We start from the raw sequence: 115343 nt of genomic DNA on the forward strand, positions 1-115343 counted from the left end.
CCTTCCGGTCTTCATCGCTCCCCGTCCTGAGGCGTCTCGTCCTCCAGCACATAACCCGTGCCCCAGACTGTTTTGATATACCGGGGGCGATTGGGATCGTCTTCGATTTTTTCGCGCAGATGGCGGATATGGACGTTCAGGGTTCCATCACCGGTGAATGAGTCCTCCCATACCTTTGCAAACAGCTCTTCTTTGGGAATGACACGGTTTTTATGCTGGGCCAGGTAGCAGAGCAGGCGGTATTCCAGCGCTTTAAATTTGACCTCCCGGCCATCTACCCGGACCTTTGCAAGGGAGCGGTCAATCTGCACCCGCCCGAATTCCAGCACGTCCGTATGCGTCTGCGGTTTGCCGTATCGTCTGAGGACGGTTTTAACTTTGGCCAGCAAAATGCTCAGTGTAAACGGCTTTTGAATATAGTCGTCGCCGCCGATATTAAACGCGATCAGCACATCGTCGTCGCTTGAGCGGGCGCTGATGAACAGAATGGGGATGTCCGTCGTCTGCCGCAGTTTTTTGCACAATTCAAACCCCGAGCTGCCGCCGAGATTGATATCCAGAAGAATCAGCGAAGTTTCATTCTCCTGTAAAAAATGCTCGCATGCCTCCGCACTGGTAACATAGGCGGATTTCACATCAAACATCGAAAAATACTCGCAGGCAGTTTCCGCCAACACGGTCTCATCGTCTACGATCAAGCAGTCATAGTAGTTCATCATTGATCTCCATCGTTCGCCAGAATTTGATTAGGCTCTTCCATAACATACCATAGGCGGAAAAGACCAGTCCATGCGTATGCTGGCTGACCGCCTTATCCATCGGCTCTTTCTGCGTTATGCTTAGGCGTTACAGCAACTATGGGAGAAAGCAAAAAAGGCAGAGCGAAAAACCATCGCCCCGCCTTAATTTTCACTTGCGTACCCGCTGCTTGAAGCTGGACGGGAGCTGCGGCTGCTTCGCCGCCTACATGCAAATCCCTCAACGCCTGATTAAAAGTACACCGAAGATTACTCCACGCCTCCGTCGTTGTAAAACTGAATATCCTGGATCCGCACCGGAATCATTCCAGACGGAACCTCCAGTTCGTAGCCGTCATTTTTTTGCGCCATCAGCAGCTGCAGTCCCAAGGGGGAGAGGAACGAAATCCGGTGGCGCTCCGGGTCGGCGTTCGCGGGGAACACGATGATATAGGATTCCGTTGATTGATCATCTAAGTATTGGACCGTGACCTTGCTGCCGATTAAGGCATAAGCATTCAGCTTGTCGGTCGTAAAATCCTGCAGAATGCTCTCCAGGATGGAGCTGTACTGGGCAATCGTCTTCTCGACGAGTGCACGCTGGGAATTCCGCTCCGGGCAGTATTCATCCAGAAAGCTCAGCAATCCGTCATCAAAATACACCAGCTGGTTCACCAGCTGGGTGCGCGATCCTTCCAGCAGCAGACTATGGCTCATAGTAGACTTCGCCCCCTCTGCTCAGAATCATGGGATTGGACAAATAGTTGTTCATGTTATTCCTCCATCTGCTTAGTAGTGTGCGGGAATGGCCTGCCTATATAAACGAAAGACATCCCGCTTAAAAGGTTAAGCGAAATGCCCTACAGCCCTACCATAACAAAATTGGAACCCAGTGTCAACGCAGGTTATATTTGGTATTAAAAGTCAAATCTTAAACTTAATGTCTGCCAAATTTATATCACTTCCCGGCGCTTTTTCAGATAAGCGAACAAAATGAGGCCCGCGACCGAGCACAGCGCCGCACACAGCCCGATAAAACCGTAGCCGGCCTGAAGTCCGCGAAGGAGCCCGGTTTGTGTGCCGGAGCCGTACAGATGTTTCACTCCCTCGATAATGCCGCCGATCAGGTAGTTGCCCACCACGCTGCCAAGTCCCATCAGCGTTACCGTAAAGGTAATCGCCGTATCGCTTCCGTTGGGATAGCGGTTTGCAATAAACGCCATAACGGTTGGATAAATCATCGCAATGCCAATCCCCGCAAGCGCAAACAGGAAGGCATAACGTTCGCCAGCCAGCAGGGCGGCAAAGGTGCAGACGGCGGAAAATGCCGAAAACAGAATCAGCGACAGCGTAAATCCGATTTTGTCCGTTACCGGTCCCAGCACAAGCCGGGCCAGCGTGAAACATAAGAAAAAGACCGACAGCATCCCCGACGCCCTTACCGGGTCCCAGTCGTAGGCTTTTTCCAGAAAGTTAACCAGCCATCCGCCGACAGCCAGCTCGGACACCACGCCAAAAGACAAAATCAGCACCATCAGCCACAGCACCGGATCGCGCAGCAGCGTCTTCAGCGGCAGCCGGTCTTCATGCTTGATGTCATCCCCGGGAAAAGTGCTGAAGAGCGCGGACAAAATCGGCACAATGGACAGCGAAAGCACAACCAGATACATGCCGCGCCAGTCCAGCGTATACCCGCCGATGGTAACTTTCATCAGGCCGGTCGCCACCAGCGGCGCCACCATGGAGCTGAGGCCGTAAAAGCCGTGGGACAGATTCATCATGGTCCCTGCATTTTTTACAAAGATGCGCGCCCCGAGAATAGCGAGTCCGATCTCCAGCATCCCGTTGCCGATATACATCAAAAAGTAGGAGGCGGAAAACAGAGCGTAATGCTGCGACACAAAAATCAAAATGCCCGAGCCGGCCATTGACGCAAAAGCGGCGATAGTGACCCATTTGATCCCCCAGATCCGGGTAAGGTAAGCCGTAAACGAACAGGCGATCAGGTAACCCAGTGCGTTAAGCGACAGCAAAGCGCCAAGCTCCGATTCACCCAAGCCAAAATCGAATTGAATGCGGGGGATGGCGGGGCCTTTAATATTTTCCGAGAAGCCAAATACGATAAAACCCAAAAAGATGGTTGCAAGCTGCATCATATAAATCTTGTTAAAATTGACGCGGAATTTCTTCAATCTCGAAACGCTCCTTCTAGTTATCTTCTGGCAATCAGCTGCAGCCGGTACGTCAGGCTTTCCAGCGTTGCGGTCACCAGGCCTGTCATGTATTCTTCTTCGGTATTGTTTTTGATAAAAAGCGCTGGCATATGCTCCTCGGGAATATAGTTCAGGCAGCCTGCGTACAGTTCGTCCAGCTGCGCCTCCCGCGGCAGTTCACCCGTGATGGCGATGGCTGCCGGATTGATCATGACGATGACCGAGCTGAGAATGTTCACTGCAAGCGGAATAAAGCCGTCTTCAGTGTGCAGCCGCTCCAGCTGCTCCTCGCGGGTCAAGCCGAAGGGCAGGAAGGAGACTTCACCGCCAAAATGAGTGTTGCCGGATACAATTCCGCCGTTGACGATAAAGCCGGCCCCAGGGAATTGATTCGCCGGGAACGTAACCACTGCAAACGTGGTATCCTCCTCAAAACGCTGCAGGTGGTACAGCCCGTAGACGGTCATGTTCATATCGTTTTCGATCGTGATTTCCATGCCGTATTTCTCTTCGAGATACGGTCCAAGCGGTGCACCCGCGAGTTCGGGCACATCACATACGCCGATTTTGCCGCTATGGACAACACCGGGGATGCCGATCCCGATCGCCTGAACATTGCCGAATTCCGTAATCAGTCTGCCGATCAGGCTGTCGATCGTCTCCATCCCGATGGTCTCCAGGTGCAGCGTTTCGGTTTGGACCGGTTCGCCGCTCAAGTTAACGGCAGAACAGCGGATCCAAAACCGGCCGCCTTCCGCCCGAACGAGAAGACACACCGCGTAGCCGAAGTTGGAGTTGTACCTGTACTGCTTGGCTGGACGGCCGCCGTGGGATTCGTCCGGTTCCAGCTCAATCACTTCGCCTGTGGCGGCCAGTTCGTTCAGGATCGTTCCGCAGGTCGCGACGCTCAGTTTGGTCAACCCGGCGATCGAGGCCTTTGTGCCGGTACCCGCCGCTTTCAGGGTGTTTTTGACCAGCTCCACATTGATTTTTTTGACCTGGAGCGTGTTGTGGGAATGCACGGCCTCCCTCCTTGTTCGAGTCTTATTAAAAGTGTTTTAATAAGTGGAGTATAGCACCGCCGGACGATAAAAAATATAGTTTTTGTAAAAAGTTTTAGGGTGTGTACGCAAACAACCCTGGAGCTACACCTGTTTATTGTCAGATCGATCTACGAATCCTCTCCTGTGACACACCTGCAGCGGATTACCACAGCACGCGATACAGAGGTCTTTCCGGACCCAGCGGACGTTATTTCTGAAATTCTTGGGCTTGGGTATGCCTTGGCGGACTCCAGATCCGTTATTCGTACCGAAACCATACAAACTATGGATTCTCCGCGTAAATAGGGGCATCTGAGTCCGTCACTTTGCCAAAACACGGAATAAACAGCAAATAAGGTCCTCTAAGTCCGTCAACTTGTACCCATACTTGCTCTGGCGGCTACAAAAGGCAGGAATCTGGGGTGAAATCCTGAAACATATTACCATTGAACCCGATTTTGAGCAGATGATGATGGATACCACCATAGTCCGAGTGCATCCGCATGGGGCCGGCGCAAAGGGGGCAAAGCAAGCAAACGATCAGACTATGAAAAAGACAGCCAGCATGTTCAAGGCTCTTTTCACATTGATTTCGATGAGGTTATGGCTGAAATAAGTTTGCGTACAGACTCTAGGTTAAACACTTGATGGTGTGTTAAGCTGTGTGAGTAGGAGGAGGAAGAATATTACAATAGGCCTTGTACTAATTATGGGAAGGAAGAAAAACAAGTTCTTTACAATCTGTATCAATATTATAAACATGAGTTTAGTCCATACACCAATATGGATATAGGGTTGGATGGACCGTTCTCCATTAACTTAGAACATTACTGGGAAGATCCCAGATGGAATCCGTTTCTAATCTGTTATGACAAAAAGATCGCCGGTTTTTTGATCATCCTCTTCGATAATTACGATACGGATCCCGATCCAATCCATGTCATCTATGATTTTTTGATATTAAGGAAATATCGGAGAAAAGGAATTGGAAAGTCGGCGGCAGTGCAAGCGTTTAACCTTTACAAAGCGGTTTGGACAGTTGTCCAGATCAGTGAAAACCGCCCGGCGCAGCACTTTTGGCGGGATGTGGTGAATGATTACACTGAAGGGCAATATACCGAAATTTTTCGGGAAGATCTAGGGCGTGTCTGAAAACTCATCATTGGGTCAATTTGAAAATGGAGGCAAGGTATATAAACGCGAGGAATGACTTAGCCAACTTGTCGTAACGAGTCGCCACGCGGCGAAAGTGTTTGATTTTACTGAAAAAGCATTCAACCAAGTGACGTTCTTTGTACCGATACCAATAGACTTTCCATGGATGTTGACTGTTCGCTTTAGGTGGAATGGTGTAAGTGGCCTGTTTAGACGTAATCCAGCTCCGAATGCCTTCGGAGCCATAGGCTTTATCGCCAAGAATATGGCTTCCCGTAATATCCAGCTCTTGGAGCAATTCGATCGCTGGAACGGAATCATAAACTTGGCCACCCGTCAGAAGAAAGGCTAGAGGATTTCCTAATCCATCGACTACCGTATGAAGTTTGGTTGTCTTGCCGCCACGACTGACGCCGATGTGTTGATTCACTTCGTGTCCGTCTGCGTTTTTTTTGCACCCGCACTGTGTTGGTGGGCTTTGACCGATGTAGAATCAATGCTCACGTTCTCAAAATCCGGTTCGATCTGAAGGGCTTGGAAGATCGAGATGAGGAGTCCGGAGTCTCTCCATTTGCAAAAGCGGCTGTAGGCGGTTTTCCATGAACCATAACGTTCTTCCGGCAAATCTCGCCATGCCGCACCGCTTCGGGCGATCCAAAGTAAGGCATTAAACATCGTGCGATTACTTAATTTTGACGGATGTCCTGTTTGATAGGGCGGGAACATGTCCTTTATTTGCTCCCACTGCTCATCGGTTATTTCGTACCGCCTTGGAATCATGTTTGTTTCTCCATTCGTTTTTCTCATATCATACCATATGATTCTTTAGTTTTCAGACACGCTCTAAACAAGTATGTACAAACATTCAATAATAGAGATTTATAAAGAATATGCAAACGACCAGGGAGGTGCCCAAAAGTGGCTAAAGAAATCCGATGCCGGTCAGTTGCTGTTGTAATTTTTTCCGTGGCGCTGCTGCTGGCGGGGATTGACGGGCTGTGGATTCATGGAGGAAAGGCTGACGGTTTGGGCATCGCGGCGCTTTATGTACTGCCGCCGCTTGGGAGTGTGTTTGCGTTTTTGTCCTGGAGACGAACGGGCTCCACGCTGGATTGGCTGCTTCTGTTTGTACCTGTACTTATCTTCTGTCTGGCCATTCTTTATATGACGGTAGGGACGCTGGTGTTTGGAGTGTAAGCGACCGGTGTTGGGGGTGTAACCGACCCGTGTTTGGAGTGTAAGCGACCGGTTCTTGGAGGAGCGCGCATCCCGGGATGGGGTCAGCTCCAGGAGATATTCATTTGGTTAAATTCCAAAATTTTGTAGGATCAGATCGGCGGGTCTGTTACAATAAAAAAAGATGATGAAAGGAGGGTTACGTGTGATTGATCAATCCCGGTTGGAGCTGCTGTGAAATGCTGTTTTAGCTCTTGCTCCTCTGTCTTTGCGCAGGGTAATCGGGATTCGTCTGTCTACATGTGATCTTCTACGGATGGGACAGTTCAGTCATTGGGGTGGTGGAGCCGCCTGAATTGTCTGGGCTCTTCTTCTTTTGCACGGGAGACATTTCGTCCTTGATTACGGCCGCACAGACACCTGGAGTCTGTGTTTTTTTATGGATTTGGCCAAATAGGAGGCGATGTACAATGAGCAGTACCTTATCTGAAGCAAATGAAAATAACCGGCGCGAGCTGCTGGAGCTGGCGGAACGGAACGGTCTCCGTTTGCTGCCCGGGCGCTGGGACGTGAATGAATCGGGAATGGATTTTGTTGTTGCGTTTACGCAGGATACGGAGGGAAGGGACTGGGTCCTCCGCAAACCGAGACGGGAAGACGTATGGGAGCGGGCGGTCAATGAGCGCAAGGTGCTCCAGTTTATCGCGGGACAGCTTCCGGCGGAGGTGCCGGACTGGCTTATCTTCACCCCGGAGCTGATCGCTTATCCGCTGCTTGGCGGGCATCCGGTCGCCACGGTTGATCCGGCGGGAGGCGGCTATGCATGGAGAGTGCCGCAGGAGGAGCTGCCGGAAGCGTTTAAGGATTCGCTTGCCGCCGTGCTGGCGGCGCTTCACCGGATCGATCCCGAAGCGGCGGCCCGGGCGGGCATCCGCTGCAAAAGTCCGGAAGAGGCGAGACGGAAGTTCGCTGCGGATATGGAAGAAATCCAGCAGTCCTTTGCTGTTCCCGCCAAGCTGCAGGACCGTTGGAACCGGTGGCTGTCCACCGACAGCTTTTGGCCCGGCTATTCCGCGCTGTATCACGGGGATCTGCACCCGCCGCATTTGCTGGTTGACGAACAGGTGCGGGTAACGGGTCTGATTGACTGGACGGAGGCGGAGGTGGCGGACCCGGGCAAAGATTTTGTTATCCTGTATGCGCTGTTTGGCGAAGAAGGGACACGGGATTTGCTGTCCCGGTACGAACGGTCGGGAGGCAGAACATGGCCCCGCATGTTGGAGCATATTGCCGAACAGTGGGCGGCTTATCCCGTACAGGTGGCAAAATTTGCGCTGATTACCGGCCGAGACGCAGACCGGAAAATGGCCGAGGGGATGATGGCCCAGTGGGGGACGGAGTAGGTGCGGGCTGGCTTGTTGCTTAAGTGGAGCCGGGATGCTGGCTGGACGCAAGAACTAACTATGGAGGTTGACCGTTAGAACAACCCGTGAGGCTGACTGCCAGAACCAACCATGAAGGTTGACTGATGGAACGATCCGTAGAGGCTGACTGCCAGAACGAGTCATAGTAGCTCACCGCCAGAAGCAGTCATAACGGCTAACGTCCTTGAGAGCGGGTGGGCGGAACCTCGGTGGCCAAGACAAGAGGCTGATCGGCTAACGAAATAATCTGGTTGAGCATCCGTGCGTCAAGAGGCTTGACATTCATGCGCTGAGTGGGCGACCATCTAACAAAAACTAAGTTGGCGGTCTTCGATGGGTAAGACAGCAATCATCGTCAATTAATAGAAACACGGCGGCGGAAGCTCATTAAGCGAGAAGAAACGCCAAAAAGAGAAAGCCGAACCGGAAGTGAGGATTTCTTCCGTCCGGTCCGGCTATTTTTTGTACCAATGGGTCCCATGGTGTAGGAATACGCAAACATACTAAATTACTGGACGCACCTCTGCGAGAGAACTTTGTACGAAAAATCATACAAAATCCTCGCGATGAGAGCTCTCCATTACAATTTTGTACGAAAAATCATACAAAATCACTGTGGTGGCCAATTAGCGCCATGGATTTGGATGGATTTTCACATAAAGTGGATCCGGAGCGCACGAGGCCGGTTTGAATCTTGGCCTCGGATGGTTAGACTGCTTCTATGCATTCACCCAAGCCCGTTTCGTTTCGAAAAAGGAGCAGTCCTGTGTCACGCCATATCTTGACTCAAGGGCCTGTCCCATTTTTGCATGCGGATATGGATACGGATGCGGCGGATACGTCTGCGGATGCGGAAGAACAGCGGTTCAATCACTCGATATTCGGCGTCGACTCCCGGAAAATCGGCTTCGTGTAAATATGCGACACCTGATAAGGCTGGGAAGGATCATGAATCCGCGACAGCAGCATCTCGGCGGCTTTGATGCCCATCTCGTTGCTGTAAATGTGTACGGTTGTCAGATGAGGCTCCACAATAACGGATTCCGGCCCGTTGTCGAAGCCGCAGATTACCACGTCCTGCGGAATCGACAGGTTCCGGTTCCTCAGGTTTTTGACTAACGATACGGCAATGTAGTCATTGGCGCAGACAAAAACGGAGGGAAGCGCCTCCATACTGTTCAATTGTTCGTCGATCCAGCCAGGTGTGGAGAACAGCCGGTCGTCGTCCACGATGCACTGGGAGCGGTCCAGCCGGATATCCGCCTCGTTCAGCGCCCGGTTAAAGCCGGTCCAGCGCTCATGAAAGCTGCGGCAGTGATTATAATCCCCGACAAACCCCAGCGTAGTGTATCCGCCTTCAATCAGTTTCCGCGTAACCTGATAGGTGCTGTGTTCATTTTCCATAAGCAAAACGTCGGCGTGGAACTCCGGATAGCATACATGCGCGGAGCAGTCGATAAAAATAGTCGGAATCCCGAGACCCGTAATCAACTCGCTGTATTCCAGATCAAACAGCTCAATACAAATGATGCCGTCCACGTTGGCTCTGTCGAAATTGTTCGGCAGGGACTGCGTTTTGCGCTCGATGTCGCGGATGATGTGAATGGACAAGTTGTAGCCTTCCGCGCTGATGCGGCGTTCTAGACCGCTGATCAGCCCCGACCCGAAATGCGACGTATTCGGCAGGTTTTGGGTTAAGAGGGCGATATTGCCCGAGCTTTTGGACAGGATGCCGTCATTATCCATAAAAGCGAACTGCTTGTATTTAAGTTCAATTGCTTTCTTGATTACCTTGTTCCGGGTTTCTTCCGGCAGGCTTCCGCTTCCGTTCAGCGCTTTGGAGGCGGTGTTTCGCGAAATGCCGAGTGCGTCGGCGATATCCTGAATCGTTACTTTCTCTTTCGCCATCCTGTCACCTCAAAAAGTCGATATCTTTCTGTCTTGTGCATTCGATAAGTGTTCTTATTTACAAATGTACATTATTTCAACGAGAATAGCAATGATAAGTTTACAAATGTAAAATTAAGATTACATTTGAACAACTAAATTGATTCATATTACCCACCATTTTCCTCTTAATCACTGAATGGTAAGGCTTTCTCCCGATAAAACACGGCTTTTCCTCCACTTTTTTATGATATTTTTACATTTATTTATTCAATATGAGAATAACAAGTTACCAAATGCACAATTATAATTTTACAAAATGTATTGACGGATGAAGGCGCATTTGATAAATTGAAGGGGCATCAGATGCGTTAATGTGTGAACCATTGGAAGCCTTTTCCGTTGGCAAATGCAAACTTCTTAAGAAACGGGGGCATAAACTTTGCAAAATATGATGAAGGCCACAGATAGCGGAGCGGCGCTGGTTCGCACCGGCAGGCGGAGTCCGCTCGAATATTTGAAAAAGCATTATTTTTTATATCTCCTGCTGGCGCCGGCGCTGATTTTGACTCTGGTCTTCAAATACGGGCCGATGTACGGTGCGGTGATTGCATTTAAGGACTTCAGCCCAATCAAAGGCATTTTGGGCAGCGAGTGGGTGGGACTGAAGCATTTCGACAAATTCCTGTCTTCGCCGAACTTTGAAGTGATTTTTATGAATACGCTTAAATTAAGCTTGTTCGGGCTTCTGCTGAGCTTTCCGGTGCCGATTATTCTTGCGCTGATGCTGAACCAGGTGCGGAAGGCCGGGGTCAAAAAAAACATCCAGCTGTTCCTGTACGCCCCGAACTTCATTTCCGTGGTCGTCATCGTCGGCATGCTGTTTATTTTCCTGTCGCCGACAGGGCCCATTAATCAGCTGGTCGTCTGGCTGACCGGTGAACCGGTAATGTTTATGTCGAAGCCTGAATACTTCAGGTGGATTTACATTTTGTCGGATATTTGGACCGGGGCCGGGTGGTCTTCCATCATCTACGTCGCCGCGCTGGCCAATGTGGATCCCGAGCTGCACAACGCCGCCAATCTCGACGGAGCCAGCCTGCTGCAGCGCATCCGGCATATTGATCTGCCGACCATCCGGCCGATTATGGCGATTGTCTTCATTCTCGCCGCAGGCGGCATCATGTCGATCGGCTTCGAAAAAGCGTACCTGATGCAGACGGCGATGAACCTGCCGACCTCGGAGATCATTCCGACCTATGTTTACAAAATGGGTCTGCAGGCAGGCGATTACGCTTATTCCGCCGCCGTTGGTCTGTTCAACAGCGTCATTAACGTCGTGCTGCTGGTTACCGTCAATTTTATCGTCAAAAAGCTGAACGACGGCGACGGTCTTTACTAAGGGGAAGGAGAAACTGCAATGACCATTAAGCCTACCGGCCGGGACCGGATTCTGCTCGGCATCAACGCCGTCGTTCTGACGTTCGCCGTTCTGATCGTCGTGATCCCGCTGCTGTATATCGTAGTTGCTTCTTTTATGGACCCGTCCGTGCTGCTGAGCCGGGGGTTATCGTTCCGGGTGTCGGACTGGACGCTCGACGGTTATCAAAAGATTTTGTCCAATCCCGCCATGGTGCGCGGATTCGGGAATGCGGTGCTGTACTCCGTGGTGTTTTCGTTCATCACTGTGACCGTGTCCGTTTTCGCCGGTTATGCCCTGTCCGATGACCGGCTGAAGGGGAAGGGACTTGTCATGACCCTGTTTTTGATCACCCTGTTCTTTGGGGGCGGGCTGGTGCCTACTTACCTGCTGGTCAAAAATTTGGGCCTGCTCGATACCATCTGGGCGGTTGTAATCCCCGGGGCGGTTAATGTCTGGAATATTATTTTGGCCCGGACCTTCTTTAAAGGCGTGCCCAAGGAGCTGCGGGAGGCGGCGGATGTCGACGGCGCGTCCGACGCGACGGTGTTTTTCCGGATCGTGCTGCCGCTGTCGAAGCCAATTGTGTTTGTGCTGGCGCTGTACGCTTTTGTCGGCCAGTGGAACTCTTATTTCGACGCCATGATCTACCTCGACAACCCGAATCTGCATCCGCTGCAGCTAGTTCTCCGCTCGATCCTGATCCAGAACCAGGTTGATCCGGGCATGATCGGCGACCAGCTGGCGATGGCGGAAATGAAACGGCTGTCAGAGATCATCAAATACGCGGCCATTGTTATCTCCAGTCTGCCGCTGGTGGCGATGTATCCGTTTTTCCAGAAGTATTTTGAAAAAGGTGTCATGGTCGGTTCGCTGAAATAGGGGCCGGATGCACATACAGTTACCCAAACCGGCGCTGCGCCTGCTGTATCCCGTCTTTTTCTATCCATGAGAAGCAGGCGGCGTGCCGAACCATCTAATTGGGAGGTCAACCTGATGACAACAAACACAAAAAAACGTTATGCGCTGAAAACCGTATCCGCTTCCTTTTTGGCAACCGCTATTTTGCTTACCGCCTGCAGCAGCGGGAGTAACGGAGGCGCCGCGGCGAGCGAGCAGCAGGATCCGAATGGCAAGGTAACGCTGAACATGATGACCCAGAGTTCGCCGCTGGCTCCGGCAGATCCAAACGAAAAGCTGATCAATAAGCGGCTGGAGGAAGCCACAAACGTCCATATCAACTGGAAAAACTTCACGAAAGACGTGTTTGTGGAAAAACGCAATCTGGCGATGGCGAGCGGCGACCTGCCGGATGCGATTTTTGATGCGGGCTACAGCGATTATGAGCTGCTGAAGCTGGCGAAGGATGGCGCGATTATCCCGCTGAACGACCTGATCGAACAGCATATGCCGAATTTTAAAAAAGTGCTGGAAGAAGCGCCGGAGTATAAAAGTATGATTACCGCGCCGGACGGCAACATTTACGCGTTCCCGTGGATCGAGGAGCTGGGCAGCGGCAAAGAGCGGATTCAGGCCGTGGACGCGGTGCCGTGGATTAACGTGGAGTGGCTGAAGAAGCTGGGCCTGGATATGCCGAAGACGACCGAAGAGCTGAAGCAGGTGCTGATCGCCTTCAAGACGCAGGACCCGAACGGCAACGGGCAGGCAGACGAAATTCCGCTGTCCTTCATTAATAAGCCGGGAGCCGAAGATCTGGCCTTCCTGTTCGCCGCCTTTGGCCTTGGGGAGAACCCGGACCATGCGGTGGTGACGAACGAAGGGAAAGTGGTTTTTACACCGGCCGAGGAAGGGTACAAGGAAGCCGTCAAATACATCAACGAGCTGTATAAGGAAGGCCTGATCGACGTCGAGGCGTACACGCAGGACTGGAGCACCTACCTTGCCAAAGGGAAGGACCAGAAATACGGGCTGTATTTTTCCTGGGACAAAAGCAATATTTCGGGCGCCAACGACAGCTATGACGTGATGCCGCCTGTGGCCGGGCCGGACGGGGAAACCAATGTCGCCCAAACGAACGCTCTTGGTTTCCACCGCGGCCGGATGGTCGTAACCAGCGCCAATAAAAATCTGGAAGCGACCGCAAAATGGGTGGATAAGCTGTACGAACCAATCCAGTCGGTACAGGACAACTGGGGAACGTATGGGGACGAGACGCAGCAAAATATTTTTGAATACGACGAAGCAACCAAATCCCTGAAGCATCTGCCGCTGAACGGCACCGCGCCGGTTGAGCTGCGGGAGAAAACAAGTGTCGGCGGGCCGCTGGCGATTCTCGACAGCTATTACGGCAAATACACAACCCTTCCGGACGACGCCAAAGAACGGCTGCGTATCGTCAAGGAAGTGATGGCCCCGCACATGAAAGCGGAACAAAGCATGCCAAACGTGTTCCACTCTCTGGAGGAGCTGGACCGTCTGACCACCATTGAAACCGACTTGTTTGCGTATGTGCTGCGGATGCGGACGGAATGGTACCAAAACGGCAAGATTGACGCGGAATGGGACAGCTACCTTAAGGAGTTGGACCGTCTGGGCCTGCAGGAATGGCTGGAAATCAAGCAATCCGGGTATGACCGCGCTTCGAAGTAATGCACCAAGATGACAGGCATCCGCCGCCGGACGGCGGCGGGTGCTTTTACAAAGGAGAATGGCAGCATATGTCGACAATAACGAAACACGAAGACCGGGGCAGGTATCATTTTTCTCCGGCGGCGAAGTGGATGAACGATCCAAACGGAATGGTGTTTTTTGAGGGGGAATATCATCTCTTTTTCCAGCATCATCCGCATGGCATGACCTGGGGGCCTATGCACTGGGGGCATGCGGTCAGCAGAGACCTGGTAACCTGGGAAGAGCTGGAGATTGCGCTGGCGCCGGATGAACATGGGGCGATTTTTTCGGGCAGCGCCGTGGTGGACTGGAAGAATACAACCGGGTTTTTCTATGGGGAGCCGGGACTGGTCGCCATTTTTACGCATCATATCGAAGCTGAAAACGGCCGTCCGCAGGTGCAGACGCAAAGTCTGGCGTACAGCAAGGACAAAGGCAGAACCTGGATCAAATATGAAGGCAACCCCGTGCTGAGCGAAGCGTCGCTGCCCGATTTCCGCGATCCGAAGGTGTTTTGGCATGAGGAAACAGGCCGGTGGGTAATGATTTTGGCGTGCGGGCAGACGGTGCGGCTGTACCATTCGCCCGACCTGAAGGCGTGGACCTTTGCGAGTGAATTTGGCGAGGGCATCGGCTTCCATGACGGCGTCTGGGAATGCCCGGATTTGTTCCCGCTCACGGCCGGAGGGGAAAGCGGAGTAACGAAATGGGTGATGCTGGTCAGTATCGGCGACAGTCCCGAATACCCGGAAGGCTCACGGACGCAGTATTTTACCGGGGATTTCGACGGGCTGGCCTTTACACCGGACGAGGATTCGCATCAGGTACGCTGGCTGGACGGCGGCAGGGACAACTATGCGGGCGTCAGCTGGTCCGATGTGCCGGCGGAGGACGGAAGAAGACTGTATGTCGGCTGGATGAGCAACTGGAAGTATGCCAACCTGACCCCGACGGAGGGCTTCCGCGGTGCGATGACGCTGCCTAGAGAACTGCGGCTGGAAACGCGGGAGGACGGGCTTGTCCTGATCCAGGAGCCTGTGCGGGAGCTGGAGCGGATTCGTGTTCCGGTGCTGTCGCTAACGGACGTAACAGCGGCGGAAGCGGCAGAGGCTCTTGGCGGGCTGCAGCTGGACAGTTATGAACTGAATGTAACGCTCCCTGCCGGCGCTTCGTGTTCGTTTGATTTGAGAAAAGGCCAGGACGGATGCGTGACGCGGGTCGGTGTGGATGCTGATGCCAATGAAGTGTATGTGGACCGTACCGCTTCAGGACGATTTGAGTTCCATGAGCAGTTCGCGGGCGTTCACCGCGCCGCGCTTGGCAGCGGTAGCCCGGTGGAGCTGCGGATTTTTGTGGACCGTTCCTCTGTCGAAGTGTTTGCGGACGGCGGACGGGCCGTGATTACCGATTTGATTTTCCCGCACCCGGATTCCAAAGGACTCTCTTTCGCAGCTTCCGATCCGCGGCTTGAACTGGCGTCGCTTGCGGTTTACAGCCTTCAGCCGGCCGGTTCTCCGCAGGAACAAGCACGGTAAGGAGAGGGAGGGGGAACGAAACAATGCGGATAGGCGCTATTGAAGCGGGCGGAACCAAATTCGTCTGCGGAATCGGGAATGAAGCAGGGGACATTTTGGACCGGGTCAGTTTCCCGACGGAGACGCCGGAGCGGACGATAAAAAATGTGTTGGCTTATTTTGCGGGCCATAAACTGGAGGCGATTGGCGTCGGCTCCTTCGGACCGCTTGACCTTCGTCCTGATAGCCCAACCTACGGATCGATTACGACAACGCCGAAACCCGGCTGGAGCGGCTTCGATTTGCTGGGCGCGCTGCGGCGCGAATTCCCGGTTCCCATGGGCTGGGACACCGACGTGAATGCGGCGGCGATCGGCGAAGCGGCATGGGGCGCGGCCAGGGGTCTGCGCAGCTGTCTGTACTACACGATTGGTACAGGCGTGGGCATCGGAGTGTACCTGGAAGGACGGGCGGTGCACGGGCTTGTTCACCCGGAGGGCGGCCATGTACCGGTCCGCCGGCATCCGGACGACAACTTCGCCGGCAATTGCCCTTACCACGGCGACTGCCTGGAAGGCATGGCGTCGGGACCGGCCATCGAAGCGCGCTGGCAGCTCAAAGGGCAGGAGCTTCCGCACGGACACCCGGCTTGGGAGCTGGAGGCGTATTACATCGCGCAGTCCATTGCCGGGGCGGTCCTGCTGAATTCGCCGGAGAAGGTCATCCTCGGCGGCGGCGTCATGCAGCAGCCGCAGTTGTTCCCGCTGATCCGGGATGAGGTAAAGCGCTATTTGAACGGCTATGTGAGCGCCGCCGCCCTTACCGATGGCATCGAAGGCTACATCGTGCCGCCGGGACTCGGCCAGCAGGCCGGGCTGTGCGGGGCGGTTGCGCTGGGATTGGCCGCGCTTGAAGATGCCGGCGCTTGATTTTTGGGCTTGGTAACGGCGGGCGAGGGTGCTGGGGCTGATGCACTGTCAAGATAGAGTGCGGCTGTACTAGTATTGCGGCTGATGCGCTGTCAAGATAACGGCGGCTGCACGTGCTGAGGGTAATACACCATCAAAGTGATGGCAGCTGTGCGTGCCGCGTCGATGCTCCGTCAAGATAACGGCGACCTCGGGTACTGCGGCTAATGCTCCAATTAAAATCACGCCAGCCGCATGTTGCTTGGCAGCATAATCCGGTTTAAAACATACAAGCCCTCAAAGTGAAGGATGGAATTCCAACTCACTGCGGGGGCTTTTTCATGTCTCACAATATATTGACACCCGATATATTATCACTTATATTTTGAGTAACAATATATCGAGGGTCAATATATAGGGGGACAGCTATGACTCCTTTATCCGAGTCAACCTATCTTGTGCTGCTGGCGCTGCATGACGAGCCTTTGCACGGATACGGCATTATTAAACGAATTGAGCAGGTCAGCGGCGGCCAGTTCATCATTGCGCCCGGGACACTGTATGGGGTATTGAACAACCTGCAGGCCCAGAAGCTGATCGAGACGCTGAAACAGGAGCAGGACAGCAGGAAGAAGCGAACCTACACGATCACTCCCAAAGGGCTTGAAGTGCTGCGCGAGGAACGCAGCCGGCTGCGGCGGATGATGCGGTTTACGCAGCAGGTATTGGGGAATGAGGAGGATGAACATGAATAAAGATAGCGGCATCAAGAAAGTGAGCCGGAAATTTATCAGCCTGGCGGAAGAAGAACGTTGGCTTCACGCCATGCTGGACGAGGGCTGGCGGCTCCAAAGCTATGACTCGGAGGACATGGACACCTGCCAATACCGTTTTGAACCGGCTGCGGAAGCGGACCGGAGCGGTCTCGTCTACCGGATCGATTATCGTACTTTCGAGCGGAAAGCCGATTACGAAGAGTACCGGGAGTTGTTCGCTGAGGCTGGCTGGACGCTGCTGTCCTCAAACAAAAGATACGCCAAACATATTTTTTACACAACTGATCCGGAAGCCGGAACGTCCATCTTTTCCGATACGGAGTCGCTAAAGGCAAGAGATAAACGCAAGCTGAAATCTTACCTGGTGAATCTGGGGGTTTCCGCCGTGCTGTTTGCCCTGTCCGTGGGGCTGTATCTGGTATTTGAACGGACGTCGATTCTGGGCGCGGGGATTTTGACATTGATCTCAAGCCTGAAGTTTGCGGGCGACTATTGGAAGCAGCGGAAAGCTTACAAAGCTACCTATATGAGTTAACACAAGGGGAACAATTAAGGAGGCGGGCAAAATGGAAAACGGAAACGGAGGCGGCGGCGAGCGGCTTGCCGAATATGAACGGCTTCTGCTGAGCCGTGCGCGCTCCCTGTCGCCGTCCAGGCCGCCCCGGCCCTGGGAGCGGGAGTGGGCGGTTCCCGCCTCCGGCGTGCTGGCCTGCGGCTGGGATGCCGAGGAGCATCTTGTGCTCCTGAGCGGATCGGGCTACAGCATCACGGATGTGCGGACAGGCGGGCGGCTGCACCGGGACAGGAATGCGGATACGGTGTATGACGGTCTGGCCAAGTCAATGCTCCGGTTTACCGTCCCGTACCACGGCCAGACGATCGATATATTCGGATTCGAGGCGGGGGACGGGATTCATTTGACAGAAGACGGCTGGCGTCTGGAGACGATTTATCCTTGGTGGCCGAGGGCCTCTGTTATTCTGGAGCAGGTATTTCAGCCGGGCTACCGGTATCTGGAGCAAGCGGCGATGATCGATCCGGGCCGTTTGGATGGAGAGATCCGGTGCGGTTTTTCGCCATCGGGCAGACATTTTGTTATCCTGGGCCCGGGCGGGGCGGTTGGATATTCCCGGGCGTAATGCCAAGTTTACAACTGCAAAAACTATTAAAAAAAGCGGGACAACATCCGAAGATAGGGACAGTGAGCCAAAAGCGGCAATTCAAGCCGGCAGAGCTGTCCGTGTTTTCGGTTTTTTTTGTGCTCTGAATTTTCATTCTATCAATGAAATTATAGTTCTTTAGAATCATATTAGGAATGCCTGAATAACTGTAAAATTGATGTGATTATCAGGCGTTTTTCCTATTTTGATAGGTTTGGTCCATGAACCGGATCGCAGGGCATGCACCGGTCATATTTATCTACTAGGGGGTCCGTATGTCAAAACATTATTTACGCAAGCTGGGCGCAGGCGCAGCAAGCCTGAGTCTGGCCGCCGCCCTGTTGTTTCCGGGGCCGGCTTTTGGCGCTTCCGCGCCTTTTCTGCCCCCGGTACCGGCGGATTTCCTGGAGGCTCCGGGCGTAACGCCCAAGCTGGAAACGGATAGCAGCCGGATTGCTGAAGCCTTTAGCGCCAGGTTTGGCGCTATGGCTGCTCCTAAAAACTTTGTGCCTCAAACCGATTCGTCCTCCAGGATCAAGGTGATTGTGGAGCTTCGGAGTGAGCCGGCAAAAGTGGCGGCGCAGGGAGGAACAGCAGCTTTTTCGCCGTCCTTGCAGCGCAATGTGCTCCGGTCGGAGCATGCTGCCTTCAAACAGGCGGCTGCCCGCTTGGGAGCGGCAACCGGCAGCGAATTTATGGAGGTGTTCAACGGTTATGCCGTAACGCTTCCGGGAAATAAAGTGGATCAGCTGCTGAAGCTTCCCGGCGTCAAAGCGGTTTATCCGGACCATACGATCCATGCCGCGCCAATTACGGCGGAAGAAGCACAGGCTGGGCAGCTCCCTGCCATTGCGGACGGCGATTTGATCGGCGCCGGCGCGCTCACCGGGCAGGGCATTACCGGCGAAGGGGTGAAGGTCGCTGTGCTGGACAGCGGGATTGATTACGAACACCCTTTGCTTAAAGACCGATATGCGGGCGGCTACGATCTAGTAGATAACGACGACGATCCTTACGAGACGGAAAATCTGGACAACCGTCCTCCGGATAAAGACGGCTCTCCCTATGAGACGTCCCACGGCACGCATGTCTCGGGGATTATCGCGGGGGTAGCACCAGGTGCGGAGCTGTATGTCTACCGGGTGCTGGGACCTTATGGTTCCGGAACAACCGAACAGACCCTTGCGGGAATTGAACGGGCTGTGGCGGACGGAGCGGATGTAATCAACATGTCGCTTGGTTCCGGCTTCAATCAGGCTTATGCACCCGATGCTATCGCGGCGGATAATGCGGTTAAAGCCGGGATCACCGTCGTGATTGCCGCAGGCAACAGCGGGGAGGATGGAGCGTTTACGATGACGACTCCGGCAGGCGCTCACCGCGCCATTACGGTTGGCGCTTCAACGAAGCCGGTCGTGACGCCCGTCTTCCAGATCGGCGATGCGGCGCCCGTGTACGGCCTGCTCGCTTCCCTGTCCCCTGAGCTCACCGAAGACGCCTCCGGCGTGAAGGTGGTTTATGCGGGACTGGGAACAGCCAGTGATTTTGCCAAGGTGGAGGCCAGAGGCGCGATTGCGCTTGTCGACCGCGGGGAATTGGAGTTCGCCGCCAAGTCCGCAAACGCGAAGGCGGCCGGGGCCGCTGCACTGCTGATTGCCAATAACGAAGCCGAGCCGATACGCCCGACACTGAGCCGGACGGGGGATTACGTGCCAACCTACGGAATAACGCGGGACGAAGGACAAGCGATCAAACGGGAGTTAACGCGCGGGAACGGAACGCTGAGTTATGAGTTGACGGAAGAGCCTGCCCGTTTGGCGGAATTCAGCTCCCGTGGGCCTGGAATGCCGGACTACACGATCAAACCGGATTTGATTGCACCCGGTGTGGATATTCTGTCGTCCGTGCCGGTCTGGTCCAGTCAGGACGGAACCTACGATACGGCTTATGCCGAAGAGCAGGGAACCAGCATGGCCGCTCCGCATATCGCCGGGGCTGCGGCGCTGCTGCTTCAGGCAAGCGAACAACACATGCCCGCTCCGCTGGAGCCGGAGCAGATCAAGTCGCTGCTGATGAACAGTGCGGAGCCGCTGACGGACCGCGAAGGCTACGAATACGGCTGGTTTGAGCAGGGAGCCGGGCTGCCTCATCTGGAGCATGTGATCCAGAGTCCGGCCGTGGCCAAGGTGTTCGAGCGGTTGAACCTCGGTACGCCGGGACTCGAACCGGATTCTTATTTTACGGGTTCGTTGTCGTACGGGCTGCAGCCGCGGAATACGACGGTAACCAAAACCGTTTATATCGACAACCTGTCGGGAGCGCCGCAGGATTATCAGGCCGATATTGAATGGTACACGCGGCACGCCGGTATTGAAGCTGCCGCAGAATCGGCGGATGTGCATGTTCCGGCGGGAGGCGCCTCTTTTGAAGTCGCACTGAATGTGGCGCAGGCAGCCGGAGACGGATCGTATGAAGGAGCTGTCAAACTGACAGGTCCTGAAGACCGGACGATTATCCTTCCGCTCAGCGTTGTGGTGGGCGAAGACCTGAAGCCGGATGCGGTAAGCGATGTGCTGCTGGGCGATCAGATTTTTTCGCCGAACGGGGATGGAGTTTACGACACAAGCAGGCTTTATTTCTCCGTAAATGAACGGGTGACGGACTTGCATCTGGAGGTCGAACGTCTGGATTTTGGTAGTGGAACCGCAGTGGCGGTTGGTGACCTCTACGCGAACGGCGATGCGTTCGATAAAGGCTTGTATGAAGTGGAATGGGACGGCCGGATCTACGACCGGGAAAGCGGCGAGCTGTTTTCGCTGGATGACGGCTTTTACCGGGTGACGCCGGTGTACGGCGGTGGAGCGGAGCGTCTGGATCAGTGGTCGTACAGTTTTGCTGTCGATACAAGCGCGCCGGTTATTTCCTCCGTCCTGCTGGAAGAGGTAGAATCTGAAAACGGGCACAGACAGGCGGTGCTCTATGGCGATATTGTGGATGATTTGCTGCTGGATCTGATTGCCCAAACCGGTGCTTACAAGGTGCAGGATCTGTTCGGGATCGCCGCGGTGTACACAGACACCGGCGGCTCGGTCCGTCAGGCGGATGGAGTGCTGTCTCCGGATGGTTATTTTGAGATTAACGTGCCGGTTAAGGAAGGCATAAATGATTTTTATATCTATGCTTACGATATTGCCGGCAATGGAACGGCGGATGAAGACTATGCGCAGCTGCTCCGGTACAGCACGGACAGCGATGCGGTTACGGTCACGCCGTCGCTCAGCGCCTCAACTGTCGAAGCCGGCCAGCCGGTGACCGTGGACGTCCGGTTTTCCGCGGCGCAGTCGGTGTATGGCGTGATGCTGAACATGGCGTATGACGGCAGACTTCAGCCGCTGGCCATTTTGCCGAGCGTGGAGCTTGCCACCTATCAGGAGGCCCGCCATCCCGGCGTTCCGCTCGCCGAATATTCCAACACGTTCCGGCTCAAGGACGGGCGGAATGTGCAGCAGTATGGCGTACATCTGACCGATGGGGCGTATTCAGGCTCCGGTTCGGTTGCCCGCTTTACGTTTGTGCCTCAGGAAGCGGGAGACTATACGTTTGAGCTAGGCGATATTTTGATCTGGAATGAGGGCCGGGCCACTACCGCTGCGGCCGGTCTGGTCCGGGCGCGGCTGACGGTAACGGAACCCGGTCAGCCGGGAGAACCCGGGGAGCCCGGGGAACCGGGAGGTCCTGGCGAACCTGGACAGCCGGGTGAACCTGGAGAGCCGGGTGGGCCTGGGCAACCCGGACAACCCGGACAACCCGGACAACCTGGAGAGCCTGGCCAACCCGGAGAGCCGGGACAACCCGGTCAACCGGGTAATCCGGGCCAGCCCGGCCAGCCTGGCCAACCGGCGCAGCCCGGTAACCCGCCGGCCGCTACAGCCGGGACACCGGCAGCCGGAGCAGCCGGGGCGCACCGCGCCGGAACGCTGACAACAACGGCGCAGGCGGGGACGGCCAAGCTGCCGTCCGCCGTGCTGGCTGTGTCGGATGCGGCGCTGAACAGCGCGCTGCTGCAGGCGGCCGGTGCAGCCGGCGATGCGGTGCTGCCGCTGGCCGACGTACCGTTCGGCCAGTATGCGGCCGTTCGCGTATCGCTCAGCCCCGCGCAGGCGGACAAGCTGAAGCAGTCCGGGCACGGACTGCGCCTGGAGGGCGAGGCGTTCTCCTTGACTATTCCAGCCGGAACTTTGGCAGATTGGAGTACTGCTGCGGGACTAAACGCCGAGCTGTCGCTTGAAGCGGGAGCTGGCACGCTGCAGGTGAATGGCGGAACCGGCGTCTCTAACACGGTTCTGAATTCATCCATCATCAAGGTGAAAAACGGCTGGACTTCCGGCAAGCCTGTAGTTCTGCGTCTCAAGCTGAATGCGAGCGCAGGCGATGCCCGAAAAACCGGTGTGTACAAGGAAACCTCCGCTGGAGTCTGGACTTACGTGCAGGCCGGAACCCTGCCGTCGGGCGGTGTACTGGAATTTGAGCTTACCGGAGACGGCGTTTATGCCGCCGCGGCGAGAACAAGCGTATTCCGCGATTTAACCGGCCATTGGGCCCGGGAGGATGTGGAGGTGCTGGCCGCACACGGCATCGTAGCCGGAAAAGGAGCCGGTGGCGCATTCGTCCCTGGCGACGCGGTGAACCGCGCTGAGCTGCTGACGCTGCTCGACCGGCTGCAGGGCAAAGGCGATACGTGGCTGACGCGGATTCGCGAACAGAATGCGCGCCGTCCGCTCACCCGCCAGGAAGCGGCGGCGCTTGCGGCAGCCGCGCTGAATGCGGAGCCCGGGGTGAAGGCAGGCGGGGCTCTGCCGTTTGCCGACAGCCGGGCCATCTCGCCGGAAGCGAAAGAGGCGGTCGCCTACATGGTCGGCAAAGGTTATATGAAGGGCGAAGGCGCGGGCTTTAATCCGAAAGGGACGTTGACCCGGGCGCAGACGGCGGTGCTGCTGAACCGGATTTTTCAGGACCTGCGTACCCCGGAGTGACGCTGAGGGAATGAACTAAACGCGATTTGCGCAATTCAAAAAAGCAGACAAGAGAATAATCAACCACACAAAAAAACGGACAGGCGGGAAGCGATCCCTGTCCCGGTCCGGTATTTGGCAGGAGCTGTCCTAAGGGCAGCTCTTTTTTTGTTAATAAAGTGGAAGTGAACAGGTGGGCGTCCGCCGTGTGCCTTGCCCGAACGCCGCACAAGCTGCCGCCTGCCGTACGTTTTGCCATGACAGCCGCACAAACCGCAGCCTGCCGCTATCCTTCCCACTCCTGTAGGAGCATCAGCGCCGCGCCCGCTGCCACCGCGTCGTCTTTCAGTTTTCCCAGCGAGTAGCAGGGCTGATAACCTGAGGAATTCCGTGTATTTACACCGGCGGCTTGAATTGCTGTTTCGGATACCAGCGGGTGGATATTCACCAGCGGGCCCCCGAGGATAACGTACTGGGGACACAGCGTGTTGATCAGGTTGGCCAAACCCAGCCCCAAATAAGCGGCGGCTTCCGAAAAAACCTCCCGCACTAGCGGGTCGTCCCGCCGCAGCGCCTCCGCCAGATCGCCGTAAGAAATGGTCTCCGGGTCCAGCGGGCCGAGAACGCTTGGCCGGCCAAGCGACAGCTGCGCGCGCACCCGGTCTTCCAGCGCGGGCAGGGAAACGTACGCCTCTAGCGAACCATAGTTGCCCTGCTGCCGGAGCCGGGGTCCCCCGGCCTGAACGACCATCTGCCCGATGGCGTTCTCCGTGTCGATCGCGCCACGAATGATCCGGCCGCCGGAAAGGGCGGCGAAGCGGAGATTCACCCCTGCATGCACGTACAGCATATGCTCGATTTCCCCGCTGCCCAGCGCCCAATGTTCGGCGAGCAGCGCCGTATTGGCTCCATTGTCCAGTGCGGCCGGCAGCTTCAGCCGCTCCTCCAGCATGCTGCGGATAGGCACATCCTTCCATGCGGCTGAAGGGAAAAACTCGGGCTGCAGCATCACGCCGTTGTTCCGGTCCAGCGGTCCCACTGCACCGATGCCTATGCCCAGTACCTGGCTGGCGTGCAGGCCGTGGCGGGCAAGCATGTTCCCGCTTTCTTCCGCTACATGGCGGACCAGACGGTCCGGGGTCATCCGGCTGTCCATGGTCCAATGGCTTTGGGACAAGGGGGTCAGGTGCATATCATATAAACCCAAAGTGGAATGCATACGCGAAATCTCAAGACCCAAAATGTACCGGTAGGTCGGATTGGTCCGGAACAGCAGCGGTTTACGCCCGCCGGTCGAGTTGCCAAGGCCCGACACGATGATCATCCCCTGTTCGACCATATCCTCCAGCAGCCGTGTCATGCTGCTGCCGGTGAGATCAAAGAACTTCAGCAAATCGGCTTTTGAAGCGGTGCCCAAAAGGGCAATCCGGTCGTATACCTGTTTTTTAATTGAAGGCTGGGTGCGTGGGGGCACAATAAACCGTCTCCATTTCCTATTTAAACAGTCGGGATAATGTAATTAATTTAATTCAAAGTATACCGGCCGCTCGTTTTTATTTCCACTTAAAATCATAGGATTAATAAACTTAATTTCAAAATGAATTTTATATAGCTATATTATCTAAAAAACTGGAGCTGCCGATAGGGGGAGATGCGATTTTTTAAAGTGAATTTGTTAAGATCCGCCAAACTTTAATTCAAAATGAACTTTATTTGCTATAATTGGCCTATTGCGATAGTTAAGGAGACCGAAAGAGATGCGTCCACAATCAAACGGCGGCTTAGGGATGCTGCCGCAGCTGTTTGCGGTGTTTTTTAAAATCGGGCCGTCTACCTTTGGGGGCGGTTATGCGATGATCGCCACGATCGAACGGGAAATTGTGCATAAGAAAAAATGGATGGACACAGAGGAAATGAGCGATATGGTATCGATCGCCGGTTCCGCTCCAGGGGGAGTGGCTGTCAATTCCGCCGCTTATATCGGCTATAGGCTGGGCGGGATTTTGGGTGCCGTGACGGCGGTGACCGCGATTACGCTGCCGACGTTTGCCATTGTGTTTGCGCTCAGCTTCTTCAGCGTGCTGTTCAAAGAAAACCCGAAGGTGGAGGCCGCCCTGAAGGGTGTCCATGCTTCGGTTATCGCACTGATGATCGTAGCCGCCTTGCGTATGGCCAAATCCTCCATTCTGGATGCGGCCACACTGGTGATTGCCGCCGCCGCGGTGGGCCTGCTGCTTTTTACGAAAATTCATCCGGTTTATCTGATTTTGGGCGGTCCCGCGGCCGGTATGCTGATCGTGCTGCTGAAGCGTAAACTGGGCATCAAGGTACGGACGGAGAAGCCCGCGGCAGAGGAAGAACAAGAGCTGCAGTTTCCCGAATATTACATCTAGAAAGGGTTCTGGTTATGCTGTGGGAGCTGTTTCTTGTATTTTTAAAAGTCGGCTGTCTCTCCTTTGGGGGCGGCTATGCGGTAATGACCGTCATTCAGCGCGAGACGGCCGGCAGAGGCTGGCTCGGGGGCGGACAGTTTGAGGAAATCGTTGCGCTGGCGGGCATGGCGCCCGGTTCCATTGCAACCAACACGGCGACGCTGATCGGGTATTCCCTGTCCGGCATCGGGGGCGCGATTGTGTCGACTTTGGGCATGATTTTGCCGTCGCTGTCGGTTGTGGTGCTGATTACCGCCTTTTTCTTCCGTTCGCCGGACCGCGGCTGGATGCGAACTTCGTTTTACGGCCTCCGGCCAATTGTAACGGGGCTGATTGTTTATGCGGCTCTCCATTTTGGGCTTGGCGGACGGACGGAAGCGGGCCTCAACTGGACGACGGCGGGGACGCTGCTGATCTGCGCCGGCTGTCTGGTCGGGGTGTTAAAATATAAAATCCATCCTTTTGCGATCATCGCTTTATCCGCGGTGGCCGGTATTGTGCTGTTCTGATCTTATAAAAATGGGCTGTCCCTAAGTCAGCGATGACTTCAGAGACAGCCCATTGGGCCGGGACTGTTGTGTAGACTAGCGGCACTGTATTGCATGATTCGTTTTGTATGGTTTATCGTACGAAATTGTCCCGATAGACGCAGGGAGCTGTGGTTTTGTACGATTTTTCATACAAAACGAGAATGCCGCCACAGACCATGGATATCGTTGATAGCCAACCGCAACCGGCTTAGCTTCAAAGCGGAGTGGGCTGTTCCTAAGTCAGCAATGACCTTAGGACAGCCCATTTTGTTTCCTGCGCGGCGCGCAACGTAAATCTGGAGGCGTAATCTAAGCAGGTAACAGCAGCCTAATCAAAGAAGAACAATAAACAGCGATATCTAAGAAGTCTTAATCTAAGAAGTCTTAATCTAAGAAGCCTAACCAAAGAAGCGCAATCGATGAAGTCTTAATCAAAGCAGCTTCATCTCAAGGAAGCTGAAAGCTTAACCGCCTAAATTTCCAAAATAGCGGGCAAAATGACCGGCGCCCGGCCAAGCTCCTGCTCGAACAGCTCCGTCAGCACCTGGACAGTCGTCTCATGCCACTTGTCGCGGTTGTAGGCGGCCTGCCGTGCTCTGCCGTTCAGCGCGGTTTTCAGCGCCTTTTCGGCCTGCTTCATCAGCGGTTTGGAGTCTTTCATGTAAACAAATCCGCGGCTGACGATATCGGGCCCGAACACCAGCTGCCGCGTTTTTTTGCGGACCGTCAGGGCGGCGATGATCACCCCGTCCTGGGACAGGTGGTGGCGTTCGCTGATCAAATCCAGCTCGTTGCGGCGCATTTCGCCCTGGCTGATGAACACTGAGCCGGACGGCACGTTTGCGCCTTTGCGGGCGGAACGTTTGGAGATGGACAGCGTTTCGCCGATATCCATAATATAAATCCGGTCGGCCGGAACGCCGGTCTGCTCGGCCAGCCGTTTGTGATTCAGCAGCATGCGGTATTCGCCGTGAATCGGAATAAAATATTGCGGCCGGACGGCGCGAAGCATCAGCTTCAGGTCCTCGCGCGAGCCGTGGCCGGAGGTATGAATGTCAAACAGCGTGCCGTACACGACATGCGCGCCGGCCCGCATCAGCATATTAATGCTGCGGCTGACGTTCTGCACATTCCCCGGAATAGGGGAAGAAGAGAAAATAACCGTATCCCCCGGATGAATCTGCAGCGTCCGGTGCGAACCCGAAGCGATGCGGGTCAAAGCCGCGTTGGTCTCTCCCTGGCTGCCGGTGCAGACGATCAGCACCCGGTTGGCGGGCAGGGTGTTCAGCTTCCGGGCATCAATCAGCATCCCGTCCGGCACGCGGATGTAGCCGAGCTCCTGGCCGATGGTGAATACCTTCTCCATGCTGCGTCCGACCACCATGATTTTGCGGTTGGTTTCGATCGCTGCCTGCACCACCTGCTGCAGCCGATGCACGTTCGAAGCGAAGGTGGCGAACAGGATGCGGCCATCGCACTGTTTAAACGTCTCAAGAATCGACCGTCCGACCGTCCGTTCCGACGGCGTCTGCCCTTCGCGTTCGCTGTTTGTGCTGTCCGACAGCAGCGCAAGCGCGCCTTCTTTGCCGATCGCCATAATTTTGTGCAGCTCCGCCGGCGCGCCTTCCGGTGTAAAATCGAATTTGAAGTCCCCGGTATGCACCACCGGGCCGTAAGGGGTGTCCACAATGACGCCAAACGCATCAGGAATACTATGCATCGTCCGGAAAAAACGGACCTTCAGCCGCAGGAACGACAGCGTTTCGTCGCCTGTTATCGTGTGCAGCTCCGCCGTCTGCGGCAGGCGGTGCTCCTCCAGCTTGGCCTTGATCAGGCCAATGGTAAGCGGACCGCCGTAAACCGGCACAGACATCTGCTTCAGCAGGTAGGGAATCGCGCCGATATGATCCTCGTGCCCGTGCGTAACGATCAGGGCTTTGACTTTGCCCGGCTGCTGCAGAAGGTAGCGGATGTCCGGTATGATATAATCGACGCCGCTCATCTCCGCGTCCGGGAACTTGAGCCCCGCGTCAATCAGGATGATTTCGTTGCGGTATTCGATGCCGTACATGTTTTTGCCGATTTCGCCCAGACCGCCCAAAGCGAAAATCCGTACGGGCTGCGGACGGGGACGCGAAGGTTTCTTTTTGACTTCAGGCGGATGGTTTAGGTAAGGTTTATTCATATGCAGTGTGTCCTCTCTCAAAATGTAGTCGATCATCGTCACTTAAATCTATGAATTTGCGAGCCGAGAGGACAGAACAGAACGGGAGATCCGCCGCATGCCCCGGTATAAGGAAACATGGCTAAAGGCGCTCTCCTTGCTTAAGCCGTTCGATCAGTTCGGATAAATCCCGTTTCTGTACTCTCCAATGCCGTCCTATTTTAAAGGCGGGAATTACCCCTTCGTTGACCAGCTTGTAAGTGGTAATCTCGCTTACCTGCAAATATTTGGCCACCTGAGCGATGGTCATAATTTCATGCTGCTCTTCCAAGTGGATTCGCTCCCTTAAACACGCTAATTATACTCAATTATACTCGATAGGGTTAATATATACCAAACAGATCGGGAAAACGGACCACAAGCAGGAAAGGAGGGCGCGGGTTATGGGAAAAAAGCAGCTGGCTGAACAAAACCGACAGTACGAGCAGGAAAAAAGCGGAGGGCAAAATGAGGGCGGGTCAAACGAAAGCCCAAAGCAGCTGGCCACTTTTGCCGGAGGCTGTTTCTGGTGTATGGTTCAGCCATTTGACGGGCTGCCCGGCATTTATTCGGTGACCACCGGTTATACCGGCGGCCATACGGACAATCCCACTTACGAGACAGTCGGCACAGAGATGACCGGCCACGCCGAAGCGGTACAGATCGAATACGACCCGGAACGGTTTCCGTATGAACGCCTGCTGGAGCTGTACTGGCGCCTGATCGATCCGACGGATGCGGGCGGCCAGTTTCTTGACCGCGGCGCATCTTACCGGACGGCGATTTTTTATCATAATGAAGAACAGCGGAGGGCAGCAGAGGCCTCCCGCCGCGAGCTTCAGGCAAGCAGGCGCTTCAAGGGGAAAATCGTAACGGAAATTACCGCTGCAGGGCCGTTTTATCCAGCGGAGGATGTGCATCAGAACTATCCGGTATCCCATCCGTATCATTACAAACAGTATGTCAAGCATTCGGGCCGGCCGGAGTTTGCGGAAAAGCACTGGGGCACTCCCCGGGACCGGAAAGAACTGAAGCGGCGTCTTACCGGGCTGCAGTACGCGGTGACCCAGGAAAAAGCAATGGAGCCGGCCTACCGGAACGCATACTGGGACAATACGCGCGAAGGCGTCTATGTCGATGTGATCAGCGGAGATCCCCTGTTTCACTCCCGGGACAAGTTCGCTTCAGGCACGGGCTGGCCGGGTTTTACCCGGCCGATAGAAGAAGGGGTGGTCCGCAGGGAAGCCGACTACCGGGACGGACGAACACTGACTGCGGTGCGGGCCCGGCTCAGCGGCGCGTTTCTCGGCCACCTGTTCCATGACGGCCCCGGACCGGACGGGCTGCATTACCGGATCAACTCGGCGGCGCTCCATTTTATTTCGGACGGCGGTCCGGAGGAAGCGAATTGACAATCCGTTTACCCGGCATTGATACCGGGATAATAAATCGCCTTTAAAGTGAAGGTAACGTTAGATGATTCCGGACCTTGGCGGCGCGGCGGCAAGCCTCCCGCAGCATCCGGCTCCAGCCAACTGAATCCCGGGTAGAGACAAGGAGAAAACCCTCTTTACGCCCTCAGGCGCAGGGACCTTATGGTTCCGGCAGGCCTTGTGCGGCGCATGGAAGGGTTTTTTTGTGCTGTCCGCCGCCGGATAACGGGCTGCCCTCTGCCGGGCCTCATCTTCCGACCCCACTCAAGGAGGTAACACATACGGATGAAAAAAGCAAAACGATTGCTGAATGTAATCGTCGGCCTTTCGCTGCTGAGCGGACTGGTTGTTCTGCCGGCAGGACCGGCAGCGGCGGCGGAAACGGGCAGAGCGGAAATGCAGGCTGCCCGGACACTGACGGCCCCCGCCATTGACGGGCGGCTGGACGAATCCTTTTGGAGCATCTCGGAGCCGCTGAACGTACGGACCGACCCGGCTTCCGGCGACGACCACCGGTTCGGCCTGCTGTGGGACGACACCTATTTATACATAGGAGTGCAAATGGATGATAATACGCCCATTTCGGACGCCAGCGGGTATTGGTTTGACCAGGACAATATGAATCTGTTTTTTGACCCGACGCTGCACCGTTCGTCCCCGTACGCTCCGGACGATATGCAGATCGGCATCGTATACGGCGAAGACGGGAGCACGCCCGATTTCCGGTTTGGCGCGGCTTTGAACAACCATGCGGGGAAAGACGAAAAAAAGGTGCTGCGTTCGGTACACGCCACGGAAACAGGATGGAGCGCGGAGCTTGCGGTGCCGTGGGAGATGCTGAATCTCGATCCCCGGCTGAACCGCCAGTTCGGTCTGGAGGTTGGAGCGACCAACCGCTATGACGCTGCGGACCCGGCCAAACAGCGGACAAGCTATTGGAGCGCCTACCGGTCCTCCAGCTTCTGGAACGATACCTCCGGCTACGGGGTTGTGACGCTGAACGGCGAACAGCCGGTATCCGGCAGGGTGAATCCGGTGCTGTTCGAGGAAAACTTCGATAGCCTGGAGGAAGGCGCGGCACCGCCGGGATGGATTGTGGATACGAATGCCGGCAGTCCGCCGTTTACGGTGACACGGGACACGTATTCCGTCACGGACGCCACCTATCGCGAAATGGCAACCTACCGCGAAACGGCAACCGAAGCGGTGTACACGAACGGACGGCTCCGCTTCAACGGTGCCGCCGCGGGTCTGCAGTCCCGCATAACGGCTCCCGTGCAGGGCGACCACTACACGGTGGAAGCGGATGTCCGGTTTGATAAGGTGCTGAATGGCGCACGCTGGGCAGCGCTGATGTTCCGGGTGCCGTCCAACGGCAAAGCGCCGTATAACCAGATGGCCGTAAGGCAAAACGGTGCTTACGAATTCGCCTACCGCAAGCCGGACAACAACTGGAATGTGGCGAAAAACGGCACGTGGCAGCCGCTGGAGCTTGGCAAAGACTACACACTGAAGGTCAGAGTGTTCGGAGACCGTGTAAAGGAATATATCAAGCCGAAGGACGCAGCGGAATTCACCGAGCTGATGGATGCCAAATTCAGCGACACGCTGCTTGAACGGGGTAAAGTTGGCTTCCAGGCAGACCAGACGGATGTGTCGTTTGACAATCTGAAGGTTACCCGCCTGACCGCCGACCGGCTGGAGCTGAAGCTTCCGGACACGGCCGAAGCGCTGACCGGACCGATGACGGCCACAGGCGCCGTCTACTATTCCGACGGTCTGGAGGAGCAGCTTACGGGGCAGGAGATCAAGCTGTATTCTTCCGACGAAAACGTCATCCGGATTGTAAATAATCAGCCGGTGCCGCTGAAGGAAGGAGAAGCAACGGTTACCGGCGTGTATTATCAGGCGGAGGCAAGCGTCCGGGTCAAGGTATCGCCGTCCGCCACCGGAGCGAAGGTGCTGAAGCTAACTCACGATACCGGCTATATTTTAGCGGATGCCGGGGAGGCCATTGCGCTTGCGGACCTTGAATTTGGCGCTGAATTCAGCGACTACACGTCAACCCGGATGAGCGGAGCGGAGCTGGAATGGAAGCTGGATAACGAAGAACTGTCAGCTGCGGACGGAAAACTGATGGTCAAGCAGCCTGGCGTATATCAAACCGTTGCGCACAAGGACGGCGCTGAGGTTCCGCTGACGATTGTGGCAAAAGCAGCGGATGCTAAAGAATATGTGCTGTACGAAGAAAACTTCAATCAGCTCGCGGACGGCACACTGCCTGAAGGCTGGACACGTAAACAAGGAGCTTCGGCAGGCACGGCGGGCGTATCCGGCGGGGCGTTTGTGATGAATGCGGGGGCTGCGCCGGACAACCCTTCGCGCGTTATTTTGCCTGATTATCTGAAGCTGTTCGGCAATTATGTGATTGAAGCGGATGTGGCAAATACAGCGGCAAACAATACCAGCCGGTGGAACTCCATCATGTTCCGTATTCAAAATGATGATTACCCCTATTACCAGATGGCGGTCCGCAAAGAGCCGTCGGTATATAACGGTGTGGAGTTTGCCGAACGGACGGCGGGCAACCAGTGGAATGTCATGGAGCGCGGCTCTTACACCGAACCGATGAAGGAAGGCGAATCCCTGCATTATACGATAAAAACGTACGGCAACCGCGTACAGGAATTTATCGGCGATCTGATGATCATCGACTCGATTCAGGGAACCGCCTACAGTAAAGGCGGCATCGGCTTCCAGGCGGACGGCAGCACCATGCGGATCGACAACGTCCGGGTTACGCTGCTGGAGGAGCCGCTGCCTGCACCGGCGATTGCTCCTTTTGTGAAGGTGGCGGAGCCGGATACCCGGATTGCGCTTGCGCCAACGGTTGTGACAGACATCGTCTACAAGGATGACCTGTCCAAACTGGCAGGGGACAAGCTGCCGGCGACGGCGATTTTTCACCTCAACCGGGAGCTGCAGGTGATTGAACGCGGCGGCGCGGACGTGATTTCGAGCCTGGATGAAGCGCTGGCTGCAGTGGACAAAAAAGTGATTCCGGCGTTTTATGTAACCGATGCGCTGGCGGTCGACCGGCTTGTTCACGAGCTGCGTTCGCGGGGAGTGGAAGACGTGTTTATCGTCTCCGATCAGGCGGAGCTGGTTAAACGGGCAAGAGCCGCTTACCCGATGATCCGGGGCGTAATCGATTTCACCTCGCTTAGCGGGGCGACGCCCGACAAGCTGATGGAAATCCGCCGCCAGACGGCGGCAAGCCAGGCCCGGGTTGCGCTGCTGCCGGCCGGGGCAGCTACCCGCGAAAATGTGGCTTACCTGCAAAAACGCGCAATTATGGTTTGGGGGCAGGAAGCGCCGGACGCGGCCGGATCAACGCTGCCGCTGCACCGCCTGATTACGGCGGGCGCCAACGGTATGGTAACCGTTTCGCCTGCTGCAGCGCACGAAGCGCTTAAGGTGTACAACCGGGACACCACGCTGATCCGCAAAGTCTATATGATCGGCCACCGCGGCATGCCGTCGGTATCGCCGGAGAATACAATCGAAAGCAACGTGCTGGCGCTGGATGCGGGCGCGGATTACATTGAAAACGACATGTTCCTGACCAAAGACGGCCATCTGATCATCACTCACTCTTCGGTGCTGGAGACAACGACGGACGGCAGAGGGGCGGTTGAAAATTTTACGCTCGAAGAGCTGAAAACCTACAACGCCAACAAGCCGTATCCGGAAGGATTCCCGCTTGTCCGCATGCCTACGCTGGACGAGCAGCTGGAGCTGGCCCGCAAACGAGGCCGGATGCTGTACGCCGAAATCAAGACGCAGACGCCGGCGGCGGTGGACGCGTTTGTGCGGACAGTTAAAGCGCATAACGCCGAGGATATCGTTAACGTGATGTCGTTTTATCCGGCCCAGCTGGAGCGCCTTGCGGCGCAGATGCCGGAGCTGCCGGCAGGGCTGCTGACCGGTTATATCGCAAGCGAAAACAACGTGGAAGGTTCGCTGCGCGACACGCTGAAGACGTTGTCCAAGCTGAACTGGACCTACAATACCGATTTCAGCGGACTGGGTCCGAAGTTCATGGAAGCGGCCAAACACCGCGGCCTGCTGATCTCGCCTTGGACGTTGAACAAACGGGATGATATCATCAAATATTTTAAAATGGGCGCGTTTGGCATTACGACCGACTATACGTATTACGCTTCCGACTGGGCGGCTTCTCTGTCTGCGCCGGAGACCCGGATTGAGCTTGCCCCGGGAGAGACGCGGAAGCTGTACGCCGAGGCGGAGACCTATAAGGGCGACAAAATCAAAGTCGAGCCGGAGGTGGTGCTCATCAGCGGCCAGGCGGCGCAGGCGGAAGGCAGCGCGGTGAAGGCTGCCCAGGCCGGAACATCCTATGCGCTGCTGCGTTATTCGGCTGCGATTGAAGGCGGCGGCACGTACGATTTGTACACGCAGCCGGTGGCGATTGTGGTCGGCGGCGGGGATACGCCGGGCGGGGAGAACCCTGGCGGCGGAGACACGCCGGGCGGGGAGAATCCCGGCGGTGGAGACACGCCGGGTAACGGCAACCCCGGCGGTGGAGATACGCCGGGTAATGGCAACCCCGGCGGCGGAGATACGCCGGGCAATGGCAATCCCGGCGGCGGAGACACGCCGGGCAACGGCAACCCCGGCGGCGGAGATACGCCGGGTAACGGCAACCCCGGCGGCGGCACAGCGCCGGGCACCAGCACTCCCGGCGGCACAGGAACCGCCGGAAACACAGCCGGCGCTGTAACCGCGCCGGGCGCAGCGGCCCCGGCCGGGGCGACCCTGGAAGCCGCAGGCGGCGCCGTCACAGCCGGCGACCTGCAGCGCGCCTTCCAGTCGCACGACCGGGTGACGGTCCGCTTTGCCGGAGACACGCTGACGCTCCCGGCAGCCGCGCTGCTGGATGCCGCCGGACGCGCCGGCACCGAGCTGACCGTGGCCTCCGCGGATAGTGCAGCCGGCTACAGACTGCCGCTGCTTCAGCTTGCGCAAGCGCTGCGAGGTCAAGCCGGCGAGCTGCCAAACCTTGTCTTTACCGTCCGCGTTTTGAGCGGAGCCGAAGCGGATGCGGTCCGCACAGCGGCAGGTAAGACGGGCGGCGCCTTGGCTGGACCGGCTGTTGAATTCGGCCTGCGCATCGCAGGCGGCAGCGCCGGAACGGGGCAAGAGCTTCGTATCCAAGGCATGTCCCGTTATATTAAACTGGACGGCCTCAGAGGCGGAACAGCGGCCCCGGCCGTATACGATTCCGCAGCAGGCACACTGGCCTTTACGCCAGGCCGCTCGGGGAACACAGGAGAAATCGTATTGACGCATGGCGGAGGTGGAATCTATACCGCCGTTACCCGAAATGTGCCGTTCACCGATATGAACGGACATTGGGCTGAACGCGAAGCGGAGAAGCTGGCAGGCAGACTGCTGCTGAACGGCACCGGAAGCGGGGCGTTCGAGCCTGGACGTGCTGTAACCCGCGCGGAATTTGCGGCCATGCTGACCCGGGCGCTGGGACTGCCTGTGCCGGATGCGGCCGGAACTGTTCCGACGATGTCCGACGTAGAGGCAACCGACTGGTTTGCGCCTTATGTAGCGGCGGCAGCCCAGGCGGAGTTAATTGGCGGCTACGGTGATGGCACCTTCCGTCCCGATGCGTCCGTCACGCGGGCCGAGCAGGCGGCGATGATGGCCCGGGCGCTCCGTTATGCGGGGCTGGATCAGGCTGCAGCCGGGAACGGTTCCGGGGGCGGAGTTGACCGCTTCAAGGACGCCGCGGCGGTCCGCTGGGGCAAGGAGGACTGGAACACAGTGCTCCGTGCAGGATTGTTTGGCGGGGTAACCGCCGATACGCTGCAGCCTGAAGCGAAGTCGACGCGTGCCCAGTCGGCGGTGCTGCTGCACCGTTTCCTGACCACAGCCGGGTATATCGACTAAAGCTTTTTTTCAAAGAAACAGTCCGGGCATGCGGGTTTGGCGCATGCCCGGTTTTGACGTAAGGGTAAGAAAGCTGGACAAGCCGCGGCGAGTTTATCCAGCCCTGATAATCGGCTTATATAATAGAAGATAAACCGCACAGGAGGAGGCATCAGAATGAAAAACGGGCTGTTTGCGGGAACCGCGGGCAAAACCATTATTCCGGCGGTGCGCAAGCCGGAGGATCTGGCGGCTGCCTGCCGCAGCGAGTGGCCGATCTTGTTTCTGCTGACCGGCAATCTGTTCACCGTGGAGGATTACGTCCGCGAGGCGAATGAATCAGGCAAAAAAGTATTTTTACACGTCGACTTTCTCGCCGGATTGGGGACCGATCCCGTTGCCGTGGAGTATATCGCGGACCGGGTGCGTCCGGCCGGTATTATTTCAACAAAAAGCCATATGGTGAAGCAGGCCAAAAAATGCGGACTTCAGGCTATCCAGCGCCTGTTCCTGATCGACACCTCCGCGCTGGAGCACGGCATCCATACGGTGCGGCAGAACCGCCCCGATGCGCTTGAAGTGATGCCCGGCCTCATACCGAGGGTAATCGGAGAGCTCAGCGCAAGCACTTCGCTGCCCATTATTGCCGGAGGACTGATCAAGGACCATGCGGAGATCGAAACGGCGCTTCAAGCGGGGGCGGCCGCGGTGTCCATGGGCAACAAAAGCCTGTGGCATTCTTTTGCAAAAGCTTAACCCAGCGTTAATATTCGCATAACACGGCGGACGTATAGTAAGAGTGCACACAGTTATCTGTAATTTCATATCAAAGGGTCGGAGACGAGGAGAAAGCCCTTATGCAGGATCGTACAAGCCGCAGGCGCAGTTTGCCATGCAAGCTTCTATGGTGCTGGATAACGGGCTTTTTTGTGTTGTCCGTCCGCTGTAAAGGAGGCTGTACCATCGTTGCCGGACACGCTGTCATTTGAGACCTACTTTTTCGATCTGGACGGCACCATTTTTTTGGGTGACGTGCTGCTGCCCGGCGTGCAGGAAACGCTGCGTCATTTAAGAAGCTTGGACAAAAAAGTGCGGTTTCTCACCAACACCACCATCCGTACGCGGAGGGACTGCCGGGACCGGCTCCATGCGCTGGGGCTTGAAGCACTGGAGGAGGAAATCGTCACGGCGGGCTTCGTATCCGCCGCCTATTTCCGGGAGATGGAGGGCGTTCTCCGCGTGATGGTCGCGGGGGAGGAAGCGCTGCTCGCCGAGATGGCGGAGGCGGGCATTCCGATGACCAATGACCCGGCAGAGGCCACCCATGTACTGGTGGGCATGGACCGGGCATTTGATTATGCGAAGCTGCATTTGGCGATGACCGCCGTCCGCCGCGGGGCGCTGCTTGTTGCGGCGAACCCCGACCCGAACTGCCCGGTGGCCGGGGATTTGATTCCGGACACCTGGTCGATGGTCAAAGCGATTGAGGCTGCAAGCTGCGGCACGGTGCACGCGGTGATCGGCAAACCTTCCGCCTACTATGCGGCCAAGGTGCTGGAGTGGAGCGGGATGAGCGGGGACCGCTGCCTGATGGTCGGCGACCGGCTGGATACCGACATCCTGTTTGGCGCAAGCCACGGGATGCGGACGGCGCTGGTACTGACCGGGGCATCGTCCCGGGAGGATGCAGCGGGGTTCCCCGTTGCGCCGGATTATATCTGGACGTCCCTGGACGAGATGCTGCCGCTGCATGCGGGGCCTGAGGCGGCTGGGTGAGCGGGCCGTTTCGGCTGTAGTGCGTGGGCCTCGAATGCAGCATGTGCGAGCGGCCTCGCAGTAACACAGGCTGCCTCGGGTGCAGCCCCGGCAGAGTAACATGCTGCCCGGCTACCCGCGTACACCTGCTGTCTTAGCTACCGCACGGCTTGCCTCGCAAGCAGCCCGGCAGTGCAGCATGCGGCCTCGGCTTCCCGGCGTACACCGGCTGCCCGGCGCATCGTCCGGCGCCGTATCTGGTACCGTCCGACTCACCCCCAAGCACTGCCTGCTTCAAAAAACACGGGAATTTAACAGCGGCTTTACCCTGATCTGACGAAGGGAACAAACGCGTTTGGTAGAGTGGAAGACATGCCGGTCGTCTATAGCGGCGCGTCTTCTGTTAACGGCCTGTTTGCCCCGGTACCGGGCGAGGCTTCCCGGCGGCACCCATACGAGCAAAGATGGCTTCATCCCGGCTCGCGGGTGGTCTGCCAAAAAGCCCGCCCGGGCAGGGCGGCATGCCGGTTATACACAATATGATGTGGAGGAGATTGACGTTATGCAAAAGTGGAGTGCGAAGGTATTGGCCGCGGCGCTGGGATTATCCCTGCTGGCGGGCTGCGGCGGCGGAAACGCCGGCAATTCGGGATCAGGTTCCGGATCGGGCAGCGGCGGAAACGTAAATGCGGGCAAAAGCGAAGTGCAGGCCGCTTCTGCGGACAGCGGCAAGAAAACCGAGTTGACCTTCTATTACCCGATCGCAGTCGGCGGTCCGCTGACGGCAACCATCGAGGCGATGACGGCCGATTTTGAAGCCGAGCATCCGGACATTGACGTGACGCCGGTTTATACCGGCAGCTACGCGGACACGGCGGTGAAAACCCAGGCGGGCGTGCAGGCAAAACAGCCGCCGGATGTGGCTGTGCTGCAGTCGACCGAGCTGTTCAGCCTGCTCGATATGAACGCGATTGTTCCGCTGGATGATTTTATCGCCAAAGAAGGCGGAGACCAGTACCTGTCCGATTTTTATCCGGCCTTTATGGCGAATTCCCAAACGGACGGACACACGTACAGCATCCCGTTCCAGCGCAGTACCATTGTGCTCTACTACAACAAAGACATGTTTAAGGAAGCGGGACTTGATCCCGAGAAGGGACCCGCCAACTGGGAGGAAATGCAGGAATATGCGGTTAAGCTGAAAAAAGAAGGCCGCTTCGGCCTTGAGATTCCCGTAACCGGCTTTGCTTATTGGATGATGCAGACCTTCGCGCTGCAGAACGGGGAAAACCTGATGACGCCGGACGGCAAAAAAGTCATGTTCGACACGCCGGAGAACGTAGAAGGCCTGCAGTACTGGGTTGATCTGGCCGCGAAGCACAAGGCGATGCCGGAAGGCGTAACGGACTGGAGTACGGTGCCGTCCGATTTCCTGGAAGGCAAAACGGCGATGATGTACCACACGACAGGCAACCTGACCAATGTGAAAAAGAATGCCACCTTTGACTTTGGCGTCAGCTTCCTGCCGGCCAAAAAGCAGTACGGCAGCCCGACGGGCGGCGGCAACTTCTATATTTTCAAAGACACGGCTCCGGAGAAGCAGCAGGCAGCATGGGAGTTCGTAAAATTTATGACAGAAACCGAACGTGCAGCGCAGTGGAGTATCGACACCGGTTATGTGGCGGTCCGCAAATCGGCGTATGAAACCGAGCGGATGAAGACCTATGCATCCGAGTTCCCGGCGGCGCTGGTGGCCCGCGATCAGCTACAGTATGCGGCGGCTGAGCTGTCCACGCACAACAACGGCAAAGTTATGAAAATTCTGAGCGACAACGTCCAGGCGGCGCTTACCGGCGGGCTGTCTCCGGCCGACGCGCTGAAGAAGGCGCAGACCGAAGCCGATCAGGCGCTGGCGTCCTTCAACAAGTAGCATGGCCGGAAGCCGATGGAGAAACAACGGGTTCGCCTGGCTGCTGCTGCTGCCCTCCCTGGCGTTCCTGGCACTGTTTACGTTTTACCCGATTTTTCTTACGCTGCGGTTAAGTCTGTACCAGGCCGATCTGGCCGTGCCGGAGCCGGTGTTCGCCGGATGGGATAATTTCCGCCGGCTGGCGGACGACGAGGTCTTCTGGAAGGTCATGGGCAACAACACTTTGTTTGCGGTGGGGACGGTTCCTGCGGGAATCGCCCTGGCCCTTCTGATGGCGGTGTTCGCCAACAAGGCGCTGCGCGGGAAAGGCCTGATGCGGACGGCGTTTTTTTATCCGACTCTGATCCCGATGATCGCAGCGGCCAATATCTGGCTGTTCATCTATACGCCGGAATACGGGCTGATGAGCCGGATGCTGTCGTGGACGGGGCAGGCGGAGCTGAACTGGCTTGGCACGCCGGGTCTTGTGATGTGGGCGATGATCTTTATGATCATTTGGAAGGAAGCGGGCTACTTTATGATTTTTTATCTGGCCGGTCTGCAAAATATTCCGAAAGAGCTCTACGAAGCGGCTCAGATGGACGGCGTGGGTGCTTTTACCGTGTTCCGCAAAATCACGTTCCCGCTCCTCATGCCCACCACACTGTTCGTCAGCATCGTCGCCTTAACGAATGCGTTTAAGCTGGTCGATCACCTGATGATTATGACCCGGGGCGGCCCCAACAACTCCAGCAATCTGCTGCTCTATTACATTTATGAGACGGCGTTCAGCTTCTGGGACCAAGGCATGGCTTCGGCGCTGACTGTCGTGATGATCGGATTGCTGCTGTTGTTCGCGGCGGTTCAGTTCTTCGGGCTGGACCGGAGAATTCATTATCATTGATCCCGGAAGTCTGGATGCTCCGGGAGGAAAGGCTTGGCTTATGCCGATAAAATGGACGCCGAGAATCGGCAATTCCCTGATGCTTGTGCTTGCGGTTGTCTGGCTGGTACCGCTCGTCTGGATGACGGTTACGGCTTTCCGGCCGCGCCAGGCGGCACTGTCGGGCTTCTGGTCGGCGGATTTTACCCTCGGCAATTTCTCGACCGTATGGTCCGCCGCGCCGTTTGGGATGTATTACCTGAATACGCTGCTGATCGTCGTCGGCGTGTTTGCGGTGCAGATGCTGACCGCGACGATGGCCGCTTATGCGTTTGCGCGCGTGCCGTTTGCTGGGAGCGGTATTGTGTTTCTCCTGTTTTTGGCGCAGATTATGATCCCGGCCGATGTGCTGATTTTTCCGAACTACAATATTCTGAAGCAGCTGTCGCTGCTGGATACGAAGCTGGGGATTATGCTGCCGTATCTGGCTTCGGCCTTCGGCATCTTTTTACTCCGCCAGGTGTTCAAGACGATCCCCTACGAGCTGGAGGAAGCGGCTTTGATGGAAGGCTGCAGCCGGTGGCAGGTGCTGTGGAGAGTGTACTTTCCGCTGTCCCGGCCGACTTATGTCGCGTTTGCGCTTGTGTCGATCAGCTATCAATGGAACAACTTCCTGTGGCCGCTCATTGTCACGAATTCGGTGGAGAACCGTCCGCTTACGGTCGGTCTGTCCATCTTCGCCCAGTCGTTTGAGGTTGGGGTGCAGTGGACCGAAGTCAGCGCTGCCACGCTGTTGGTGATTGCGCCGCTGCTGCTAATTTTTCTTGTTTTTCAGCGGCAGTTTATCGACAGCTTTATTCATTCCGGAATTAAATAAAAGAGGTCCAGCCCGCTTTCCGCCCGACGGAAGCGGGCCGTTCCGATACGAAGGAGAAATGCTGATGATAGCCCGGGAGAACTGCTCCGTATCTACTTATGCTTATATCGACCGCCCCTTGTCCGAAGCAGTCCGGCTGCTGGCGGAGGACGGATGGAAGCGGATTGAAATTATGTGCGAGGGCCGGCACGGCGAACTGCTCGCCTGGCCGGAGGAACAGCTTGAGACGCTGAAGCGTACCGGAGAGGAATACGGTATCCGGTGGAGCATCCATGCGCCAATCACGGGCTGCAATCCGGCGTCTGCGGACCCGGAAACCGCCGCGGACTCCGAAGCGGTACTGCTGGAGACGCTTCGCATCGCGGAACGGCTGGGCGGCGGTTGTGTAGTGCTCCATGCGGGCAGCGCGGAGGAAGGGGCGGAGGAACGGTACCAGCAGATCGAGGAACGGCAGGCGAAGGAGCGGATCGCCGCATTCCTTACCCGCGTCCTGGAGCGGACGCCGGAGGGCAAAGCGGTGATCGCGCTGGAGAATGTTCCTCCTTACCCCGGGCTGTACGGGATTGAGGTTTCGTTCCTGCTGGAGATTGCCGATAAGGTGAATTCCCCGCGCGTGGGTCTCGTGTTTGACGCGGGGCATGCGCATATGACCGGGCCGGGCCGCTGTCTCTTCCTGCTGCAGCAGGCGATGCCTCGGCTGGTCTCGCTGCATCTCAGCGACAACCGGGGACAGGAAGACGAACACCTCGGCCTTGGCGGAGGCAGCGTCCCGATCGAAGCGATGGTTGCCTGGCTGTCAGCCTGCCGCTATTCGGGCGACTGGGTGCTGGAGCTGCGGCGGCCGGAGGAGCTGCTGGTATCCGCAGTCCGGCTGCACAGCTTGAGGGGGCAGTTTCCGGACGGCTATCAGGGGCAGGCGAAAACGGAGATAGGCATATAAGTTTTTTTCGCTTCTCCCGGACCGGCGGGGGAAGTTTTTTTATATTTTCATGCGGGTGGGGGCTATTTATAATGAAGGACATAAGCTGGGATTCCGCTGACGCAGCCGGAGAATAGGAGTTATTGAACAGACACGGAGCGGTCCAGGATTGATGGAAAATGAGGCCAGAACCGCAGGACCCGTTTGTTAGGCACCGCAACTCGGAATTTGGGTTTGTTTTTGATAGCGCTAACAAACTTACGGAGCAAAGCGGTATAGGTTTAGGACATCCATTACACCGATTACAGGAGGATTTGGACCAATGATCAGCACGAACAAAACGCTTCAACCGAGCCTGGACTGGCTCAGCGATGTTTCCATTTACCGGGTGAACCGCGAGCAGGCGCATTCGGATCACCGCTACTACGAGACGATGAATGAAGCGCTGAAGGACGGACCCATGCCGCTGCGCCACAGCCTGAACGGAATGTGGAAATTCAGCTACGCGGTTCATCCCGCGTCCCGCGCGGCCGGCTTCCACCAGCCGGAGTTCGACTGCTCGCCTTGGCCGGACATTGAGGTTCCCGGACATATCCAGCTTCAGGGCTGGGGTACGCCGCAGTACGTCAATACGATGTATCCCTGGGACGGCTTAAGCGATGTCCGTCCTCCGGAGCTTCCGCAGGATTATAATCCGGTCGGCAGCTATGTGAAGCATTTTCGTCTTCCGGAACGTCTCGGCGGCGGCAAACGCGTGTTTATTTCGTTTCAGGGAGTCGAGTCCGCGTTTTTCGTTTGGCTGAACGGGCAGTTTGTCGGATATGCGGAAGACAGCTTCACCCCTTCCGAATTTGAGCTGACGCCGCACCTTCAGGATGGGGACAACAAGCTGGCGGTTGAGGTGTATCAGCGCAGCACCGGCAGTTGGCTGGAGGATCAGGATTTTTGGCGGTTCTCCGGCATCTTCCGCGAGGTGTACCTCTATGCGGTGCCCGCAATGCATATCCGCGATTTGTCTGTGCGGGCCGAGCTTGACGGCGAGTATCGCGAAGGAACCGTGCGGGTGGAACTTGAGCTGCTTGAAGCCGCAGCCGGGTCGGTGCGTGCGGTGTTGATCGACGCTTCGGGCGCCGAGGTGGCTCAGGCCGAAGGGCCGGTCGGAAACGGCAGGGCTGTGCTGCAGATTCCCGCCGGAACGGTGCGGCTGTGGAGCGCCGAACAGCCTTATTTATACCGGGTCTGCCTGTCGCTGCTTGATGCCGGCGGACAATGCGTGGAGGCTGTGGTGCAGAAGACGGGGTTCCGGCGGTTCGAGCTGAAGGATTCCCTGATGATGCTGAACGGCAAACGAATTGTTTTTAAAGGCGTTAACCGCCATGAATTCAACTGCCGCCGGGGCCGGGCGATTACCCGGGAGGATATGCTGCAGGATATCCGGACAATGAAGCAAAACAATATCAACGCGGTCCGCACCTCCCATTATCCAAATCAAAGCCTCTGGTATGAGCTGTGCGACGAATACGGTCTGTATGTCATCGACGAGATGAATTTGGAGAGCCACGGTTCGTGGCAAAAGCTCGGCGCGGTGGAGCCGTCCTGGAACGTGCCGGGGGACCTTCCGGAATGGGAAGGCATTGTGATGGACCGGGCGGAGTCCATGCTGCTGCGCGACCGGAATCATCCGTCGGTGCTGATCTGGTCGTGCGGGAACGAATCATACGCTGGGGAAGTCATTCTTAACGTTTCACGTTATTTCCATGATGCCGACCCGGGCCGGCTTGTTCATTACGAAGGCGTGTTCCATAACCGGAAATTCGACGCGGCCAGCGATATGGAGAGCCGGATGTATGCCAAACCCGCGGATATCGCCAACTATCTGGAGAATGCTCCAGGCAAACCTTACATCAGCTGCGAATACATGCATGCGATGGGCAATTCGATCGGCGGGATGCATAAGTATACGGAGCTGGAGGACCGGTATCCGATGTATCAAGGCGGATTCATTTGGGATTACATCGACCAGGCGCTTATCCGGGAAGACCGGTATGGCCGTGAATATCTTGCGTACGGCGGGGATTTTGGCGACAGGCCGACCGACTACAGCTTTTGCGGAAACGGCATTGTGTTTGCAGACCGGACCGTAACCCCCAAGATGCAGGAAGTAAAGGCGCTTTATCAAAATATCCGGCTGCAGCCGGACCGGGACAATGTCCGAATCCGTAATGGCAACTTGTTCATCGGCACCTCGGACTATGAGCTGCGAATTCGCCTGTTGTATGAGGGCCGGGAACAATTCGTGTACCAGCAGTGCGCCGATGTTGCTCCGCTTGAGGAAACGGTGTTTCCGCTTGAGCTTCCATCCCTGGAGGAAGCAGGAGAATACAGCATCCAGGCTTCCATGGTGCTGAAGGACAACACGTTGTGGGCGGAAGCGGGGCATGAAGTGGCTTTTGGCGAGCATGTCTTCCGTGTGGAAGGGATAGAAGGCCAGGAAGCTGCTGGAGCCGTTGTAGTTGCAGGAGCTGCAGGAGCCGCAAGAGCCGCTGAGGTCTCAGGAACTGCTGAAGCCGCAGGAACTGCTGAAGTCCCAGGAGCTGCTGAAACCGCAGGAACTGTTGATACTGCAGGCATAAAAACTGCGGCGGATGCGAATGGCGTCGGGAAGCCGAAGGTACCTGCCGGTTCGCTGCGGATTGTGGAAGGCGATGTGAATATCGGGGTGATGGGCGAAGGGTTCACCGTTCTTTTTTCGAAGGGAGCCGGCTCGCTTGTTTCGCTCCGCTACGGCGGCCGCGAGCTGATTGCCGTCCCGCCGCAGCCGCAGTTCTGGCGGGCGTCGACCGACAATGACAAAGGAACGGCAATGGGATATCATGCCGGCGTCTGGTTCGCCGCCAGTCTGGCGCGGAAATGTACCGCGGTTAACCTGAGCAAGGGAGACGGGCAGGCCACCGTGAGTTTCGATTACGTATTCAGCATCAGCCCGGATGCCGGGATGACTGTGGAATACTGCGTATACGCCGACGGCCGGATCAAGGTCCGGGCATCCTACCGCGGAGCCGAAGGCCTGCCGGATATTCCGACGGTAGCGTTGTCCTTTAAAATCCCCGCCGCTTACAGCGAGTCGGCATGGTATGCAATGGGCCCGGAGGAGAATTACAGCGACCGGGTGCATGGAGCGCGGCTGGGCCGCTTCCGCCGGAGTGTACACGAATTGTCCGCGCCGTATCTGGTGCCGCAGGAGTCAGCCAACCGGACCGGCGTCCGCGAGGTCCGCATTACCGACAGCCTGGGTCATGGTTTGGAGATCCGGTCGCTGCCGGGGCGTCCGGTTGAGTGCTCGCTGTCGCCTTACACCGCTTTTGAATTGGAGAATGCCGCTCATGTATGGGAGCTACCGGAGGTACATTATACGGTGGTGACGATAGCTGGACGTCAAATGGGCGTGGGAGGCGACGACAGCTGGGGCGCGCCGGTCCATGAGGAATACCGCATTCCGGCAGACGAGGACTTAACGTTTGAATTCCTGCTCGCCCCCGCTTTTCCCGGCGATGAACCCATGAAATAAGAGGCTGAGAAATTGAGCGTCCGCCTGTGCGTACAAAATTTGTATGCACAGGCTTTTTTATGGGCACAAGGTTAATTTTTTGTAATAATTATCTGGAAATAGCCGGACTATTTTTGTAAGACCCTAGAACGATAAAGGGAAAAATAGTTACAAAAAATTAAGGATTATAGACCTAAAATGAAGCGGTTACTTCCATTTTCTGTGAACGCAGCCATTCCCAATGGCAGATTTTAACGGGTGCAAACCCTCGGGAATTATTTTAACGTTGTACAGGCGGCCGGGACGCCCCGTCCCTGGTCCGCTTGTCGACAAGCCGGAAAAGAGGCCATTACGCACGTTCACGTCCTATATGGCAGTTAGCTGCGTTCACGAAATGGCGTACATAGGGGACAGGCAGCATGCAGGAGAAAAAAGGGAGCCGGATACGGACTCCCGGGTACTACCACCCAGAGGAGGAAAAAGACCAGTGACAGTAAAACCGAGATTGAAGCTTCGCGGCTTGCTGACGGCAGCGATTTTGAGCATCGCCGTTATGATGCCGCAGCAGGCGGCCTTCGCGGCTGCGGCCGGAACCCATACGGACCGGCCTTGGCTGGACTCATCCCGCTCTCCGGAGGAGCGGACCGGGCTCTTGCTTGAGGAAATGACCCTGAAGGAAAAAGTGGATTTTGTAACAGGCAACGTAAATAACTTCTACGGGTTCTACAACGCGCCGGTGGAGCGGCTGGGAATTCCCGCGCTGACGATGGCGGACGGCCCAACCGGTGTGCGCATCGCCAACCCGGATATTCAGAATAAACAATCCACGGCCTTCCCTGCGCCAATGGCGCTCGCGGCAACCTGGAACACCGAAACGGCCGGCAAATACGGCGATCTGGTGGGGAATGAAGCATTTCACACCACGCACAACGTCCTGCTTGGACCGGGCTTCGACATTGCCCGTCTTCCATGGGGCTCCCGTAACTTTGAATCGCTTGGCGAAGACCCGCTGCTGCAATCGAAGCTTGGCGTTGCTTATGTGAATGCAGTACAGAGCTACCCGGTTATCGCCACAGCCAAACACTATCTGCTGAACAATCAGGAAACGGACCGTTTTACCGTCGACTCCCGGGCCAGCGAACGCGCGATGATGGAGATTTATACCCGTCCTTTTGCGGCTGCGGTCAAGGAAGCAGGACTTGGATCGGTCATGTGTTCGTTTAACAAAATCAACGGGGGAGCCGCGTGCGAGAACCCCGAGGCGCTCACGACGATGCTGCGGGACCGCATCGGCTTTGAAGGCTTTGTGATGAGTGACTACGGCGCAAATCTGAGCACCGTGGAATCTGCCATGGCCGGACTGGATCTGGAAACCCCGGGCGAACCTTACGGCAAGTGGGGCAGCCAGCTTCTCGCCGCTGTGGAAAGCGGCAAAGTGAGCGAGGAGCGGATCGATCTGATGGCCGGCCGGACGCTGGAGCAGATGTTTCAAAAAGGATTGTTTGAGCAGCCTGCGGTCAACGAACAAATTCCGGCAAAAGCCCACGGCGCAGCCGCACGGGAAATTGCCGAAGAAAGTATGGTGCTGCTCCAGAACAACAATAAGCTGCTGCCGCTTGACGGCAGCAAGCTGAAGTCGATTGCTGTTATCGGGCCGGATGCCGATACGTATACCACAGTCGGCGGCAGCTCGCTTGTGAATCCGACCTATACGGTCAGCGCGCTGCAAGGAATTAAAGACCGCGCCGGAAACGGAGTGCGCGTCGAATATGCGCCGGGCACCGATCCGGTCGGAACCGGCGATATCGTCAACGGGCCGGATGCCGTTCCTTCTTCCGTATTGTCTTCGGGAGGGTATGGAGAGAAAAGCGGACTTCGCGCCGAATACTGGACCAACAACAAAATGGAAGGCGAGCCGTCGCTTGTCCGTACGGATGGACAAGTGAATATGAATCTTGGCTTCTACAACTTTGACGGACTTAACGGCCAGTCTTCCAAACTGCCTGCGACGCCGGGCGATTTGAACGGCCTGATGTCCGCGCGCTGGACAGGTTTTGTGACCGCTCCACAGACCGGGGAATACAACTTGTCGGTGACGAGCACAGGCTCGGCCAAGCTGTATCTGGACGGCAAGCTGATCGCCGAAAACACAAAGGAAACGCTGGAAACCCAAAAAGCTGCGGTTCAGCTGAAAGCGGGCGAACGCCACGAAGTAAAAATAGAATACAGCACTCCTTATAGACCCGGCCTTTCGACCGACTTTGGCGGCATGATCCGTTTCGGCTGGGAGCCGCCGGCCAATGCAGTGGAAAATAAGATGCAAAAGGCCGTTGAGCTGGCCAAAAAATCCGACGTGGCCGTTGTGGTTGTGCGGACGTACGAAAGCGAAGGGTATTTTGACCGCTCCGACCTGGAGCTGCCTAACAACCAGAGCCGTCTGATCTCCAAAGTGGCGGCGGCTAATCCGAAAACCATTGTTGTGTCAATGAGCGGCCGCGCGGTGGAAATGGACGGTTGGCAAAAAGATGTAGATTCGATTGTACAAGCATGGTACGCAGGCCAAGAGCAGGGTAACGCCATTGCCAGCGTGCTGTTCGGTGACGTGAATCCTTCCGGCAAGCTGCCGGTTACGTTCCCGGTTAACGAAGAGCGTACGCCGGTTGCTTCGGAGCAGCAATTCCCGGGCGTAAACCGCGTCTCGGAATACAGCGAAGGCGTGATGGTCGGTTACCGCGGCTTTGAGCAGGCGGGCATCAAGCCGGCATTCGCTTTTGGACACGGTTTGTCTTACACGTCGTTTGAATACCGGAACGCGAAGGTGAAAGTCAGCGGGCCTGCTAATAAGCAGACCGTCAAAGTTGCGCTTAACCTGCGCAACACCGGGGACGTTGCAGGCGCCGAAGTGGTGCAGGTGTACACCGGCAAGCTGCCGACGGCTGCCGCCACGGCGCCGAAGCAGCTCGCGGGATGGAGCAAGGTGGAGCTGAAGCCCGGCAAACAGCAGCGGGTCGAGATTGAACTCGACGCCAAGGCGCTGTCTTATTGGGATGAAGCGAAGCATGAATGGGTGATGCCGAATGGAAAAGTGCCGATCTACGTGGGCAGCTCTTCCTCCGACATCCGCCTGACTACAAGTGTTACGGTGGGCAGTCCTTCGGGCAAATAACGAAGGCGCCCTGTTAAGGAAGCCGGAGCGGCAGCGCTCCGGCTTCTCGGCGTAACGGCAAGGAGGGTCTGCCGTGAGCAGATGGATCAAAACGGCAGGAGCACTGGCCGCGGCCGTAGTGCTGCTGCTCGCAATCAGCCGATCCGGTTCCCCGGAGGCGTCCGTCCGCGCCGAGATCTGGCTGACCACCTCCGACCAGAAGCATCTGTTGGAGCTTCAGCCTGAGGCGGTTTTTAGAGCGGAGCCTGAAGGGATAGAGCAAGCCTATTCTCCTGCACCGGGTGAGGGAATGATGCAGGGGAACGGACCGGAGGACGGAGAGATAGAAGGTGAAGGAGTACAGGCCAATAGGGTGCAGGGCGAAAGGCGGCAAGATGAAGGTGCACCAAGTGAAGGACTGCAAGGAATAAGCCGGCCTGTCCGGATTGAAGTGAAGCCGGAGCGCCGGTACCAGACGATCCAGGGCTTTGGCGCGGCGATGACCGGTTCAAGCGCCTATCTGATCGGTCGGAAGCTGAGTGAGCCGCAGCGGGAAAAGCTGCTGCAGGAGCTTTTTACGCAGGAAGGCATCGGCTTGAGTTATGTCCGGCATACAATTGGCGCTTCCGATTTCTCCGTAGACGGGAACGGGCAGCCCGCGAGCTACACTTACGACGATACCTTGGAAGGAACACAGGATTTTGAACTGAAAAATTTTTCGGTCGAACGCGATATGGAGGTCATTGGGCTGCTTGGACGGATTGTCCGTCTGAACCCGGCGGTTAAAGTGATGGGAACGCCGTGGACTGCGCCGCCCTGGATGAAATACGGCGAAGCGGTTCATTCCGGCTGGTACCTGGATTACACAAACGAACGGGTATACGAGGCGTATGCGGAGTATTTTGTCCGTTATATTCAGGCGTATGAAGCGGCGGGCGTTCCGGTTGATGCGGTCACGGTGCAGAACGAACCGGAGTTCACTTCACCGGATTATCCGACAATGAGCATGGGTGCGCAGGAACAGACAAAGTTCATCGGGGACTATCTGGGTCCTGCGTTTGAGCGGAATGGAATTGGCACCAAAATCATCGCATTTGACCACAATTGGGACATCGGCGAACGTTATGCGCAGACCGTGCTGTCCGATCCCGGCGCTGCCCGGTACACGGATGGAACGGCTTATCACTGTTACGCAGGCGAACCGGAAGCAATGGGCCGGGTACATGCGGCGTTTCCGGACAAATCCATTTATTTTACGGAATGCAGCGGCGGCAATTGGAGCGGCGAATTTGGCGGCAGCTTTGCCTGGATGATGTCGAAGCTGATTATAGGCGCTACCCGCAACGGGGCGGAAACCGTGCTCATGTGGAATCTGGCGCTGGACCCGGAGGGGGGCCCCGCAAACGGCGGCTGCACCGATTGCAGAGGTGTCGTGACGCTGGATCCCGCGAATGGGAAAATTGTCCGCAACCCCGAATATTACGCGCTTGGTCATGCGTCCAAATTTGTCCAGCCGGGCGCGGTCCGGATTGGCTCCTATTCACCGGAGGGAACTTCGCCGAAAGGAACTTTGCCGGAAGGATCGGTTGTTCACACAGCCTTCCGGAATCCGGATGGAAGTATAGTATTGATTTGCGCCAATACCGGCGATGAGCCGGAGACGGTGGAGGTCGTGTGGGACGGCAGAAGCTTCGCTTATCCGCTATCGGCCGGATCAGCTGCGACGTTCCAGTGGGAGCCGTAGGGATGGAAAACGTCTGAGGTCAAAGACGCCGATAGCCGATATAGATGAAACAAATTACAAGGCCGCCCAACCGGAGAGCTTCCGGACCGGGCGGCCTTTTGCCTGCTTAACGATTCAGGTCATCCATTATTTTACATACTGAAAGATCAAGCCTGTTAACGATTCTGCCGCGTTGCAAAGAATGATACAGTGGCGCATGCAGGATGAAGCCTGCCGTTTTGGCTGACCATTACCTGCTGGCGGGATAAGCGAGATTCTTGTTAATGGACGAACGAAGCGGCCTGTGGCTACACTAGGCGGTGCAGGGGAGGGGCGGACGGCAGCTGGCCGGAACCCGCCCGCCCTAATTCAAGGCCAGCGGGAAGGGGACGCATATGACCACGCTTACGAGGGAATCGCTTGAACAGCGTATGGAGCGGGTGATCGGGCAAATGAAGGAGATGAAAGGGTCGATCAAAGAGACGGCTCCCATCGGGATCATCTCCATGGACAATTGGGAATGGCCCCAGGGGGTCGGATTGTTTGCGCTGTATTTGTATTACCGTGAGACGGGGGATGCCAAGCAGCTCGAATTTTTGACAGACTGGTTCGACCGCAGGATCAAGGAAGGGCTGCCGCCCAAAAACGTAAATACGATGTGCCCCATGCTTACGCTGACTTATCTTGCGGAAGAAACCGGGCGCGGGGATTATCTGGAGCTGTGCAAAAGCTGGCTGCATTATGTCATGCGGGAGATGCCCCGCACGGAAGAAGAGGGCATTCAGCATGAAGTGAGCGGCGCGGCCAACGAAGGCCAGCTGTGGGACGACACGCTGTATATGACGGTGCTGTTTGTTGCCCGGATGGGTCTTTTACTCAAGGACGAGGAGTGTGTGCAGGAGAGCATTCGGCAGTTTCTTGTGCATCTGAAGTATTTGACCGATCCCAAAACGGGATTGTTTTTTCACGGCTGGACGTTTGAGGGGAATCATCATTTTGCGGAAGCGCTGTGGGCAAGAGGGAACTCCTGGTATACCGCAGGGCTGGTGGACTACCTGGATATGGCCGGGCTGCCGGTAGGCGTGGAGCGGTTTTTGCTGTCCTCGCTGGAGCGGCAGGTGCGGAAGCTCACCGAGCTGCAGTCTCCGGAAGGCGCGTGGCACACGCTGCTGGACGACCCGGACTCCTATCTGGAAACTTCGGCGACCGCGGCTTTTGCCTATGGCATGCTGAAGGCGGTCCGGCAGGGCGTGCTGGATGAGCGGTACCGCGAGCCGGCGTGGAAAGCGTTCGAATATGTGCTGGGACAGATCGGCGAGGACGGTGTGGTGCAGGGCGTCTCTTACGGGACGGGAATGGGGGGCACCCTGCAGGAATACCGCGACATTCCAATCTGCCCGATGCCGTACGGCCAGTCGATGACGCTGCTTCTGATGGTGGAGGCGATGAAGCATGTCTGAATGGGGTGCAGCACGGCCTGGCGGTCAGGCGGGAATGCCTAAATGGGATGCAGAACAGCCTGGCGGTCAGGCGGGAATGCCTGAATGGAGCACAGCAAGGCCTGATGAACAGGCAGGAATGCCTGAGCCGAGCACGGTATGTCCTGCCGGGAAGGCAGCTGCCGCCGTCGCCTTCCACAATGTCAGCGAGCTTGAACCCGCGCCGGGCGGCGGCGTGTACCTGCGCCGGTTTCCCCGGTCCGTAAGGGAGAAGCTGCTGCATGAACGCGGCCGCTTTATTGCGGGGGAGTCGGCCGGGTGTGAAATCCGCTTCGTCACGGCAGCGGGAAATGTGCGGGTAACCTTGTGTTTGCCGGAAACGGACGGGATGGTGACGGTATACAAGGGAAGTCTGTTTCACTCCGAACACCGGCTCGCCGCAGGGACGATAAGAACGCTGCAGTTGGCGGAACCGCCCCGGCTGGCCGATGCGCCTCGGGAGCGCTTGAGCGGGTCCGGGTTCGCTCCCGAAGTGTGGCGGATTGTGTTTGGCCGTTACGTTTGCATCTACCATGGCATCGAAACGTTCGGCCACCCGGTCCGCCCGCCAGCCCCTGGCGAGACGCCTGCGCTGAAATGGATCGCGTACGGCTCGTCGATCACGAACGGCGGCGAAAACAGCAGCATGGCCTATATCGCCCAGGCGGCGAGAAGGCTGAGGGCGGATGTCCGGAATCTGGGGATGAGCGGATCGTGCATGTGCGAGCCGGTGATCGCCGATTTTTTGGCGGAGGAGGAAGACTGGTCCATGATGACCCTGGAACTGGGCGTGAACATGCGGGATAATACGCCGCCGGAGCAGTTCCGGGAGCGGGTCCGGTATATGCTGGAACGGCTGCACGCGGCCCATCCCGGCAAGCCGCTGTTTTTAATTACGATCTATCCGAATTTTGCTTCCTTTCCGGATCATCCGGTGCACGGGACCGACGAACAGTTTAACCGCATTTTGAGGGAGGAGGCGGAACGGCTGAACTCCCCCGATTTGCACCTGATTGAAGGGGATACAGTGCTGACCGACATGGGAGACCTCAGCTGCGACCTGATCCATCCGGGCGATAACGGCCATATTCTGATGGGCGGGAATCTTGCACATCGAATCGCCGAAAAACTGCGTGGTTACGCGGTTTTACCGCAATAAACAGGAAAACTGAATATTGCCGGAGATGCCCCGGACAGCGTATCTTGGGGACATGAAACGGCCATTTCAGAGCGAACAGGTTTCACCAAACAAGAAATACAAAGCCGATATTGCTGTTTGAAATTTGGAAAGGAGGTGCAGACTTGAAAGCGGATTCAGCAAGTGAAGCGGTTCTGCGGATGAAGACGCCGGAGCAGATCCGGACGAAAAAAAAGTTTTGGCAGACGCAGCGCTTCAAAAATAATCTCCCTTTATGGGTGATGTTCCTTCCGGTGATCGCCTTTTACCTGGTCTTTAAGTACGCGCCGATGGCGGGTCTGGTGATCGCGTTCAAAAACTACACGTTTTACGAAGGCGTCTTCGGCAGCCAGTGGGTCGGTTTCGATAATTTCACCAATTTGTTTACCCAGGCGCAGTCGCTGCAGATTATCCGCAATACGCTGGTGCTCAGCGTCCTGTCGGTCGTCGTGGCTTTTCCGTTCCCGATCGCGCTGGCGATTATGCTGAACGAGGTGCGCAACAAATATTTTAAAAAATCAGTCCAGACGCTGGTTTACCTGCCGCATTTTTTCTCCTGGGTTATCGTGGGCGGACTCGTGATCACGCTTTTTTCCCAGACCGGCGTGGTGAACGCCCTGGTGACCAAAATCTTCGGCGAACCGTTCCCGTTTATGTTTGAGGAATGGTCGTGGGTAACCATTTTTCTTGGCTCGGGCATCTGGAAGGACGCCGGCTTCAACGCCATCATTTATTTGGCCGCGCTTACGTCGATCGATCCGAGCTTGTATGAAGCCGCCAGCATGGACGGCGCAGGCAAATGGAAGCAGATTCGCCACATCACGCTGCCCGGCATCAGCCCGACAATTGTCATCATGCTGATTCTGGCGATGGGCCGGGTAATGGAAGTTGGCTTCGACCAGGTGTATGTGCTGCAAAACTCCATTGTGTCAGGTATTTCCGAGGTCATCAGCACCTACATTTACGCCATCGGCCTGCAGGGCGGACAATTCAGCCTTACCGCCGCGCTCGGCATGTTCGACTCGCTGGTCGCGCTGACTCTGGTGCTTATATCGAACGCCATCGCCCGCCGGTTCAACAAGGGATTGTGGTAACGGGAGGATTTTATGCAAAGTACAAGAGGAGAAAAAATCTTTTACGGCTTCAACTACGTTCTGCTGTCGCTTGCCGGCATCCTGTGCCTGCTTCCGCTGGTGCATCTAGCGTCTCTGTCGCTGAGCGGCAAGGATGCGGTGCTGTCGGGATTCGTGACGCTTTGGCCCAAAGATCTTACGCTGGAGTCGTACACCACGCTGTTTAACGGAACGCCAATTCTCCGGTCCTTCGGCAACAGTCTGCTGATAACCTGCGTCGGCGTGGCGCTCAGCATGATCTTTACGATTTTTGCTTCGTATCCGCTGTCCCGGCGCGATTTCTACGGCCGCCGTCCGCTGACGCTGGCGATCGTGTTTACGATGCTGTTCAGTGGCGGCCTGATTCCGTCATACCTCGTAATCAGCAGCTTGGGTATGGTGGACTCCTACGCGGCGCTCTGGCTGCCCGCTCTGGTCAGCACGTATAATATGATGATCATGCGTTCGTTTTTCGAGAACATTCCCGAGGAGCTGGTGGAGGCGGCCCGGATCGACGGGTCGGGCGAATGGCGGCTGCTTGCCGGCATCGTGCTGCCGCTGTCCCTGCCGGTGCTGGCGACGATTGCGCTTTTTTACGGCGTGTATTACTGGAATTCGTTCTTCAATGTCCTGATCTATATGAACAGTCCGGAGAAGTTCAACCTCACCGTGCTGATTCAGCAGATGGTCAAAAGCCAGTCAGTCCTCCAGGAGCTGAACAGTATGGAGGCGCAGGAGGCCGTCAATATTACGCCGGAAGGCATCAAGGCTGCCGGCATTATGGTGATGGTGATTCCGATGCTGGTTGTGTACCCGCTGCTGCAGCGTTATTTTGTCAAAGGCGTAACGATTGGCGCGATCAAAGGATAACCGGGACCGCCAAGTATAGATAACACTAGCACATTCAAGGGAGGCTGTTTAACAAGATGTCCAAACCAAACGGATGGAAAAAGGCGGGTTCTGCCGCCATGGCGGCACTGCTGCTCACCCTGACTCTGGCCGGCTGCGGCGGAGACGGAAATTCGGCTTCAGGGAATGCAGGCGGCAACGCGGGCTCCGGTGCGGAGGGGGAAAAACGCGGTTCGATCAACGTTTCGCTTTATGACCGCGGAACGGTTCCGGCGGAGGAAGGCACGATGGCGGATAACCGCTGGACGAAGTGGGTCAACGAAAACGGCCCGGTTAATGTCAAATACACAACGGTGCCCCGGTTTGAGTCGATTCAGAAATTCAACGTGCTGTTTGCGTCCAAACAGGCGCCGGATTTGATTTTTGAATTTGATACCGCTTACTTGGGCCAGTTGTACAACCAGAAGCAGCTGCTGCCGCTCGATGATCTGATCGAGAAAAACAGCACGGATTACAAGGCGATGCTGGAGAAGTATCCCGCGCTGCGCAAAGCCGGCACGATGGCCGACGGCAAGCTGTATATGGTCGGACGCCCGATGCAGCTGGCGCCGCAGCACTACCTGTTGATCCGGGCCGACTGGCTGAAGAAGCTGGGCCTTGAAGCGCCGAAGACGCCGGAAGAGCTGCTGAATGTAGCCAAAGCGTTTACCGAACAGGATCCCGACGGCAATGGACAAAAAGATACGCTCGGCAGCGGTCTCAGCTTCGTCGCCGGCATCATTTATCATCATATGTTCGGCACGCCTTTTACACTGTTTGGCGAGGACCAGTACCCCTGGATCGTCAAAGACGGCAAAGTCGTCAATGACTGGGACCGCATCAAAGCGGCTGTCGCCTTCCAGAAGCAGATGTATGATGCGGGCGTCGTCGATAAGGATTTTGTGACCGATAAAAATGGCGAAAAGCAGAAGCAGGACTGGATTGCCGGCAAGCTGGGCATCTTCGGCAGCAATGGCGCCGACGTAAGCTCCTACGAGTCGCTGAAGAAAAACGTGCCGGATGCCGAGGTGATTGCGATCCCGCTGCCCAAAACTGAATTCGGCCAGTTCAGCCCGCTGCTGTCCAACCCGGTGCAGATGACTGCCGGTGTCAACGCCGCGGCCAAAGATCCGGAATCGGTCATGGAAATGATCGATTTTATGGTAACGGACGAATACACGAATACGATTGAGAACGGGATTGAAGGCGAGCATTACAAGAAGGCTGCCAACGGCTGCGCCGAGAACATCGATCCCGACAAAAACAAAAAAGAACGTGACTACAACCGCGACATGAACATGCTGCGTCCGCTGATCGGACCGTGCTACGGGCTTAAAAACAAGGTGAATCCTACGCCTGCGGAGCAGGATTTTATCAAAATTTATGAACAGGCCGAGCAGGCGTACATGAACCCTGAAACGCCGATGCCGGGTATTACCCAAACCGCTTACCTGCCGCTGCTGCCGCAGGATCTGGTGCAGATCAAGACCAATGCGTTCAAGACGATCATGGATATGGCGATGCAGACGATCGTCAGCGGCGGAGCCGATGCGCCGGACAAATTTATTCAGGACGCCAAAGCGGTATGGGACAAAGCAGGCGGCGCCAAAGTGGATGAGTTTTACCAGAAGTGGTACGACGAGAACAAAGACAAAGCCATTTTGATGAAAGACATTTACGAGATGGGCAAAGAAACAGCGGAAGCCAAATAATTCGAGACCAAACGGACCGGAAGCGTTGAGCTTCGCACCGGACTCCCCCTGGGATCATCGGGGGAGAGAGGCGGCGCGGAGCTTTGCGGCCGGTTCACGGGAGGGCACACAGGTTGAACGAGCAGGTCAGACGTTTATTGGAACGGAGCTTTGCGCGTGAGGCGGAAGGCATCGTGGTGGAGGAGGGACTGGTGCGGTACGACCGGCCCGGCCATACGAAGCAGGCCTCCCGTCTGGATGTATGCCACGAGGGGCGGTACTCCGCCGGATATTATGCTTTTGGAACGTTGCTGGACAAAATTGATGAGGCGTCCGGCTTGGCAACGCTTGAGGCGCTGTCGGGGATGCAGATCACGGTCCCCGGCCACCCGGATTACGGCGGATTTTTGTGGTATCGGGAAGAGGCGTTTATTCAGGACTCCAATGCGGCGTTTTTTATCTTGATGCCGCTGGTCACCGTTCGTCTCTGCAAGCCCGATGCGCTGCCGGAAGGGCATATCCGCAAAATGGACGAAATGCTGCGCCATGCCGCCGCCTGGTTTTCGAAGGAGTGCCGGACGCCGGAAATTTATTATCCGAACAAAACGATGAGCGACGGCGCCATGCTGCTGGCTATCGCGCATTTGGTAAATGAGCCGGATTATCTTGAAGAAGGGATCGCCTTTTTCCGGCGTTGGGTGGAGTACACCGTCCGCAGAGGCTGGGGTTGGGGTGAAAACATCAGTCTGGTCTATCAAGGCGTTATGCTGAACGCTTTGTCCATTGCCACCCGGATTTTGCGGGAACGGGACACGGAGCTGGCGGACCGGCTGCTCCGGCTGATGGATGAGCTGAAATCCATACTGAGATTCCACGGCGGAGAGGAACTGGTGCCGTCGATCCGCAGCTATAATTTTCAAGGCGAAACGAAGCGTGTCAGCCTGCTCTGGCCGATTGCGGGCGTCACGGGAATCGGCGGGCTGGCGGAGCATCCGTTTTCGATCAATGACTTTGTAACGCTGCTGCTGTTTGAGCGGGAACTCGCCGAATCGGATTCAGCCGCAGCCGGTCCGGAGCAGGCGGGTTGGGCTAGTCCGGGCGGCCCCGGCGGCTCCAACAGCCCCGGTGGCCCCGATCCGGTTAATCCGTCTCGCCCGGATCTGCCGGTTCCGCGGGTGCGGGAGGAGCGGATTTTTGACACGGCCCGGTCGTACAGCTGGATCGGCCGGAATAGCCGGCTGGGCAGCATTAACCGGTTCCCGGTCATCCCCGGCAGCTACCAGCACCCCTCTTGGGGGCTGGGGTGGCAGAGCTTTCCCGTAAGCTTCAGCGTGCGTGAGGAGCAGGTGGCTTTTCTTCGCTGGTATGTGGATGACGGGGAAACCGTGCGCACCCATCCGGCGGAAGCGTACCGGACCGCCTACCTGATGCCCGCGCTGTTTGCCGAACCGCTGTATCCCGAAGTGGAAACGCGGACGGCTCAGCGGGACAATGCGCTGCTGGTTCTGCGCAGCATGAGCCGGATCCATAACCAGGCGGCCGAAATTGCAGACGAATGGGTGATTCACCGGTTTAAAGGCGCGGTGGAGTCAGTGGTTACGGGCTCCGGGCGGGAATGGCTGGTACTGCGGTATCCGCACTGCGCGGTAGCCGTTACGGCGCTGCGGAAGGTTGCCGCAGACGATGAAACGCGTAACGAAGGCGAAATGACCGTCGAGCGGGAAGAGGGGCGGATCAAGCTGCGGCAGGTGCTGTACGCTGGACCCGCCGAGCGCCTGGACCGGCTGCGAGTGGAATCCGGCTGGGCCGTGATTTGCCTGGACGACTGTGCGGAGGAGGAGGATGCTGCCGGGCGTCTGGAGGCTGTTTCCATCGAAGACGAAACGCCGGATGACCGCGAAGTGCCGCGCGAACCGCTAACGCTGCCCCGCCGAATTCGTTTGCGGACAGGTGCGGAGGAGCGGGTGAGCCTCGTAGTAGACCCTTACGAAACGCAGCCGCATTATTGAAAGATGCGGCTGCGCACTGTCCGGCGCTGCCGGCCGTTGTTCTATAAAAGACAAGTCGTTCTGGATGCCGTCGTTAGATGCTTGACCAATTCGGGAAAGGTGGCGACCAATGAAGAAGAAGATTTGGCAACGGAGAATTGTATGCGCTATCATGGCGTCAATGCTGCTGGGAAGTGCACCGGTTCCGCAAGGGCATGCCTCGGAGGCTGAGCGCCTGGCGGGTGAGGTTTCGGCAGAGCTTCCGGCACAAGCGGGCGAACCGGAACACACAGCTTTGGCCGAACCGGCAAGCGGAGTTTCAACGGAACCAGGCCCCTTTTCCCCTTCGGGTGGAAAGGTGCAGAAGGCCTCCGCCAATCGGGAGCCGGTTACGCAAGCAACGTATTCAGACAATCAGCTGAAGCTGGAAGAAACCTTTGAGGCTTACACTGTCGGCGCCAAGCCTGCGGGCTGGACCATCAAACCTCCGCCTGCTGGGGTTAAGGTGGCGGTAGCTGAATGGGAAGGTTATGAGGGCAGGCTTCTGAGCTTTGAGCAGCTGAACAAAACGGCCGACAGCTATCAGGTTACCCGGAGTGTAACCGATGTGACGTACCGGAGCATGCTGAGCTACAAGTTTCGGACCGAGCAATCGGATGCTGTAATTTACCTGCCCTCGCCGAAGTCCGGCGCAGTGACGTTGGCTAAATTCGCCATCTACAGCGGAAAGATCAGCTATATGAAAAAAGGAGCCGGTTCCTGGACGGCGCTCGCTCCGGTAGCGGCCGGGCAGTGGCACGACATCCGGGTGGCGCTTGACGGGCAGAGCCATACGTTTGATGTATCGATTGACGGACAGCGGCTGCTCACCAAAGAACCGATGGCCGAAGGCGGGCCGATGGACGCCTTCTATACGGGATTTTATAAGGATGCGGTCGGCCGGTTCGGCATCGACGACATTCGCGTAAGCGGATACACTCCGGCGGTAAGCGCCCATTTCTCGCAGGAGAGCTATGAATTAAGAAGAGGCGCGAGCATGCCGCTGCCGCTGGGATTTGTGCCTGCAGACGCCACAGAGCAGAACGCCGCCTGGGCGAGCAGTGACGAGAAGGTGGCGAAGGTGAACGGTGTCGGCGTTGTTACCGGGGTGAAAGGCGGCAGTGCGGTCATCACCGCGAAACCGAATGAAGGAATTCCTTCCGTTACAACAAGCGTCTATGTGTACGAGATTCCAATCACCGATATCACGCTGGAGCCGGTAGAGCGCCCGGTTCCGGCAGGCTCACGGGTCCTGCTGAAGGCGGTGTTAACACCCGAAGACAACACGGACACCGGCCTAAAGTGGGGCACTGAGAATCCGGCAGTCGCCACGGTGGACGAATACGGCGAGCTGACGGGTATCGCGCCGGGCACAACGACTGTTTACGTGACCGATGAAACCGGCAAAGTCCGCAGGGACATTCCCGTCACCGTAGTAGGGCGAACCGTAGGCCATGAGCTGTACGTCTCGCCGAAAGGCAAAGACACGAACAAAGGGACCAAAAGCTCGCCATTCCAGACCATCGGGCGGGCGCAGCAGGAGGTCCGCCGGCTGAATGCGGACATGGAGGCCGACATTGTCGTAAACCTCAGAAAAGGCACTTATACGCTGACGGAGCCGCTGAAGTTCGGGCCGGAAGACTCGGGAACCAACGGGTATTTTATCACGTACCGGAGTTATCCGGGGGAACAGGCTGTAATCAGCGGCGGACGGACAATTACCGGCTGGAAAAAATACGACAAGGAGCGCGGCATCTACCGGGCGAATGTAGGCAAACTGGAGACGCGCCAGCTGTTTGTTGACGGTGTGCGGGCGGTCCGCGCCCGCAGCGAAGGCGGCCTGACGAATGCGGTGAAGACCGCGGCGGGATACACGTCGGATGATACGCAGCTGGCGGGATGGAACAACATCGAAGACATGGAGATGTCGTTCCATGATCTGTGGACCCACTCCCGTGTGAAAATCGAGTCCATCGCCGAAAGCGGCGGCAAGGCACAGATTAAGCTGAAGGAACCGGGCTGGAGCGCTGTGGCGAACCGGGGGCTGACCTCGGCCACGCTGCCGGTCTACTATGAGAATGCTTACGAGCTGCTGGACCAGCCGGGCGAGTGGTATTACAACCGGCAGGAAGGCATGCTGTATTACATGCCGCGCGCGTGGGAGAAGTTGTCCAAAGCGGAAGTCATCGCGCCGGAACTGGAGCAACTGGCGACCGTATACGGGGAATCGGCCGACAAGCCGGTCCGCAATCTGAATTTTGAAGGCCTGACGTTTGCGTACACGACCTGGATGCGGCCAAGCACCGATTGGGGCCACTCGGATTCGCAAAACAATCATTTGCGGTATCCCGGCACACCCGATGAACTAACCCCTGCGGCGCTGATGCTGGAGTTGGCCAACACGGTCAATTTTAAAAACAACGAATTCACCAAGCTGGGTATTACTGCGGTCCGGATGCAAAACGGCGTGCAGAACAGTCACGTTCAGGGCAACCGGTTCTACGATATTTCGGGCAGCGCGCTGAATGTCGGCCAGCCCAATTCCTCCGTGCGGGACATTTACCATCCTGAGGACGACCGGCTGCTGATGAAAAATAACGATGTGCTGAATAATGTCATTCATGACATCGGAGTGGATTACAAATCCGCTTCCGCCGTGTCTGCCGGGTACCCGGTCGATATGGATATTACGCATAATGAAATGTACAATCTGCCATACAGCGGCACGCATATCGGCTACGGCTGGGATAAGCTGTTTGACGCCGCAACCAAAAACGTGAAGATTGAGCACAATCTTGTTTACGATCTGATGGGAATGGGATTAAGGGACGGAGGGGCATTCTACAGTCTCGGCCCGACGGGTGGCACCCCGGATAATAAAAACGCCGTGCGGAATAACTACGTCCGCAATCAAATGGACGGCAACGCGGTGCTGTACACGGACGAAGGCTCTACGTACTGGAAGTTCGAACGCAACGTCATAGACCTGAAAGAAGCGCCGCAGTGGCATACAGCTATGCGCTGGGCGATGGCTTACGTCAAGACCATTCACGACGTGGAGTTCGTGAACAACTATACAACGACGGACGGCATCACGAATAATGGCGGGGAGAACGTAATTTTTGAGAATAACAAGGTGGTGCCGGATGCCGATTGGCCCGAAGAGGCCAAGCAAATTATCGCCAGCGCCGGACTCCAGCCGGAGTTCGCGCAGCTGCAGGAGGGTATAGTCAGCCGCTGGACCGTAGATAAGGTGAAGCTGGCGGTCAAGGGTAAAGGCAAAGCTGCCGTCACGGCCTGGAACGGAAAAGATGAAATCCAGAAGACGAAAACCAGCGAATTTTATTACTGGATAGCCGATCCCACGATTGCCAAAGTGGACAAAAAAGGCAAGCTGACCGGACTCAAGCAGGGACGTACCAAGCTGATCATAAGCATTCTGAATGGTTCGGTGCTGCGTACGCTGGAAACCGACGTTCTTGTCGGCGATACGCTTGCCAACCTTCAGCTGGAAGGGCATGACGGCAATGTGGCTTACGCCCGGGAAGGCGCTACCTTACAGCTGCATCCGTACGGCCAGACGCTGTTCGGCGAGCGGGAAGAGTTGGACGCGGGAACGGTGCGTTATGAAATCAGCGATCCCGGGGTGGCGACGGTAAGCGCGGACGGGAAACTGACGGCGCATGAAGCCGGAACGGCGACCTTGACGATGAAGGCGGACTATCTGGGCGCGGAGACGGAAGGCACGTACGAAATTATCGTATGGAATACGGCAACCCAAAACGATCATCCGCTGGATGAGGAGCTAAGCGATGCGGACGGCTGGTACGTCTCGGCTAACGCCAATCCGGTGAAGCAGGTTGGCGAAGGCCGGATCACGCTGATGGCGCCGGGCGGACATGCGATTTACCAGAACCGCAAATACCAGAATGAGCTGCTTGATTTTACGTACAAAATCAACGATGTGCCGGCGTCCACCAGCTGGTACGCGCTGATGCTGAACAATCAGAGCAAAGAGCAGGCGTACAACGTCGGCAGCATGTACTTGACCGTCTTCGGCACTAACGGGATTGAACTGCACCGGTTCAACAACGGGGCCCGGACCGTCATTTACGGCAAAATCGACGGCCTGCCCAGCATCGGCGGCGGCCCGATTCCGAATACGGTGCTGAAGTACGGCCAAGAGCACCGGATCCAGATGGGCGCGTTCCAGGAGGAAGCCGGCGTCCGGCTCATCTTCAAGGTGGACGGGAAAGAAGTTTATAATTACCTAGACACCGGGGAAAAGGCCATCGGCGAAGCAGGGTATTTCGGAGTGATCTCCCGCAATACGAGCACTGAAATCGGCTTGAGCGGCGGCGAGCCCGGACGCTGAAAAGGAGGCAAGCGGCAGGCGCACTTTCGCTATAGCGGATGTGCGCTTTCCCGCTGTTTTTTCGGCATCCTAACGGCTGGGGGGAAGGCGTAAATTCTGGCCGTGTGTTTTTGTAAATGCTGCCTTACTATAGTAAAGAGAGAGCGGGCCGCATTCCGTATGCGGACGCTGAACCAAACAACGAACCGGCTGCCGGCTTTACAGGGGATGAATCCGATGCACAAAAAATGGCTCTACCGCTTGATCTTATCCTATCTGCCCATTTTGTTCGCCGTTGTATTCTGCCTGATCATTTTGTTTTTTCTGACGCTGAATGAAACGATCGAGAAGCAGACCGCGCAGGCCAACGAGGTTTATGCGGAAAATGTCATGCAAATCGTCGATACAACGCTGCGGAACATCGAAACGCCGATGATCAAAAGCCTGCTGCTCAACGATAAAGTGGAGCGTTATTTCAGCAGCCCGGGAGGACATGATCCTTACGGCGATTACGGGGTGACCGAGGTGCTGCTGGATTTCATGTCGCCGCTGCCCATGATCGACTCCGTGTATTTGTACCGGGAAGCGGACGGGAAGGTGCTCATGCAGCACTTTTCTTCCAGTCTGCCTGTTTTTGGCGACAAGGCGTTTATTGAAGCCTCCATGCCCGGCACTGCGCCTTACGCGTGGAGCGGATTACGCGGCCTGCATTTGTTCGCGGGTGAGGAGCAGCCGAAATCGGTGATTTCCCTGGTGAAGCTGGTGCCTTATTTTTCGGGAGAGCAGGGCCTCATTGTGGTTAATGTGCGCAAAGAGTCGCTGCAGGGGCTGATTCAGGATATGAACCAGGCCAACACCGAAGTCTGCCTGAAGGATGCGGAAGGGCGCAGCTTCGGCGGTTCGGAGGCCTGCGCGGACCCGGAGGGGCCCGCACCGGGCGCGGTCAGCCTTACTTCGGCTTACACGGGATGGACGGTTCAGGTCGGCATGGCAAGGCAGGGGATGTTTTCGCTATTGTCGTCTTTTTCCAACCTGTGGGCGCTGCTTGGTTTTGTGGCGATTATCGGGGGAATTGCGGCCATGACTTACATCAGCCACCGGCATTACCGCCCGCTTGGCGAAGTCATGAGTCGGATTCACACCTTTGGCGAAAAAAACAGCCCCGCCTGGCTGCCGCAGGCGAAGGACGGCGATGAGTTTTCTTTTATCGGGCATGCGCTGGAAAATCTGATCGAACAAACGAACAGCTACGAAAAGCAGCAGGAAGAAGGGATGCTCTACCTGCGTTCGCATTTTTTTAAACAGTTGCTGGAGAGCAGCGAGGACATTTCCACCGAGCAGTGGACGCGGGAAGCGCAGCGGATGGGGTTGTCCGGAGAATTCGAGCAGGCGGTGGCGGGAGTGGTCGAGATTGACTTTTATGAGTCGTTTACGACGGAGTATTCGCCGCGCGACCAGTCGCTGTTCAAGTTCACCCTGCGCAGTGTGATGGAGGAGATTGCGGACCGGGAGGGCGAATCCCTGTGGACGGAATGGGTGGGCCCAAGCCGGCTTGGCCTGCTGTACCGGTCGGCAGGAGAATATACCGGACCGGCCGTACCCGGGAAAGTGCTTGCTATGGCCGAAAGCGCGCGGGTTTGGGTGAAGGATCATGTGAAATTTACCGTCACCTTTGGCTTCGGCGGGCAGGTAAGCGGTCTGCGCGGCTTATCGGGTTCCTACCGTCAAGCGCTGGAATCGCTGGACCGCAAAATCACAGACGGACCCAACCGGGTGTATGTCCCGGCGGCAGAGGATGCGGTGCGCCCGCCAGCCGAAGGAATGGATGTGCTCGTGCAGGCCATCCGCGATGGAGCGCAGCTGTACCGGCTCGGCAATGCCGATTGGGAGCCGATGATGGAGCGGATGTTTGCGCTGATGGCTTCGGGCTCGTATTCCAAAGAAGATATCGTCCGGCTGCTGCAGCTGCTGGAGAGCCAGTTGGCAAAAGAGATGCAGGAGCTGCCTCAGCCGCTGCGGGAAGTGTGGGACAGCGGCGGCCTGCGCGGCATCCCGCGTTCCGCTGAGGCGTTCGAATGGATTGAGGAGCTGCGCGCTCCGCTGCTGGATTCGCTGCGGGAGATGGAGGAGCGTGTCCGCGAGCTGCGGATGAACCGGGAGCATTACAATCTGGCCAACCGGGTCCGGGAGTTCGTGGCGGAGCATTACGCCAATCCGGACTTCTCTTTGACGCATGTCAGCGAGACGTTTGCGATGAACACGAAGACGCTGAGCCGGATTTTTAAGGAGGAACTTGGCGAGAATTTCGTCGATTACTTGGCCCGGCTGCGGATGGAGGAGGCAAAGCGGCTGCTGCGTGAGACCGACGAGCCGGTGCAGAGCGTCGCCGAGAAGGTGGGCTACCTGTACCCGATGTCGTTTATTCGGGTGTTCAAGCGGCTGGAGAACATGACGCCGGGCGAATACCGGAAAGAACGGGACGGATAGGCGGACACAAAAAGAGTTGGACGGATAGGCGGACACAAAAAGAGCTGGACGCATAGGCTGACATGATAAAAAGCTGCCCGCCCGGCCGTCAATAAGACGGCGGAGGAGCAGCTTTTTTGTGCGGTCATTTTTAGACTAAGAGCCAAGCTGATTGGCCCGGTAGGCTGACGGGGTACAGAGGAACACCTTTTTAAACTGCCGGGTGTAATAATTCTGGTCCCGAAACCCGCTGTCCATGGCCACCTGGGCGATCGTCAGCTCCGGATTGCGCAGCAGTGTGCAGGAGTAATCCAGCCGTTTGCGGATCACGTAGTCCATCGGGGTCGTCTGATAATTGCGGGTGAACACGCGCAGAAACTGCCGGGTCGACAGGTAAGCCATGTCCGCCATATCCTGTAATGTAATCGGCTGCAAAAAATGCTCCTCGATAAACGTAATCGTCTCGGCGATCCGCATCGCCTTATTCTCCGATTTGCCGCTATTGTCCTGGTAATACCGGGAGAGCATCCCGACCAGCGCCGTAAAATACGTACGGATCATGAGCCGGTAACCGTCCGGCTGACGGTCATGTTCATCCAGAATGACATCGAGCATACGAGTGACCTCCGCGAGCTGCGGAGGAGAGAGCGACAGCATGCCCTGGTAATACATCTCTTTACGGTAAAAGGGTTCGATATAAAAAAGCGCCTGAAAGCCCGGCAGCAGCCGCAGTTCGGGAAGCTGGAGCAGCTGTTCGGGCTGGAACATGACATTGACGTACTGGATATTGTGCACGTCCTTGTAGCCGTGGGAGACATCGCCGTGAATCAAGAAAACCTGGCCGGCTTCGACCGGGTATTCCCTCCCTTCAATGATGTGGACGGCTTGTCCCGACAGGATCACCACCAGCTCGGAAAAATCATGGCTGTGGACGTAATAATCATGGGTCAGCGGACATTTTTGAATCCGGAAGGTAAACCCCGGCTCCAGTCCGATATCGCGCGCATACAGTTTGTTCGTCATGGCATTATTATGCGAAAAGCGGAGGGGGGCGTCAAGCGGCGGACAGAAAAGTGTTAAGGAGGACAGCGGAATGGGGGCTATGACAGCAGAGCTTCAAGGGGCAGCGCGATGCCAAGCAGCAAACCGGCAGCCAACTCGGCTGCCGGTTGTTGAATTTTATTGAATACTACCATGTATTCCAACCGCTGGTTTTTTGATACTGGCGTAATAATTCATATTTTTGTTCACGCATTAACTGTTTCATTCTGGTTCTATATCTGCGGTAATCCCATCTTCTAAAGGTGGTACCTTCTTTGTTGTAATGAACGCTTTTTATTCCTTTACGAAAATCTCTCAGCTTTTCTCTTCTGGGGTCTTTATGTTTCTTGGTTGAACGCTGCTCTTTTTTTAACTTACGATCATGATTATAAATCTTCATCCCCGCTGTGCCGGGTTGGATTTTGGCTGTTAGCAGCCATTAATACGGCACAACTAATAGAAGAAGACCCTTGGATTAATCACTTAATCACCCCACATGATTATAGAATAAATGCTTATTCTAACACTTTCATCATATACGGAGACCACACCTTTTGCAAAAGCGCAATTCCCTCATCAATACGCTCCAACGGGATGCCGCTGAAACCAACCATAAAGGATTTGCGGACGGTTTCGGGGGGAGGGTTCCAGAAAAAAGCAGCCGATGCGACCCGTATACCCGCCTCCTGAGCCAACCCTAGTAGATACGCTTCCGGTAAAGAAGAGCAGACCTGAAGCACCACATGCAGGCCTGCACTGTCTCCGCGGATCACCGCGTATTCCCCGAAATGCCGTTCGATGGAGGCGCACAGCTGCCGGTTCTTTTTCCGGTAGAGATTCCGCATTCTGCGGACATGGCGCTCAAAATACCCGTCTTTGATAAACCGCTCCAGCACCCGCTGATGGGTCCGGGAAGAGGAAGCTTCGAACATCAGATCCCGCCGGAGGTCATGATAGCGGACGGCCAGCCGCTCGGGCAGCACCATATAGTGGATGCAAAAGTCCGGGGCAAGCACTTGGGAAAAACCGCCCAGATAGATGACATGGTGATTCGGGACTAGCCCCTGCAGCGAGGGAATCGGCCTGCCCTGGTAACGGAATTCGCCGCCGTAATCATCTTCGAGGATGTAGCCGTCCACCGCCTTGGCCCATTCAAGCAGCTCCAGTCTGCGTCCGACCGGCATCACCATGCCCATCGGGAACTGGTGAGAGGGCGAGACGCTGACCACCCGGGCGGCGCTGTGCCGGAGCAGATCGGGGCGAAGCCCGTTTTCGTCCAGGGCAACGGGTTGGGCCCGGTAACCCGCTGCCCGGAATGTAGCCGGAATAATCCGGTAGCCGGGATCCTCGAACGCGATGCAATCGGTGTGCGTTTGCAGCAGCAGCGCAAGGTGGTGGACCAGGACATGCTGTTCGGCGGCTATGACAATCCGCGAGGGGTCACAGACGACACCGCGAAACTGACGAAGGTAACCGGCAACCTCTGTCCGCAGCCCAAGCTCCCCTTGAGCTTCGCCATAAAACAGCAGGTCCGCATTTTCAGGCCGGAACAGCTGATGGTGCAGTTTTTTCCAGACGGAGAAGGGGAAAAGGCTGAAGTCGTTTTTGGATAGGTGAAAATCGTATGTATATTCCCGGGCAGGCTGCGGAGCGGGCTTGGCCTCGGCACTCTGGGCTTGGCTTCGGCTGGCGGTTTGTCCGGCGGTTTGCACGGCGCTCGGCCCGGAAGTCTGTCCGGCGCTTTGCCTGGCGCTCAGCCTGGCAGTCTGTCCGGCACCCAGCCAATTGACCTCGCCAGTGTCCTGTCTCGCGGTCGGCCCGGCGTTTTGTTCTGCGCTTCGTCCTGTGGCCGGCTCGTTGTTTTGCACGGCGCCCTGCCCGCGGCTCCATTCTGCGCTTTGTCCGCTGGCTTCCGCTTCACGCTGCACATTTCCTCCGCCAAGCGTTCCATAAGGCTCCGGCAGTTTAGCGACATAATAACCTTTTCTTGGCCGGCTCTCGACGAACCCTTCCGCAATCAGCTGCTGATAGGCGAGCTCAACGGGTGTGGCGCTCACCGCCAAAAACTCGGCAAGCTTGCGGATGGAAGGCAGCCGGCTGTTCTCCGCCATCACTCCGCTGATGATCTCCTGCTTGATGTTTTCGTAAATTTCCATGTAACGGTAGCTTCTGCGGGCCCCTGAAGAGGTAGGCAAAACTGAATCTGAAAAAGTATACATAGTTCCTCCGCGGGTACTGTGGATGAATAACTGTCCTTTTATTTTAAACTAATTTGTATATTTTGTAGTATACAGTAACCTGTTATATTGGGGTGGACAAAGAATTTGAAAAGGGTGAAGGGCATGAAATACGCCAGATTTTTGGAAGGACAAAAGGTCTATTTGCGCCCGATTGGCGCGGAGGATACAGAGTGGTATTACCACAGCCTGTATGATTCCGAGACACGAAAGCTGACAGGCACGCAGCGGCAGTACACCAAAGAAAGTATAGCCGCGTATATCGAACGAAAAAGCCAGGATGATTCCAGTGTGCTGCTCCTGATTGCATTGCGGGACAACGATGAATTGATTGGCGACATCGCGCTCCAGGACATCGACGTCTATAACCGGAACTGCAATATCCGGGTCGCCATCAATTCGCAGGCGCAGACAGGAAAAGGATATGGTTCCGAAGCGATAAGGCTGATGCTGGATTACGGCTTCGGCATTCTGAATATGCACCGGATTGAACTGAACGTATTCGACTACAACTCCCGTGCGATTCATGTGTATGAGAAACTCGGGTTTAAGCGGGAGGGCATTCAGCGGGAGGCGCTTTTTTATAATCATGCGTATCATGACTCCATCACCATGAGCATTCTGGAGCACGAGTTCCGGGCGGTAAATGGTATTGGGGATCGTCAGTGATATCTTACGTCCAGGTCTGTCCTGGCCGGGAGCAGCCGGGATCAAACTTTGCATGGTTGGCATAAATCCGCATAGACCACATAAATACGAGCTAACCAATTCATCAGTAACTGGGAAAAAAATTGAAGCAGCGGCAGCTTGGAACCAGAGCAATTAAGGTTCTGAAGCTGCCGCTGTTTTTGTATAAACAAAGTGCTGATTCAGGACGGATTAACGGCCACTGGGCCTCTCGTCACGACTGCATTTTTTCCAAAGGAATATTCCAATCAGCCCCAAATTATTGCCGGAGGTTTATGGATCAGCACGGTTTTGTAAGGCAGTCCATCCTGCAGGAGGCCAAAGAGCGTGTCGTACAAATCTTTTTTGATCATCGCGATCATGTACCAGTTGCATTCGGGATATTCCGGATAATCCCTGTTTCCGGTTCGGATGTTTTCATACAGAAGCAGCTTGGAAAGGTCTCCGCACCGGTCCGTCCATACCGGATGAACAGCCTTTCTGGATACAAAAATGCCGTTTTTTGCCCGGGATTCCTTTTTCTTAAAGGTACAGTTCAGAACTGTTTCCAGCTTGTCCATCAGTGCGCGATCATCATCGGCCACATGTTCAAAACCAAATACATAGTTATCGTAGCTGCTAAACAGCCTGTCCGTAAATTCTTCAAAATTACCGGCAAGGCGGGACACCATAAATTCTTCCGTATTCAAATGGATGATGGGAGGTTCGCCGTGAGGACCGCACTCGCGGTAATCAAAGCAGTACAGATCAAAACCGTCCCCGCCAAAAGGAAGCAGGGCTTCCGGCAGTTCCCATTCCTCCGCGGTTTCCAGGCTGTTCAAAATCCCTCCGGTTTCTTCACCGATCCCTTCAATTTCATTTATTGTGTATTGACCTTCATCGTCGTCAAGGAAGCCGTCAAATCGAAGATTGCCCCCGTTATACTGCGTGGACAACAGTTCAAGATAAGATGCCGGCAGCGATACCTTCAGAGTCTTTTCCGCGTGTTCGATCATCTGTTTGGTAAGAGGGGGTTGGGTATTATATTCACTTTCTTCCAGCAGATACTTTCTCATCAAAATGCCTCCCAAGGTTGGTATAGGGTGATTAAGCGGCAGGATTATTCCTTGTTGTTTGCTGTTTGGTTAACTTGGCAGAGTTGGCCGATTTAGTTAATTTGTTGAATTTGGACGAATTGAAAAAATTGGCTGATCAGCCCGCTAGCGCCAAAAAATCCGGTTCAATTATCTATCTTCTCAGCTTCCTGATTCGTTTTCAACCTGCTTTGAGCGCAGAAGGGCAGGAGGATGTCTGCTGCGGGCTCTCACCGAATGACCGCCGGTCCTAAGTGTCAGGTAAACCCCACGTCGTTATAATGCTAAAGAAGGTCCCGATCGTCAAGGAATCGGATACGTTCTTCCGGTAACATAAAGAGGACGAAGGAGAAGGAAAGTGAACGAGGAGGTGCGATAGATGCATCGTTGTTTATACCGGGCCGAATGTGCCGAAGGGGTAGAGGCAGAGACGTTTTTTCGCTCAGTGAGAGACCGGGCGGAAACGGTAGCGGAACAGCGGGCCGTCACGGTGCTCGGTTTATTCGGCTGTGACCGGAGTCTGTTTTTGTATTACGAATGCGAAGGGGACAAGGCGCGGCCCGAGGAGCTGTTTCCCGGCGCGGAGCAAGTGCTGCTGCCTTGGCCCGGGACAGGAGCACCGCGGCTGTGGGCGCCTATGATGGATATTTTTCATTACCAGCGGCCCGTTTCGCGGGAACATTGGAAGCGTATACACAACGGAGCGGTGGGATACGGCCGGATTGCGCTTCTCAAGCCGGACCAGGTGGCGAGCTACGTGTATTACCACTATCAATATCAGGAAGAACGTCCTGGAGACGGGGATAAATACGGGATCATCGGGCTGCATGAAAATCTGCTGTTTTTTTATTCTGAAACCCCCGCAACCCGGGAACCTGCTCCCTATAAAGGCTTATTGAACACTTCGCTGAGACCTGACGACTGGGCCGGCGTAATGGATCCGCATTTCAGCAAATGGGAAGGCGTGCCCGAAGGGGAGGAGATCTGGCTGAGATTGTCACCCATCCTGGAGCTGCGTTCCCCTCAATCTAAACAGGAGGAATCAAAAAGATGACACGGATGCAACTATGCCTCAATGGCGAGTGGGATTTCATGCCGATTTACGATCAGCCCGTCTGCCGGCGGCTGCCTGAGAAGCTCGTCTACGAACCGCGCAAAGTCCAGGTCCCGTCCAGTTGGAGGGGAGCTTACGAACCTGAGCCGGGCCGATTGTTCGGGGAGGTGCCGGAGCACGGCTACCGTCCAATGGACCTGTACGGGTATCCGCGGGAATGGGAGGCCGCCGAAGCGGGCGTGCTGCACCGCACTTTCCGGGTGCCGGTGGAGATGAAGGGCCGGCGTATTGTGCTGCGGCTGGACGGTATTATGCAAAAAGCGGCCGTTTACGTGGACCGTAAGGCGGCCGCGATTTGGGAGGACGGCTACCTGCCGCTGCGGCTGGATATTACCGCTCTGGTGCGGCCGGGGGAAGAACATCATCTGCATGTCGTGTGCGGCAGCTTCGACAAAACTTTGATTCCGTCCGGCCAAAAGAAGGTCACCGGCCTGACCGGCTCCTGGTACAGCTACATCTGCCGGGGGATCTGGCAGGATGCGTTCCTGGAGAGCTACCCCAAAACCGCGATCGAAGACGTCACCATCCGCACCCTGGTTCGCGGCGGACGGCTGGAAGTGGATGCGGTGATCGGCAGCGTGGAGGACGAGGGGCTGCGGGGAGGAGCAACAGGACCGGGCATTGCAGAGCTGGAGGAAGTGCCGGCGGTAACGGATACTGCACGGGTGCAGGGAACGTTGCGAACACCGGAAACTTCGGGAGCTAGTGGAGCCCCGGGAATAACGGGAGTGGCAGGAGCTCCGCGGACACCGGAAACGTTAGAACCTGGAGCACCCGGCACGGCCGCACCGCTCCGCCTGACGCTGAAGATTCGCTCCTGCTCTACCGGTGAGACGGTCATGCAGGCGGAAACAGCTGAGATGGCGGCAGCCGAAGGCCTGCCTAGACTATGCGAGAACATACAGGACGGCCCGGCCTGGGCGGCAGCCTTCCGGCTGGAATGGGATAACGCCAAGCTGTGGAGCCCCGACTCCCCCGAGCTGTATATGGCGGAGCTTGAGCTGTATGCCGGGGAAACCCTAATTGACCGGAAGGAAGAGCGGTTTGGCTTCCGGGAAATCTGGAGCGAAGGCCCCCGCTTCATGCTGAACGGCATTCCCGTGAATCTGCGCGGCGATTCGTGGCATTTTCAGGGCGGCGCCCAGCAGACGGAGGCGTATGTCCGCACCTGGTACCGGATGTGCAAGGAAGCCGGGGTGAACAGCATCCGGCTCCATGCCGAGCCGTATCCTGCCTATTACGTGTCCATCGCGGACGAAGAAGGCATGCTGATTGTCGATGAGACGGCCATTTACGGGTCCGGAAAAACCATGCAGGCCGACCACCCCGACTACATCGCGAACTGCCGCGCGCATATCCGCCGGCTTGTGGTCCGGGACAAAAACCATCCGTCCGTCATCATGTGGAGCATTCAAAATGAAATGCGCTGGGTGGACGGACGGGACGGCTACAAGCAGTATATTCCGGAGTTTATGGAGATTATCCGGAAGCTGGACCCGACCCGGCCAATGATCGTCGAAGGCGATAACCGGCTGCTGCCGAAGGCGCTGACGGAGGTGGAGAGCAGGCACTACAACATTGACGGCACCATTGGACAATGGGACCGCAGCGTGCCGCTGACCTTCGGAGAACATGGAGGCTGGTGGTATATTTGCCCGCAGAACAGCAGTATGTACGTTGGACTTGCGGCATACCGCCACACGGATGAAGCGGTGAAAGGGCTTGCTGAAAAAGAGCGTTTATTCGTGGAGCACGCAAGGCGTGAAGGCGTCAGCGGATTATCTACATTTAACTTCGCCCATTATTTCATGCGGGCGATGCCGGAGCGGGACATCGAACTGCCGCAGGGTGACCTCCAGACGCCTGGCGTGAAGCCCAAACGGATTCCGGCCTACTCGCTGTCGCTGAACAACGGTCTGCTGCCGGCCGGGTATCCGGCTTACCGCAAAAATCCGGCATGGGATATCCTGGCGGCCGCCTTTAAACCCGCGACGATTCTGGCTGCGGAGTACAACCGGTCTTTTTACGATGATGAGCCGATCCGCCGCAGCTTCGATGTCTACAACGACACGCTGTTGGACCGGGACGTCAAAGTCCAGATCCGGATTGAGCAAAATGGCCGGGCCGTGCACGACGAGACCTTTGCGTTTCGGCAGGCGCCGGCGGACCGCCGGCTGATCGGCGTGACCTGGACGCCGGAGCAGGTACAGGGGCAAGGGGAAGCGTCGTTTACGGCCGTCCTGTACCATGACGGCGCAGAGGTTCACCGACTGGAGCTGGCCTACCGGCTGTACCCGGCAGGCCTGAAAAGCCAGACGGTCGAAATCGGCCGCCGTTCGGTTTACCTTGGGACGGATAACGAATATGAGCGGATTCGCCGTTTCCTCCCGGCTTGCGGGCGGATCAAGGCGGAAGAACTGCCAGGGCTGCAGCCGGATGTTTTGCTGATCGTCGGCAGCGGGCAGGAAGACCCGGACGGCGGGCTGGAGCAGGCGCTGAAGGCTGCCCTGCGCAAGGGTGCGAAGCTGCTGCTGCTGGAGCAGCGCCACTTGTCGATCGGCGACCTGAAGCTTACCCGGCGCGGCTTCTTCCGGGCCCATGGGGGCAGCTACACGCATCCGGCACTTGCAGGCCTCGGCGATGACGACCTGATGTTCTGGCACGAAGCAATTACGGAAAACGGTCCGCTGCCAATCATCCAGGCGGCATTCGAAAAGCCGGAGACCGGCGATTTCCGGCTGCTGCTGGAATGCAGCGAAGGCGACTTCGGCGACGGGGGGGACCTGTGGTCTCCGATGCTCGAATACAAGAACGGCGAAGGCCGGTTCCTCGCCTGCCAGCTGGACATCATGTCCAACATGGACCGGGTGCCCCAGGCCTGTCTCCTGCTGCGTAATCTGCTGAGTTATGCGGGGCAGGCTGAAGCGAAGCCGCCGGTTAAAACCGCGGCCTGGGTCCGCGAGGACAGCGCCGCAGCAGCGTTCCTCGGACAGCTTGCGCTCGTTTTTGACCCGCTGCATCCCGGTGCGGATGTACCGCAGGAAGCTTACGGGCTGCTGATCGTTGAACCTTCCGTGCTGGAGACGACGGAAGCGGCCGCAGCGGCGCGCCGGTTCGCGGAGCGCGGCGGTCACGTAGTTGTATTGCCAGCCGAGCCCGGGCAGGAACAGGAGCTTGCCGCGCTGCTTGGCCGGGAGACGGAAATCCGGCCGCAGGAGACGTATCAGCTGGAGGCGGACGATCGTTTTGAAGCAGTGGGCGGCTTTAGTCCGGTTGATCTGTTCGGGTTCGACAAGGTGCATTTGTCCCCGCGTGAGGTGGTCAACCGGCCGCTGGCGCTGAACCGCATCTCCGTGCCGGGAGCGGATGTCTTGTGCCGGAGCATTGAAGGGACCGCATGGAAGGATTATTTTGTGCACCTCCGGACAGCGGAATACAGCCGGATTGCGCTGGTTGAGCTGAACAAGGACAAAGCCCGGACGCCCGGGGACTATGTCATTCAGACCGCCGCCGGAGCGGGAACGGTGATTTGTTCGCAAATCCTGACCGTGCCGGACAGCGCCAAAAGCGTCCGGCTCTACAGCCGGCTGCTCGCCAATCTGGGCGCGGCGTTCCATGACGGGTTATTGGAGCGCCAGAAGGGCGATGCCGAATGGGCCGTGGAAGCGGTAATGGCGCTGCCCTGTCCGCCACATGTCGCCTACGAGGAAATGAAGGCGTATTACACTGATCCCGAGTTCTCGCTTAACAATCTGGGAGAAGGCCTGTACGGCTGGATGAAGAAAAAAGAGCGGGGTCCTGCTGACGGCAAATTCCACATCCCGTCGCCCGGCGGTCAGCCGTGGTTCTTCAGCTGCTTTGTGCACGTTCCGCGGGAAGCGGGCGGCGAAGGCACTACGGAAAGCGCCATGGAAAGGAACCTCAACGTCGACGGACAAGGACGTGAGGCCCAGCTCCGCATTTTGACCGGCCGGCCGTATGCCGTCTACATCAACGGGAAGCTTGTGGGCGAACCCGAGGCGGGCTTCCGGCTGCGGACAGGCGTGAACCGCCTGATCGTCATCGTCCAGAGCGGGGAAGAGGACCTGTCTCTCGGCATGGTGTTTATGAATCCGGACGGCACCTACATGAACGATTTGAGCTATCGGATGACGATGGACGAGGTTGAACCGAAATAACCGGCACTGCCGTTCGCGCTGGGAGGCTTGGGCGGCAGACTTCCGGGCAGAGACGGCTCCACAGTGCTTTAGGCAGTGAGGCTATGCCGCTCATATGCAAGTAACGCCGTCCGAAGGAATCCGGGGCAGTATCGCCCAAGCAGCAGAAAATTCAGCCGCTGACACCAATACACACACAAGGAGTGATTTAACCCATGACCCCACTGCATACGCCAGCAGATCCGGGCAGCAAAGCCCCGGCAAAGGACCATAATTTAAGTGATTTTTTTGCTTTCCGCGATGAAGCGAAGGAAGTGGAGTTTTACCGTCATGATATGCCAACGCCATGGATGAACTATCTGTCCAACGGCACCTTCCACACGATGCTCTCCCATGCGGGCGGCGGCGTTGCGTTTTATAAATCGCCGCAGATCTGGCGGATTACACGCTACCGCTTTTTCCACCTGCCGACCGACCGCTCGGGTCCTTATCTGTACATCCAAAATGCCGATACCGGCAGCTACTGGAATCCGACTTATGAGCCGGCGTTCACGAAGCCGGAACAATGGAAAAGCGCGCACGGCATGGGCTACACCCGTTTTGAAGCGGCGAGAGAGGATGTGGCGGCGAAAACAGTGTATTTTGTCGGACCCTATGAAAATTCGCTGATCTGGAATCTGACTTTGACCAATACCGGCAGTGAGACAAGACGCTTGAATGTTTACGCTTATGCCGAATTCGGCATGATGGAGTTTATGCGGGAGCTGCAGTGGCAGTGCTACAACAAACACCAGGTGTCAGTGCAGTACCACGAAACCGGAGCGTTGATCTACAAATACGGCGTGGAAAACCAGCCGAAGCCGTGGGAAACGCCGCTTGTCTATTTTGCGGCCGATACACCGCTTTATTCTTACGACGGCGACCGCGAGGAATTCATCGGCAGCTACCGCAGCGAATCCAATCCCGCGGCGATTGAACACGGCGGCTGCACCGGCTCCACCTTGATGGGCGGAGACCCGTGCGGCGCCCTGCAGTTCAAGATCGAGCTGCAGCCCGGCGAGACCCGCACGATCAACGTTTTCCTGGGCACCGCCATGGATGAAGAAGAAATTGTGCAAGCGGTCCAGCGGTCGCGTGAACCGGATTTTGTCAGCCGTTCATTTGCAGCGCTGGGCGCCAATTGGCAGCATTATTTGGATGCCTGGAGCTGCGAGCTGCCCGACCGGGAGGCGGAGCGGATGATCAACATCTGGAATCCGTATCAGTCGCACCGGAATTTCCTGTTTTCCCGGAACATTTCGTTTTATGCCACCGGCACGTTCCGGGGCGTCGGCTACCGCGATACGTCGCAGGATATTCTTGCTGTCATTCCCTTCGACACGGAGGCGGCCAGGGACAAAATCAAGCTGCTTCTTGGCCAGCAGTACGGGGACGGTCATGTGAACCATTATTTTTTCCCGGTGGAGGGCTGGGACCCGGTAACAAGCATCCATTCGGACGACCATTTGTGGACCGCGCTTGCGGTATGGGACTGGATTGCCGAAACAGGAGACGCATCGCTTCTCCAGGAAACTGTACCGTTTTATGACGGCGGGGAAGGGACGGTTTACGAGCATTTGAAGCGGGCGATTGATTTTACCGCAAGCAAGCTTGGGCCCAACGGCTTCCCGCTGATGCTGCGTTCGGACTGGAACGATCAGCTGTTCCGCGTATGCCGTCAGGGCAAAGGCGAAAGCATTTGGACGGCGATGCAGCTCGGCACAGTGCTGCGGCGGATGCGTGATCTGGCAGATTTGGCCGGATATCCCGAACATATCGAAGGCTACGACCGGATGTACGAGGAACAGAAGCAGCTGGTCAATACGCTGGGCTGGGACGGACGCTGGTTCCGCCGCGCCGTTATGGACGACGGACGTTTCCTGGGAACAGACGAGCATGACGAGGCGAAAATCTGGCTGAATGCCCAAACCTGGGCCACCTTGTCAGGAATGGCGGACGAGGAAAAAGGCCGTGTGGCGATGGACAGCGTCCATGACATTCTTGACACGGAACTTGGAATCAAAAAGCTGCATCCGTCCATCACCACGTTCCCAGACCCGGCCGATCCGCTGACCAACTACAATAAGGGCACCGGCGAAAACGGCGCGGTATTCTGCCACGCCAACACCTGGGCGATTATCGCCGAATGTATGCTGGGCCGGGGCGACCGCGCTTATAAATATTACCGCCAGCTGATTCCGAACGTGGCGATGGAGCGGGCAGGCCTGTGGCGGTATAAGGCGGAGCCATATGTTTACGCCTCCAACCTGTTTGGCCCGGAATCCGACAAGTTTGGACTTGCGAATGTGTCCTGGCTGAGCGGCACGGCTGCCTGGATGTATGTTGCGGCGACGCAGTATATTATGGGCGTCAAACCGGTGCTGGAAGGATTGTCGATCGACCCGTGCATCCCGCAGGAGTGGGACAGCTTCTCCGTCAAGCGGCGGTTCCGGGGCAGCGATTATGAAATCTCGGTGAAGAACGAAAGCGGCGTTTTCAAAGGCGTTCGCGAAATCCGCGTGGACGGTCAGCCAATCGAGGGCCGGGTGGTTCCGGCATATCCGGCCGGAAGCACGGTCCGGGTGGAGGTTTTAATGTGATTTTTTATCCGGTAGTTACCGCTGGCCTATGGAATAGACTCCAGGGTGATTGCGCTTGAATGCAGCAGTAGAAGACAGGCATGAAAAAGTAAACAAGAAAAGAAGCCAGACTTCTCCTAGCCTTTCCGGCTTAGTCCTGGCTTCTTTTTTCTTGTAACTCAACTTTCGCAGAGCGAAAATCAGCTTAGCTCCAGTCCTGGCGTGGATGTAACCGCAATAAAGTAATCGTCTTGAAAAAAATAGAAAAACACCGCTTCGCCCGCGGCGAACGCACGCTCAGCGTGCTAGTATTACTGTGCGATGAAGTTAGCACCCTAGATCGGGCAGTTGCCTTGGCGCAACGCATAGAACGGCTGAACGAAATTGCGCGACTCAGGTTGGGAAGAAATGCTCCACCCTGATTCAAAGTCAACTCCAGCACTGGATCTCCGGTTTGCCCAGTGATCTCAAGGCGTATCTGCCGATCTCAGGTTGCGCTTCCGATCTCAGGTTGCATTGCCGATCTTAGATTGCGCTGCCGATCTCAGGCTGAGCTCCGATCTTAGGCTGCGAAAGTTGGGTTAATAAAAGCAGCGTGCACCAAGACTTGATGAACAATGTCTTCGACTGCCGCTGTTGTCGTTGAACGAACTGGAACGAATCCTCTCCAGGGACACACCCACCGCGGATTACTGCAGTACGCGATACGTAGGTCTTTCCGGACCCAGAGGACGTTATTACTGAAATTCCTGGGCTTTTCGGTTACCTTGCGGACTCCAGATCCGTTATTCGTACCGAAAACATCCAAACGATGGACCCTCCGCGTAAATAAGTGAATCTGAGTCCGTCTCTTTGCCAAAACACGGAATAATCAGCAAATAGGGTCCTCTGAGTCCGTATGAAAGTCATAGGGGAGAACATGTCGAGCTGCTTCAAAGGGCCTCCAAAGGGCTTCCAAAAGGTTTCTGAATTTTGGAAAATCGGGACTGTGTTCAGATAGGGAATGTTGCTGTAGCATAGAGTTACGCACCTTTCTTGTTGGCATGGTTGGTCGCACTACCATGATCCCTAACAAGTGAGGTGTTTTTGTCCATACAAGTAAATTTATTGAATTTTTCTTGCTCACTCAAGAGTCTAAGCCATTTTTCTAGCTGCGAAAGTTGAGTTTGTAAAATTTTGAGATAACAATGATTGCAATCCCAACCGCCATTAAAATGAGACTTACTGTTTAGTATGAAGTAAGTTCCTCAATAATATATAAGGAGCAAAATTTAGATACCCGGACAGGTGAACCAGCCGCCTAAATCGTGGTATGATCGTAAGACGTGCTTTTTGAACTGGTGGAGAAAGAGGGAAGTTGCAAATGGAGCGGCAGGAACGCTTTTTTGCCCGGCATGAGGCGGCAAGCGGGGTGAAGCTGAACGAGGTTCAGCGGGAAACGGTCGTACGGACCGAAGGCCCTTTGCTGCTGCTTGCTTCGCCGGGGTCGGGCAAAACAACCACGATGATCATGCGCATCGGTTATTTAATTGAAGAGCGGAGAGTCGATCCGTCCCGGATCAAGGCGGTGACCTTCAGCCGGGCGGCGGCGGCCGATATGAAAGAGCGGTTTGCCCGTTTGTTTCCGGAGCTTGTGCCGGTGTCTTTTTCGACGATTCACAGTCTGGCGTTTGAGATTACGCGCGATTACTATATCCGGACAAGAACCCCCTTCCGGATCATCGAAGGCGATGTGAAGGAAGACGAGGCGGGAGAAACCCTTCCGCTTCACAAAAAAATCATTTTGCGCACGCTGTACCATCAAGTGGCCGGCCAGCAGATCACCGACGAGCAGATGGATGAGCTGACGACCTACATCAGCTATATCAAAAATAAAATGGTTCCCCCCGCCCGGTGGTCCGAGGTAAAGACCGATGTGCCCGAAGCGGACCGCGTGTTGGAGGAATACGAAAGGTTCAAACGGACCGGCCACGATTCGCTGCTGCTTGATTTTGACGATATGCTTACCGCCGCAAACGATGCGCTGGGCCGGGAGCCGGTCCTGCTGAACAAATATTCGCGCCGCTACGACTACATTCTGGCCGATGAAAGCCAGGACACTTCCCTTGTGCAGCATGAGCTGATTGCCAAGCTGGTCCGCCGCCACGGAAACCTGTGCGTGGTTGCCGACGACGACCAGTCCATCTACAGCTGGCGCGGGGCGGAGCCTGCGTATTTGCTGGATTTTCGCAGCGCTTATCCGGAAGCCGCCGTCCTTTTTATGGAGCAGAACTACCGGTCCACGCCGAGCATCGTCAATACAGCCAACCGGTTTATCAAACGCAACGCGAACCGGTACGACAAAAACATGTTCACCCGCAACCGGGAAGATCAGCCCATCGTGTTCCGCAGTCTGGCGAACTACCGGTTTCAGGCCAAATATTTGGCCAGGGAAATTGGCGGACTGGACAAGCCGGGCGAAGCGGCCGTGCTGTACCGGAATAATGCCTCGTCCATTGCACTGATTAACGAGTTCGACCGCGCGGGAATTCCCTTTTATATGAAGGATGCGGATAACCGTTTTTTTTCGCATTGGGTGATTGAAGATGTGCTGAATTTTATGCGGATGACTTTTACGGACAAACGTCCTGACCTGCTGGAAAAAATCCACCTCAAACTGACCGGCTACATCAGCCGGCAGCAGATGGCGGCTTTGATGCATATCCGGAACGACGAGTCGGTGTTCGATAACCTGCTGAACCATGTAGAGCTGCGCGATTATCAGGTCAAGCTGCTGGAAACGGCCAGAGATACATTCCGGCAGATGAAGGGAATGCCTCCGCTGCAGGCGATCCGGGTAATCCGCGGCCGCCTCGGGTACGAGAAGGCGCTGGAAAAAATGAGCGACCGCATGGGTTTCCGCAAGGAGGCGCTGATCGGGATTTTGAACACGCTCGAAGAGATTGCGGACGGGCTGGAGACGATGGAGGATTTTGCGAACCGGCTGAAATACCTGGAGGCTCTGCTGAAGACCGCAAAGCGCCGGAAGGGAGAACAGGCGGTGACGTTCTCCACCTTCCACAGCGCAAAAGGCCTGGAATTCGACCGGGTGTACATGATTGATCTGGTCGACGGGATTATCCCCTCATCCGAGGATGCCAAGCGGCAGACGGGCGGGGAAGGGGAAGCGATGGAAGAAGCCGTCCGGCTGTTCTACGTCGGGATGACCCGGGCCAAGCGGCGGCTGGAGCTGGTCGTCTACAAGGAGCGGGACGGGGAGCCCGCCGCCGAATCGCCGTTTGTGACGGCGGTGCGGGAGATTGCCGACCCTGCCGCTGCGGCAGCGATCCGCGAAGCGGCGGCAGCGGACAGGGCAGAGCGGCGGACAGCCGTCCCCATCGGGAGACGGAGCAGCGGAGGGGCGGGAGGCCCTGCCGGAAGGACGGGACGAGCAGGCGGAGAGTCCGCCAGCCGGACGGGCGGGGGGAACGCACGGCCGGGAGGAACGGCGGCTGGCGTGTCCGGGCATCGGACCGCCATCTCTGCAGCTGGGTCACATCGCGGCCCGGCTGCAGTCACTGTGACGTCCCCTGCCGCTGCGGCGGTTGCGCCGCGGCCGGGAAGCATCGTCCGGCGCGACGGGCTGACCCCCGGCCTGGCCGTCCGGCACCGGGCGTTTGGCCCGGGCGAGATCGTTGGCGTTGAAGGCGACCGGGTGGAGGTGCGTTTTGGAGGGGAGTCCAAGCGGCTGTCCGTCGAGTCCTGCCTGAAACTTGGCTTACTTGAGCCCGGCTGATAAAGCCGGGTTTTTTGGGCTTCACTTGAAGAAGTTCATTTAAGAAAACTCCTTCTGCACATCCGGCCGAACTGGGAGCCGTTCGAGTACTGCGAAAAGCTGCCGGATTTCTTCCCCCTTAGCCAGATTGACGTTTATTTCCCTAAGCGCCTTCTCTTTCACAATGTCCATCATTTTTTCTTTGGAGCCGTCCTGCTCTATGACGGTCTGATTCCCCTCCCGGTCCAGCACCCAAAACACATAATTCAGGCACGGGTGCTCTTCCGGATAGCTGAAGAGGATGACGTAGTGAATGTCGTAGCTATCATCAAACCACTGCAGCACGCCTCGAACATAATTGTCGTCGTTTTGGTTGGCGGACAGAGAGGACCGGAGGCCGCGCCCCAATCCGATCTGTTCGATTTCGTCTAAGATGTGCTCGATAAACAGCTTCATCAGTACATTCCTTCCTCACTCTTGGTTGTAGGAATTAGAGTACCCGGGGCAACCAATTTATTTACCTCCAAATTCATCCAAACCATGTTGGGAATCGGAACCTGCAACCGCTGAATAGCCGCGGTTTAGCGGGGACAATCTAACGGGAGAAAACTGATTTTGATGGAGGTGGCGCTGCTATGTCATCCGACGCATCGCACGGTGCGCAAGCATCGGGCAAAACCATTGTCGCCATCGGCTCGATTCCGCTGATCATGACACTGGGCAATTCCATGCTGATCCCGGTACTGCCGACGATGAAATCCGAACTGCATCTTTCCTCTTTTCAGAGCAGCCTGACGATTACGCTGTTCTCCCTGGTAGCCGCGTTCAGCATCCCGGTATTGGGTTATCTGTCCGACCGTTTCTCGCGTAAAGCCGTCATTATTCCGGCGTTGATTTTGTACGGAGCAGGGGGGATTCTGGCGGGCGTTGCAGCCGCCTGGTTACCCAATGCCTATATGTGGATTCTGGCGGGCAGGGTGCTGCAGGGAATCGGGGCGGCGGGGACCGCGCCAATTGCAATGGCGTTAACGGGCGACTTGTTTAAAGGAAGCGAGGAGAGCCGGGTTTTAGGCCTGGTTGAGGCCTCGAATGGCTTCGGCAAGGTAATGTCGCCGATTCTCGGCTCGCTGATTGCGCTGCTGGTGTGGTATGGCGTGTTTTTTGCTTTTCCGCTTGTTGTGCTGGTGTCGATCATTTTGACCTGGGTCTTCATTAAGGAAAAGAAAAAAACGGAGGATCCCCCCGCGTTGAAGCAATACGCGAAAGGACTTCTCGGAGTGTTCAAGCAGGAGGGACGATGGCTGTTTACTGCCTATCTGGCGGGGGCAACTTGTCTGTTTACGCTGTTTGGCATCCTGTTTTTCCTGTCGGAGACGCTGGAGAAGCAGTATAACGTGACGGGGGTAATGAAAGGGCTGGTCTTGGCGATCCCGCTGCTGGTCATGTGTACAACTTCTTACATCACTGGCAGTAAAATCGGGAAGGATCAGCACCGGATGAAAAAGCTGATTGTGCTGGGCTTTGCGCTGATTACCGCATCTTATGCTTCGCTGTCTTTGATCAGCAACCTGACGCTGTTCATCTCGGTGCTGGCGGTCAGCAGTCTGGGAACTGGGCTGGTTCTGCCATGCATCAACAGCTTTATCACCGGAGCGGTGGGTAAGGAACGCCGGGGGTTTGTGACTTCGCTTTATGGCTCCGTCCGGTTTTTCGGCGTGGCGATTGGTCCGCCGCTTTTCGGCTGGCTGATGGAATGGTCCCGGCTTGGCATGTTTATCTCCATCGCCTGCTTTACGCTGGCAGTTGGCGTACTGGCCGCCTTTTTGATCCGGGTAAGCGATAAGGGAAAAGAGGGGAAAACTTCCGGTGACGAACGCCGGGAAAAACGCCCGAAGAGACCGGTGAAAATGCTGGAACCCGCGCATGGCCGCTAATGGGTATAAGGCTACCTTTTTTTCCTTCCGCCGCGCGGGAAAGCTAATATTCTGCGGCGGAAGGACAGTCCGTACAGCAGACCAACGAGCCTGGTGGAAATCCACTGGCATATAAGGGCCTGGAAAATGATGTGCCAATCAATAACATAGGCGGTAACGGCGAAAATTATCCCGTTCAGCCAAAAAAGCGTCCGCCCGGGGTTAACGCCCCGGGTTTTTGCGATGGCCAAAGCCACGAAGCCGATCCCGCCGTTGGAAAAACGTTCGCGCATCAGAATCGCAATGCCCGTGCCGAGCAGAAGCGAACCGCATAGCAGGTCGATACACACATTTTGAAACGGCGAATCCGCCAGCGCATCAAATACGTTAACCGAGGCGGAAGTCAGCGTAATCACCATCACCGTGCCGATGGCGCTGACATTGCCCAGATAGTGTATGCCGAACAGCAAAAACGCAATGTTAGCCGCCCACAGCCCCAGGCTCATCGGGATACCCAGTCCGTAATTCAGCAGCACGGCGATTCCTGCGCCCCCGCCGGACGGGATCGAATGGGGGAAAAGAAACACCGCCATCGCAAAGCCCTGGATCATCGAGCCGGCAAAGATATGCGCGCCTTTTTTGAATGCCCGCCGGGCAAGAGGAGGCCGAAAAACGCCAGTTCGGGTTGTCACAGAAGGATCATCCTTCGCCATTGGAATCGAAAGCCTGTCTTCAATCCATTCTATGCCCGGACCGGCGGGGACATGCCACGGAATCGCGTAAGGCAGAGGCATAAGGCTGTCCTTGTATAGGGGAAAATAGCCGGAATCGGCCGCTGCATAACAAACCTTGTGCAGCGGGGATTCCGGCTTGCTGTTGCATGATAGTTAAGCTGGTTAAGTTAGATCAGACAAGTTTTACTTAGGCATTGACCCAGCCCGGTTGGCCTTGCAGCGCTCCGCCCGATCCGGCGGGCGGGAGTTCTGGGGAGAGCGGATCTCTGCTGTCTTCCCGTTCCAGAATCCGGCCCAGAATACCGCCGGTCAGCTCGGCGAAAGCGGACTGCCCCCGTGCCCGGGGGCGGGGAATCGGAACCGGAATGTCATCCGCAACGCCTCCCTCCCGCAGTACGATAACGCGGTCGGCCAAAGCGGCGGCTTCTTCGACGTCATGGGTCACCAGCAGCGCCGTAAAGCGTCCCGCGATCCAGAGACTTTCGATTAAGGCCTGCATTTCCAGCCTTGTCAGTGCATCAAGCGCGCCAAGCGGCTCGTCAAGCAGCAGCAGGCTGGGTTTATGGATCAGCGCCCGCGCCAGTGCAACGCGCTGCTTCTGGCCGCCGGAGAGCTGGGACGGCCAAGCGTCCAGCCGGTCCTCCAGTCCGACGCTGGCCAGCGCCCGTATGGCTTCGTCTTTGCGGCCGCTTTTTAAACCAAGCATCACATTATCCAGCACCCGTTTCCACGGCAAAAGCCTGCCGTCCTGAAACATCATGTTGGCTTCGCGGTTATAGCCTTCCAGCGGTCTGCCGCTTACGTTGATTTCCCCGCCTTCGGGTTTCTCCAGGCCGGACAGGAGCCGCAGCAGGGTGCTTTTTCCGCAGCCGCTTCTTCCCACGATAGCGACAAATTCTCCGCGGCGGATATCCAGATGGAGTCCGTCGAACACCACCGTACCCCCGTATTCCTTCCGAAGACCACGCAGCCGGATATGAATATCGGGAGGGGATTTCTTCAAGACTGTGTTTTGTATCCGGGATGCCATTTCAGCCATCTCCTTTCCAGCATACGGGCGATTACATCCGACAGTTTACCGAGCAGCGCATACAGCACAATGCTTACCAAAATGATATCCATCCGCATAAACTCCCGCGCATTCATCGCCATATACCCGATCCCGGAAGTGGACGATATTGTCTCCGCTACAATCAGGGTCATCCACATAACGCCAAGCGAGAAACGGATGCCAACCAGGATGGACGACAAAGCCCCGGGAAAAATAATATGCCGGAACAACGCGAATCCCCGCAATCCGTACATCATGCCCATTTCAATCAGCCCCCGGTCGACCGATTTGATTCCGTGGTACGTATTCAGGTAGACCGGGAATAAAACGCCAAGTGCAACCAGCAGAATTTTTGCATCTTCGCCGATGCCGAGCCATAAAATGACCAACGGAATCAGCGCAAGATGCGGAATATTACGCAGCATTTGCACCGACGTGTCCAGCAGCGTTTCCGCCGTACGGAACAAGCCGTTCAGCAGCCCCAGCGTAAAGCCGGTGAGGCCGCCGATCAGGAAACCTGTCACCGCCCTTCCCAAACTGACCTGCACGTGATGACCCATCTCGCCCGTCCGGATCAGCTGGATAGCCGCCTGAAACACATCGGAAGGAGCGGGAAGGATGCGGGCGGATACATAACCGGCGGTTACAGAGATCTGCCATGCCGCCAACAGCAGCACGGGGATTCCCCACGGGAGCAGGGCGCGGAGAATCAGGGTTGCTGTCCGCTTCACTTGGACGGGTCCCCGGTCTTGAAGGTATAAATCCGGTCGGCTACGCGGATTTGTCCGGGAATCAGCTTCAGCGCATAAAATTGGTCGGCGATTTCCTGCTGCTCCTGGACGATTTCGCCGGTAATGGCTGTCACTCCGTATTCCCTCCGGTCAATTGCAGCCCGCATGGAGCCGGCTGGAATGCCAAGAACGGGGGATAGGAGCTTCGTCAATTCTTCGGGATGCTCATTTGCCCAATCGCAGGCCCGGCCGGCTTCCTCAAGAAAGGCGGTTACGGCGTCTTCATGTTTCGAGGCAAAGGCTTCGGAAGCCAGGAAAAAATCCCGGTCCGAACTTAAGCCTTCTCCTGTAGTCAGCAGGCGACCGCCCGCCGATAATTCGGCATCCGCCGTATAGGGGTCCCAAACGGCCCAGGCATCGATCTGCCCTTGTTCAAACGCGATCCGGGCATCTCCCGGCTGGAGGTAGGCCGGACGGATATCCTCAAACGCAAGTCCGGCTTTGGCCAGCGCTTTGACGATCAGATAGTGGGAGCTGGAGCCTTTGGCAAATCCGACCGTTTTCCCTTTGAGACCGGCAAGCGATTGAATTGCGGAATCGCTCGGTACCAGGATACCCGATCCCTGCGATTTTGGATTCCCGGCCCCGACATAAACCAAGGAAGACCCGGCTGCCTGGGCAAAAACAGGCGGAGCGTCCCCGGTCCGGCCAAGGTCGATGCTGCCGGCGTTCAAAGCTTCCAGCAGAGCCGGCCCCGCCTGGAACTCGAACCACTCCACAGTGTAACCAAGCGGCTTCAGCCGCTCCTCCAGGTTTCCCCGCTGCTTCAATATGAGCAGCGGTCCGTTTTTCTGATACCCGATGCGGACGGCTTTGCCGGATTTTTCGTCTGGGCTGTGTCCGCCGTTCGTTCCGGGCGAAGCGGCCCCGGCCGAGCAGCCCGCGGCTCCCACCGCCAAAATAAGGAGCAGGGCAAGCCGGACCAGCCATGGATGTCTTGTGTTCAAAATTTCACTTCTCCCCTCTATCCGGAGTTCTCCCGCGTAAGACATGCCGTAGATGTAGGCGGGAGCCTTTTTTACAGGATATGCGCGGAGAGGAACGCGGGTGAAAAAGGAAGCGGGCCGCATTTGGCGTTAGCGCAGTGCCGGGATTTGGCGCAGTGCAGAGGAGCTGGCGCCGTTCAGGGGAGTTGGCACCGTTCAGGGGAGTATCACGGTGCCGGGAACTGGCGCAGCGCTAAGATACCGCACCGGACATCGGCCGGGTGTGGTGCAGCAAAATCCAGCCGGTCTGGATTCGCTCTGTACTGGATTTTGCCAGCCCTATGCCTTTCCAGCGGATTATGGTCCCAGCTTTTCCGTTAGCGCAATCATCGTCAGCAGCCCGAAGATGAAGGCAAAGGTAGAGGTGCGCTCGTTGCCGTCCCCATGGCTTTCGGGAATCAGTTCCTTATAAACGACAAAAAGCATGGCTCCCGCCGCAAAGGACAGCCCGTAGGGCACAATTCCGGCAAAGCCTTCCGAGAAGCGGATGCCTGCGAAAGCGGACAGCAGCTCAATCAGACCGGTCAAGCACGTATAAAAGAAGGCTTTAATGGGCGAAATTCCCCGGGTGAGCAGGAACAGGACGATGAGGAAGCCTTCGGGTACGTTCTGCAGACCGATGGCAAAAGAGACCAGCGGGCCAAGCTCCTGGCTGCCGCTGGCATAGCTGACCCCGACGGAAAGTCCTTCGGGCAAATTGTGCAGGCCCATAGAGATCAGAAACAGCAGCGCCCGTGATGTCTCTCCCGATGGAGGCGAATGCGCGGGATCGGTGTGCGGGAGCGAGTGTTCAAGCCAGGTGAGCACGGCCGTTCCGAGCAGGATGCCCAAGGCCAGCGCCCATAGGCTGGACAGCTTCAGCGCGGCAGGAATCAGGCCGTACGTGGAAGCGGCGACCATAATTCCCGCCGTATAGGCCAGCAGAGTATCTTTGCGGCGGTGGGAGACGTCCCGGAAAATCATTGCCGGCAGCGCACCCAAAGCGGTCGACATGGCGGAGAGGGCGGCGCCCAGATAAATGTCCATTAGCAGCCTCCGGTGTGGAAAATAGGTTATACCAGAGAATATGTACAAGTTCCCGCCGGCATGCCTCGGCGTGAACCGGCCGCATGCTCACCGTGCCCAGTTACATGCCTCGGCGTGAACCGGCCGCTGCCTTGCCATGCCCAGCTGCAGGCCACTGTGTGATCCCGGCTGAGGTGCGGACTGGACCGGCTGCAGGGTCTTCAGCACTGCTTCCGGCCTACCCTTTACACTGTTTCTTCCCCCGTGATATGGTAAACGTCAAGACAGGAGGAATACCTATGATTCGTAAATTGACGGACGCCGACCGCGGCATGCTGATGCAGTATTTAGAGAAGCAGCCGGCGCTGAACCTGTTCCTGATCGGCGATGTGGAGAATTTCGGAATGGAGCAGCCGTTTATGGAAGTATGGGGAGAATTCAACCAAGCTGGAGCATTCCGGGCGGTTTTGCTCCGTTATTACCGGAGTTATCTGTGTTATGCCGAAGGCAGCTTTGATGTGGACGGGCTGTCGGCCATTATCCGCCGCGATCCCGATGCAGAGATGATGTCGGGGTCGGAAGAAGTGGTCGGCGCATTTCGGAACGCGCTGCAGTTCCGCAAGGAAAAACCGATGTATTTTGCCGAAATGAAGACCCTTGCCGATGCTAACATTGGAGCGCCTGCCGGCGGCCTTCCCATCCGGATCGCGGAGGTGGAGGATGTCGAAAAAATCTGTGTGCTGCTCGACGGGATTGAAGAATTCGAAAGCGATTCCCGGCAGGGCCTGCACCGTACGCTGGAGAGCGGCACCGGACGGGTATATTACGCTGAAGAGGAAGGGCGCGTGGTTGCAGTTGCGTCCACTACGGCCGAAAATTCCAAATCTGCCATGGTTGTCGGGGTGGCGACGGATCCCGCCATGCGCGGCAGAGGAATGGCTACCCGCATTGTGGGCAGTTTGTGCGCGGATGTGCTGGCGGAGGGGCGGACCCTTTGTCTTTTTTATAACAATCCTGATGCAGGGAAGATCTATAAGCGCCTTGGTTTCCGGGATATTGGAAGATGGTTGATGATGTACTTCTAAATAAGGGAACGGAGGGATGTGCGATGACGGGAGATGCGATGGCGCAGTTGAGAGAAGCTACGGCATCCTACCACGAGCAGCTGGAAAATAACGGATACGCCCGGGCAATGATGAACGGCAGCATGAGCTTGGAGATGTACCGGCAGTATGTCCAGCTGTTTTACGGATTTGTAAAGCCGCTGGAAGAGCGGGCTGTCCGCTCCGCCGGATGGGAGGCAAGCGGGCTGGAGCCTGCACGGCTCAAGACACCGCAGCTTGAAGTGGATCTCCGCCATCTTGGCCTGAAAGAGACCGATCTGGCGGAAATCACGTTATGCGGCAATCTTCCAGAGCTGAACTCTTCTTCGCGGCTATTGGGCTGTTTTTATGTCATGGAAGGTTCGACGCTGGGCGGACAGCTGATCACGAAAAAGCTGATGAAACGGCTGCCGCTGTCTCCGGGCGCGGGTATCAGCTATTTTGCCGGATATGGGGAACGGACCCGGGAGATGTGGAAGGCGTTCCGGGAAAAAATCAGCCGGGCGGAATCGGAAGGAGCCGATCTGGCGGCAATGCGGGAAGCCGCGGTGGATACGTTCCGTAAACTGGACGAGTGGATCCGGTCACATCCGGCCACACCCGATGCCGGGTGAATTGGGTGCAGCCGGCCGGCAGAAGACGTTTTATAATACAGGAGCAGTTAAAAACCGGATCCGTGACTCAAGGAGCTTCCTTGACCGGATCCGATTTGCTTTATGTGCTTGCCCTGTACGTTCTCTCTGCCTAAGACACCGCCAGCCGCCGCAGCCGCCAGCCGCCGCAGCCGCCGCCAGCATTGACGGCAAACCCAACGGCTAGGTTATTGCAAACCGAACGATGCGGGCCTGCAGCGGTATCTGCTTTGTCAAACCGCCTGCTTTTGGTTAGTTATGTAGTGAGTATTTTGCCATCTCTTATGGAAACCGGCTTACGGTGCCACAATAGACTAACCGATTTACATGACAAGCGGCGGGAGGGACCGGTATGAACCGTTACCGTTTTGTAAGCAGCTGGGTACTGGGGACCGATGTAGATACACTGTGGGATCTGATCGATAACTTTGAGCATACGGGCTGGTGGCGGGGCTGTACCTTCCGCAAAATCCGGTCCGGCAGCTCGGGAGACGGTGTAGGCGACGTCTATCTGTCGGTGTTTCGCACCAGGCTAATCTACACCCTATCCTTTCACTCGACGATTACCCGCAAAACCCGGCCCGGCTGCATTGAGCTGCGGGCCGCCGGGGAGCTGGAGGGAAAAGGCACATGCACCTTTATCCCCCGCGGCCCCCGCTGCACGGAAGTCCGCTTCGTTTGGGAGGTGCGGACAACAAAGCGGTGGATGAATCGTCTTGCGCCGCTGTGCCGCCGGGCGTTCATCTGGAACCATCACCGGATGATGCGGGAAGGGGCCCGGGGGATCGCCGACTATCTGGGCATCCGGGTCATTCACCTGGTTGAGGCGTAGCTTCGCGGACCACCCGGTAGTTCAGCTCTGCGAACTGGCCGTACCGCCGGATCTCTTCCAGACGCAGCTTGCGGAATTCCTTCAGGCCGGTGAACAGCGGGATGCCTTCGCCCAGCAGCACCGGAGCCACCGTAACGATCAGCTCATCGAGCAGGCTGCGGTTAAGCAGCTCTGAAATGAGCTTGCCGCCGCCGACCACCCAGAGTTTGCCGAAACTGTTTTTTTTCAAAATCTCCTCCAGCTTGTCCATCCCGATGATTTCCACATGTTCCCGGGGGCCGTTCAGTGTATCTGATACGACATAACAGGTCTTGCCCGGATACGGAAAAGGAACGTCAAAACCAAGAAGCGCCTCGTAAGTGCCCCTGCCCATCACGACGGCATCCACAGCCGAATAAAACGCCTCGTAGCCGTTATCGCCTTCCCCTTCCACCGCATGCAGCCAATCCACCCCGCCCTCCGGCGTGGCAATCCTGCCGTCAAGGCTGGCAGCGATGTATACGCTGCGGATTCCTGTTTGTTTGTTCGTCATTGCAGATCATCCTTTCCTTGTGATACATTCAGCTTACCGTAGAATCCAGACAAAATTTGTCGCCTAAAAAGGGGGCAGAGGATGAAGAAATTTCAGCTGCTGAATGAAGTGTGGCTGTATGTTAACCAGGCCAAAATATTCAACGCCCGCGACGTTGCCCGCGAATTTGGTCTCTCCGAGCGGACGGTCCAGCGGTATATCGCCGAGCTGGGAGAACTTGGGCTGCCGATAGTTTCCGAGGCGGGCAGAGGGGGCGGATACCGGGTGCTGCCCAATAAGCTGCTGCCACCGGTCTCGTTCACCGACGATGAAGTGTTCAGCCTGTTTTTCGCTTATCAATCCCTTGAACAGCTGCAGGGGCTTCCCTTTGCCGCCGATTACAGCGCAGTGCTGCGCAAGCTGTCCAGCCGGATGGATGAGCGGCTGCGGGGCGAACTGAAGAGGCTTGACGAATACATCGCGTACCTCTCGCCAAACCATCCGCTGCCCGTGCCCTGGCTGAAGTTCCTGCTTGAGCATGCAGGGAGCCGGAGCCTGCTGCGGATAACCTACCGTTCCGGATCGGCAAGGCATTCCGTTATTGAAGGCGTTCCGCTCGGTGTCTACACGTCAAAAGGGTTCTGGTACGTTCCGCTTTGGGACCGTGCGCGCGGGAAAACGATCACGCTGCGTGCCGACCGGATTAAAGGCGCCGAGACGGCAGGTTCTCCTCCTAAAGGCATCCGGCTGCCTACACTGAGAGAATGGCTCCGTTCCCAGGGCAGGAGCGAGGAAGGGCCTTCCGTCCGCTTTGTGGTGGAGCTTACGGCGCGGGGCGTGCTTGCTTGTCTCGATAACGAATCGGTCCAACCTTATGTGAAGACGGAGGAAGACGGCTCAGGGCTTGCCGTACTGGAGGTGCCGGAATCGGCCCTGGACCATGTGGCGGGATATTTCTTTACGCTTGGGCCCGAAGCCCGGATCCGGGAGCCGGAGGCCGCGGCCGGACGGGTGCGGGAGCTGGCCCGGCGCACACTGGAGCGTTACGGGGAGTGAGGTCCGCCGCCTTGGGGAATGCTAACGCAAGAAATTGTGCAGCTTCGGCACCGGGAACGGTTTAAGCGCACAAATTGTGTTGATATAGTAGCGTAGAGAGTCAGTTCACAATATTTGGAACCGGGTGATCCTATGGCGATGTGGAATCAGTTCAAGCGGCTGCTGATCGGCAGACCAATGAAATCTTCGGAACTCGAGGCAGAGAAGCTGGGGAAGCTGAAGGCGCTCGCGATCCTGTCCTCCGACGCGCTGTCTTCCGTAGCGTACGGGACGGAGCAAATTTTACTTGTGCTGATGACCGTAGGCGCGGCGGCATTATGGTATTCCGTGCCCATTTCGGTGGCCGTTCTGGCCCTGCTGACGATTCTGATTATTTCCTACAGACAGACCATTTTTGCTTATCCAACAGGCGGGGGCGCTTATATCGTCGCCAAAAACAATCTGGGCAAAACGCCCAGCCTGCTGGCCGGCGGCTCCTTGCTGGTCGATTATATTTTGACGGTGGCGGTCAGCTCCTCCGCCGGGACGGACGCGATTGTCAGCGCCTTTCCGGCCCTTCAGGAACACCGTGTGCTGATTGCGCTGGTGATGATTTTGTTTCTGACCGTAATGAACCTGCGGGGCGTGACGGAGTCGGCTTCCGTATTGGCGATTCCGATCTATCTGTTTGTCGTTTCGATCTTTGTCTTGATTATAAGCGGAGTAATCCGCTATTTTGTCGGCGGCGCGCCCGCCGCCGCTCCCGAGATGCATTCAGCGGTGTCGAATATCAGCCTCTTTTTCCTGCTTAGAGCCTTCAGTTCCGGCTGTTCGGCCCTGACAGGGGTGGAGGCAATGTCCAACGCTATTCCGAACTTCCGCGAGCCGGCGGCCAAAAACGCTGCCAATACGCTGCTGATGATGGGCATCATTCTTGGCGCTATGTTTATGGGAATCAGCCTGCTGGCCTATTGGTACGGCATTCAGCCGAATGCAGACGCCACCGTGGTGTCGCAGATTGCGGAAGGAACGTTTGGACGGGGGATCATTTATTATTTTATCCAGGGCACGACGGCGCTCATCCTGTTCCTGGCGGCCAATACAGCCTATTCGGCGTTTCCGCTGCTGGCGTTTATGCTGGCCAAAGACAAGTTTATGCCGCATATGTTTATGGTCCGGGGCGACCGGCTGGGGTTCTCAAACGGAATTTTGTTCCTCAGCGTCATGTCGGCGATTCTGGTCACCGCGTTCGGCGGAAATACGGAAAGCCTGATTCCGCTGTATGCGGTCGGCGTGTTTATCCCGTTTACGCTATCCCAGCTTGGAATGATGGTGCGGTGGATCCGGACGAAGCCGGCGGGCTGGACGGGCAAGTTCCTGGTCAACACGGTTGGCATGCTGACCACGCTGTCGATTACCCTGATTTTTATCGTTACCAAGTTCTCGCAGGTCTGGTTTGTGTTTATCTTTTTCCCGATCGTCCTTTATGTGTTCAACAAAATCAACTCCCACTACCGGAACATTGCCGACCAGCTGCGGGTTGATCTTCATAACGAGAAGCCGACGGCAAAAGGCAACACGGTTATCATTCCGGTGGCCGGGATTACGCAGGTGGTAAGGAATACTGTAAGCTACGCCAAAACGTTATCGGATACGGTGGTGGCCGTCTATATCGGATTTGACGACGAGTCGATCGAGAAAATGGAACGGGGCTGGGCGGAGTGGAATCCGGGCGTCAGGCTGGTGACGCTGAAATCCCGGTACCGGAGCATTCTCGGGCCGCTGAAGAAATTCATCGATACGGTGGAGTGGAAAAAAGCGGAGTCCGACCACATCACCGTGCTCATTCCCCAATTCGTTACAAGGCACTGGTGGGAAAACGCACTGCACAACCAGTCCAGTCTGCTGATCCGCGCTTACCTGATCAATTACAAGGATGTTGTGGTCGCGACAGTGCCGTTCCATTTGAACCGTTAGGCGCACCAAGCGCCGGCCCGTTGGTCCGCCTCCCTGTGAGGCGGCTTTTTTTTCGCGGCCAGGCCCGATATAATGAGTCGAGAGTATCGAGAGTAAACGGATGCCAAGCTTGCCGGGAGGAACAAAATGAGAAAACGAGGACTAAGCCTAGTTGCGCTGCTGGTGCTGATGCTTGCAGTGCTGGCCGGATGCGCCGAGGGCACGGGACATTTGACGGTGCATAAAGACGGCAGTGCCGACGTGGAACTCAAGGTCCGGCTGGAATCCCGGCTGATGAACCTGCTGGGCGACAAGGGAGACGAAGCGTTGCGCTGGCTGGAGCAGGCGCTGGCCGAACGGGATATCCAATTTAGCAAAAAGGAAGACGGCGGTGTGGAGTACACCATTGCCCGCTCGTTTGCTTCCGTTCAGGAAATGCGGGACTATTTCAGCCAGTTTGCCACAGATAGTGACGCGGTGGAAGTGAAGGTGGAGACAGGCGAGCATTTCTTTTATACAACACAGGATGTCTCCATTCAGCTGCGTTCGGACAGCTACCTGAACCAGGCTTTGGACAAGGTGCGGGAGATGGGCGTTCCCGAACCGCTGATTTCCCTGCTGCTGCGGAATTTTGCATTTAATTTTCAGCTGACGCTGCCGTTTGATGTCATTCTTGATCATAATGCCGTGCAGGAAGGGAAGACGTTGACCTGGCGGGTGGCATTGGAGAACCCTGATCCCATACGGCTAAAAATATGGCTGCCCAACATTGCGCCAATCGCCTGGACTTCCGGTATTGTGCTGGTGATTGCCGGTGTGCTGATCGCGCTGTGGATCCGCAAACGCCGAACCGGCCGGTCCAAGCCGGCGAATCTCACTTGACTGCCGGTTAAGATGCAGGAGCGCCGAAATGGGGGACGGGAGCAGCGATTGAGCCGGGGTATTGGGTTGGAGGCACGGGAGCAGCGATCAAGGCTGGAGGGTCGGGTGGAAGCACAGAGGCCGGGCGGGCAGCGCCAAACCCGTCTTTCTGGGTATTGCCACTTGTTTAAATAACAAAAATTTGGGACAATAGAAGCGCCGCCGATTTCGGCGGCTTCTCGGCTTTGTGCGGCCGAATCTATTTTGCGTGATCATGAAATGAGGGTTACCAATGACAAAACCATCCGTTTACGGATTAACGCTGGAGCAGCTGTCCGCTTGGCTGCTTCCATATGGACATAAACCGTTTCGCGCGCTGCAGGTCTGGGAAGGGCTGTATGTGCGCCGGGCGGCGGATTTTGGCAGCATGACCGATGCCAATCCCGACTGCCTGCGGCTGCTGGAGGAGCATTTTACCATATCCACGCTTACCGAGCACACCCGCCAGGAGTCGGCGGACGGTACGGTCAAGTTCCTGTTCCGGCTGGCTGACGGCAATTTGATTGAAACCGTGCTGATGCGCCACAAGTTTGGCCAGTCGGTCTGTGTAACGACGCAGGTCGGCTGCAACATTGGCTGCAGCTTCTGCGCCAGCGGGCTGCTGGCGAAGAGCAGGGACCTCTCGGCTGGAGAGATAGTGGAGCAAATCGTGAAGGTCCAGCAGTTTTTGGATCAGGAAGGCAAAGGGCAGTTGGTCAGCCATATCGTGGTGATGGGGATCGGCGAGCCGTTCGACAACTTTGCGAATTTGCTGACATTCCTGGATATCGTCAAACACCAGAAGGGTCTGGAGATCGCAGGCCGGAAGATTACCGTTTCCACCAGCGGTCTGGCCGGCAAAATTGTGGAATTTGCCGACGCGAACACCGGAGTGAATCTGGCGGTGTCGCTGCATGCGCCAAACAATGAGCTTCGGACGCGTATTATGAAGATCAACAAAGCGATTCCAATCGAGAAGCTGATGGAGTCGATCGATTATTACCTGGAGCGGACCAAACGCCGGGTGACGATTGAATATATTTTGCTGAAAGACGTCAATGACGGCAGAGAGCAGGCGCTTGAGCTGGCCGATCTGCTCCGGGACAAGGGATCGCTCGTTAACGTCAACCTGATCCCGTATAATCCGGTAGATGAACACAGCCAATACCAGCGCAGCGAGCGCGAGACGGTGACCGCCTTTTTCGATACGCTGAAAAAACAGGGTATCAGCGTCAGCAAACGGCTGGAGCACGGCACCGACATCGACGCCGCCTGCGGCCAGCTGCGCAGCAAACAAATCCGGAAATCCGCCGGCGCGTTAGACCGTGCCGCAGCGGGACAATCGTAAAGGTGTTTTTGGACGAACAAGCCGCTTCGGCGCCTATGAAGGCGACGGGCGGCTTGTTTGGTGTATGCTTTTTTTAAGAGGATCGGTAACCTGCTGCCGGATTGGCGGCACTAATAGAACAGGAAGAACGGAAGGAGGCGCCGGGATGTGGCAGGAACGATGGGTTGAAGAAGCGCGGCGGGGGGAGCGGGAGGGGACGCTTGCATTGGTCCGCTATTTCGAAGGAATGGCTTACGCGGTTGCGTACGACCGGCTCCGAGACGCCCACCTTGCAGAGGACGCCGTACAGGAAGCGTTCGCCGAAGCGTTCCGGCAGCTCCATTCGCTGCGCGAGCCGGCTGCTTTTCCGGGCTGGTTCCGCGTGATTGTGCAGCGGCGGTGCGCCCGGATGCTGCGCCGGCGGCGGCACCCGGAGACGGCGCTGGATGAAGCCGGCGCGCTCCGGGACGAAGGAGCCGACGTTCCGGAGCTGGTGCTGCAGCGGGAGCTGCGGCAAACGCTGCATGAAGCGGTGGCGGCTTTGCCCGAGCACAGCAGGGTGCCGGTTCAGCTGTTTTATTTTCACGGACTGGCGCTTGGAGAAATTTCCGCTTACTTGGGAACGCCTGTGCCAACGCTCAAAAAACGCCTGTTTGACGCCCGGCGGAAGCTGAGAAGCATGCTCCCGGTAGCAGACCCTGCCGCCGTCTTCCGTAACCTGCAAGAAGGAGGGAAAAAAATGCTGCATATTGTGAACGGCGATGTTGTCGCTGAACTCTTGAAGCAGGGAGGTGTGGAAGGTGAAATTCTGGTCTGGCGGGAAATTTACCCTGTTGGGCCGGTGTTTACCAAAATGGCGGACGAACCGCACCGGCGCAGCCGGGCCGAGGCGCTGGAACGGCTGCTTGGTATTCCGGCGGAATTCTACAGCCAGACCTGCCGGGAACAGGAGCGCCGCCTGAGCGGATTCCGGCAGTTCGATGAGGTGGTGCTCTGGTTTGAACACGATCTGTTCGACCAGACGATGCTCGCTTATCTGCTTCATTGGTTTGCGGGACAGGAGCTAGGGGAGACAACGCTCAGCTTGCTCAGCATCGGCTCGTATCCGGGCATTAAGCTATTTCGCGGACTGGGTCAGCTGAGTCCGCAGCAGCTGAAGGAGCTGGCGGGGACCTGGCAGACGGTCGGCGTGGAGGAGCTTCGGCTGGGCGGCGCGTTGTGGAAGGCATACGCCTCGGAAGATCCGGCTGAGCTGCTGAATCTGCTGAGCGGGGATTGTTCGGCATTGCCTTTTGCACGCAGTGCGTTTAGCGCCCATTTAGAGCGCCTGCCGTCAGTCCGGGACGGTCTCGGGAGTGTGGAACGGACGGCACTGCAGGTTCTTCGGCAGGGTCCGATGGAACCCTATCGGCTGTTTGGCTTGACGGGGGACGAGCTGTCTGTGCTCGGAATGGGCGATCTGGAATTTTGGCAGGTGCTGAACAGACTGGCGTCCGGTCCCGAACCGCTGCTGCATTTGGAGGGCTGTCAGGTCTTCCCGGGTTTTGCCGGCATACCGGACGGGTTCATGGAAGCAGAGGTTTCGCTGACGGAGGCCGGCGGACGGGCGCTTACCGGAGAAGTGACGCCGCGTCTCCAGTGGCCCGAGGAACTGTGGTACGGCGGGCTGCAGGTTGGCGGCGGGGAGGGCTGGCGCTGGGACGAAGAAGGCCGGAAGCCGGTGAGGCTGACGCGGAAATAACATTTTTACTGAGGATTTTGGGGACCGGTCGGTCTGACCAAAATCCTCTTTTTTGTGTCCGTTTCGCGGCTGCTTGTTATTTCCAGGCCGGGAAGAGGTAATGAATACAAGTAGAGAGCGTGAGAGGCCGCGGGATAAGCCGGGGATCTTTTTCGCCGTGGAAGGAGGAGAAAGAGATTGGCACAGAACGGGGAAGCTCCAAAAGAACATACGCTGGACAGCAGCCTTGCGCTGCTGGCGGACGGATACGAGTTCATTCAGAAGCGGTGCCGCGAGTTTAATTCGGAAATTTTTCAGACCCGTCTGCTTGGAAAAAAGGCAATCTGCATCAGCGGCAAAGAAGCGGCTGAGCTGTTTTACGACAATGGCAAATTTCAGCGGGGCGGCGCTATACCGAAGCGGATTCAGAAATCGCTTTTTGGCGAAAATGCAATCCAGACGCTCGACGGGGAAGCGCACAGGCACCGGAAAGCGGCGTTTCTCTCGCTGATGACGCCCCCGCGGCTCAAGGAGCTTGCGGAGCTGACGCTGGAGGAATGGCGGGCGGCGGCCGCACGCTGGGAAAGCGGGGAGCGCATCGTGCTGCTCGAGGAATCGCAAGAGGTGCTGTGCCGGGCAGCCTGCCGCTGGGCCGGCGTTCCGCTTGCCGGCGAAGAGGCCAGGGAGCGTGCGGACGACTTCGGTGCGATGGTGGAGGCGTTTGGAGCCGTAGGGCCAAAGCACGGGGAAGGAAGACGGGCCCGCAAAAAGGCGGAAGCGTGGATCGAAGGACTGATCACGGAAATCCGGGAAGGGAAACGGGTGGTGCCGGAGGATACGGCTGCTTACGTCATGGCCTACCATCGTGACCACGAAGGGCTGCCGCTTGACCCGCGTATGGCCGCCATTGAGCTGATCAATGTAGTTCGGCCGATTGTGGCGATCGGTCGGTATGTGGTATTCTCCGCAATGGCGCTTTATGATTACCCGCAGTGCCGTCAAAAAGTGGTGCAGGGGGACGATACCTATGTACAGTGGTTCGTTCAGGAAGTACGGCGGTTTTATCCGTTTACCCCATTCCTGGGCGCGGCAGTCCGCCGGGAGTTCACCTGGAAAGGGCAAACCTTTGAAGAAGGGACGATGGTACTGCTGGACGTTTACGGCACTACGCACAGCCCGGCGCTGTGGGAGCAGCCGGATGAATTCCGGCCCGAGCGGTTCCGCGGCTGGGACGGCAGCCCGTTTGACCTCATCCCGCAAGGGGGCGGGGATCACCGCACCAATCACCGCTGTGCCGGAGAATGGCTGACCATTGATCTGATGAAGGTAAGCCTGCGGTTTTTGACCCGGGAGCTGTCTTATGAGGTGCCCGAGCAGGACATGCACATCAGTTTGTCCAAAATGCCCGCGCTTCCGGGAGACGGATTCCTGATGAGCGGCACGCGTTTGACCGGAGAGCCGGCGCTGCGGAAAGGGTAACGGGTTTGGGGCGGTACCAAAGCCGATGCCATCCGCCGTCTGCCTCCATGCAGCTAAAATCTCCAAGCCAGGCGGTACCGAGGCAAGCTGCAGGTAACGCCGCTAAACAAAGGATCGAAGCGTAAACAAAACGCTTCGATCTTTTTAATTCCCAGCCGGCCCTGATGGACAGTTGGGGCTGCGCAAGGACTTGTTTGAAGCGGCTGTTTCTTTAGGATTTCCGCAGGGCTTGACTCAGGGCGCAACCTGTGATGAACTGGTAGTGTAGTATACAAGTTGTTATAGTGGAGATAGAGTAGTAGACCTGTAATCACGAACACATTTATCAAACAATAGGTTTAAACTGAATCTTACCATTATAATCTTGTATTCAAGACCGCTAAAAGAAAAGGGAGGCCTGTCCCGTGTCCGTCATTGTCAATCCAATCCTGCGGGGATTTAACCCTGATCCGTCCATTGTGCGTGTGGGTGATGATTATTATATCGCCACTTCGACGTTTGAGTGGTTTCCCGGTGTTCAGATTCATCACTCCCGCGACCTGCGCAACTGGAAGCTGATCGCGCATCCGCTGACGCGCACAAGCCAGCTGGATATGATGGGCAACCCCGATTCGGGAGGCGTATGGGCCCCATGCCTGACGCATCACGAAGGAACATTTTATCTGGTGTATACGGACGTAAAAAGCCATATGGGGCCGTTCAAGGACACCCACAACTATGTGGTGACAGCCAAAGACATCCGCGGCCCCTGGTCGGAGCCGGTTTACCTCAACAGCAGCGGCTTCGATCCGTCGATGTACCATGCGGAAGACGGCAAGAAATGGGTCATGAACATGATTTGGGATCACCGCAAAGGCAAAAACCACTTCGGCGGTATCGCTCTGCAGGAATATTCCGAGCAGGAGGGGAAGCTGGTGGGGCCGATTCATAATATTTTCCGCGGTACCCCGCTTGGCCTGACAGAAGGTCCGCATATTTACAAAATGAACGGCTATTATTATCTGATGGTGGCCGAAGGCGGGACGAGATTTGGCCACGCGGTTACCGTAGCCCGGTCTGAATCCCTGTTCGGTCCGTATGAAGCCGATCCGGAAGGTCCGCTGCTTACCTCAGCAGACCGGCCCGAAGCCGAGCTGCAGCGTGCAGGGCACGGCTGCCTGGTGGAAACACAGAACGGAGAGCTGTACATGGTACATTTGTGCGGGCGTCCGCTGCGTCCTTCGATGTGCTGCAATCTGGGCCGGGAGACTGCGATCCAGAAAGTGGTGTGGAATGATCAAGGCTGGCTGCGGCTGCCGACGGGTGACCACGAGCCGCAGGTTCGGGTCGAAGGCCCGCCGCTGCCCGATTATCCGTTTGAGCCGGAGGCTGAAACGGACCATTTTGACGGCGGGACGCTGGGCATTCACTTCAGCTCGCTGCGCGAGCCGGCGGCGGAAGAGTGGGCTTCGCTCCGCGAGCGGCCGGGCTTCCTGAGGCTGAAGGGGCGGGAATCGCTGTACTCCAACCACCGCCAAAGCCTGATCGCCCGGCGGCAGCAGAGCTTCCGCGCGCTGGCGGAGACGGTGGTGGAATTTGAGCCGGAGACGTACCAGCAGATGGCCGGCCTGATCTATTACTACAACTCCAAGAATTACTGCTATCTTCACATCAGTCATGATGAGGAGCTCGGCAAATGCCTGAGTCTGATGACCAGCGACCGCGGCGTCTATGATGAACCGCTGGAAGCGCCGATACCGATTGGCGGCTGGGAGCGCTGTTATCTGCGGGCGGAGCTGAATTACGAGAAGCTGCAGTTTTATTATTCGAAGGATGGAGCCGATTGGCAGCCGGTCGGTGCTGTGCTGGACGCCAGCAAAATGTCCGATGAAAACGCCGAGCTGATCAAAGACGGCATCGCGCTGGACCAAGGTTTCACCGGAGCGTTTATCGGCATGTGCGCACAGGATTTAAGCGGCCGCAGGCTCCCGGCGGATTTTGATTATTTCACATACAAAGAGCTGGACGAGACAGTATAATCCGCCAGTGTCATATTTGCTGAGAGGGCGCCTTCGTCTCCAGGGAGACAGAGGGCGCTTTTTGCCGTCGATCGTGGAAGCTAATAAAACTTTAAACAAGCGGCCAGGCGCCCCCGGTCCCCCAGTGAAAAATCCGGTTAGAAGGCGGGGACAGGCGGGTATCCTATTTTATAAGGGGTTGGATTCCGGGCTGCATGTGTAATAAGCGGGAGAGGTTAAACGAATCTATGGAATGTATGTGTTAATTACATGTAGCTTAACCTTCGTGGATTTAACGATGGTTATTCCCTTCTTGTCTATGTTGTTCTTTAAAAAAATGGGCGCATTAAGGCGGATGCCGCCCGGGTTTTCTCACAGGGACTTGTGATAAAATACAAATATGGCAGGTATTTTTTTGCATTTTCCTCAAAGTGAAATGCCGTCCGCTATGTTATTATTCTTTACACAAGAAATCATCACGTAGACGGGAGATGTTCACTATGATTATTGGTGTGCCGAAGGAGATCAAAAATAACGAAAACCGGGTTGCTTTAACGCCTGCCGGCGTGCTGACGCTTGCGGGCGGAGGACACCGCGTGCTGCTGGAGAAAGGCGCCGGAGCAGGCAGCGGATTTGCGGATGCGGAATACGCCCAGGCTGGCGCCGAATTGGTGAACGATGCAGCCGGGGTCTGGAATGCAGCGGATATGGTCATGAAAGTTAAGGAGCCGCTGGAAAGCGAATACGATTATTTTCGGCCGGGTCTCATTTTGTTCACTTACCTGCATTTAGCGCCGGAGCCGCGGCTTGCGGCAGCACTTCAGGCGAAAGGAGTCCTTGCAATCGGCTACGAGACGGTGCGGGCCGGCCGCACGCTGCCGCTGCTTACGCCAATGAGCGAAGTGGCGGGACGGATGTCGGTGCAGCTTGGAGCCCAGTTCCTCCAAAAAAACCACGGCGGACAAGGCATTCTCCTGGCCGGCGTACCCGGTGTGGAACGGGGGAAGGTCAGCATTATCGGCGGCGGCGTGGTCGGCACAAACGCAGCGAAAATGGCGGTTGGACTTGGCGCCGAGGTGACGATTGTGGATCTTAGCGCCGACCGGCTGCGTGAGCTGGACGATTTATTTGGTCCGCAGATCAAGACGCTGGCGTCCAATCCGTATAACATCGCCAAAGCGGCGGCTGAAGCCGATCTGCTGATCGGTGCCGTGCTGATCCCCGGAGCGAAGGCGCCGAAGCTGGTCACCGAATCCATGGTTAAGACGATGAAAGCCGGTTCAGTCATTGTTGACGTGGCCATTGACCAGGGCGGGATCGTCGAGACAATCGACCGGGTGACCACGCACGACAATCCGGTATTTGAGAAACACGGCGTGCTGCATTATTCGGTCGCCAACATGCCGGGCGCCGTGCCGAAGACATCAACGATGGCGCTGACCAATGCGACCGTGCCTTATGCGCTGCGGATCGCGGACAAAGGCGTCCTTCAGGCGCTGCGGGACGATGAGGGATTAATGAGCGGCGTCAACGTAGCAAACGGGCGGATTACATGCGCAGCGGTGGCCGAGGCGCTGGGACAGCGGTATTATTCCGTTGAAGAAGCATTGAAGGAAGAGCCGGTGATGAAATAGCTTTTCGCATAATGATCTGAGCGGCGTGAGGAGCCGGCGGGGGTTAAAGTCCCTGCCGGCTTTTTTTGCCCGTATTATGTGGAGGCGGCGCTTGCGGCATAGGGGGGGAGGCCAGAATACTAGTCACAGAACCGCCAGAGGGATATAATAAATTCACCTAATTTTAGGAACGTTCAAAAATGAGGGGGAATGCCGGTGCCCGGGACGGATGAGGGGTTTGACCGTTTTTTTGACAGTATGGAAGCACTGGCCGACACCCTCAGCGAGTGTCTGCAATCGCAGGTAACGATCGAAGATGAAAACCATCACGTCATCGCTTACAGCTCCCATCCGTTCGAGAGCGATCCGGCGCGGATTTCGACGATTATCGGCAAGCGGGTGCCCCAGCCGGTTATCGCCGGATTGCGCAGCATCGGAATTCTGCGGCAATTGGAGCAGTCGCCGCAGCCCGTATGGGTCTCGGCGGTAGATGAAATCGGGCTTGGCCCAAGACTGGCGGTATGCATCCGGCACCGCCACGAAGTGCTGGGTTATATCTGGGCGCTCGATACGGGAAATCTGGCGCATGGTCCTGCGGAGCGGGTAATGGAGCAGGCAGCCAAAGCCGCCGCCCGGTATCTGCTGAAGCAGCGCGGATGGAGGACGAAGCAGGAGCGGATGCGGGACGAATGGTTCTGGAGACTGCTGACCTCGCATTATGAGTCCGGGCAGCGGATTGCGGAAGATGCGGAGGTGCTGTCCATCCGGCTTGCAGTTCCCTATTATGTAGGTGTTCTGGAGACCGGCATCCAGGCGGAGGAAACGATGCTGTTCCGGCTGCGGCGGGCGGCCGACAGCCAGCAGGGCGTGCATCTGCTGGCGGCGACGGCAGAACGTAACCGGTTTATCCTTCTTTTTAGCCCGGAAGGACCGTTCCGCGCGGAAGCGGCCGCCGCTTACATCCGCAAGCTTGCCGACCGGCTCCGGCTGGAGGAGGGAGGCCGGGTAACGGAAGGCTGCAGCGCAGGTTACGAGACGTATGTCCAGGCCTCAGCCGCTTACCGGGAAGCCTTAACTGTGGCTGATCTGCGCGCCCGGCTGCCGTTTCACAGCAGCCAGTTCATCCTGTTCGAAGAGCTGGGGTTCCTGGCGTATCTTCCCTCCATTATCGAAGCGAAACGGTCGGCCGGCAGCCGGCCGAGTCCGCTGATCGCGCCGCTCAAAGCATATGATGACGAGCATAAAGGCGATTTTCTAAAAAGCATCGCCATTTATTTATCGTTGGACGGCAACCTCAAAGAGGCGGCGGCTTTTCTGCATATCCATGTGAACACCCTAATTTACCGGCTGAACCGGATTGCCGAAATCACCGGCCGCCATCTGAAGGATGCGCATTACCGGACGTCGCTGTATCTTGATCTCCTGACGGAGGAGACAGAACAGGTGAACGCCTGGCTGGCGGAAGGAAGCGGGACCGGGCATTCTCCGGCGGGATAAGCGGGCGCAGCGGACTTTCTTCAGAACAGGCTCAAAGGCAGGGGTGGCAGCAGGGTGAAACACAACGTTAGGAACTGACTCGATTCAGCGGGAGTGGCGGCATCCGAACCTCATCCAGACGCCATCACCAGGTCTGTCGTTCTCCACACAAAAAAGACGGACAAGCGCTTAAGCTTGTCCGCCGTTGTCCTTCGCCGCCAGCAAGCGGCGGACGCGCGGGGCGACCTCCGTCGCCAGCAGTTCGATGGAAGCGGCGACCTTGTCAAACGGAACGCCGCCGATGTCCATCTGGGCCATGAAACGCCGGTGGCCGAACTGTTCGTGCTGATACATAATTTTTTCGACGATCTCGTCGGGTCCCCCTACGGCCAGGGCGTTGCCCGGCTGAAGGTAGGATTCAAATTCGTCCCGGCCTAGCCGTGTGCCGCCGCTGATCTCGTCAAACGCGCCAAGATACCCGCAGTAATACGGGTAAAATTCGTCGAGTGCCTGTCCCGCCGTGGGAGCAAGATAGGCATGGCTGGTGATCCCGATCTTCAGGCTGTCTGGAGCATGCCCTGCGTCCGCGCCTGCCTTCCGGTAGGCGTCAGCCAGTCCGGCAAACCGTTCCGGCTGTCCGGACAAAATGGCGATTGCAAGCCCTGCGCCAATTTCGCCGGCGAACGCAGCCGTCTCCGGGGTACCGCCGACGCCGACCCACAGCGGAAGACGGGGCTGCAGCGGTCTTGGGGCAATCTCCGCTTCCTGCAGCGGGGAGCGGAACTGTCCCGACCAGGTGACGATTTCGCGTTCGTTCAGCTCCGACAACAGCCGCAGGTTCTCTTCGAACAGCTGGCGGTAGTCATCGCGCTGGTAACCGAACAGCGGAAAAGATTCCAAAAAGGCGCCCCGTCCCGAGATGATTTCGGCGCGGCCGCCCGACAGCAGGTCCAGCGTGGCAAAATCCTCAAACACGCGGACCGGATCAGCGGTGCTGAGCACTGTCGTGGCGCTGGTCAGGCGGATTCGCCGGGTCACCTGGGAAATGGCGGCCAGAACGACCGGGACGGACGAAACGGCAAAATCGAGCCGGTGATGCTCGCCCACGCCAAAGACGTCAAGTCCGGCTTCGTCCGCCAGGCGGGCGGCGGCCACGATCTCGTCCATACGCTGTTTGGGTGTGGCGGCGCGGCCCGTGGCGCGGTCGGGCACAATATCGCCCAATGTATACACCCCGAATTCAAAGACGGGGCCGGCTGCTTGGTGCGGATCATTTGACATAAGTATAAGCTCCTCAATTTGAAAATAAGCACGTTTCCTATTCTGCGGACCGGCTGTATTCCGCTATTGTATCATAGAAGCTTACAAATAGTAAGCGAGTCTTTGAGCTGGCCGGCTGACTATAAACGAAAGACGGTAATGAACAATGGAACAGCAAGCAATCTGGGCGCTGGCCCTGTTTTTAGCGGTTTACGCCATCATTATTTCGGAGAAAATCCACCGTACCATCGCCGCTATGGCTGGCGCGATTCTGATGATTTTCGCAGGCATCGTCGACCAGGAGACAGCGCTGCATCATATTGATTTCAATACAATCGGTCTGCTCGCGGGGATGATGATGATCGTGGGGATCACGGCGGAAACGGGGCTGTTCAAATATATGGCCCTCAAAGCGGCTAAGCTGGCCAAAGGCCGGCCGGTGCGCATCATGGTGTTTTTGTTTCTCATTACGGCCGCCTGCTCCGCGTTTTTGGACAATGTGACGACCGTGCTCCTTATGGTTCCCGTCACCTTTAGTATTACGCGCCAGCTGCGCGTAAATCCGCTGCCGTTTCTGATATCGCAGATTATCGGCTCAAACGTGGGCGGTACGGCCACGCTGATCGGCGACCCGCCCAACATTATGATTGGCAGCGCCGTTCAGGAACTGACGTTCATGTCGTTTATCTCCAATCTGACGCCGATTGTTTTAATTATTCTGGCGGCTTATGTGCCGCTGTTTATCCTGATGTTCCGCAAGCAGCTGAAATCCTCGCCGGAGCTGCAAAAAAGCATTATGGAGATGGACGAGCGGGAGCTGCTGACCGATCCGGTGCTGCTGCGAAAATGTCTGGCCGTCCTCGCGCTGACCGTGCTCGGCTTTTTCCTGCACCAGACCCTGCATCTGGAATCGGCGGCGGTCGCATTGGCCGGTGCGTTTCTGCTTCTGCTGCTGACCGGGGAACGGATGCTGGAGCGGGCGTTTGCCAGTGTTGAATGGATTACCATTTTCTTTTTCATCGGATTGTTTGTGCTTGTATCGGGACTGGTGGAGACGGGTGTGATCGCCAAATTGGCGGAAGAGGCGGTGAATGCGACCGGAGGGGATGTGACCGCTTCGGCAATGCTGATTTTGTGGCTGAGCGCGATCGCTTCCGCTTTCTTGGACAACATCCCGTTTGTTGCGACCATGATTCCCATGATTCAGGATATGGGCAGCATGGGCATCAGCAATCTCGAGCCGCTGTGGTGGAGTCTGGCGCTGGGGGCTTGCCTGGGAGGCAACGGCACCTTGATTGGAGCCAGCGCCAATCTGATTGTGGCAGGGCTGGCCGGGAAGGAAGGACATCCGATCAGCTTCATGAAATACACGAAATACGGTTTTCCGCTGATGATCCTGTCCATTCTGCTCTCCAGCGTCTACATCTATGTGAGATACCTCATGTAAAAAATACCCGCCTCACCTAACACATGTCTTCTTATGTTCCAGCGGAAAAGACAAACGCCCGGCAGCCGGTTCCCCCGGCCGCCGGGCGTTTGCGTAATCTCCGCTGTTGAAGGGTGCTCCGCCTCACTTGGAGAAGTAATGCGCCAGGCCATTTGCGATTGCCCGGGCCGCTTTGCGCTGGTAGGAGGCGGTGCGCACGACTGCTTCGTCGCCGGGATCGGACAGGAAACCCAGCTCCAGCAGCACCGAAGGGACGGGATTGCCGCGCAATATGTGATAATCCCCAAAAGAAATCCCGTTATATCTCAGCCCGGTTCCTCCGTTTAAGTACACCTCAATGGAACGGGCCAGCGGCATGTCATTTGATTCGGAATGGAAAAAGATCAGCGTGCCGGACACGTTTTTGGGCGAAGAGTTGTAATGGATGCTGACAAAAGCGTCCGCCCCCAGCTTTCCGGCCAGCTGCGCCCGCTGCGGCAGGCTTGGCTTCGCGTCCCGGGTGCGCGTCATTTCGACGCGGGCTCCGGCATCACGCAAATAATCGCGCACGTACAGCGCCGTCTGCAGATTAAGTGTTTTCTCCAGCGTGCCGTAGGTTGTGCCCAGCATGCCCGGGTCGCTGCCGCCGTGCCCCGGATCAAGCACGATCAGCTTGCCCTTCAGGCCGCCGCGCGGCGCGCTTTCCGCTTTTGACGACGTACGGGAGGCTGCGGCGCTGCCTGTCCCGGCTGCGGTGCTTGTCCCGCCGCTGCTGACATACTTCGCCGAGACCCAGCCGGTCTGTCCGCCGGACGAGACACGCAGCCAGCCGTTCTCCCGGTCCAGCACCGTCACCGCGTCTTTTGCGCGCAGCGAGCCGGTTACCTCGTAACCGGTGCCCGGTCCGCTGCGCAAGCGTAAGGAGTCCGCGGTGACGGTTGCGGCGGCGGAGCGGGCTGAGGCCTTAGACGTAGAGGCCGAACTTATGCGTACGGCCGCCGGCCCTCCGGCGGAAGCGCTTGTCCGCTTGAGATAGTACCCGGCCACCCAGCCGGTCACCCGGCCTTGCGTCACTTTCGCCCAGCCGTGCTGCTCGTCCGATACGGTCACGAGCATGCCGGCTTTCAGCGAACCGGTGACGGGGGCTGATTTGGCCGGCTCCGACCGGACATTTAGCGAATCGGCGTATACTTTGGCCGTGTAGGCCGAGGCTTCGGCGGATTCTCCGAATCCGAGCCCGAGAAGGAGACAGACCGAGAGGCAAGCGGATACACAAATTTTGATGATCGTTCTGTTCATGGCTACCCTCACTTTTCGGATCGTTACACCCTACTTTACCCGCTCCGGCGTTCCAATTGCGCGAATTCCTTCAAATTCGTACTATCGGCATAGCCTTGACAGCGGGCCGGTTCGTGATTTTAGGTAGCCTGGCAGGCTTGCAATCCATAAGTACCTGTGGTATTGCAAGCGATTTGCATCGTTTGCTTGTAGTGAGGGGCATAATCTATTTAAGCGGGCAAGGCCACTCCCTTCATTCGATATTCATTCGATACTATGGACTCATCGGGTTTGGCGGGTACTGGAGACAGCGCGGATACTTCTTTTAATAATGTTTCAATTTATCTATATACGAAGTAAGCGCAAAAGATTATACTTAGTTATTGGTAACCGTCTATTCAGCAGGGCGGAGCGTCTCCCAACCTACCATAATACACCACGACATACAAACATAACACACATGCTGGAGGAGTAAGTTATGAGCACTACAGATTTCACCAATCAGCTTTCCAGTTTTACCGGGAGGCTGCTCCGGGAGCGCTTCGGCAAGGGACCAGAATCGATTTATGCCTCGGTCGGGAAGCAGTGCATCGCGCTGCATATCCGTAACTTTATCGGACCTGTCGAGAAATTTCTGCTCAGCAAAGAAGAGGAGCAGGCGTTTCGCTATACACGCGAACTGCTTATGAAATCGTTACTCCCCGAACTGTCCGCCTATTTGAAGGAAGAGATGGCGGTGGAAGTAAGTGAAATCTTTTACGATTGGGGTATACATAACGCGTCCGGAATGATCGTCGCACTCGTCAAGACAGAGGAACGGGCGGCTGACGATTACGCGGGCCGGGAAGAAGTTCACGCCCAAATTACGGAAGTGAGCAGGAAAGTGCAGAAGGCCCCCGAATACATAGATTCATGGTGGCTGAATCCGCGGACCCTCATTATCAAACGGGAAGGGATTTTGATCCCGCTTGAGAAGGAACTGATTTTGCTCGGATATGAGAATACACTGAAGACCACCAAACGCAAGATGGAGAAAAGATATCTGGAAGACACCACCACCATCGCTCCAATGCTCGGTAAAGAGCTGGCCGACATATATGTGGATTGGGATTTTGATACGGATACCAGCATCATTGCGTATACATTCCGCTAGTATGCACGCTACAATCGACCTGGAGAACGGGGATCAACCGCGGGATGAAGGGGATAAGGATTGGATATAGCATACTAGAGACCAGGCGGAAATGCGTCGGACATGCGAATGAGCCGAACATGAGCCGGAGAAAAGGACGGGAAACCGCCCTTTTCTTCGGTTTTTTCATTTTGGGGGGTGGTTAGATGGAGGGAAACATGCAGAAAGTCCTTTATGTGGAAGATAACCCGCTAAACATGTCATTGATGCACCACATCTTCAAAAAAACGCTTCCCGGCGTCCTTCTTCTGAAGGCGGAATCGGCGGAAGCCGGACTGGAGCTGGCTGACGAGGAACGGCCCGATCTGATTATTCTCGACATCGGCCTCCCGGGTTTAAGCGGATATGAAGCAATGGAGCTGCTGCGGGTGAAAGAGAGCACCAAGGACATTCCTGTTCTGGCCATCAGCGCGTTTGCGCAGCCTTCGGATTTGGATAAAGCCAAAGGGGCGGGATTTGCCGGATATATCACCAAACCTTTCCAAGTCAAGCCTTTCACGGAACAGGTAAAGGAAATTTTGGCGAAGAGGCGATAGGCCGAAGTTTGTCTAAAACATCGCTCATTTTACCTGTTACACGAATACCGCAGCAGCGTTTTAATTGGGAGACGAACGCTGGCGGTACACAGCTTGATATTTTTCCGTATTTCCTGCTGAAACGGTTGATTTTTTTGGTTTGACTTTTGCCCGATTATGCAAGATATTAATAGTGAAGTTTTTAAATATAATCCGACAAATGTCGCGAATGAAGTATAAAAATTCCACAACGGGCGGTGGAAGGATGTCTACTTATGATGGAGAAAGCTCTTCCGGGTTAATGGAGCTCTATCGAACAGCTTCTGCCGGAATGGGCTTTCTTTGCTCTGAACTGAAATGGGCTGGCTGCAATCCGGCGGCGGAGGGTTTGTTGGAACAGACGGAGCGGCAGCTGCTTGGGCATGGTTTCGCCGAATCGCTGCATCCGGACAGCAGAGAGTTACTGGACCAATTGGTTCAAAAGATCCAGGACGTTCAAGGTCCTTGGGCGGAGGCGGAAGTGCTGCTTCTAGTCCGGGAGCAGGATGCGAAACCTGCTCGTGTGCGGCTGGCTGCCGACGGAACGGACGGGTATATCGTCCATTTAACGGCTGCCCCGGAGACGGCCGTGCTTTCCGGGCCGCGGCGTGATTCCCTAAGGGAACGGGCCGTTGCTTTGGCCTCTCTCGGCAGCTGGGAATGGAGCCGGGCTTCCGGAGAGGTCAGCTTTTCGGAGGAGATTTACGGCTTCTGCGGGCTTCGGGACGAGCCAGACCGGCGCGGTGTGGATGCCCTGCTTGAACTGGTCTACCCTGAAGACCGTGAGGAATTGTACAGACGGGCGGTGGATGCGCTTACATCAGGCGAATTCGTCTACGAGCTGCGGCTCCGCCGGGATGATAGGGTGGACCGCTGGGTGCATCTGGGCGGCAAGGTCGAGTATGAGAGTGATGGCAGGCCTTCCTGCATGTACGGTTATGCGCTGGACATCACCAGCCGTAAGCAGATCGAATTGGAGCTTCAGGAGACTGTACAGCGGTACAACTCGCTGAAGCGTTATAACCACGACGCCGTTTTTTCCCTGGACCTGGAAGGCAAAGTAATCAACGCCAACGATATGGCTACCCGGCTGACGGGCTACACGGTAGAGGAGATTGCCGGCAGAAGTTTTGAACCGATAGTCGGCAAAGCGAACCTGCGGGTGCTGCTGGACGATGTGAACAACAGCGAAGGAGAGAAGGAGCGGGCGGTAGACAAAATCCGCCACAAGGACGGGCATGACGTGGAAGTGCTCACGACGATCGCTCCAATTATCATTAATAAACGCAAGGTCGGCTTCTACATCCTGGCGAAGGATATAACGGAGCAGAAGCGGCTGCTGATTGAAAAAGAAATCGCGGAGAACACCATTAAAGCCAAAAGCGAGTTCCTTGCGATGATGAGTCACGAACTGCGGACGCCGATGAACGGAGTTATCGGGATGACCGATCTGCTGCTGGACATGACAGAACCGGGCTCGACCGAACGGGAGTATCTGGAGATCATCCGCAAAAGCGGGGATACGCTGCTGGCCATCATTAACGACGTGCTGGACTACTCGAAGATTGAAGCCGGCCGCGCCGCTCTGCACAACCAGCGTTTTGTGCTCCGCGATTGCATTGGGTCAGCGATGGACGTACTACAGTACAAAGCATCTTCCAAGGGGCTGTCCATTACGGTTAACATTGCGCCTGACGTGCCTGAAACCGTTGTCGGGGACAGCGACCGGTTGAAGCAGATTTTGCTTAATCTGGTCGGCAACTCTATCAAATTTACCTATACCGGCGGGGTTATGTTAAATATATCCGTAGAAGAAGCGCAGGCCGGTACATGCAGGCTTCGTTTTACGGTTGAAGACACCGGGATTGGTGTTCCCGCCGATCAGGCCCATCGCCTGTTTGAGCCTTTTTACCAGCTTGATCATTTCATGAGCCGCCGGCATGAGGGTACAGGGCTGGGCCTTGCGATTACAAAGCAGCTGGTGGAGCTTATGGGCGGAAGCATTGCCTATATTCCAGGCGCTGATCCGGGCGCGACCTTTACATTTACGGTTGTTTTTGGTCAAGAAGACGGAAGCGAAACCGTGCGGGATTCCGATTCGGAGGCTGGGCCGGGCCGGCACCATTCGCTGCGGATTTTGGTGGCGGAGGACAATGAAATTAACCAGCTGGTGCTGAAAAAAATGCTGGAGAAACACGGCCATGCCGTCAAGGTGGTAGGCGACGGCACCGAAGTGCTTGAGGCGGTGACGAACGAGCCGTTTGACGTCGTCTTTATGGATGTGCAGATGCCGCGGATGAACGGGTTCGAAGCAACCCGGGCGATGAAAGAGGCTTTGCCGCCGGACAAGGTGCCGGTCATTATCGCGGTTACCGCAAACGCGCTCAAAGGCGACCGGGAGAACTGCCTTGCCGCTGGCATGGACGATTATATCAGCAAGCCGGTGAAAGTCGATGCGCTGAACCAGGCGCTCGGACAATTTTTTCAGGTGAAGTAGAGGGAACATGAGCGTCCTGCCGCAGTATGCGGCGGGGCGTTTTTTGCTGTATCCGGGATAGGAACCGGAAGCGGGTACATAGAAAGGCAGCGGCAGGGCAACGCTATACGGGTCATCATCAAGAGAAGGAGAGTTGGCATGAACCAGTCTCATAAGAACGGACCCAAAAGCGCAGGAACGCTGAAATGGTGGCAGCTGTCGCTGCTGGGTGTGGCCGGGACGATCGGCACTGGTTATTTTCTTGGCTCCAGTCTGGCCATTATGACCGGAGGACCGGCAGTGCTGTTTGCCTATATTTTAGCCGCGGCTGGCACATATGTGGTCTTTGACGCGCTTGCCCGCATGACTGCCGATCATCCGGAGCAGGGCTCGTTCCGTTCCTATGCCAAAAAAGCATTCGGACGCTGGGCCGGCTTCGGCAGCGGCTGGTTGTACTGGTGCTCGGAGCTGCTGATTATGGGCAGCCAGCTGACTGCATTGTCCATCTTTTCGCGTTTCTGGTTCCCGAACGTGCCGATGTGGGTATTTGCGGCCGGATTTGGTTTGCTTGGCCTCTTCATCGTGCTGATCGGAAACAAAGGGTTTGACCGGACGGAGCATCTGCTGGCGGTAATCAAGCTGGCGGCGCTGGTGATGTTTCTCATCCTTGCCGTGGGACTGCTTGCGGGATGGATCGGCGGCGGAATCTACCCGCCCAAGCTGCCGCTGACGGGAGAAGCGATTTTCACCAAAGGTGCGCTTGGTTTATGGTCGGCGCTGATTTTTGCCAATTATGCTTACGGCGGTATTGAAGTGCTGGGAATTATGGCGTACCGTCTGCAAAAACCGGAGGAAGCTCCGATGGCGGGGAAAATCATGCTGACTTTGTTAGGCGTCATTTACGCCGTGTCAATTGGTCTGGCGGTAACGATGGTGCCCGCGGCCGACTTCAACCCGAAGGAAAGCCCGTTTGTGCTGGCATTGCGCAGCGACCATCTGGGTTTTGTGCCCCATGTATTTAACGGCGTCCTGATCGTTGCCGGTTTCTCAACCATGTCCGCATCGCTGTATGCCGTGACAAGCATGCTGACGACGCTGGCGAACGACGGGGATGCGCCGCGTTTTTTCGGGCGGAAGCTGAAGGGAAAATATCCGCTGCCGGCGATGAGTCTGATCTCTGCCGGATTAATTGGGGCGATTGTCATGGCGCTTGTGATGCCGGGCAAAATGTATGAATACGTGACGACGGCCGCGGGCTTAATGCTTATGTATAACTGGTCGTTCATTTTGCTGTCCTCGGGCCGCCTTCTGAAGCCCTCGGCGATGGGCGCTTTCAAACGGTATGCCGGCTTGGTTTTTATCTTCCTGTCCGTCTCGGGTACGCTGTTTAATAAGCTCAGCCGGCCGGGATTTATGATCAGCCTGGCCATACTGGCCGTAATTGCAGTATGCGCGGGGATTGTCCAGGCGGTCCGCAAACGGCGCGGGGAAGAGGATACCGCACCCGAGCCGGAGCTCGCCTTGGCGGGTCTTCGGGGCGGCCTGATCTTCCGCCTGAAGGCGCTGCGCCGGCCGCGCAGCCGGACTTAAGAGTATTTTCAAACTGAACGGTGATGTCTCGATAGACGTGTGCTGCCTGCCGCTATACTAAAAACGCTGTGCCAGCAGCTTGAACGCCTCCCAGCCGAAATACAAGCTGAAGCCGATCAGCGATAGACCGGAAACAACGGAGATGCCTTTCAAAACGCCGGGGGTCATCACGCGGCGGAAAAAGCTGGCCGCCGCTGCCATCGTCACGTCCCACAGCAGAATGCCCAGCACAATCGCGCCGCTGTTGATGAGCAGC

The 115343-nt window shown here is 56.6% G+C and carries 80 protein-coding genes (2 of these 80 cut by a window edge); 56 read left to right on the forward strand and 24 right to left on the reverse strand.

Annotation, left to right across the window (positions count from 1 at the left end; all coding sequences use genetic code 11):
• The 5 genes from ACE6ED_RS01745 to ACE6ED_RS01765 all read right to left on the reverse strand — a co-directional run.
• A protein-coding gene (locus tag ACE6ED_RS01745; RefSeq protein ID WP_410825228.1) for a HAMP domain-containing sensor histidine kinase crosses the window boundary here: on the reverse strand, positions 1-15 show its start. The gene continues 1245 nt to the left of window position 1, outside the view; 15 of the gene's 1260 nt are visible here — the first part of the coding sequence; its start codon is at positions 13-15; its stop codon lies off the left edge, out of view.
• Complete coding sequence (locus ACE6ED_RS01750) at positions 12-719, reverse strand: response regulator transcription factor (protein WP_410825229.1); 708 nt, start codon at positions 717-719, stop codon at positions 12-14. The genes ACE6ED_RS01745 and ACE6ED_RS01750 overlap by 4 nt, the downstream gene beginning before the upstream one ends.
• A gap of 288 nt (positions 720-1007) precedes the next feature.
• Positions 1008-1454, reverse strand: coding sequence for a GreA/GreB family elongation factor (locus tag ACE6ED_RS01755; protein ID WP_410825230.1), 447 nt, complete (start codon positions 1452-1454; stop codon positions 1008-1010).
• 236 nt (positions 1455-1690) lie between these two features.
• The gene (locus ACE6ED_RS01760; protein ID WP_410825389.1) at positions 1691-2893 is read right to left on the reverse strand and encodes an MFS transporter; all 1203 of its coding nucleotides are present in this window, start codon (positions 2891-2893) and stop codon (positions 1691-1693) included.
• A gap of 56 nt (positions 2894-2949) precedes the next feature.
• Positions 2950-3972, reverse strand: a complete 1023-nt coding sequence (locus ACE6ED_RS01765; protein WP_410825231.1) for an ROK family protein — start codon at positions 3970-3972, stop codon at positions 2950-2952.
• Between the two features lie 816 nt (positions 3973-4788).
• Here ACE6ED_RS01765 and ACE6ED_RS01770 point away from each other — a divergent pair.
• Positions 4789-5145 (forward strand): GNAT family N-acetyltransferase, encoded by a 357-nt coding sequence (locus tag ACE6ED_RS01770; RefSeq protein ID WP_410825232.1) that lies wholly within the window; start codon positions 4789-4791, stop codon positions 5143-5145.
• A 7-nt stretch (positions 5146-5152) separates the two neighbouring features.
• Here ACE6ED_RS01770 and ACE6ED_RS01775 read toward each other — a convergent pair.
• Positions 5153-5928 (reverse strand): IS5 family transposase gene (locus ACE6ED_RS01775; protein ID WP_410825233.1). Its coding sequence is split into 2 segments (ribosomal slippage): positions 5153-5610 and positions 5610-5928, totalling 777 coding nucleotides; the frame shifts between segments, so codons are not numbered across the junction.
• Between the two features lie 138 nt (positions 5929-6066).
• Between ACE6ED_RS01775 and ACE6ED_RS01780 the strand changes: the two genes are divergently transcribed.
• Complete coding sequence (locus ACE6ED_RS01780) at positions 6067-6345, forward strand: hypothetical protein (RefSeq protein WP_410825234.1); 279 nt, start codon at positions 6067-6069, stop codon at positions 6343-6345.
• Between the two features lie 449 nt (positions 6346-6794).
• Positions 6795-7727, forward strand: a complete 933-nt coding sequence (locus ACE6ED_RS01785; protein ID WP_410825235.1) for a macrolide 2'-phosphotransferase — start codon at positions 6795-6797, stop codon at positions 7725-7727.
• Between the two features lie 891 nt (positions 7728-8618).
• Here the strand turns inward: ACE6ED_RS01785 and ACE6ED_RS01790 are convergent.
• A complete protein-coding gene (locus ACE6ED_RS01790; protein WP_410825236.1) occupies positions 8619-9656 on the reverse strand; it encodes a LacI family DNA-binding transcriptional regulator in 1038 nt (345 codons plus the stop codon).
• A gap of 430 nt (positions 9657-10086) precedes the next feature.
• Between ACE6ED_RS01790 and ACE6ED_RS01795 the strand changes: the two genes are divergently transcribed.
• From ACE6ED_RS01795 to ACE6ED_RS01835, 9 genes are all read left to right on the forward strand, one after another.
• The gene (locus ACE6ED_RS01795; RefSeq protein ID WP_410825390.1) at positions 10087-11037 is read left to right on the forward strand and encodes an ABC transporter permease; all 951 of its coding nucleotides are present in this window, start codon (positions 10087-10089) and stop codon (positions 11035-11037) included.
• Between the two features lie 18 nt (positions 11038-11055).
• Positions 11056-11937 (forward strand): carbohydrate ABC transporter permease, encoded by an 882-nt coding sequence (locus tag ACE6ED_RS01800; protein WP_410825237.1) that lies wholly within the window; start codon positions 11056-11058, stop codon positions 11935-11937.
• 114 nt (positions 11938-12051) lie between these two features.
• A complete protein-coding gene (locus ACE6ED_RS01805) occupies positions 12052-13665 on the forward strand; it encodes an ABC transporter substrate-binding protein (protein ID WP_410825238.1) in 1614 nt (537 codons plus the stop codon).
• 68 nt (positions 13666-13733) lie between these two features.
• A complete protein-coding gene (locus ACE6ED_RS01810) occupies positions 13734-15221 on the forward strand; it encodes a glycoside hydrolase family 32 protein (RefSeq protein WP_410825239.1) in 1488 nt (495 codons plus the stop codon).
• 23 nt (positions 15222-15244) lie between these two features.
• The gene (locus ACE6ED_RS01815; protein ID WP_410825240.1) at positions 15245-16129 is read left to right on the forward strand and encodes an ROK family protein; all 885 of its coding nucleotides are present in this window, start codon (positions 15245-15247) and stop codon (positions 16127-16129) included.
• Positions 16130-16536: 407 nt separating this feature from the next.
• Positions 16537-16863, forward strand: a complete 327-nt coding sequence (locus ACE6ED_RS01820) for a PadR family transcriptional regulator (RefSeq protein ID WP_410825241.1) — start codon at positions 16537-16539, stop codon at positions 16861-16863.
• Positions 16856-17419, forward strand: a complete 564-nt coding sequence (locus ACE6ED_RS01825; RefSeq protein WP_410825242.1) for a DUF2812 domain-containing protein — start codon at positions 16856-16858, stop codon at positions 17417-17419. Before ACE6ED_RS01820 ends, ACE6ED_RS01825 begins: the two co-directional genes overlap by 8 nt.
• 31 nt (positions 17420-17450) lie before the next feature.
• Positions 17451-18023 carry a hypothetical protein gene (locus ACE6ED_RS01830; protein ID WP_410825243.1) on the forward strand — a complete coding sequence of 191 codons (573 nt, stop codon included), beginning with the start codon at positions 17451-17453 and terminating at the stop codon, positions 18021-18023.
• A 296-nt stretch (positions 18024-18319) separates the two neighbouring features.
• Positions 18320-23077 (forward strand): S8 family serine peptidase, encoded by a 4758-nt coding sequence (locus ACE6ED_RS01835; RefSeq protein ID WP_410825244.1) that lies wholly within the window; start codon positions 18320-18322, stop codon positions 23075-23077.
• Between the two features lie 265 nt (positions 23078-23342).
• On the opposite strand, the gene ACE6ED_RS01840 is transcribed toward ACE6ED_RS01835, so the two are convergent.
• Positions 23343-24530: an ROK family protein gene (locus ACE6ED_RS01840; protein WP_410825245.1), complete on the reverse strand. Its 1188-nt coding sequence runs from the start codon at positions 24528-24530 to the stop codon at positions 23343-23345.
• 283 nt (positions 24531-24813) lie between these two features.
• On the opposite strand from ACE6ED_RS01840, the gene ACE6ED_RS01845 reads away from it, so the two are divergent.
• Positions 24814-25449, forward strand: a complete 636-nt coding sequence (locus tag ACE6ED_RS01845; RefSeq protein ID WP_410825246.1) for a chromate transporter — start codon at positions 24814-24816, stop codon at positions 25447-25449.
• Positions 25450-25463: 14 nt separating this feature from the next.
• The gene (locus ACE6ED_RS01850; RefSeq protein ID WP_410825247.1) at positions 25464-25997 is read left to right on the forward strand and encodes a chromate transporter; all 534 of its coding nucleotides are present in this window, start codon (positions 25464-25466) and stop codon (positions 25995-25997) included.
• Between the two features lie 493 nt (positions 25998-26490).
• On the opposite strand, the gene ACE6ED_RS01855 is transcribed toward ACE6ED_RS01850, so the two are convergent.
• Together ACE6ED_RS01855 and ACE6ED_RS01860 are read right to left on the reverse strand one after the other, a co-directional pair.
• A complete protein-coding gene (locus tag ACE6ED_RS01855) occupies positions 26491-28203 on the reverse strand; it encodes a ribonuclease J (protein WP_410825248.1) in 1713 nt (570 codons plus the stop codon).
• 121 nt (positions 28204-28324) lie between these two features.
• A complete protein-coding gene (locus tag ACE6ED_RS01860; RefSeq protein WP_410825249.1) occupies positions 28325-28513 on the reverse strand; it encodes a helix-turn-helix domain-containing protein in 189 nt (62 codons plus the stop codon).
• Positions 28514-28754: 241 nt separating this feature from the next.
• Here ACE6ED_RS01860 and msrA point away from each other — a divergent pair, with 241 nt between their 5' ends.
• The 19 genes from msrA (at position 28755) to ACE6ED_RS01955 (ending at position 65590) form a co-directional block, all read left to right on the forward strand.
• Positions 28755-29633, forward strand: coding sequence for a peptide-methionine (S)-S-oxide reductase MsrA (gene msrA / locus ACE6ED_RS01865; RefSeq protein ID WP_410825391.1), 879 nt, complete (start codon positions 28755-28757; stop codon positions 29631-29633).
• Positions 29634-29939: 306 nt separating this feature from the next.
• A complete protein-coding gene (locus ACE6ED_RS01870; protein ID WP_410825250.1) occupies positions 29940-35639 on the forward strand; it encodes a glycerophosphodiester phosphodiesterase family protein in 5700 nt (1899 codons plus the stop codon).
• Between the two features lie 156 nt (positions 35640-35795).
• On the forward strand, positions 35796-36374 hold the full coding sequence (locus tag ACE6ED_RS01875; RefSeq protein WP_410825251.1) for a glycerol-3-phosphate responsive antiterminator: 579 nt from the start codon (positions 35796-35798) through the stop codon (positions 36372-36374).
• A 210-nt stretch (positions 36375-36584) separates the two neighbouring features.
• Positions 36585-37394 (forward strand): HAD-IIA family hydrolase, encoded by an 810-nt coding sequence (locus ACE6ED_RS01880; protein WP_410825252.1) that lies wholly within the window; start codon positions 36585-36587, stop codon positions 37392-37394.
• 541 nt (positions 37395-37935) lie between these two features.
• Complete coding sequence (locus ACE6ED_RS01885; RefSeq protein WP_410825253.1) at positions 37936-39303, forward strand: ABC transporter substrate-binding protein; 1368 nt, start codon at positions 37936-37938, stop codon at positions 39301-39303.
• Position 39304: 1 nt separating this feature from the next.
• The gene (locus ACE6ED_RS01890; RefSeq protein WP_410825254.1) at positions 39305-40186 is read left to right on the forward strand and encodes a carbohydrate ABC transporter permease; all 882 of its coding nucleotides are present in this window, start codon (positions 39305-39307) and stop codon (positions 40184-40186) included.
• Positions 40187-40226: 40 nt separating this feature from the next.
• Positions 40227-41042, forward strand: coding sequence for a carbohydrate ABC transporter permease (locus tag ACE6ED_RS01895; RefSeq protein WP_410825255.1), 816 nt, complete (start codon positions 40227-40229; stop codon positions 41040-41042).
• Positions 41043-41106: 64 nt separating this feature from the next.
• Positions 41107-41982 carry a sugar phosphate isomerase/epimerase family protein gene (locus ACE6ED_RS01900; protein WP_410825256.1) on the forward strand — a complete coding sequence of 292 codons (876 nt, stop codon included), beginning with the start codon at positions 41107-41109 and terminating at the stop codon, positions 41980-41982.
• A 301-nt stretch (positions 41983-42283) separates the two neighbouring features.
• On the forward strand, positions 42284-45529 hold the full coding sequence (gene lacZ / locus ACE6ED_RS01905) for a beta-galactosidase, LacZ type (protein ID WP_410825257.1): 3246 nt from the start codon (positions 42284-42286) through the stop codon (positions 45527-45529).
• Positions 45530-45995: 466 nt separating this feature from the next.
• Entirely contained in the window at positions 45996-48674 is a 2679-nt protein-coding gene (locus tag ACE6ED_RS01910; RefSeq protein ID WP_410825258.1) for a glycoside hydrolase family 3 C-terminal domain-containing protein, read from the forward strand.
• A 73-nt stretch (positions 48675-48747) separates the two neighbouring features.
• Positions 48748-50397: a glycoside hydrolase family 30 protein gene (locus ACE6ED_RS01915; protein WP_410825259.1), complete on the forward strand. Its 1650-nt coding sequence runs from the start codon at positions 48748-48750 to the stop codon at positions 50395-50397.
• A gap of 374 nt (positions 50398-50771) precedes the next feature.
• Complete coding sequence (gene bglB / locus ACE6ED_RS01920; RefSeq protein WP_410825260.1) at positions 50772-51836, forward strand: beta-galactosidase BglB; 1065 nt, start codon at positions 50772-50774, stop codon at positions 51834-51836.
• Positions 51829-53013: an SGNH/GDSL hydrolase family protein gene (locus ACE6ED_RS01925; protein ID WP_410825261.1), complete on the forward strand. Its 1185-nt coding sequence runs from the start codon at positions 51829-51831 to the stop codon at positions 53011-53013. The genes bglB and ACE6ED_RS01925 overlap by 8 nt, the downstream gene beginning before the upstream one ends.
• A gap of 179 nt (positions 53014-53192) precedes the next feature.
• Positions 53193-54125, forward strand: coding sequence for an ABC transporter permease (locus tag ACE6ED_RS01930; protein WP_410825392.1), 933 nt, complete (start codon positions 53193-53195; stop codon positions 54123-54125).
• A gap of 12 nt (positions 54126-54137) precedes the next feature.
• Positions 54138-55013, forward strand: coding sequence for a carbohydrate ABC transporter permease (locus tag ACE6ED_RS01935; protein WP_410825262.1), 876 nt, complete (start codon positions 54138-54140; stop codon positions 55011-55013).
• Between the two features lie 56 nt (positions 55014-55069).
• The gene (locus ACE6ED_RS01940) at positions 55070-56743 is read left to right on the forward strand and encodes an extracellular solute-binding protein (protein WP_410825263.1); all 1674 of its coding nucleotides are present in this window, start codon (positions 55070-55072) and stop codon (positions 56741-56743) included.
• A gap of 113 nt (positions 56744-56856) precedes the next feature.
• Positions 56857-58731, forward strand: coding sequence for a hypothetical protein (locus ACE6ED_RS01945; RefSeq protein WP_410825264.1), 1875 nt, complete (start codon positions 56857-56859; stop codon positions 58729-58731).
• Positions 58732-58840: 109 nt separating this feature from the next.
• Complete coding sequence (locus ACE6ED_RS01950; RefSeq protein WP_410825265.1) at positions 58841-63124, forward strand: Ig-like domain-containing protein; 4284 nt, start codon at positions 58841-58843, stop codon at positions 63122-63124.
• A gap of 216 nt (positions 63125-63340) precedes the next feature.
• Positions 63341-65590: a helix-turn-helix domain-containing protein gene (locus tag ACE6ED_RS01955; RefSeq protein ID WP_410825266.1), complete on the forward strand. Its 2250-nt coding sequence runs from the start codon at positions 63341-63343 to the stop codon at positions 65588-65590.
• Between the two features lie 135 nt (positions 65591-65725).
• On the opposite strand, the gene ACE6ED_RS01960 is transcribed toward ACE6ED_RS01955, so the two are convergent.
• The 3 genes from ACE6ED_RS01960 to pdxR form a co-directional block, all read right to left on the reverse strand.
• Complete coding sequence (locus tag ACE6ED_RS01960; RefSeq protein WP_410825267.1) at positions 65726-66592, reverse strand: helix-turn-helix domain-containing protein; 867 nt, start codon at positions 66590-66592, stop codon at positions 65726-65728.
• 166 nt (positions 66593-66758) lie between these two features.
• A complete protein-coding gene (locus tag ACE6ED_RS01965; protein WP_410825268.1) occupies positions 66759-67010 on the reverse strand; it encodes a hypothetical protein in 252 nt (83 codons plus the stop codon).
• Between the two features lie 115 nt (positions 67011-67125).
• Positions 67126-68766, reverse strand: coding sequence for a MocR-like pyridoxine biosynthesis transcription factor PdxR (gene pdxR / locus ACE6ED_RS01970; RefSeq protein ID WP_410825269.1), 1641 nt, complete (start codon positions 68764-68766; stop codon positions 67126-67128).
• 186 nt (positions 68767-68952) lie between these two features.
• Between pdxR and ACE6ED_RS01975 the strand changes: the two genes are divergently transcribed.
• A complete protein-coding gene (locus ACE6ED_RS01975; protein ID WP_410825393.1) occupies positions 68953-69516 on the forward strand; it encodes a GNAT family N-acetyltransferase in 564 nt (187 codons plus the stop codon).
• Between the two features lie 266 nt (positions 69517-69782).
• On the opposite strand, the gene ACE6ED_RS01980 is transcribed toward ACE6ED_RS01975, so the two are convergent.
• Positions 69783-70589: an SMI1/KNR4 family protein gene (locus ACE6ED_RS01980; protein ID WP_410825270.1), complete on the reverse strand. Its 807-nt coding sequence runs from the start codon at positions 70587-70589 to the stop codon at positions 69783-69785.
• Positions 70590-70986: 397 nt separating this feature from the next.
• On the opposite strand from ACE6ED_RS01980, the gene ACE6ED_RS01985 reads away from it, so the two are divergent.
• From ACE6ED_RS01985 to ACE6ED_RS02000, 4 genes are all read left to right on the forward strand, one after another.
• A complete protein-coding gene (locus ACE6ED_RS01985; protein ID WP_410825271.1) occupies positions 70987-71661 on the forward strand; it encodes a hypothetical protein in 675 nt (224 codons plus the stop codon).
• Entirely contained in the window at positions 71658-75899 is a 4242-nt protein-coding gene (locus tag ACE6ED_RS01990; RefSeq protein ID WP_410825272.1) for a glycoside hydrolase family 2 protein, read from the forward strand. The genes ACE6ED_RS01985 and ACE6ED_RS01990 overlap by 4 nt, the downstream gene beginning before the upstream one ends.
• Before the next feature lie 194 nt (positions 75900-76093).
• On the forward strand, positions 76094-78517 hold the full coding sequence (locus ACE6ED_RS01995; RefSeq protein WP_410825273.1) for a GH36-type glycosyl hydrolase domain-containing protein: 2424 nt from the start codon (positions 76094-76096) through the stop codon (positions 78515-78517).
• Between the two features lie 1342 nt (positions 78518-79859).
• Positions 79860-82271: an ATP-dependent helicase gene (locus ACE6ED_RS02000; RefSeq protein WP_410825274.1), complete on the forward strand. Its 2412-nt coding sequence runs from the start codon at positions 79860-79862 to the stop codon at positions 82269-82271.
• Between the two features lie 39 nt (positions 82272-82310).
• Here ACE6ED_RS02000 and ACE6ED_RS02005 read toward each other — a convergent pair whose 3' ends face one another.
• The gene (locus ACE6ED_RS02005) at positions 82311-82706 is read right to left on the reverse strand and encodes a hypothetical protein (protein WP_410825275.1); all 396 of its coding nucleotides are present in this window, start codon (positions 82704-82706) and stop codon (positions 82311-82313) included.
• Positions 82707-82885: 179 nt separating this feature from the next.
• On the opposite strand from ACE6ED_RS02005, the gene ACE6ED_RS02010 reads away from it, so the two are divergent.
• Positions 82886-84184 carry an MFS transporter gene (locus ACE6ED_RS02010; protein ID WP_410825276.1) on the forward strand — a complete coding sequence of 433 codons (1299 nt, stop codon included), beginning with the start codon at positions 82886-82888 and terminating at the stop codon, positions 84182-84184.
• 11 nt (positions 84185-84195) lie between these two features.
• Here ACE6ED_RS02010 and ACE6ED_RS02015 read toward each other — a convergent pair whose 3' ends face one another.
• From ACE6ED_RS02015 to ACE6ED_RS02035, 5 genes are all read right to left on the reverse strand, one after another.
• Entirely contained in the window at positions 84196-84855 is a 660-nt protein-coding gene (locus tag ACE6ED_RS02015) for a YitT family protein (protein WP_410825277.1), read from the reverse strand.
• Positions 84856-85084: 229 nt separating this feature from the next.
• Positions 85085-85927, reverse strand: coding sequence for an ABC transporter ATP-binding protein (locus tag ACE6ED_RS02020; protein ID WP_410825278.1), 843 nt, complete (start codon positions 85925-85927; stop codon positions 85085-85087).
• Positions 85897-86679: an aliphatic sulfonate ABC transporter permease SsuC gene (gene ssuC / locus ACE6ED_RS02025; RefSeq protein ID WP_410825279.1), complete on the reverse strand. Its 783-nt coding sequence runs from the start codon at positions 86677-86679 to the stop codon at positions 85897-85899. Before ssuC ends, ACE6ED_RS02020 begins: the two co-directional genes overlap by 31 nt.
• Positions 86676-87686: a sulfonate ABC transporter substrate-binding protein gene (locus tag ACE6ED_RS02030; RefSeq protein WP_410825280.1), complete on the reverse strand. Its 1011-nt coding sequence runs from the start codon at positions 87684-87686 to the stop codon at positions 86676-86678. Before ACE6ED_RS02030 ends, ssuC begins: the two co-directional genes overlap by 4 nt.
• 336 nt (positions 87687-88022) lie before the next feature.
• The gene (locus tag ACE6ED_RS02035) at positions 88023-88751 is read right to left on the reverse strand and encodes a ZIP family metal transporter (RefSeq protein WP_410825281.1); all 729 of its coding nucleotides are present in this window, start codon (positions 88749-88751) and stop codon (positions 88023-88025) included.
• Between the two features lie 278 nt (positions 88752-89029).
• Between ACE6ED_RS02035 and ACE6ED_RS02040 the strand changes: the two genes are divergently transcribed.
• From ACE6ED_RS02040 to ACE6ED_RS02050, 3 genes are all read left to right on the forward strand, one after another.
• Positions 89030-89815, forward strand: a complete 786-nt coding sequence (locus tag ACE6ED_RS02040; RefSeq protein WP_410825282.1) for a GNAT family N-acetyltransferase — start codon at positions 89030-89032, stop codon at positions 89813-89815.
• 23 nt (positions 89816-89838) lie between these two features.
• On the forward strand, positions 89839-90447 hold the full coding sequence (locus ACE6ED_RS02045) for a biliverdin-producing heme oxygenase (RefSeq protein WP_410825283.1): 609 nt from the start codon (positions 89839-89841) through the stop codon (positions 90445-90447).
• A gap of 370 nt (positions 90448-90817) precedes the next feature.
• Positions 90818-91297: an SRPBCC family protein gene (locus tag ACE6ED_RS02050; RefSeq protein ID WP_410825284.1), complete on the forward strand. Its 480-nt coding sequence runs from the start codon at positions 90818-90820 to the stop codon at positions 91295-91297.
• Here the strand turns inward: ACE6ED_RS02050 and ACE6ED_RS02055 are convergent.
• Positions 91275-91829 (reverse strand): dihydrofolate reductase family protein, encoded by a 555-nt coding sequence (locus tag ACE6ED_RS02055; protein ID WP_410825285.1) that lies wholly within the window; start codon positions 91827-91829, stop codon positions 91275-91277. The genes ACE6ED_RS02050 and ACE6ED_RS02055 overlap by 23 nt on opposite strands.
• An 81-nt stretch (positions 91830-91910) precedes the next feature.
• On the opposite strand from ACE6ED_RS02055, the gene ACE6ED_RS02060 reads away from it, so the two are divergent.
• From ACE6ED_RS02060 to ACE6ED_RS02100, 9 genes are all read left to right on the forward strand, one after another.
• Entirely contained in the window at positions 91911-92864 is a 954-nt protein-coding gene (locus ACE6ED_RS02060) for a helix-turn-helix transcriptional regulator (RefSeq protein ID WP_410825286.1), read from the forward strand.
• Between the two features lie 138 nt (positions 92865-93002).
• Complete coding sequence (locus ACE6ED_RS02065) at positions 93003-94820, forward strand: APC family permease (protein ID WP_410825394.1); 1818 nt, start codon at positions 93003-93005, stop codon at positions 94818-94820.
• Positions 94821-94946: 126 nt separating this feature from the next.
• Positions 94947-95681, forward strand: coding sequence for a hypothetical protein (locus tag ACE6ED_RS02070; RefSeq protein WP_410825287.1), 735 nt, complete (start codon positions 94947-94949; stop codon positions 95679-95681).
• 271 nt (positions 95682-95952) lie between these two features.
• Positions 95953-97047 (forward strand): 23S rRNA (adenine(2503)-C(2))-methyltransferase RlmN, encoded by a 1095-nt coding sequence (rlmN, locus tag ACE6ED_RS02075; RefSeq protein WP_410825288.1) that lies wholly within the window; start codon positions 95953-95955, stop codon positions 97045-97047.
• Positions 97048-97192: 145 nt separating this feature from the next.
• Positions 97193-98767 (forward strand): sigma-70 family RNA polymerase sigma factor, encoded by a 1575-nt coding sequence (locus ACE6ED_RS02080; protein WP_410825289.1) that lies wholly within the window; start codon positions 97193-97195, stop codon positions 98765-98767.
• A 177-nt stretch (positions 98768-98944) separates the two neighbouring features.
• The gene (locus ACE6ED_RS02085) at positions 98945-100225 is read left to right on the forward strand and encodes a cytochrome P450 (protein ID WP_410825290.1); all 1281 of its coding nucleotides are present in this window, start codon (positions 98945-98947) and stop codon (positions 100223-100225) included.
• 404 nt (positions 100226-100629) lie between these two features.
• The gene (locus tag ACE6ED_RS02090; RefSeq protein WP_410825291.1) at positions 100630-102243 is read left to right on the forward strand and encodes a glycoside hydrolase family 43 protein; all 1614 of its coding nucleotides are present in this window, start codon (positions 100630-100632) and stop codon (positions 102241-102243) included.
• Between the two features lie 479 nt (positions 102244-102722).
• Positions 102723-103856 carry an alanine dehydrogenase gene (gene ald, locus ACE6ED_RS02095; protein ID WP_410825292.1) on the forward strand — a complete coding sequence of 378 codons (1134 nt, stop codon included), beginning with the start codon at positions 102723-102725 and terminating at the stop codon, positions 103854-103856.
• 195 nt (positions 103857-104051) lie between these two features.
• Complete coding sequence (locus ACE6ED_RS02100) at positions 104052-105332, forward strand: PucR family transcriptional regulator (RefSeq protein WP_410825293.1); 1281 nt, start codon at positions 104052-104054, stop codon at positions 105330-105332.
• 168 nt (positions 105333-105500) lie between these two features.
• Here ACE6ED_RS02100 and ACE6ED_RS02105 read toward each other — a convergent pair whose 3' ends face one another.
• On the reverse strand, positions 105501-106592 hold the full coding sequence (locus tag ACE6ED_RS02105; protein ID WP_410825294.1) for an LLM class flavin-dependent oxidoreductase: 1092 nt from the start codon (positions 106590-106592) through the stop codon (positions 105501-105503).
• 145 nt (positions 106593-106737) lie between these two features.
• Between ACE6ED_RS02105 and ACE6ED_RS02110 the strand changes: the two genes are divergently transcribed.
• The gene (locus ACE6ED_RS02110; protein ID WP_410825295.1) at positions 106738-108018 is read left to right on the forward strand and encodes an ArsB/NhaD family transporter; all 1281 of its coding nucleotides are present in this window, start codon (positions 106738-106740) and stop codon (positions 108016-108018) included.
• A 123-nt stretch (positions 108019-108141) separates the two neighbouring features.
• On the opposite strand, the gene ACE6ED_RS02115 is transcribed toward ACE6ED_RS02110, so the two are convergent.
• Positions 108142-109296, reverse strand: coding sequence for an N-acetylmuramoyl-L-alanine amidase (locus ACE6ED_RS02115; RefSeq protein WP_410825296.1), 1155 nt, complete (start codon positions 109294-109296; stop codon positions 108142-108144).
• Positions 109297-109753: 457 nt separating this feature from the next.
• On the opposite strand from ACE6ED_RS02115, the gene ACE6ED_RS02120 reads away from it, so the two are divergent.
• The 4 genes from ACE6ED_RS02120 (at position 109754) to ACE6ED_RS02135 (ending at position 115087) form a co-directional block, all read left to right on the forward strand.
• Complete coding sequence (locus tag ACE6ED_RS02120; RefSeq protein ID WP_410825297.1) at positions 109754-110428, forward strand: Na-translocating system protein MpsC family protein; 675 nt, start codon at positions 109754-109756, stop codon at positions 110426-110428.
• A gap of 197 nt (positions 110429-110625) precedes the next feature.
• The gene (locus ACE6ED_RS02125; RefSeq protein WP_410825298.1) at positions 110626-111003 is read left to right on the forward strand and encodes a response regulator; all 378 of its coding nucleotides are present in this window, start codon (positions 110626-110628) and stop codon (positions 111001-111003) included.
• Positions 111004-111247: 244 nt separating this feature from the next.
• Complete coding sequence (locus ACE6ED_RS02130; RefSeq protein ID WP_410825299.1) at positions 111248-113518, forward strand: ATP-binding protein; 2271 nt, start codon at positions 111248-111250, stop codon at positions 113516-113518.
• Positions 113519-113656: 138 nt separating this feature from the next.
• The gene (locus ACE6ED_RS02135) at positions 113657-115087 is read left to right on the forward strand and encodes an amino acid permease (RefSeq protein ID WP_410825300.1); all 1431 of its coding nucleotides are present in this window, start codon (positions 113657-113659) and stop codon (positions 115085-115087) included.
• 57 nt (positions 115088-115144) lie between these two features.
• On the opposite strand, the gene ACE6ED_RS02140 is transcribed toward ACE6ED_RS02135, so the two are convergent.
• Positions 115145-115343: the 3' portion of a LysE family translocator gene (locus ACE6ED_RS02140; RefSeq protein WP_410825301.1), read on the reverse strand. 437 nt of this gene lie beyond the right edge of the window; only the last 199 of its 636 coding nucleotides appear in the window; its start codon lies off the right edge, out of view — the gene reads right to left on this strand; its stop codon occupies positions 115145-115147.

This window comes from Paenibacillus nanchangensis (assembly GCF_046543445.1).
In the GTDB taxonomy this organism is placed as follows: Bacteria; Bacillota; Bacilli; order Paenibacillales; family Paenibacillaceae; genus Paenibacillus_AQ; species Paenibacillus_AQ nanchangensis.

Coding starts and splice junctions, on each gene's coding strand:
- ACE6ED_RS01995 (WP_410825273.1), top strand. CDS start 76,094: ATGACCCCACTGCATACGCCAGCAGATCCGGGCAGCAAAGCCCCGGCA.
- ACE6ED_RS01980 (WP_410825270.1), bottom strand. CDS start 70,589: ATGAGAAAGTATCTGCTGGAAGAAAGTGAATATAATACCCAACCCCCT.
- ACE6ED_RS01965 (WP_410825268.1), bottom strand. CDS start 67,010: ATGAAGATTTATAATCATGATCGTAAGTTAAAAAAAGAGCAGCGTTCA.
- ACE6ED_RS01790 (WP_410825236.1), bottom strand. CDS start 9,656: ATGGCGAAAGAGAAAGTAACGATTCAGGATATCGCCGACGCACTCGGC.
- ACE6ED_RS01950 (WP_410825265.1), top strand. CDS start 58,841: ATGAAGAAGAAGATTTGGCAACGGAGAATTGTATGCGCTATCATGGCG.
- ACE6ED_RS01750 (WP_410825229.1), bottom strand. CDS start 719: ATGATGAACTACTATGACTGCTTGATCGTAGACGATGAGACCGTGTTG.
- pdxR (WP_410825269.1), bottom strand. CDS start 68,766: ATGGAAATTTACGAAAACATCAAGCAGGAGATCATCAGCGGAGTGATG.
- rlmN (WP_410825288.1), top strand. CDS start 95,953: ATGACAAAACCATCCGTTTACGGATTAACGCTGGAGCAGCTGTCCGCT.
- ACE6ED_RS01855 (WP_410825248.1), bottom strand. CDS start 28,203: ATGAATAAACCTTACCTAAACCATCCGCCTGAAGTCAAAAAGAAACCT.
- ACE6ED_RS02005 (WP_410825275.1), bottom strand. CDS start 82,706: ATGAAGCTGTTTATCGAGCACATCTTAGACGAAATCGAACAGATCGGA.
- bglB (WP_410825260.1), top strand. CDS start 50,772: ATGACCACGCTTACGAGGGAATCGCTTGAACAGCGTATGGAGCGGGTG.
- ACE6ED_RS02115 (WP_410825296.1), bottom strand. CDS start 109,296: ATGAACAGAACGATCATCAAAATTTGTGTATCCGCTTGCCTCTCGGTC.
- ACE6ED_RS02070 (WP_410825287.1), top strand. CDS start 94,947: ATGAGAAAACGAGGACTAAGCCTAGTTGCGCTGCTGGTGCTGATGCTT.
- ACE6ED_RS01755 (WP_410825230.1), bottom strand. CDS start 1,454: ATGAGCCATAGTCTGCTGCTGGAAGGATCGCGCACCCAGCTGGTGAAC.
- ACE6ED_RS02050 (WP_410825284.1), top strand. CDS start 90,818: ATGAACCGTTACCGTTTTGTAAGCAGCTGGGTACTGGGGACCGATGTA.
- ACE6ED_RS01975 (WP_410825393.1), top strand. CDS start 68,953: ATGAAATACGCCAGATTTTTGGAAGGACAAAAGGTCTATTTGCGCCCG.
- ACE6ED_RS01935 (WP_410825262.1), top strand. CDS start 54,138: ATGCAAAGTACAAGAGGAGAAAAAATCTTTTACGGCTTCAACTACGTT.
- ACE6ED_RS01895 (WP_410825255.1), top strand. CDS start 40,227: ATGCCGATAAAATGGACGCCGAGAATCGGCAATTCCCTGATGCTTGTG.
- ACE6ED_RS01835 (WP_410825244.1), top strand. CDS start 18,320: ATGTCAAAACATTATTTACGCAAGCTGGGCGCAGGCGCAGCAAGCCTG.
- ACE6ED_RS02055 (WP_410825285.1), bottom strand. CDS start 91,829: ATGACGAACAAACAAACAGGAATCCGCAGCGTATACATCGCTGCCAGC.
- ACE6ED_RS02080 (WP_410825289.1), top strand. CDS start 97,193: ATGTGGCAGGAACGATGGGTTGAAGAAGCGCGGCGGGGGGAGCGGGAG.
- ACE6ED_RS01925 (WP_410825261.1), top strand. CDS start 51,829: ATGTCTGAATGGGGTGCAGCACGGCCTGGCGGTCAGGCGGGAATGCCT.
- ACE6ED_RS01805 (WP_410825238.1), top strand. CDS start 12,052: ATGACAACAAACACAAAAAAACGTTATGCGCTGAAAACCGTATCCGCT.
- ACE6ED_RS01900 (WP_410825256.1), top strand. CDS start 41,107: ATGATAGCCCGGGAGAACTGCTCCGTATCTACTTATGCTTATATCGAC.
- ACE6ED_RS02010 (WP_410825276.1), top strand. CDS start 82,886: ATGTCATCCGACGCATCGCACGGTGCGCAAGCATCGGGCAAAACCATT.
- ACE6ED_RS01760 (WP_410825389.1), bottom strand. CDS start 2,893: ATGATGCAGCTTGCAACCATCTTTTTGGGTTTTATCGTATTTGGCTTC.
- ACE6ED_RS01830 (WP_410825243.1), top strand. CDS start 17,451: ATGGAAAACGGAAACGGAGGCGGCGGCGAGCGGCTTGCCGAATATGAA.
- ACE6ED_RS02020 (WP_410825278.1), bottom strand. CDS start 85,927: ATGGCATCCCGGATACAAAACACAGTCTTGAAGAAATCCCCTCCCGAT.
- ACE6ED_RS01845 (WP_410825246.1), top strand. CDS start 24,814: ATGCGTCCACAATCAAACGGCGGCTTAGGGATGCTGCCGCAGCTGTTT.
- ACE6ED_RS01960 (WP_410825267.1), bottom strand. CDS start 66,592: ATGACGAACAAACTGTATGCGCGCGATATCGGACTGGAGCCGGGGTTT.
- ACE6ED_RS02105 (WP_410825294.1), bottom strand. CDS start 106,592: ATGTCAAATGATCCGCACCAAGCAGCCGGCCCCGTCTTTGAATTCGGG.
- ACE6ED_RS02120 (WP_410825297.1), top strand. CDS start 109,754: ATGAGCACTACAGATTTCACCAATCAGCTTTCCAGTTTTACCGGGAGG.
- ACE6ED_RS01990 (WP_410825272.1), top strand. CDS start 71,658: ATGACACGGATGCAACTATGCCTCAATGGCGAGTGGGATTTCATGCCG.
- ACE6ED_RS01890 (WP_410825254.1), top strand. CDS start 39,305: ATGGCCGGAAGCCGATGGAGAAACAACGGGTTCGCCTGGCTGCTGCTG.
- ACE6ED_RS01870 (WP_410825250.1), top strand. CDS start 29,940: ATGAAAAAAGCAAAACGATTGCTGAATGTAATCGTCGGCCTTTCGCTG.
- ald (WP_410825292.1), top strand. CDS start 102,723: ATGATTATTGGTGTGCCGAAGGAGATCAAAAATAACGAAAACCGGGTT.
- ACE6ED_RS02130 (WP_410825299.1), top strand. CDS start 111,248: ATGTCTACTTATGATGGAGAAAGCTCTTCCGGGTTAATGGAGCTCTAT.
- ACE6ED_RS02035 (WP_410825281.1), bottom strand. CDS start 88,751: ATGGACATTTATCTGGGCGCCGCCCTCTCCGCCATGTCGACCGCTTTG.
- ACE6ED_RS02040 (WP_410825282.1), top strand. CDS start 89,030: ATGATTCGTAAATTGACGGACGCCGACCGCGGCATGCTGATGCAGTAT.
- ACE6ED_RS01785 (WP_410825235.1), top strand. CDS start 6,795: ATGAGCAGTACCTTATCTGAAGCAAATGAAAATAACCGGCGCGAGCTG.
- ACE6ED_RS02060 (WP_410825286.1), top strand. CDS start 91,911: ATGAAGAAATTTCAGCTGCTGAATGAAGTGTGGCTGTATGTTAACCAG.
- ACE6ED_RS01885 (WP_410825253.1), top strand. CDS start 37,936: ATGCAAAAGTGGAGTGCGAAGGTATTGGCCGCGGCGCTGGGATTATCC.
- ACE6ED_RS02000 (WP_410825274.1), top strand. CDS start 79,860: ATGGAGCGGCAGGAACGCTTTTTTGCCCGGCATGAGGCGGCAAGCGGG.
- ACE6ED_RS01985 (WP_410825271.1), top strand. CDS start 70,987: ATGCATCGTTGTTTATACCGGGCCGAATGTGCCGAAGGGGTAGAGGCA.
- ACE6ED_RS02110 (WP_410825295.1), top strand. CDS start 106,738: ATGGAACAGCAAGCAATCTGGGCGCTGGCCCTGTTTTTAGCGGTTTAC.
- ACE6ED_RS01810 (WP_410825239.1), top strand. CDS start 13,734: ATGTCGACAATAACGAAACACGAAGACCGGGGCAGGTATCATTTTTCT.
- ACE6ED_RS02135 (WP_410825300.1), top strand. CDS start 113,657: ATGAACCAGTCTCATAAGAACGGACCCAAAAGCGCAGGAACGCTGAAA.
- ACE6ED_RS01955 (WP_410825266.1), top strand. CDS start 63,341: ATGCACAAAAAATGGCTCTACCGCTTGATCTTATCCTATCTGCCCATT.
- ACE6ED_RS01940 (WP_410825263.1), top strand. CDS start 55,070: ATGTCCAAACCAAACGGATGGAAAAAGGCGGGTTCTGCCGCCATGGCG.
- ACE6ED_RS01850 (WP_410825247.1), top strand. CDS start 25,464: ATGCTGTGGGAGCTGTTTCTTGTATTTTTAAAAGTCGGCTGTCTCTCC.
- ACE6ED_RS01825 (WP_410825242.1), top strand. CDS start 16,856: ATGAATAAAGATAGCGGCATCAAGAAAGTGAGCCGGAAATTTATCAGC.
- ACE6ED_RS01800 (WP_410825237.1), top strand. CDS start 11,056: ATGACCATTAAGCCTACCGGCCGGGACCGGATTCTGCTCGGCATCAAC.
- ACE6ED_RS02045 (WP_410825283.1), top strand. CDS start 89,839: ATGACGGGAGATGCGATGGCGCAGTTGAGAGAAGCTACGGCATCCTAC.
- ACE6ED_RS01820 (WP_410825241.1), top strand. CDS start 16,537: ATGACTCCTTTATCCGAGTCAACCTATCTTGTGCTGCTGGCGCTGCAT.
- ACE6ED_RS01875 (WP_410825251.1), top strand. CDS start 35,796: ATGAAAAACGGGCTGTTTGCGGGAACCGCGGGCAAAACCATTATTCCG.
- lacZ (WP_410825257.1), top strand. CDS start 42,284: ATGATCAGCACGAACAAAACGCTTCAACCGAGCCTGGACTGGCTCAGC.
- ACE6ED_RS01795 (WP_410825390.1), top strand. CDS start 10,087: ATGATGAAGGCCACAGATAGCGGAGCGGCGCTGGTTCGCACCGGCAGG.
- ACE6ED_RS02065 (WP_410825394.1), top strand. CDS start 93,003: ATGTGGAATCAGTTCAAGCGGCTGCTGATCGGCAGACCAATGAAATCT.
- ACE6ED_RS02125 (WP_410825298.1), top strand. CDS start 110,626: ATGCAGAAAGTCCTTTATGTGGAAGATAACCCGCTAAACATGTCATTG.
- ACE6ED_RS01815 (WP_410825240.1), top strand. CDS start 15,245: ATGCGGATAGGCGCTATTGAAGCGGGCGGAACCAAATTCGTCTGCGGA.
- msrA (WP_410825391.1), top strand. CDS start 28,755: ATGGTTCAGCCATTTGACGGGCTGCCCGGCATTTATTCGGTGACCACC.
- ACE6ED_RS01930 (WP_410825392.1), top strand. CDS start 53,193: ATGAAGACGCCGGAGCAGATCCGGACGAAAAAAAAGTTTTGGCAGACG.